Annotated in this window: 110 protein-coding genes and 2 riboswitches (2 of these 112 cut by a window edge); of the genes, 36 read left to right on the top strand and 74 right to left on the bottom strand. The window is 63.5% G+C overall.

Annotated elements, in window-relative coordinates:
- Positions 1-83: the 5' portion of a Yip1 family protein gene (locus tag JL474_RS12540; protein WP_123635136.1), read on the bottom strand. Its footprint begins 526 nt before the window's first position; the window shows 83 of its 609 coding nt (coding positions 1-83); its start codon is at positions 81-83; its stop codon lies beyond the left edge, outside the window.
- 205 nt (positions 84-288) lie between these two features.
- On the opposite strand from JL474_RS12540, the gene JL474_RS12535 reads away from it, so the two are divergent.
- Complete coding sequence (locus tag JL474_RS12535; RefSeq protein ID WP_203142311.1) at positions 289-1,014, top strand: dienelactone hydrolase family protein; 726 nt, start codon at positions 289-291, stop codon at positions 1,012-1,014.
- 44 nt (positions 1,015-1,058) lie between these two features.
- Here JL474_RS12535 and JL474_RS12530 read toward each other — a convergent pair whose 3' ends face one another.
- Positions 1,059-1,628 carry a glutathione S-transferase family protein gene (locus JL474_RS12530; RefSeq protein WP_203142310.1) on the bottom strand — a complete coding sequence of 190 codons (570 nt, stop codon included), beginning with the start codon at positions 1,626-1,628 and terminating at the stop codon, positions 1,059-1,061.
- A gap of 48 nt (positions 1,629-1,676) precedes the next feature.
- Positions 1,677-2,408 carry a lysophospholipid acyltransferase family protein gene (locus tag JL474_RS12525; RefSeq protein ID WP_123635133.1) on the bottom strand — a complete coding sequence of 244 codons (732 nt, stop codon included), beginning with the start codon at positions 2,406-2,408 and terminating at the stop codon, positions 1,677-1,679.
- A 126-nt stretch (positions 2,409-2,534) separates the two neighbouring features.
- Between JL474_RS12525 and JL474_RS12520 the strand changes: the two genes are divergently transcribed.
- A complete protein-coding gene (locus tag JL474_RS12520; protein ID WP_203142309.1) occupies positions 2,535-3,830 on the top strand; it encodes a glycerophosphodiester phosphodiesterase family protein in 1,296 nt (431 codons plus the stop codon).
- 19 nt (positions 3,831-3,849) lie between these two features.
- Here the strand turns inward: JL474_RS12520 and JL474_RS12515 are convergent, their stop codons facing one another.
- Positions 3,850-5,121 carry a D-amino acid dehydrogenase gene (locus JL474_RS12515; protein WP_203142308.1) on the bottom strand — a complete coding sequence of 424 codons (1,272 nt, stop codon included), beginning with the start codon at positions 5,119-5,121 and terminating at the stop codon, positions 3,850-3,852.
- Between the two features lie 193 nt (positions 5,122-5,314).
- Positions 5,315-5,521, bottom strand: a complete 207-nt coding sequence (locus JL474_RS12510) for a cold-shock protein (RefSeq protein ID WP_123634704.1) — start codon at positions 5,519-5,521, stop codon at positions 5,315-5,317.
- Between the two features lie 336 nt (positions 5,522-5,857).
- Positions 5,858-5,977, top strand: a riboswitch (Fluoride riboswitch).
- Between the two features lie 192 nt (positions 5,978-6,169).
- Between JL474_RS12510 and crcB the strand changes: the two genes are divergently transcribed.
- Together crcB and JL474_RS12500 are read left to right on the top strand one after the other, a co-directional pair.
- Positions 6,170-6,562, top strand: coding sequence for a fluoride efflux transporter CrcB (crcB, locus tag JL474_RS12505; RefSeq protein WP_123634703.1), 393 nt, complete (start codon positions 6,170-6,172; stop codon positions 6,560-6,562).
- 5 nt (positions 6,563-6,567) lie between these two features.
- Positions 6,568-6,882 carry a DUF190 domain-containing protein gene (locus JL474_RS12500; RefSeq protein WP_123634702.1) on the top strand — a complete coding sequence of 105 codons (315 nt, stop codon included), beginning with the start codon at positions 6,568-6,570 and terminating at the stop codon, positions 6,880-6,882.
- Positions 6,883-6,950: 68 nt separating this feature from the next.
- Here JL474_RS12500 and JL474_RS12495 read toward each other — a convergent pair whose 3' ends face one another.
- The 3 genes from JL474_RS12495 to cysZ form a co-directional block, all read right to left on the bottom strand.
- A complete protein-coding gene (locus tag JL474_RS12495; protein WP_203142307.1) occupies positions 6,951-9,401 on the bottom strand; it encodes an acyl-CoA dehydrogenase in 2,451 nt (816 codons plus the stop codon).
- Positions 9,402-9,587: 186 nt separating this feature from the next.
- Entirely contained in the window at positions 9,588-12,449 is a 2,862-nt protein-coding gene (gene rapA, locus JL474_RS12490; protein ID WP_203142306.1) for an RNA polymerase-associated protein RapA, read from the bottom strand.
- A gap of 58 nt (positions 12,450-12,507) precedes the next feature.
- Positions 12,508-13,254, bottom strand: a complete 747-nt coding sequence (gene cysZ, locus JL474_RS12485; RefSeq protein WP_203142305.1) for a sulfate transporter CysZ — start codon at positions 13,252-13,254, stop codon at positions 12,508-12,510.
- A gap of 91 nt (positions 13,255-13,345) precedes the next feature.
- Here cysZ and JL474_RS12480 point away from each other — a divergent pair, with 91 nt between their 5' ends.
- On the top strand, positions 13,346-13,774 hold the full coding sequence (locus tag JL474_RS12480) for a VanZ family protein (protein WP_236012211.1): 429 nt from the start codon (positions 13,346-13,348) through the stop codon (positions 13,772-13,774).
- A 463-nt stretch (positions 13,775-14,237) separates the two neighbouring features.
- On the opposite strand, the gene JL474_RS12475 is transcribed toward JL474_RS12480, so the two are convergent.
- Positions 14,238-14,897, bottom strand: a complete 660-nt coding sequence (locus tag JL474_RS12475; RefSeq protein ID WP_203142304.1) for a class I SAM-dependent methyltransferase — start codon at positions 14,895-14,897, stop codon at positions 14,238-14,240.
- A 71-nt stretch (positions 14,898-14,968) separates the two neighbouring features.
- Between JL474_RS12475 and mnmH the strand changes: the two genes are divergently transcribed.
- The 5 genes from mnmH to JL474_RS12450 all read left to right on the top strand — a co-directional run bounded on the left by mnmH (position 14,969) and on the right by JL474_RS12450 (position 19,574).
- Entirely contained in the window at positions 14,969-16,069 is a 1,101-nt protein-coding gene (gene mnmH, locus JL474_RS12470; protein ID WP_203142402.1) for a tRNA 2-selenouridine(34) synthase MnmH, read from the top strand.
- Positions 16,070-16,283: 214 nt separating this feature from the next.
- On the top strand, positions 16,284-17,123 hold the full coding sequence (locus JL474_RS12465; protein ID WP_203142303.1) for a mechanosensitive ion channel family protein: 840 nt from the start codon (positions 16,284-16,286) through the stop codon (positions 17,121-17,123).
- A 188-nt stretch (positions 17,124-17,311) separates the two neighbouring features.
- A complete protein-coding gene (locus JL474_RS12460) occupies positions 17,312-17,818 on the top strand; it encodes an aminoacyl-tRNA deacylase (protein WP_123634694.1) in 507 nt (168 codons plus the stop codon).
- Positions 17,819-17,893: 75 nt separating this feature from the next.
- On the top strand, positions 17,894-19,180 hold the full coding sequence (locus tag JL474_RS12455) for an FAD-dependent monooxygenase (RefSeq protein WP_203142302.1): 1,287 nt from the start codon (positions 17,894-17,896) through the stop codon (positions 19,178-19,180).
- A gap of 28 nt (positions 19,181-19,208) precedes the next feature.
- Positions 19,209-19,574, top strand: a complete 366-nt coding sequence (locus tag JL474_RS12450; RefSeq protein WP_203142301.1) for a histidine triad nucleotide-binding protein — start codon at positions 19,209-19,211, stop codon at positions 19,572-19,574.
- Between the two features lie 43 nt (positions 19,575-19,617).
- Here the strand turns inward: JL474_RS12450 and JL474_RS12445 are convergent, their stop codons facing one another.
- Positions 19,618-20,037, bottom strand: coding sequence for a GFA family protein (locus tag JL474_RS12445; RefSeq protein WP_236012209.1), 420 nt, complete (start codon positions 20,035-20,037; stop codon positions 19,618-19,620).
- Positions 20,038-20,076: 39 nt separating this feature from the next.
- Complete coding sequence (locus JL474_RS12440) at positions 20,077-21,012, bottom strand: 5'-nucleotidase (RefSeq protein ID WP_203142300.1); 936 nt, start codon at positions 21,010-21,012, stop codon at positions 20,077-20,079.
- A gap of 361 nt (positions 21,013-21,373) precedes the next feature.
- Here JL474_RS12440 and JL474_RS12435 point away from each other — a divergent pair, with 361 nt between their 5' ends.
- A complete protein-coding gene (locus tag JL474_RS12435) occupies positions 21,374-22,654 on the top strand; it encodes a maltoporin (protein WP_203142299.1) in 1,281 nt (426 codons plus the stop codon).
- A 137-nt stretch (positions 22,655-22,791) separates the two neighbouring features.
- Here JL474_RS12435 and JL474_RS12430 read toward each other — a convergent pair whose 3' ends face one another.
- From JL474_RS12430 to ada, 11 genes are all read right to left on the bottom strand, one after another.
- The gene (locus JL474_RS12430; protein WP_203142298.1) at positions 22,792-23,043 is read right to left on the bottom strand and encodes a DUF2164 domain-containing protein; all 252 of its coding nucleotides are present in this window, start codon (positions 23,041-23,043) and stop codon (positions 22,792-22,794) included.
- An 18-nt stretch (positions 23,044-23,061) separates the two neighbouring features.
- On the bottom strand, positions 23,062-23,688 hold the full coding sequence (locus JL474_RS12425) for a LysE family translocator (protein WP_203142297.1): 627 nt from the start codon (positions 23,686-23,688) through the stop codon (positions 23,062-23,064).
- 102 nt (positions 23,689-23,790) lie between these two features.
- Positions 23,791-24,015 carry a hypothetical protein gene (locus JL474_RS12420; RefSeq protein ID WP_123634687.1) on the bottom strand — a complete coding sequence of 75 codons (225 nt, stop codon included), beginning with the start codon at positions 24,013-24,015 and terminating at the stop codon, positions 23,791-23,793.
- Between the two features lie 116 nt (positions 24,016-24,131).
- A complete protein-coding gene (locus JL474_RS12415; protein ID WP_123634686.1) occupies positions 24,132-24,809 on the bottom strand; it encodes an SAM-dependent methyltransferase in 678 nt (225 codons plus the stop codon).
- Positions 24,810-24,897: 88 nt separating this feature from the next.
- Positions 24,898-25,572 (bottom strand): hypothetical protein, encoded by a 675-nt coding sequence (locus JL474_RS12410; RefSeq protein WP_203142296.1) that lies wholly within the window; start codon positions 25,570-25,572, stop codon positions 24,898-24,900.
- Between the two features lie 9 nt (positions 25,573-25,581).
- The gene (locus tag JL474_RS12405) at positions 25,582-26,580 is read right to left on the bottom strand and encodes a 5'/3'-nucleotidase SurE (protein ID WP_203142295.1); all 999 of its coding nucleotides are present in this window, start codon (positions 26,578-26,580) and stop codon (positions 25,582-25,584) included.
- Positions 26,581-26,656: 76 nt separating this feature from the next.
- On the bottom strand, positions 26,657-27,871 hold the full coding sequence (locus tag JL474_RS12400; RefSeq protein ID WP_203142294.1) for a hypothetical protein: 1,215 nt from the start codon (positions 27,869-27,871) through the stop codon (positions 26,657-26,659).
- Positions 27,868-28,716 (bottom strand): hypothetical protein, encoded by an 849-nt coding sequence (locus tag JL474_RS12395; protein WP_203142293.1) that lies wholly within the window; start codon positions 28,714-28,716, stop codon positions 27,868-27,870. The genes JL474_RS12400 and JL474_RS12395 overlap by 4 nt, the downstream gene beginning before the upstream one ends.
- Before the next feature lie 84 nt (positions 28,717-28,800).
- Positions 28,801-29,154 (bottom strand): DUF1428 domain-containing protein, encoded by a 354-nt coding sequence (locus tag JL474_RS12390; protein WP_123634681.1) that lies wholly within the window; start codon positions 29,152-29,154, stop codon positions 28,801-28,803.
- A 109-nt stretch (positions 29,155-29,263) separates the two neighbouring features.
- On the bottom strand, positions 29,264-30,172 hold the full coding sequence (locus JL474_RS12385; RefSeq protein ID WP_203142292.1) for a DNA-3-methyladenine glycosylase family protein: 909 nt from the start codon (positions 30,170-30,172) through the stop codon (positions 29,264-29,266).
- The gene (gene ada / locus JL474_RS12380; protein WP_203142291.1) at positions 30,169-31,254 is read right to left on the bottom strand and encodes a bifunctional DNA-binding transcriptional regulator/O6-methylguanine-DNA methyltransferase Ada; all 1,086 of its coding nucleotides are present in this window, start codon (positions 31,252-31,254) and stop codon (positions 30,169-30,171) included. Before ada ends, JL474_RS12385 begins: the two co-directional genes overlap by 4 nt.
- A gap of 330 nt (positions 31,255-31,584) precedes the next feature.
- On the opposite strand from ada, the gene JL474_RS12375 reads away from it, so the two are divergent.
- Both JL474_RS12375 and JL474_RS12370 read left to right on the top strand, forming a co-directional pair.
- Positions 31,585-31,986, top strand: a complete 402-nt coding sequence (locus JL474_RS12375) for a PA2779 family protein (RefSeq protein WP_123634678.1) — start codon at positions 31,585-31,587, stop codon at positions 31,984-31,986.
- A 4-nt stretch (positions 31,987-31,990) separates the two neighbouring features.
- Entirely contained in the window at positions 31,991-32,974 is a 984-nt protein-coding gene (locus JL474_RS12370; protein ID WP_236012208.1) for a PA2778 family cysteine peptidase, read from the top strand.
- 20 nt (positions 32,975-32,994) lie between these two features.
- Here JL474_RS12370 and JL474_RS12365 read toward each other — a convergent pair whose 3' ends face one another.
- From JL474_RS12365 to JL474_RS12340, 6 genes are all read right to left on the bottom strand, one after another.
- The gene (locus JL474_RS12365; protein WP_123634677.1) at positions 32,995-33,846 is read right to left on the bottom strand and encodes a DUF2059 domain-containing protein; all 852 of its coding nucleotides are present in this window, start codon (positions 33,844-33,846) and stop codon (positions 32,995-32,997) included.
- A gap of 150 nt (positions 33,847-33,996) precedes the next feature.
- Positions 33,997-34,716: a phosphate signaling complex protein PhoU gene (phoU, locus tag JL474_RS12360; protein ID WP_123634712.1), complete on the bottom strand. Its 720-nt coding sequence runs from the start codon at positions 34,714-34,716 to the stop codon at positions 33,997-33,999.
- A 26-nt stretch (positions 34,717-34,742) separates the two neighbouring features.
- A complete protein-coding gene (gene pstB / locus JL474_RS12355; RefSeq protein ID WP_123634676.1) occupies positions 34,743-35,624 on the bottom strand; it encodes a phosphate ABC transporter ATP-binding protein PstB in 882 nt (293 codons plus the stop codon).
- 14 nt (positions 35,625-35,638) lie between these two features.
- On the bottom strand, positions 35,639-36,910 hold the full coding sequence (gene pstA, locus JL474_RS12350; RefSeq protein WP_203142290.1) for a phosphate ABC transporter permease PstA: 1,272 nt from the start codon (positions 36,908-36,910) through the stop codon (positions 35,639-35,641).
- Positions 36,903-38,291: a phosphate ABC transporter permease subunit PstC gene (gene pstC, locus JL474_RS12345; protein ID WP_203142289.1), complete on the bottom strand. Its 1,389-nt coding sequence runs from the start codon at positions 38,289-38,291 to the stop codon at positions 36,903-36,905. The genes pstA and pstC overlap by 8 nt, the downstream gene beginning before the upstream one ends.
- A 207-nt stretch (positions 38,292-38,498) precedes the next feature.
- Positions 38,499-39,551 carry a substrate-binding domain-containing protein gene (locus tag JL474_RS12340; protein ID WP_190294867.1) on the bottom strand — a complete coding sequence of 351 codons (1,053 nt, stop codon included), beginning with the start codon at positions 39,549-39,551 and terminating at the stop codon, positions 38,499-38,501.
- 408 nt (positions 39,552-39,959) lie between these two features.
- On the opposite strand from JL474_RS12340, the gene JL474_RS12335 reads away from it, so the two are divergent.
- The 8 genes from JL474_RS12335 to JL474_RS12300 all read left to right on the top strand — a co-directional run bounded on the left by JL474_RS12335 (position 39,960) and on the right by JL474_RS12300 (position 47,644).
- Entirely contained in the window at positions 39,960-40,514 is a 555-nt protein-coding gene (locus JL474_RS12335) for a TRAP transporter small permease subunit (RefSeq protein WP_203142288.1), read from the top strand.
- 29 nt (positions 40,515-40,543) lie between these two features.
- On the top strand, positions 40,544-41,896 hold the full coding sequence (locus tag JL474_RS12330) for a TRAP transporter large permease (protein ID WP_123634710.1): 1,353 nt from the start codon (positions 40,544-40,546) through the stop codon (positions 41,894-41,896).
- Positions 41,897-41,963: 67 nt separating this feature from the next.
- Entirely contained in the window at positions 41,964-42,365 is a 402-nt protein-coding gene (locus JL474_RS12325; RefSeq protein ID WP_123634672.1) for an acyl-CoA thioesterase, read from the top strand.
- A gap of 50 nt (positions 42,366-42,415) precedes the next feature.
- Positions 42,416-43,504: an AraC family transcriptional regulator gene (locus JL474_RS12320; protein WP_203142287.1), complete on the top strand. Its 1,089-nt coding sequence runs from the start codon at positions 42,416-42,418 to the stop codon at positions 43,502-43,504.
- Between the two features lie 202 nt (positions 43,505-43,706).
- Complete coding sequence (locus tag JL474_RS12315) at positions 43,707-43,883, top strand: hypothetical protein (RefSeq protein ID WP_190294865.1); 177 nt, start codon at positions 43,707-43,709, stop codon at positions 43,881-43,883.
- Between the two features lie 27 nt (positions 43,884-43,910).
- On the top strand, positions 43,911-45,308 hold the full coding sequence (locus JL474_RS12310) for an aldehyde dehydrogenase (protein WP_203142286.1): 1,398 nt from the start codon (positions 43,911-43,913) through the stop codon (positions 45,306-45,308).
- 25 nt (positions 45,309-45,333) lie between these two features.
- A complete protein-coding gene (locus JL474_RS12305; protein ID WP_123634669.1) occupies positions 45,334-46,173 on the top strand; it encodes a p-hydroxycinnamoyl CoA hydratase/lyase in 840 nt (279 codons plus the stop codon).
- Positions 46,174-46,186: 13 nt separating this feature from the next.
- Positions 46,187-47,644: an AMP-binding protein gene (locus JL474_RS12300; RefSeq protein WP_203142285.1), complete on the top strand. Its 1,458-nt coding sequence runs from the start codon at positions 46,187-46,189 to the stop codon at positions 47,642-47,644.
- Positions 47,645-47,744: 100 nt separating this feature from the next.
- Here JL474_RS12300 and JL474_RS12295 read toward each other — a convergent pair whose 3' ends face one another.
- The 3 genes from JL474_RS12295 to JL474_RS12285 form a co-directional block, all read right to left on the bottom strand.
- Positions 47,745-48,881 carry a TRAP transporter substrate-binding protein gene (locus JL474_RS12295; protein WP_123634667.1) on the bottom strand — a complete coding sequence of 379 codons (1,137 nt, stop codon included), beginning with the start codon at positions 48,879-48,881 and terminating at the stop codon, positions 47,745-47,747.
- Positions 48,882-49,088: 207 nt separating this feature from the next.
- Positions 49,089-51,254 carry a DNA helicase II gene (gene uvrD / locus JL474_RS12290; RefSeq protein WP_203142284.1) on the bottom strand — a complete coding sequence of 722 codons (2,166 nt, stop codon included), beginning with the start codon at positions 51,252-51,254 and terminating at the stop codon, positions 49,089-49,091.
- A 148-nt stretch (positions 51,255-51,402) separates the two neighbouring features.
- A complete protein-coding gene (locus tag JL474_RS12285) occupies positions 51,403-52,857 on the bottom strand; it encodes an NAD-dependent succinate-semialdehyde dehydrogenase (RefSeq protein ID WP_123634665.1) in 1,455 nt (484 codons plus the stop codon).
- A gap of 359 nt (positions 52,858-53,216) precedes the next feature.
- On the opposite strand from JL474_RS12285, the gene JL474_RS12280 reads away from it, so the two are divergent.
- The gene (locus JL474_RS12280; protein ID WP_123634664.1) at positions 53,217-54,242 is read left to right on the top strand and encodes a histone deacetylase family protein; all 1,026 of its coding nucleotides are present in this window, start codon (positions 53,217-53,219) and stop codon (positions 54,240-54,242) included.
- 321 nt (positions 54,243-54,563) lie between these two features.
- Positions 54,564-54,785 carry a PA3496 family putative envelope integrity protein gene (locus tag JL474_RS12275; protein WP_123634663.1) on the top strand — a complete coding sequence of 74 codons (222 nt, stop codon included), beginning with the start codon at positions 54,564-54,566 and terminating at the stop codon, positions 54,783-54,785.
- Between the two features lie 39 nt (positions 54,786-54,824).
- Here the strand turns inward: JL474_RS12275 and thiI are convergent, their stop codons facing one another.
- Entirely contained in the window at positions 54,825-56,273 is a 1,449-nt protein-coding gene (thiI, locus tag JL474_RS12270; protein ID WP_203142283.1) for a tRNA uracil 4-sulfurtransferase ThiI, read from the bottom strand.
- A 188-nt stretch (positions 56,274-56,461) separates the two neighbouring features.
- Here thiI and ppnN point away from each other — a divergent pair, with 188 nt between their 5' ends.
- On the top strand, positions 56,462-57,832 hold the full coding sequence (gene ppnN / locus JL474_RS12265; RefSeq protein ID WP_203142282.1) for a nucleotide 5'-monophosphate nucleosidase PpnN: 1,371 nt from the start codon (positions 56,462-56,464) through the stop codon (positions 57,830-57,832).
- A gap of 55 nt (positions 57,833-57,887) precedes the next feature.
- Here ppnN and JL474_RS12260 read toward each other — a convergent pair whose 3' ends face one another.
- Positions 57,888-58,172, bottom strand: coding sequence for a c-type cytochrome (locus tag JL474_RS12260; protein ID WP_407944062.1), 285 nt, complete (start codon positions 58,170-58,172; stop codon positions 57,888-57,890).
- Between the two features lie 303 nt (positions 58,173-58,475).
- Here JL474_RS12260 and JL474_RS12255 point away from each other — a divergent pair, with 303 nt between their 5' ends.
- Positions 58,476-59,585, top strand: a complete 1,110-nt coding sequence (locus tag JL474_RS12255) for an enoyl-CoA hydratase/isomerase family protein (protein WP_203142281.1) — start codon at positions 58,476-58,478, stop codon at positions 59,583-59,585.
- A gap of 6 nt (positions 59,586-59,591) precedes the next feature.
- Here JL474_RS12255 and JL474_RS12250 read toward each other — a convergent pair whose 3' ends face one another.
- The 3 genes from JL474_RS12250 to JL474_RS12240 all read right to left on the bottom strand — a co-directional run bounded on the left by JL474_RS12250 (position 59,592) and on the right by JL474_RS12240 (position 62,906).
- Entirely contained in the window at positions 59,592-60,269 is a 678-nt protein-coding gene (locus JL474_RS12250) for an ankyrin repeat domain-containing protein (protein WP_123634658.1), read from the bottom strand.
- A gap of 95 nt (positions 60,270-60,364) precedes the next feature.
- On the bottom strand, positions 60,365-62,506 hold the full coding sequence (locus JL474_RS12245; protein ID WP_203142280.1) for a tRNA(Met) cytidine acetyltransferase TmcA: 2,142 nt from the start codon (positions 62,504-62,506) through the stop codon (positions 60,365-60,367).
- A 16-nt stretch (positions 62,507-62,522) separates the two neighbouring features.
- Positions 62,523-62,906: a DUF2237 family protein gene (locus JL474_RS12240; protein WP_203142279.1), complete on the bottom strand. Its 384-nt coding sequence runs from the start codon at positions 62,904-62,906 to the stop codon at positions 62,523-62,525.
- Positions 62,907-62,970: 64 nt separating this feature from the next.
- Between JL474_RS12240 and JL474_RS12235 the strand changes: the two genes are divergently transcribed.
- From JL474_RS12235 to JL474_RS12225, 3 genes are all read left to right on the top strand, one after another.
- Positions 62,971-65,265: an ATP-dependent helicase gene (locus JL474_RS12235; protein WP_407944057.1), complete on the top strand. Its 2,295-nt coding sequence runs from the start codon at positions 62,971-62,973 to the stop codon at positions 65,263-65,265.
- A gap of 215 nt (positions 65,266-65,480) precedes the next feature.
- Positions 65,481-66,656, top strand: coding sequence for an OmpA family protein (locus JL474_RS12230; protein ID WP_203142277.1), 1,176 nt, complete (start codon positions 65,481-65,483; stop codon positions 66,654-66,656).
- 83 nt (positions 66,657-66,739) lie between these two features.
- Positions 66,740-67,225: a DUF4124 domain-containing protein gene (locus JL474_RS12225; protein WP_203142276.1), complete on the top strand. Its 486-nt coding sequence runs from the start codon at positions 66,740-66,742 to the stop codon at positions 67,223-67,225.
- Here JL474_RS12225 and JL474_RS12220 read toward each other — a convergent pair.
- From JL474_RS12220 to JL474_RS12205, 4 genes are read right to left on the bottom strand one after another with little or no spacing between them, the layout of a single operon-like run.
- Entirely contained in the window at positions 67,210-68,451 is a 1,242-nt protein-coding gene (locus tag JL474_RS12220; RefSeq protein WP_203142275.1) for a methyltransferase, read from the bottom strand. The genes JL474_RS12225 and JL474_RS12220 overlap by 16 nt on opposite strands.
- 6 nt (positions 68,452-68,457) lie before the next feature.
- Positions 68,458-68,745: a SelT/SelW/SelH family protein gene (locus JL474_RS12215; protein WP_123634652.1), complete on the bottom strand. Its 288-nt coding sequence runs from the start codon at positions 68,743-68,745 to the stop codon at positions 68,458-68,460.
- Positions 68,746-68,781: 36 nt separating this feature from the next.
- Complete coding sequence (locus tag JL474_RS12210) at positions 68,782-70,692, bottom strand: putative bifunctional diguanylate cyclase/phosphodiesterase (RefSeq protein WP_203142274.1); 1,911 nt, start codon at positions 70,690-70,692, stop codon at positions 68,782-68,784.
- Positions 70,685-71,248 (bottom strand): heme NO-binding domain-containing protein, encoded by a 564-nt coding sequence (locus JL474_RS12205; protein ID WP_203142273.1) that lies wholly within the window; start codon positions 71,246-71,248, stop codon positions 70,685-70,687. Before JL474_RS12205 ends, JL474_RS12210 begins: the two co-directional genes overlap by 8 nt.
- 165 nt (positions 71,249-71,413) lie before the next feature.
- A riboswitch (cobalamin riboswitch) is annotated at positions 71,414-71,607 on the top strand.
- 163 nt (positions 71,608-71,770) lie between these two features.
- Here JL474_RS12205 and JL474_RS12200 point away from each other — a divergent pair.
- The 3 genes from JL474_RS12200 to JL474_RS12190 are packed head-to-tail and all read left to right on the top strand — an operon-like array spanning position 71,771 to position 74,639.
- Entirely contained in the window at positions 71,771-72,832 is a 1,062-nt protein-coding gene (locus JL474_RS12200) for an ABC transporter substrate-binding protein (RefSeq protein WP_236012207.1), read from the top strand.
- The gene (locus JL474_RS12195; protein ID WP_203142272.1) at positions 72,829-73,878 is read left to right on the top strand and encodes a FecCD family ABC transporter permease; all 1,050 of its coding nucleotides are present in this window, start codon (positions 72,829-72,831) and stop codon (positions 73,876-73,878) included. Before JL474_RS12200 ends, JL474_RS12195 begins: the two co-directional genes overlap by 4 nt.
- Positions 73,875-74,639, top strand: a complete 765-nt coding sequence (locus JL474_RS12190; RefSeq protein ID WP_203142271.1) for an ABC transporter ATP-binding protein — start codon at positions 73,875-73,877, stop codon at positions 74,637-74,639. The genes JL474_RS12195 and JL474_RS12190 overlap by 4 nt, the downstream gene beginning before the upstream one ends.
- Positions 74,640-74,652: 13 nt before the next feature.
- Here JL474_RS12190 and JL474_RS12185 read toward each other — a convergent pair whose 3' ends face one another.
- Complete coding sequence (locus JL474_RS12185) at positions 74,653-75,471, bottom strand: polyphosphate kinase 2 family protein (RefSeq protein WP_203142270.1); 819 nt, start codon at positions 75,469-75,471, stop codon at positions 74,653-74,655.
- A 106-nt stretch (positions 75,472-75,577) separates the two neighbouring features.
- Between JL474_RS12185 and JL474_RS12180 the strand changes: the two genes are divergently transcribed.
- Positions 75,578-76,384, top strand: a complete 807-nt coding sequence (locus tag JL474_RS12180; RefSeq protein ID WP_203142269.1) for a TatD family hydrolase — start codon at positions 75,578-75,580, stop codon at positions 76,382-76,384.
- 20 nt (positions 76,385-76,404) lie between these two features.
- Here the strand turns inward: JL474_RS12180 and JL474_RS12175 are convergent, their stop codons facing one another.
- The 9 genes from JL474_RS12175 to atpD are packed head-to-tail and all read right to left on the bottom strand — an operon-like array spanning position 76,405 to position 83,088.
- Positions 76,405-77,283, bottom strand: coding sequence for a F0F1 ATP synthase subunit gamma (locus JL474_RS12175; RefSeq protein WP_203142268.1), 879 nt, complete (start codon positions 77,281-77,283; stop codon positions 76,405-76,407).
- On the bottom strand, positions 77,267-78,823 hold the full coding sequence (locus JL474_RS12170; protein ID WP_236012206.1) for a F0F1 ATP synthase subunit alpha: 1,557 nt from the start codon (positions 78,821-78,823) through the stop codon (positions 77,267-77,269). Before JL474_RS12170 ends, JL474_RS12175 begins: the two co-directional genes overlap by 17 nt.
- Complete coding sequence (locus tag JL474_RS12165) at positions 78,813-79,586, bottom strand: F0F1 ATP synthase subunit B family protein (RefSeq protein ID WP_203142266.1); 774 nt, start codon at positions 79,584-79,586, stop codon at positions 78,813-78,815. The genes JL474_RS12170 and JL474_RS12165 overlap by 11 nt, the downstream gene beginning before the upstream one ends.
- Positions 79,587-79,604: 18 nt before the next feature.
- Positions 79,605-79,883, bottom strand: coding sequence for a F0F1 ATP synthase subunit C (locus JL474_RS12160; protein WP_203142265.1), 279 nt, complete (start codon positions 79,881-79,883; stop codon positions 79,605-79,607).
- Positions 79,880-80,572, bottom strand: a complete 693-nt coding sequence (locus JL474_RS12155) for a F0F1 ATP synthase subunit A (protein WP_203142264.1) — start codon at positions 80,570-80,572, stop codon at positions 79,880-79,882. Before JL474_RS12155 ends, JL474_RS12160 begins: the two co-directional genes overlap by 4 nt.
- Positions 80,563-80,868 carry an N-ATPase subunit AtpR gene (locus JL474_RS12150; RefSeq protein WP_236012205.1) on the bottom strand — a complete coding sequence of 102 codons (306 nt, stop codon included), beginning with the start codon at positions 80,866-80,868 and terminating at the stop codon, positions 80,563-80,565. The genes JL474_RS12155 and JL474_RS12150 overlap by 10 nt, the downstream gene beginning before the upstream one ends.
- Positions 80,869-80,870: 2 nt before the next feature.
- The gene (locus JL474_RS12145) at positions 80,871-81,173 is read right to left on the bottom strand and encodes an AtpZ/AtpI family protein (RefSeq protein ID WP_203142262.1); all 303 of its coding nucleotides are present in this window, start codon (positions 81,171-81,173) and stop codon (positions 80,871-80,873) included.
- Positions 81,170-81,580 (bottom strand): ATPase, encoded by a 411-nt coding sequence (locus tag JL474_RS12140; RefSeq protein ID WP_203142261.1) that lies wholly within the window; start codon positions 81,578-81,580, stop codon positions 81,170-81,172. Before JL474_RS12140 ends, JL474_RS12145 begins: the two co-directional genes overlap by 4 nt.
- Entirely contained in the window at positions 81,577-83,088 is a 1,512-nt protein-coding gene (atpD, locus tag JL474_RS12135; RefSeq protein ID WP_203142260.1) for a F0F1 ATP synthase subunit beta, read from the bottom strand. Before atpD ends, JL474_RS12140 begins: the two co-directional genes overlap by 4 nt.
- Before the next feature lie 176 nt (positions 83,089-83,264).
- Here atpD and JL474_RS12130 point away from each other — a divergent pair, with 176 nt between their 5' ends.
- Positions 83,265-84,473 (top strand): HD-GYP domain-containing protein, encoded by a 1,209-nt coding sequence (locus JL474_RS12130; protein ID WP_203142259.1) that lies wholly within the window; start codon positions 83,265-83,267, stop codon positions 84,471-84,473.
- On the opposite strand, the gene JL474_RS12125 is transcribed toward JL474_RS12130, so the two are convergent.
- The 17 genes from JL474_RS12125 to JL474_RS12045 form a co-directional block, all read right to left on the bottom strand.
- Positions 84,474-84,830: a DUF7352 domain-containing protein gene (locus JL474_RS12125; protein WP_203142258.1), complete on the bottom strand. Its 357-nt coding sequence runs from the start codon at positions 84,828-84,830 to the stop codon at positions 84,474-84,476. It abuts the gene before it with no gap.
- Positions 84,831-84,894: 64 nt separating this feature from the next.
- Positions 84,895-85,827: a LysR family transcriptional regulator gene (locus tag JL474_RS12120; RefSeq protein WP_203142257.1), complete on the bottom strand. Its 933-nt coding sequence runs from the start codon at positions 85,825-85,827 to the stop codon at positions 84,895-84,897.
- 62 nt (positions 85,828-85,889) lie between these two features.
- Positions 85,890-87,071, bottom strand: coding sequence for a choline ABC transporter ATP-binding protein (gene choV, locus JL474_RS12115; protein ID WP_123634643.1), 1,182 nt, complete (start codon positions 87,069-87,071; stop codon positions 85,890-85,892).
- Complete coding sequence (gene choW, locus JL474_RS12110) at positions 87,068-87,916, bottom strand: choline ABC transporter permease subunit (protein ID WP_123634642.1); 849 nt, start codon at positions 87,914-87,916, stop codon at positions 87,068-87,070. The genes choV and choW overlap by 4 nt, the downstream gene beginning before the upstream one ends.
- A 73-nt stretch (positions 87,917-87,989) precedes the next feature.
- Positions 87,990-88,919 (bottom strand): choline ABC transporter substrate-binding protein, encoded by a 930-nt coding sequence (locus JL474_RS12105; RefSeq protein WP_203142256.1) that lies wholly within the window; start codon positions 88,917-88,919, stop codon positions 87,990-87,992.
- A 123-nt stretch (positions 88,920-89,042) separates the two neighbouring features.
- Positions 89,043-90,710, bottom strand: coding sequence for a choline dehydrogenase (gene betA, locus JL474_RS12100; protein ID WP_203142255.1), 1,668 nt, complete (start codon positions 90,708-90,710; stop codon positions 89,043-89,045).
- Positions 90,711-90,874: 164 nt separating this feature from the next.
- Positions 90,875-92,338 (bottom strand): betaine-aldehyde dehydrogenase, encoded by a 1,464-nt coding sequence (gene betB, locus JL474_RS12095; protein ID WP_203142254.1) that lies wholly within the window; start codon positions 92,336-92,338, stop codon positions 90,875-90,877.
- Positions 92,335-92,934: a transcriptional regulator BetI gene (gene betI, locus JL474_RS12090; RefSeq protein WP_203142253.1), complete on the bottom strand. Its 600-nt coding sequence runs from the start codon at positions 92,932-92,934 to the stop codon at positions 92,335-92,337. The genes betB and betI overlap by 4 nt, the downstream gene beginning before the upstream one ends.
- A gap of 263 nt (positions 92,935-93,197) precedes the next feature.
- Positions 93,198-94,106 carry a lysine exporter LysO family protein gene (locus JL474_RS12085; protein ID WP_123634637.1) on the bottom strand — a complete coding sequence of 303 codons (909 nt, stop codon included), beginning with the start codon at positions 94,104-94,106 and terminating at the stop codon, positions 93,198-93,200.
- 142 nt (positions 94,107-94,248) lie between these two features.
- Positions 94,249-94,563 carry a DUF2288 family protein gene (locus tag JL474_RS12080; protein ID WP_203142252.1) on the bottom strand — a complete coding sequence of 105 codons (315 nt, stop codon included), beginning with the start codon at positions 94,561-94,563 and terminating at the stop codon, positions 94,249-94,251.
- Between the two features lie 24 nt (positions 94,564-94,587).
- Positions 94,588-95,145, bottom strand: a complete 558-nt coding sequence (locus tag JL474_RS12075; RefSeq protein WP_203142251.1) for a hypothetical protein — start codon at positions 95,143-95,145, stop codon at positions 94,588-94,590.
- Between the two features lie 259 nt (positions 95,146-95,404).
- Positions 95,405-95,794: a response regulator gene (locus tag JL474_RS12070; RefSeq protein WP_203142250.1), complete on the bottom strand. Its 390-nt coding sequence runs from the start codon at positions 95,792-95,794 to the stop codon at positions 95,405-95,407.
- 61 nt (positions 95,795-95,855) lie between these two features.
- On the bottom strand, positions 95,856-97,001 hold the full coding sequence (locus JL474_RS12065) for an HDOD domain-containing protein (protein ID WP_203142249.1): 1,146 nt from the start codon (positions 96,999-97,001) through the stop codon (positions 95,856-95,858).
- On the bottom strand, positions 97,001-98,683 hold the full coding sequence (locus JL474_RS12060) for a diguanylate cyclase domain-containing protein (protein WP_203142248.1): 1,683 nt from the start codon (positions 98,681-98,683) through the stop codon (positions 97,001-97,003). Before JL474_RS12060 ends, JL474_RS12065 begins: the two co-directional genes overlap by 1 nt.
- A 264-nt stretch (positions 98,684-98,947) precedes the next feature.
- Positions 98,948-101,716, bottom strand: a complete 2,769-nt coding sequence (acnA, locus tag JL474_RS12055) for an aconitate hydratase AcnA (protein ID WP_203142247.1) — start codon at positions 101,714-101,716, stop codon at positions 98,948-98,950.
- A gap of 260 nt (positions 101,717-101,976) precedes the next feature.
- Complete coding sequence (locus tag JL474_RS12050) at positions 101,977-103,893, bottom strand: methyl-accepting chemotaxis protein (protein WP_203142246.1); 1,917 nt, start codon at positions 103,891-103,893, stop codon at positions 101,977-101,979.
- 86 nt (positions 103,894-103,979) lie between these two features.
- The gene (locus JL474_RS12045) at positions 103,980-105,806 is read right to left on the bottom strand and encodes an ABC transporter ATP-binding protein (RefSeq protein ID WP_203142245.1); all 1,827 of its coding nucleotides are present in this window, start codon (positions 105,804-105,806) and stop codon (positions 103,980-103,982) included.
- A 201-nt stretch (positions 105,807-106,007) separates the two neighbouring features.
- Between JL474_RS12045 and JL474_RS12040 the strand changes: the two genes are divergently transcribed.
- Positions 106,008-107,456, top strand: a complete 1,449-nt coding sequence (locus JL474_RS12040) for a hypothetical protein (protein WP_328797818.1) — start codon at positions 106,008-106,010, stop codon at positions 107,454-107,456.
- Here the strand turns inward: JL474_RS12040 and JL474_RS12035 are convergent.
- Positions 107,447-108,904, bottom strand: a complete 1,458-nt coding sequence (locus JL474_RS12035) for a rhomboid family intramembrane serine protease (protein WP_203142244.1) — start codon at positions 108,902-108,904, stop codon at positions 107,447-107,449. The genes JL474_RS12040 and JL474_RS12035 overlap by 10 nt on opposite strands.
- Positions 108,905-109,351: 447 nt before the next feature.
- On the opposite strand from JL474_RS12035, the gene JL474_RS12030 reads away from it, so the two are divergent.
- Together JL474_RS12030 and JL474_RS12025 are read left to right on the top strand one after the other, a co-directional pair.
- Positions 109,352-109,798, top strand: coding sequence for an OmpA family protein (locus JL474_RS12030; RefSeq protein ID WP_123634628.1), 447 nt, complete (start codon positions 109,352-109,354; stop codon positions 109,796-109,798).
- 122 nt (positions 109,799-109,920) lie between these two features.
- Positions 109,921-110,331: a copper resistance protein NlpE gene (locus JL474_RS12025; RefSeq protein ID WP_203142243.1), complete on the top strand. Its 411-nt coding sequence runs from the start codon at positions 109,921-109,923 to the stop codon at positions 110,329-110,331.
- A gap of 10 nt (positions 110,332-110,341) precedes the next feature.
- On the opposite strand, the gene JL474_RS12020 is transcribed toward JL474_RS12025, so the two are convergent.
- The 6 genes from JL474_RS12020 to JL474_RS11995 all read right to left on the bottom strand — a co-directional run.
- Complete coding sequence (locus tag JL474_RS12020) at positions 110,342-110,743, bottom strand: MAPEG family protein (RefSeq protein ID WP_123634626.1); 402 nt, start codon at positions 110,741-110,743, stop codon at positions 110,342-110,344.
- Between the two features lie 67 nt (positions 110,744-110,810).
- A complete protein-coding gene (locus JL474_RS12015; RefSeq protein WP_123634625.1) occupies positions 110,811-111,053 on the bottom strand; it encodes a GlsB/YeaQ/YmgE family stress response membrane protein in 243 nt (80 codons plus the stop codon).
- A gap of 133 nt (positions 111,054-111,186) precedes the next feature.
- A complete protein-coding gene (locus JL474_RS12010) occupies positions 111,187-111,903 on the bottom strand; it encodes a lysophospholipid acyltransferase family protein (RefSeq protein ID WP_203142242.1) in 717 nt (238 codons plus the stop codon).
- 108 nt (positions 111,904-112,011) lie between these two features.
- A complete protein-coding gene (locus JL474_RS12005; protein ID WP_123634623.1) occupies positions 112,012-112,302 on the bottom strand; it encodes a DUF6316 family protein in 291 nt (96 codons plus the stop codon).
- A 62-nt stretch (positions 112,303-112,364) separates the two neighbouring features.
- Positions 112,365-113,024 (bottom strand): class GN sortase, encoded by a 660-nt coding sequence (locus JL474_RS12000; RefSeq protein ID WP_203142241.1) that lies wholly within the window; start codon positions 113,022-113,024, stop codon positions 112,365-112,367.
- A protein-coding gene (locus tag JL474_RS11995; protein ID WP_328797817.1) for a marine proteobacterial sortase target protein crosses the window boundary here: on the bottom strand, positions 113,021-114,332 show its 3' portion. It continues 800 nt past the right edge of the window; 1,312 of the gene's 2,112 nt are visible here — the last part of the coding sequence; its start codon lies beyond the right edge, outside the window; it ends in the stop codon at positions 113,021-113,023. Before JL474_RS11995 ends, JL474_RS12000 begins: the two co-directional genes overlap by 4 nt.

Raw genomic sequence — 114,332 nt, 5'->3', positions numbered from 1 at the left:
CAGGGTGTTTCGTGTTCCCGGCGGATTTCAGCCCATTCGCTGTCGGGATGGGTGAACAGACCGAAAGCATGTTTGAGAAGCATAGCCCTCTCCTCGTTCTTGTTCGACGGCAGCCGGAACGGTCTTCAGTGTCCCTCAACACAGCATAGATCAAACCCGGAAAACCGGTTAATGATTATACAATCGGGCCTTCGGGCTGACCTTCCTCATCCTGGCCTTTGACGCCGATAGACGACCGGTCTAGTGTCCGTGGACGGGCATTCATCGCCACGCGACCAAGGAGTTCCTATGAAAAGCGAAGCACTGGAATACACGATCGATGGCCAGCGCTACATCGGCCACATCGCCTATGACGAGAGTCAGAGCGGCCCGCGCCCGGGCATCCTCCTGGTTCATGAATGGTGGGGACTGAACGACTTTGTCCGCGAACAGGCGGAAAAACTCGCGCAGGAAGGCTATACCGCCTTCGCCGTTGATATGTATGGAGAAGCCCGGCAGGCCGAAACGCCGGACGAGGCGAAGAGCCTGATGCTGGCGGTCAAGGACACCCCGGGTGAACTCGAGAAACGTTACCGGGCCGCCCTGGCGGTGCTGCAAGCCCACGACAGCGTGGATCCGGAGCGGATCGCCTCCCAGGGCTATTGCTTCGGCGGTGCGGTATCGCTGAACATGGCCCGCCTGGGACTGGACCTGAAAGGCGTCGTCAGCTTCCACGGCAACCTGGGCACCGAAATCGCCATAAAGCCGGGCGACATCAAGGGCCATCTGCAGGTCTATACCGGCGGCGCCGATGCCATGATTCCACCGTCCCAAGTGGCGGCGTTCGTCGAGGAAATGCAGGAAGCGGGCGTGCGCTTCGACCTGATCAATTACCCAGGCGCCCAACACGGCTTCACCAATCCGGGGGCCACCGCCAAGGGGCAGAAGTTCGGCTTCCCGGTGGGCTACGACGCCGATGCGGCGCAGGATGCCTGGGAAGGCTCCCTTGCCTTCTACCGTCGACTGTTCGGTTAAACGGCCAAACGGCGCGGGCTCCGGCTAACCGGAGCCCATTGCTATCAGCTTCGGGGATCGGTATCCGCCACCATGGGCCGCTCCCGGTTGCGGTCACGGAACGACAGCAGACTCTCCACCCCGGTGAAATCCACCACATCCCGGAACTCCAGCCAGTCCACCAGGCTGTACAGACACATGGCCGGATATTGCCAGGCTTCGAACTCGCCAGCGTCAATCATGGCCGCCAGGGTCCGCATGGACATCATGATGCGCTCGCGCTGCAGGTTGTAGAACATCAGATCCTGTTCCACATCGATGCCGGACTTCATGGACAGCACCAGTGTGACCGCCGAATCGTTGATCGCGTCGATCAGGGTCAGCTGGTTTTCCTGCTCCCAACTCAGCGGCGTATCCCCCCGTTTTCCGGCGATGTAGCGGGAAATCACGCGGGAGTCGAACACGTCCTGATCACCGTCGATCAGCACGGGAATTTTCAGCGCCGGGTTGTTGCGTCGCAGTTCGTCCCGACCTTCGCCATAGATGTCCAGGTTAACGAATTCGTAGTCGGTGTCACCGAGCAACAGGCGCGTGCGGCGTACGTAGGGCGAGGTGGTCGAACCGATCAATTTCATAACGTCGTTCCATATGATGGCCAGTGAATGTTGGCAGGGTGCCAGGGTTCAAGTGTAACGCACCTGCTCGGCTTTCTTCTCAGGCAGCGGCAGACGGCTTTCAATCCGGTCCCGGGTCTCGTCCATCAGCTCTTCCAGAGAAAGATCTTCAGTGGGAATGGGCGGATGAATCACCACTTCGATCTCACCCGGCGTGAACGCCCCGGTGCCTTTAGGCAACCGATCGTGACTGCCGCGGATGGTGATCGGCAGGATCGGCAGCTGGCCGTCCTTGGCAATCACGAATCCGCCCTTCTTGAATGGCAGCAGCTGGCCATCCCAGCTGCGGGTCCCTTCCGGAAACAGCAGCACGCCGGTGCCGTCCGGCAGCTGCGCCACCGCCTCGCGAATGCTTTGCATGGCATCGCTGCCTTTGGCCCGGTCGATAAACAGGTTGCGGGAGGCTTCCAGCGCCAGACCGAATAGCGGCACCTTGCGCAGCTCCTTCTTGATGACCCAGCGATACTGGATGCCCAGGGCCAGCACCAGTGCCGGCGGGTCCAGATAGGACGCGTGATTGCTGAGAATCACGTAGCGCCGACCGGCTTCGATGTGCTCGCGACCGGTCACCTTCAGGCGCATGCCCGTCATCTTCAGGAGGATCCAGGCGTAGACCTGGGTACCGTGGAACGCCATATCACCGCGCCGGCCCAACAACGCCGCAACGACGATGGGCAGGAACAGGAGCAGCGTCAGGGCAATACCCCAGAATATGATCCAGACTGATTTCAGGGCTTTCATGGAATCGACTACGGTCCTTGGTCTGCTGAAACGGTGCCATGCTTCATCCTACCTTCACGGCCCTGTCACGGATCACAGGCAGCCTGAAGCAGCAACCCACCCTTCTGATGGTAAAAGGATCTTACTATGAAACCAGTACGACATTGGCAGTGGCTGCTGTCACTGGCCATTCTCTTCAACGTCCTGGGCAGTGCCGACCTGCAGGCGGGCAACTGGCGGGATCATGATCGCGACGACCGTTCCGGCCGGGGCCACCCCGGACATCATCCACACCACGGCAACGACAACATCCAGTTAGGACCTCGCCCCTATTTCCTGGTCAACGACATGGACGACGGGCCTCTCAAACGTCGGCTTCAAGCCTGCTCAAACAAGCCGGTGAAGCGGACGGCGTTTTCCATCGGCCACCGCGGCGCCCCGCTGCAGTTTCCCGAGCATACTCGCGAATCCTACATCGCCGCGGCCCGCATGGGTGCCGGCATTGTTGAGTGCGATGTGGCCTTCACCAAGGATCGCCAACTGGTGTGCCGCCATGCCCAGAACGATCTGGCGACCACCACCAACATCGTCACCCTTCCCGAACTGAATGCGAAATGCACCCAGCCGTTTGTACCGGCCGATCCCGCCAGCGGTACCCCGGCCTCGGCCGAATGCCGCACCAGCGATATTACGCTCGCCGAGTTCAAACAGCTCAAGGGCAAGATGGACGGCTACAACCCGCAAGCCACCACCCCCGAAGCATTCGTCGAGGGCACGCCGGGCTGGCGCACCGATCTCTATGCCACGGAAGGCACGCTGATGACCCATCGCGAGAGTATCGCGCTGTTCAAATCACTGGGGGTCAAGTTTACTCCGGAGCTCAAGGCCCCGGTGGAGGACATGCCGTTCGAGGGCGACTACACCCAGGAGGATTACGCCCGGCAGATGATTCAGGATTACCGCGATGCCGGCATCGATCCACGCGATGTCTGGCCGCAATCGTTCCAGCTTGAGGACATCCTGTTCTGGATTCAGGAAACGCCGGCGTTCGGCCAACAGGCCGTCTTCCTCGACCAGCGTCCCAACGAGCCGGACGTCACGTCCCTCGCCTACCTGCAGTCTCTGAAAAGTCTGGGGGTTAACATTGTGGCGCCGCCGATCTGGAAGCTGATCGATCTGGACCCGTATGGTGAGATTGTGCCCTCGGACTACGCCCGCCACGCAAAAGCCGCCGGTCTGGACATGATCGCCTGGAGCATGGAGCGCAGTGGCCCGCTGGCCGACGGCGGCGGCTGGTATTACCAGTCGGTGAATGACGCCATCAACAACGACGGTGATATGTACACCGTGCTGGACGTGCTGGCGCGGGATGTCGGTGTCATGGCTATCTTTTCGGACTGGCCCGCTACCGTCACCTACTACGCCAACTGCATGAAACTTTAAGCTCTCGCCGGGTCGCTCGCTATTCGGCGAAGCGGCCCGGCCGGAAGGCATCCAGATCCAGCGACGGTGTTTCCCCGTCAATCACCTGCGCGATCAGATCGGCGCTGCCGGCGGACAGGGTCCAGCCGAAGGTGCCGTGACCGGTGTTGAGATAGAGGTTGTCGCGGGTGCCGTGGCCGATGGCCGGCGGGCCGTCCGGCGTCATGGGCCGAAAGCCGGTCCAGGTGCTGGCCCGGTCCATATCGGCCGCCCCCGGAAAGCGGGACGCCACCGACGCCTTGATGGTATCGAGCCGCGATTCGTGAATCCGCCGGTTAAAATCCGCCAGCTCGACAAAGCCGGTCGCGCGCAGCCGGTCTCCCAGGCGCGTGGACACCACCTTGTAGTTGTCGTCATGGACCGTGGAACGCGGCGCCCGCTCGCGGTCGATCAGTGGCGCTGTCAACGAGTAGCCCTTCACCGGGTAGACCGGCAGGTGCAGTCCCAGCGGCCGCAGCAGTTCCGGCGAGGCACAGCCCGCCGACATGACCACCGCGTCCATTTCGATACGCTCCACAACCCCACCGGCATCCGACACTTCGACCGCATGGACACACCGGTCGTCGGCCACCAGGCGCCGCACCGACGTGTTGAACCGGAAAGCCACACCGCGCTTCTCACAGGCCTCGGCCAGTGCCCGTGAAAACAGGTGGCAGTCGCCGGTGCCGTCGGTGGTGTATTGCAGCGCACCGAATAGCGGACCGGGACCGCGCATGCCGGGCTCGACGTCACGGACCTGGTCGGGGGTCAGCAGAGCGTGCTCAATGCCCAGTTCAGCCAGCAGGGCGGCGGTATCCGCGTAGTCGGTCATGGCCGCCGGCGAACTGGCCAGGTGCAACAGGCCGGCATGATCCCCATCGAACGACAGGTCCACCGCCTCTTCCAGCGCCTGGAAGCAGGTTCGGCTGTGAATACCCAGGCGCAGCATGGCCCGCTTGTTCAGGCCGAAGACGCCCGGTGCATAAGCAAATCGCAGGGTATCCAGCAGGAAGCGGAGGGTCTTCAGGGAAGGCGGCATGCTCATTTTCAGCGGACCCTGGCGATCCAGCAGCCACGGCAGCGCCTTGCGCACCATGGCCGCCGACGCCCAGGGATACACCACGCCATAGGAGCGCTGGCCGGCATTGCCCTTACTGGTTTCCTGGCCGGCGCCCTCAAGACGCTCGATCACCGTAACCTGATGTCCCCGCTGCTGCAGGGCCCAGGCCGTCGTGACTCCAACAACCCCTGCCCCGATAACCACAATGTGCATAACTGCCTCCTTGACGTCCTGTCCTATCACAGTGATTGGAGCGGCATCCGTCAACCGGGTCGGGATGGGTATTTTCCGAAGACGAGCTGCGGGAAGCGAACACTCGGGCACAAAAAAAGGCAGCCCGGAGGCTGCCCTTTCTCGATTGTCCGGCGCGTCTGGTGACCCGCCGTAACGCTCGTGCTAATACGGCTTAGAGCGGAGTCACGTTCTCAGCCTGCGGACCTTTCTGGCCCTGAGTTACAGTGAACTCGACCTGCTGGCCTTCAGCCAGGGTCTTGAAGCCTGAACCCTGGATGGCGCTGTAGTGAACGAAAACGTCCGGGCCGCTTTCACGAGTGATGAAGCCGAAGCCCTTGGTTTCATTGAAGAACTTAACGGTACCGGTCTCTGTAGACATAACTCTGTTCCTGTCTGTATTCAATATTCAATAAGTGCCTGGAAAACGGGTGTCTATACACTCACTCTCCAAAGCGGTATTCGGAAACGCAATTCGCATAATCAAAAACAGGACGATGCACTACTTAACTACAGAGGGATACGTCTTATTTATGAAACGCTTTGCTATAACTTTCCTACCGGGTCACTGTACCGCTGATCCTGAAGTTTGCCAACAGATATTTACGTTGTAGGTATAACTACGTTAGTCGCATGCCTGAGCGGTCGCGCCAACGCCGCTGCAGCAGGGACTTCACGCGGGGTCACCGTTGCACGGACGGCGCTTTTTCATTAACTTAAGGTCACAGGAGATGGCATTCCTCCATCGGTCGGCGCGGGATACGCTCTCGTCGCCGCCCAAAACCGCTGCATCCGCCCCCTTTCACTTTGCGATGTCGCTGATGATGCCTGTAAACCGCTGTCCGCTTTAGGAGCCTGTGATCCACTCCTGGGGTACGGTTCGATACAGGTATGTCTATTCATCACGTCCCGTTTACTGTGGACGCCCCGCCGGCCGGGCGCGTTCCCACGACATACCTCGCGCACCACCTCGCTCGCTCCCTTGCGTCAGCAATCCCGGTATAACGCAACCAAAGTGAGGCCTGTCTTCATGTGGATGTCGGTCATTGCCATCAGCGCGGGGGCTGCCTGCGGCGCACTCCTGCGATGGTTTCTCGGTTTACAGCTCAACGCCCTGTTCCCAACCGTGCCGCTGGGCACCCTGGTCGCCAACCTGCTGGGCGGCTACCTGATCGGCCTGTCGATCATGATCTTCTCGCAAGCCGTGACCCTGTCTCCGGAGTGGCGCCTGTTCGTCATCACCGGCTTCATGGGCGCGCTCACAACCTTCTCCACATTTTCCGCGGAAATGGTGACACTGTTGCAGGGCGGACGTTTCATGTGGGCGCTGGGCGGCATTGCCATGCACGTGGGCGGCTCGCTGCTGATGACGCTGGCCGGTATGGGCACGTTCCTCTTCATTCGCTGGATCACTGCGGGGTGAGCAACATGGAAAAAGGCTACGAAATCATCTTCATCACACCGGAGAACCGCCGCCACAACAACAAGCGGGTCTGCGAACTGATCACCGACATGGCCAAACAGCGGGGCATCGCCCGGATGACCAAGCGGGTCGACCGTGAGGGACTCGGCGCTGGCGGCCATCTGCATTCGGCGCACTTCTTCGAGTTGGCCGATCAGCCGGTGGAAATCATGTTCGTGGTGGACACGGCGACCGGCGACCAGTTGATCGAGGACGTCAAACAGGCAGGCATTCACGTTTTCTGCATTCGCAAGGAAGTGGAATACGGGGAGCTGGGCTGAGATTTCCGGCGATTCCGTCGCCGTAACGAAAAAGCCCCGCCGGATTGGGCGGGGCTGAAGGGATCGGATCAGGCCGCGTCGTGGCGGACGATGGAGTCCTTCTGCTGCGCAAAGGCATCGAAGGCGAAATCGTCGACCGTGAGCATTTCCAGCACGCGGGCTTCGTAATCACGCATGAATTCCGCGTCCTCCTGGCTCAGGATGTCCGCCTTCAGGGCTGCCTCGAAACGGTCTTCCGGGTGCAACGCTTCCTTCGGCAGCTCGCCCTTGGCGTAAGCCTTGTTCACGGCGCGATAGAGCTTCTCGGCGCGCTCGTATTCGACCAGCAGATCGTTGTACTGCGCCACCGGGTTGTCCACACCGCCCTCGACGTGGGTGGTCCAGGCCGGACGCAGTAGCTTCTCACGCAGCGGCGTCGCCAGGGTAATGGACTTGGCCAGGGCCCGTGACACGTCGTCATGCGGCATATCCCAGCGCCGACCCAGTGGCAGTGTCAACGCCCGCAGTGCCCAGGCCACCGGCCGATTGGGCAGGTTCTGGAGCAGTTCCTCCAGGGCGGTCTCGGTGCGGTGCAACAACAGACCCAGGCTGTACTGGACCAGCTCCTTCTCGCCCTCCACCGGCTGGGTTTCGTTCCAGTTCTTCAGCACCATGGAAGCCAGGTACAGATTGGCCAGCATGTCCCCCAGGCGGGCGGAAATCAGCTCGCGCATCTTGAGCTGTGAACCCAGCGTGGTCATGGCGGCATCGGCACACAGGCCAAAGGCGGCACTGAAACGCGAGACGGCCTGGGCGTAGCGCCGGGTGACGGCATCGAACGGCACATCCGGATGGCCCAGCCCCAGACCCTGGGTGAAGGCCCGCGCCGCATTGCCGAAGATCAGCCCGGCGTGGCCGAAGAAGGCGCGGTCGAACGCGTCGACATCGTCGTTGTCCTTGGCCGCCAGCTCTTCCAGCACGTACGGATGGCAGCGGATAGCGCCCTGACCAAAGATCATCAGGCTGCGGGTCATGATGTTGGCGCCTTCCACGGTGATGGAGACCGCCGCACCGCTGTAGCCGATACCCAGGTAGTTACGCGGCCCCAAGGTGACCGTCTTGCCGCCATGGACGTCCATGGCATCGGTCAGGCATTGGCGCTGCATTTCGGTCAGGTGGTACTTGAGGATGGCTGACGGAACGGCCGGCTTCTCGCCTTTATCCACCATATTGGCCGTCTGGTAGACCGACGACTGGGCGATGTAGGTCAGGCCGGCGATCCGCGCCAATGGGCCCTGCACGCCTTCCATTTCCGCCACCGGCGTATTGAACTGACGGCGTACGCGGGTGAAGCCACCAGCGGTGCCCACGGCCGCAGCCGCAGCGCCCGCCGCACCGGACGGCAGCGTGATACAGCGGCCCACGGAAAGACACTCGACCAGCATGCGCCAGCCTTCACCGGCCATATCCGGTCCACCGATGATGTAATCCAGCGGGATAAAGACGTCCTTACCCTTGATCGGCCCGTTCATGAACGGGGAGCCAATCGGGCAATGGCGGCGACCAATCTCCATGCCCTTGGTTTCACGGGGCACCAGGGCGCAGGTAATGCCCAGGTCTTCCTGGTCGCCCAGCAGGTTATCCGGGTCGAACATGCGGAACGCCAGACCGACGACCGTGGCGATCGGCGCCAGGGTGATCCAGCGCTTCTCGAAATTCAGGCGCAGGCCGATGACTTCCTTGCCCTCGAATTCGCCCTTGCAGACGATGCCGGTGTCCGGCAGCGAGGTGGCATCGGAACCGGCCCGCGGCCCCGTCAGACCGAAGCAGGGAATGTCACGGCCGTCCGCCAGACGCGGCAGGTAGTGGTTTTTCTGCTCTTCGGTACCGTACTTCAGCAGCAACTCGCCGGGGCCGAGGGAGTTGGGCACGCCGACGGATACCATCAGCGACTCGTTGGACGCCAGACGCTGCAGCACCGCCGACTGCGCCTTGGCGGAGAATTCCAGGCCGCCGTATTCCTTGGGAATGATCATCCCGAAGAACCCTTCCTTCTTCAGGTAATCCCACACTTCCTGCGGCAGGTCGGCCCGCTCGACGGCCACGTCCCAGGCGTTGCAGAGGCTGATGGCGTGTACGCACTGGTTATCGATAAACGCCTGCTCTTCGTCAGTCAGGCCGTTGTTGCGGTCGATCAGCAGCTTCTGCCAGTCCGGCCGACCGGTGAACAGCTCACCGTCCCAGCCGACGCTGCCCGCTTCCAGGGCCACCTTCTCGGTGTCGGACACCTTGGGCGCCACTTTCTTGAACATGGCGAAAATACGCGGGGTCAGCCAGGCACTGCGGAAACCGGGCAGACCACAGGCGGCAGTGATCACGGCACCGGCGAACAGCACCAGCGCCAGCCAGCCGGAGGCGAAAATCAGCGACACCAGGCCGAACCCGGCCATCACGCCAATCGCCGACTTGGCACCGGACTCCTTGCGTAATACCAGAAGCAATCCGGCGAGGGACAACAGGACTAGAATCAAAGTCGTCATAGGCGGTCTCAGTCTTCCATGTTATTGAAATGACTGGGCTGCAATACGGGCAGCCCATGGCAATCCACTCAATGCTACGTTTAACCTACCGCAATGGATGGCTCCCGACCAGTGACTGAGTCGCCATCTGTCAATGCGCCTTTCGGCGAATCCCCGATGGCGTGATCCAGGCACCGTTCCGACCTCTTACGACGACACGATCACCCGCAGACCGCTCAATGACATGCGCGCCTTGTCGATGGCCGCCTCGCCGGCTGCCAGCTGCGCTTCGAAGAACTGGATCTCCTCGTCGCGGATCGCCGGATTGATCGGTTGCAGCGCCCGCAAGCGGTCGACTTCCGGGGTGATCAGGTCACGCAGCCGCTGCAGCGCCGAGGCCTGCGCCTCACCCAGCCGCTCGGCAGCAAAGCCTTCGGCGTGGTCGATCATGGTCTCCACCTCGGCCCGCACCTGCGGCACCACCGCCTGGGCCGTGCGCCGGCGAATGTTGGAACAGAGTTCGTTGAGCCGGTCATGGGGTAGCGCGCTGGACAGGTCCTTGCCATTCACGTCCACCAGCAGGCGCAGCGGCGCCAGCGGCAGGCAACGGGACAGCTGCAGGCTGTCCGGCGCCGGGCAATGCAGGGTGAACAGGGTCTCCAACAGCAGCGTACCCGGCGGCAGTCCTTTCACCGACAGGCTCGCCAACGCCGCGTTCCCCAACTCCGAATCGGTCATCAGCTCCATCACGCCGGCCACCATGGGGTGCTCCCAGCTCAGGAACGCCAGGTCTTCCCGCTCCAGGGCCTGCTGACGGTCGAAGGTCACGGTGATACCGTCTTTCGGCAATCCCGGGAAGTGGCCGGTCAGCATATGGTCGGACGGCTTGAGCACGTCCGATGTCTCGGTGTGGTCCTCGGTCTCGACGCCGAAGATATCGAAGGCCTCGGTCATGTAATCCACCAGGCCGGACGCCTGCTCTTCGGTCTCGATCGCTTCGATCAGCGTCTGGGCCGCTTCCGGGCGGCAGGAATTCATCTCGATCAGGGCGTCCCGACCGGCCTGCAGGCGCTCACGCAAGGCCTCAGCCTGCTCGCGGGTCGCATCGATCAAGGCCTGCCGATCGGCTTCCGGATTGTCCAGCGCAGCGTCCAGTTGCGCCTGTACTTCGGCTTTCACGGCCACGCCCACGGCGGTGTTGCGACTCAGGGCATCGAGGCCGTCGTGATACCAGTGGAACAGCGTTTCCTGAGACGTGCCTTCCAGGTAGGGCACATGAATGTCGATCACATCGCCCTGCCCAATCCGATCCAGGCGACCAATACGCTGCTCCAGCAGATCCGGGTTGGCCGGCAGGTCGAACAACACCAGGTGATGGGCAAACTGGAAGTTGCGGCCTTCGCTGCCGATCTCGGAGCAGATCAGCGCCTGGGCGCCCTGTTCCGTCTCGGTGAAGTAGGCGGCGGCACGGTCCCGCTCCACTAGGCTCAGGCCTTCGTGGAAGGCGGCACTGCGAATGCCGGCGCGCAGTTGCAGGTGATGCTCCAGCGCGGTAGCGGTCTCGGCGTTGGCACAAATCACCACCACCTTGGCCGGACGCAGGCTGGTCAGCGTTTTTTCCAGCCAGTTCACCCGGGGATCATCCGCCAGCCAGGTCTCTTCCACCAGCCCGGCTTCCGGCGCCATCCCGTCTTCACCAGCGCGGCGCTCGGCATACAGCTCCGGGCAGGGTAACGGCGCCGGATGCACGCGACGCTCCGGAAAGCCCTGGATGGCTGAGCGGGTGTTGCGGAACAGTACGCGGCCGGTGCCGTGGCGGTCCAGCAAGGTGTTGATCAGGGCCTCGCCGCTGTCGTCTTTAGCCAACAACCCGTCGAGCTCGTCACCCAGCCAGTTGGCGAGCTGCGCCCGTTGCTGCGCATCCGGCTGGCCGCCACGGGCCTGGAGATCCCGCACCAGGGCATTGATATCCGCGTAGCGCGCTTCCTCTTGCTCGAAGGCCCCCAGGTCGGGATAGCGGGCCGGGTCCAGCAGCCGCAAGCGGGCAAAGTGGCCGGCCAGGCCCATCTGCTCCGGTGTCGCCGTCAGCAACAGGAGACCACGGATCTCGGCTGCCAGTTTTTCCACCGCCTGGTATTCCGGGCTGGCCGCTTCCGGCGACCAGGCCAGGTGATGGGCCTCGTCCACCACCATCAGATCCCATCCGGCTCGCAGGGCGTCCCGCTGAGCTTTCTCGCTGCCGGCCAGGAAGTCCAGACTGCACAGGACCAGCTGAGATTGTTCGAAGGGGTTTTCACCGTCCCCATCGTCGTCCTCGTCCGAGTCCTCTCCCAGCATCGCCAGGATCTTGTCGGCCGCGTCGTCCAGCTCGTAGTGGGAACCATCGACGATGGAAAACGACAGGTTAAAACGGCGCAGCATTTCCACCAGCCACTGATGGATCAGCGAGTCCGGCACCACAATGAGCACGCGGCGGGCCAGGCCGGTCTGGAGCTGGGAATGCAGGATCAGGCCCGCCTCGATGGTCTTGCCCAGACCCACTTCGTCCGCCAGCAGCACCCGCGGCGCGTAACGCCGTGCCACTTCGCCGGCAATATAGATCTGGTGCGGCAGGTGGCTGGTGCGCGCGCCGATCAGGCCCCGGGCCGGTGACTGGCGCAGGCGCTCCTGGTGCTCGACCGTGGCCATACGCAGCCGGAAGGCCCCGTTACGATCGAAGCGACCGGCGAACAGGCGCTGGCGCGGGTCGGTAAAACGCACATGGCTCCCCAGCTTGACCTCGGAGATCTGTTGGAGCTCACCCTCAGCATCATCGGCGTGATACATGAGGACGCCGTCGATGTCCTCCACCGCCCGCACGGTGAGCGATTCGCCGTCGAACGTCTCGATGGTGTCGCCCAGCTGATAGCTGACCCGGGCCAACGGCGCGTTATCGGTGGCGTAGGTCCGCTCCTCGTCCACCGCGGGGAACCCGAGGGTCACCCGACGGCCGGAGATATCCGTGACGATACCCAGACCGAGGGAGGCGTCGCTGTGACTGACCCACCGCTGACCAATGACAAATTCCATGCTTTGATTCACCTTGCAGAACTGATTTGAACGGAAAAAGGGGAGCCCGGGCGCGGGTTCAGGCCTGGCCTGAACGCTCGCGAACCCAGTAGGCCGTCGCGCCGCAGACCGCGGCGGGCACGACAAAGAGGTTGAGCACCGGGACCATGGCGGCCAGCGCCACCGGCAAACCGAAGCCCATGGCCGACAGGCGCTTGGCCGCCAGCATGCGACGCAGGTTGCCAAAGCTGACCCGGTGGTTATCGGCCGGATAATCGACATACTGCAGCGCCATCATCCAGCTGTTGAACAGGAACCAGAGGACCGCCGATACCAGGTTCACGACAGGCACCAGCCCCAGGACCAGCAACAGGATCGCCCTGGGCAGGTAGTAGAGGATCTTCTGGACTTCGCGCCAGAGTGCCCGTGGAATGTCCTTGATGATCTGCGCCCAGCCACCGTCGACGGCCACTTCCTGGCCAGTGAGTTCCTTTTCGGTCAACTCGGCGAGATAGCCGTAGAACGGGGAACCGATCAGGTTGGCAACGATCACAAAGCCGTAGGCCATCATCAGCAGGATGACCACGCCATAGAGCAGCCAGAACAGCCAGTCGAGGGACTGCAGCCAGTTCCAGTCGGGCAGCCAGCCCATCGCCATGGCAATCAGGGCACTGAAGCCGTGGGCCATGAAATAGAACAGGGCAGCGAACAGGATGATGTTGAGGACGATCGGAATGATCACGAACAACCGGAGGCCGGGCCGGCGGATCAGCCGGAATCCCTCTCCCAGGCAGCCCAGGCCTTGAAAGAAATTGCCCTTAAGCATGTCAGTCTCCTCCGGTTTCCTGGCGCAGTTCCGGCCGGAAGCCCCTGACGAATGCAGGGCCCCCTGGCGGAATTCGGGCGCAGAGCATACCATGACCGGCTCATTGACCATACCCGCCACAACCCCGGGAGCATCGATCCACACCATGACCGACCTGCTTCGCTCGCTGATCCATCAAACCCGCCTGTGGCGCGCTGCCCTGTTCGTGTCGATGGCCGTCATCCTTTGGCTGGCGACGGCGAAACTGGACCATCCGATCGAGGTCTCCAGCTGGGACAAGATCAACCACCTGGTGGCCTTCATCGAGGTCACCCTGCTCACCCGCCTGGGCTGGCCGCAGATGAAAGCCCTGCACGTCGCCGTGGCCATGCTGGGTTTTGGGGTGCTCATCGAGATTGTCCAGTTCCCCCTGCCTTACCGGGAAACGTCGCTGCTGGATGTCTTTGCCGACAGCCTGGGTATCGCTGCCGGTCTCATCCTCTGGCGCTTTACCGGCGCCCGCCTTTCGACTACCTCGTAGGAAACCATCCAGGATCTGTGTAGGAAATATCGCACACCCACGTAAGAAATGGCGATTTTGTGCTGTGGGAGTGGTACAACAGCGCCAACCTTAAATTTGCATCTTAATGTTATTTAAGGGTATTCAAATTCCATGACGCAACCGTCACATTTCTAATGGAACACCGTCACACGAAAATCATATTCAGATTGATATAGTTCAATTGTCAGGAAGACAGGGAAAGGACGATACACGGAGAAGTTCCTCACAGGACTGTGAGGGGAAGCAGGGAACAAACGGACTTCACGCTTAAGGGACTCTATTTACTGGATCGCTGGCTCGGACGCCGGCGCCACGGAGTTGGCCAGGGACTTCAAAACGCGACAGGGTGTCTACGCGCGCAGGGATGCGAATACCCGTTCCGACGAAGGGCAACATTTGTTGCCCTTTTTTTATGCCAGTACCGTCGCCCCAAAGCCGACGCCTACCTATCCGCCTGATAGATACGCACGCGGTTGAACTCCTCGAACTCGTGCAGGTCCGGCCAGGTGCGGGCCTCATGCACCACCTGCAGGACGTAGTGATCGTCCCCCAGATCCTTCACCCGGGAATCCGCCAGCAGAACCCGCGGCGCGGCCTCGCGAAACGCCGACAGCAACGGTCGGTTCTCCGGGTCGTACAGCACATCTGCCGCGGTGACCACGTCGAACCCACCCCCGCGCCGATGCCAGTCGTCACACAAGTCCACCTGCACGCCGTTGGCTTCGGCATTGGCCGTCACCGCGGCCAAGGCATCGCCGTCGATGTCGCAGGCCACCACCTGGCGGGCCCCCGCCCTGGCTGCAGCGATGGCCACGATGCCCGATCCCGACCCGAAATCGATCACCCGCCGGCCAGCGACCGATTCCGGATGATCCAGGATGTATTGCGCCAGCACCTGGCCACTGGCCCAGCAGAAGGACCAGTAGGCCGGCTCGGCCACCACGGCCTGGGCTTCATCGTGACTGAGCGGACCTTCCAGCACTGCGGGATCGAACAGGTACAGGTCGATGGCCGGACAACCGGCAGGGGCCGTGAGCGCCACGCGCCCCCGACTCAGGGTGCGGCGCATGCGCGTGTTGAGGTGGTCATGGGTCTGGAGCATGCCGCATTCTAACCGGCTGATACGGGGCCGGCCATCCGTTATACTGCGGCCACCACTTCCAGACTGCTGAAATAATGTCCAGACCCGACACTCAGGATTACCTCGACCTCTTCCTCAACGACACGCCGCTGATGGATGTCCGAGCCCCGGTGGAGTTCAGCAAGGGCTCCTTTCCCAGCGCCATCAATGCGCCCCTGATGAACGACGACGAGCGGCACCGGGTGGGCATCCGCTACAAGGAGGCCGGTCAGCAGTCCGCGATCGAACTGGGCCATCAACTGGTGCAGGGCGACATCAAGCAGCAGCGGATCGAGTCCTGGATCCGGTTCACCCAGCAGCATCCGGACGGCTATCTGTTCTGCTTCCGTGGCGGTCTGCGTTCGCAGCTGACCCAGCGCTGGATCCACGACGCCGGTGTCGACTTCCCGCTGGTCAAGGGCGGTTACAAGGCCCTCCGGCGTTTTTTGATCGACGCCCAGGAGGCCCTGTTGCCGGATCTGCCGATCTTCATCATCAGCGGTCGGACCGGGACCGGCAAGACCCGGGTCCTGCTGGACACCCCCAATCCGGTCGACCTGGAAGGCATGGCCCATCACCGGGGTTCCAGCTTCGGCCGGACATTGACGCCGCAGCCCAGCCAGATCGACTTTGAAAACCGCGTGGCGATCGCCCTGCTCAAGGCAAAACACCGGTTTGGCGGCCCCGTCTTTCTGGAAGACGAAAGTCGGCTGGTAGGCCGGTGCGCCCTGCCCCACAATCTGCGCGACCGCATGGCCGAAGCACCGCTGCTGATTCTGGAGAACACACTCGAAGAGCGGATCGACATCATCCGCCAGGACTACGTCACCGACATGCTCGCCGCCTTTATCGAGCGCGATGGCGAGGAGGCCGGCTGGCTGAATTTCCGCGACTACCTGCTCAGCGCCCTGGACCGGATCCGCAAACGCCTCGGTGGCCAACGCCACCAGGCACTGAGGGACGTGATGGTTCAGGCCCTGGACGAGCAGCAGCGTAGCGGCGACGTCAGCCGTCACGCCGAGTGGATTCAGGTGCTGCTGCAGGACTATTACGATCCCATGTACGACTATCAACTGAGCCAGAAAGCCGGACGCATCGCGGCCCGGGGCAGCCCTGACGAGCTTCGCGAGTGGGCGGCCAACGCTTCAGGCTGACACCCCGCCGGGCACACAACGAATCCAATAACGATCGGCGACGTACAGTCTCCGTTGAGAGACTGGCCGATAACGACCTGATCCCGCGGTGTATTTGACTCGGGATTTTCTGCTATAAAAAACCAGTAAACCTCAAGTACGCGGGGCCGCGGTGCCACCTATCCGGCGTTCCAGCAATCCAAACCGGAATTAAAGACAGCAACAAGGAGTTCTCATGGAAAACCTCTTCTCCGGCGACGGACAGGTCGCTGAACTGGCCAAGATGGCCTACGGCATGGTGATGGCGTACGCGCCGAAGGTCATTCTGGCGATCGTCACGCTGATCATCGGCCTCTGGCTGATCAATCGCTTTATCAGTGTCCTGGACAAGAAGCTGGGGGCCAAGGATCCGACACTCAACAAATTCCTGTGCGGCCTGATCGGCGCCGTCCTGAAGATCCTGCTGTTCATCTCTGTGGCCTCGATGGTCGGCATTGCCACCACCTCGTTCGTGGCCATCATGGGTGCCGCCGGCCTGGCGGTGGGTCTGGCCCTGCAGGGCAGCCTCGCCAACTTTGCCGGCGGCGTGCTGATCCTGATCTTCAAGCCGTTCAAGGTTGGTGATGTCATCGAAGCCCAGGGCTTCTTCGGCAGTGTTGTTGAAATCCAGATTCTCTACACCATCATCAACACCTTCGACAATCGCCGCATCGTCATTCCCAATGGCCAGCTGTCCAACGCCAGCCTGACCAACGTCAACGCCTACGAGAAGCGGCGGGCCGACATGGTCTTTGGCATTGGCTACGGCGACGACATCGACAAGGCCAAGGCCATCCTCAAGCGCCTGGTCGAGGAAGACGAGCGCTCCCACGCCGATCCCGCCCCAAACATCTTTGTGGGCTCTTTGGGTGAAAGCTCTGTCGATATCAATGTTCGCGTCTGGACCGACACTCCGAACGTCTGGCCGTTGATCTGGGACATGCAGGAAAAGGTCAAGAAAGCCTTCGACGCCGAAGGGGTCACCATCCCTTTCCCGCAGCGCGACGTTCATTTGTATGAAACCAAGGGGGAATAACCTCCGCCCCGGAGCCCGGCGCCCGCCGGGCTCCATCCATCCCGCCAGATCAGCCGTCCGTCACATTCCCCACACCCGCGCCTCGCGTTCTCCGACCGCTGAACTATGCTTGCCAGTGAAACAGGTGGCCTTTGTCCGCATGGCGGCGCAGGGGTTCGTGCTGTCATTGCTGGTTGGAGGTTGTCTCGATGCCGGTTCAGCAATTGAAGGAATTTCTCGACGCCAAGGCAGTGCCCTACGACTGCCTCTCCCACCCTCCGGCTTTCACCGCCCAGGAGTTGGCGCATCATGCGCACGTGTGCGGTGATGAGGTCGTCAAGACGGTCATCGTCGAACTCGACGGCAAGATGGCCATGCTCGTCATGCCGGCCACCTGGCGCGTCCGCTGGGATCGGCTCTCCTACGTACTCGATACGGACTTCGTCCAACTCGCCGACGAGGACGAGTTCAAGGACCGGTTCGCCCACTGCGAGGTGGGCGCCATGCCGCCGTTCGGCAATCTCTACGGCATGTCGGTCTACTGCAGCGAGGCGCTGACCAGCCAGGCTCATCTGGTGTTCGCCGCCGGCAGTCATACCGAGTCGATTCGCATGGCGACCAGCGACTTCCTGCGACTGTCCAATCCCATGGTGATCAACCAGGGATTCCGGCGTCCGGATTCGCCACGGCCGGCCTGGCTGCGCAAAGTGTCCTAGCACAGGCGGTCCGTCGGGGTTTGCGGTGGTTTCGAACGGGCTCTAATATGAGGCCATTCGAATCAGGAAGCGGACATGACGCAAACTTTCGACGTGATCATCGTCGGCGCCGGCATGGTCGGCGCCGCACTCGCCAATGGACTGGGCCGGGCCGGGCTCACGGTTGCCCTGCTCGACCGCCAGGAACCCGCCGCCTTTGATCCGGCCCGCGAGCCGGACCTGCGGGTTTCAGCCATCAGTGCCGGCAGCGAAGCCTATCTGGAGCGGCTCGGCGTCTGGTCTCGCATCCGCAGCATGCGGGCGGTGCCCTACCGGCGTCTGTCGGTGTGGGATGCGGCGTCTCATCCCCTGAGTCGCCTGCTGCCCAGTGGTATCGCGCGGACCACGTTTGAAGCGGTTCCCTTGGGCCGTGACCACCTCGGCCACATCGTCGAGAACCGCATCACCCAACGGGCGCTGTGGGATCAGGCCGGCGAGTGCGCGCGCGTCGAGCGGATGACTACGGACAACATCGTCTCAGCCGTATCGGACGACGCACAGGTGACGGTCACCCTGGACGATGGCCGTATCCTGCACGCCGAATTACTGGTGGGCGCCGACGGTGCCCAGTCCCGCGTCCGCCAACTGGCCGGCATTGGCACCACCCGCGACCAGTACGCCCAGCAGGCGCTGGTGGCCAGCGTGCGTTACACCGGCCCCCAACAGGACATCACCTGGCAGGCATTCCACCCCAGTGGCCCACGCGCCTTCCTGCCCCTGCACAGCGATGGAGAGCACAGCTGGGCCTCCCTCGTCTGGTACGACGATCCGGCCCGGCTGGCGGCCCTCAAGCAGCTTCCGGACAGGGATTTCCTGGCCGCCGTTACCGGTGCGTTCCCGGCCGACCTGCCGCCGCTGACAGCCGTCGCCGGACGCGCCAGCTTCCCCCTGGCCCGTCAGCACGCCAAACGCTATTCCGCGGATCGGATCGCGCTGGTGGGGGATGCCGCCCACACCATCAATCCGTTGGCCGGCCAGGGCGTCAATCTCGGCTTCCAGGACGCGGAAGTGCTGCAGCAAGAACTGGTGGAAGCCCGTCGTGCCGGCCTCCCGATCGCCACACCGGCCCTGCTTGCGCGCTATGAACGCCGACGGCGTCCGGCCAACCGGCGCATGATGCTGGCGATGGACCTGTTCTACCATGCCTTCAGCAATCGTCTCCCGCCGGTTCATCTGGCGCGCAACCTGGGGCTGGCGCTGGCCAATCACCTGCCCTTCGCCAAACACCAGGTCGCCCGCTACGCCATGGGAATCGACGACACCCTGCCGCCATTCCTGCAGCAACTGGTTGACCAGGCGCCGCGGCCCGCCTTTCTGAAATAGCACGGACAACACCGACAAAGGAGCCATCATGGCGGAAACCATCTTCGACAAGATCATCAATCGCGAGATTCCGGCCGACATCGTCTATGAAGACGACCAGAGCCTGGCGTTCAAGGACATCAACCCGCAGGCTCCGGTGCACCTGCTGATCATTCCCAAGGTCCGGATCGCCACCATCAACGACCTCAAGGACGATCAGGAAACGCTGATCGGCCATCTGTTCACGGTCGCGCGCGACCTGGCCAGGGAGATGGGGTTTGACGAAAGCGGTTACCGGGTGGTGATGAACTGCGGCGAGCAGGCCGGCCAGACCGTGTTCCATCTCCATCTTCACCTGCTGGCCGGAAAACCGCTGGGCTGGCCGCCCTACACGGAACGTATGAAGCAGGCCTGACGTTTGCGCAGGCGCAGCGGGCCGGCTCCCGACCCGCTGCACACTATTTGATCCCGTAGCGTTCCAGAACCTCGGCCTCGGTCAGCTTCGGCGTCTGGTTGGCAAAGTCGTAGTAGCCCGGCTTGCTGTCGATGAAGATCTGGTTGCCCATCGCGAAGTCCGTTCCCGTCTCGAAAAAGCCGGCCGTCATGGCGTATTGGCCCGAGCCTTTGAACTTGTAGAACAGGTGCGTGCCGCAGCGGTTGCAGAAGCCCCGCTCCGCCCAGTCCGAGGAGGTGTAGACGGTCACGCTGTCGAGTCCGGTGATCTGGACGTCCTGACCGCAGTGCACGGCCAGCAGCGGCCCGCCACCCCAACGGCGGCACATGCCGCAGTGACAGACCTCGACCCGGTCACGTCGCGGCGCTGTTATGCTGACAGCGCCGCACAGACACTGCCCCTTCATGATCTGTGTGTGCTCCATGCTCACTCTCCCGATGATTCGCCTGCTGGTATGGAATCACTATAGCGCGGGCGCCGCGTTGGCGATGCCGAATGGAATGTGCACCATCGGAATCGCGCCGCCGGCGGATGACAGGTGACTTTTCTGGTCGTCGAAGAACATATGCGGGCGCAATACTGCGAGAATGCGCTCCTTGGTCATACCACCCAGGAAGAAGGTTTCGTTAGCGTTCACGCCCCAGTGCTCCAGCGTGGTGACCACCCGTTCGTGCGCCGGGGCATTGCGGGCGGTGACAATCGCCATCCGCAGGATCCGGCGGTAGTCGGCGTTTTGGTCCACCGCCTTGTCCTCCAGCGCCTGCAGCAACGACAGCTTGCGGAACAGGTCCGCCAAGGGCCCCGGGTTCAGCGGCACGTCGGCCTGATCCTGCTCGTGCCGGTGAAAATCCGCCAGTTCGCCCTCTTTGTAAATCCGCTCCGAGGCGTCGTCGGCAATGACGCCGTCGAAGTCGAACGCGATACGCAGCTCCCCGTCGCTGTCATCGTCCACTACCGCCGAAGGCAGCACCAGGCCTGCCGGATAGCCTGCCTCGACCGCATGCCGGATATCCCCCTGGTTGGCGGACAGAAACAGGGAAGCGTTGAATGCCGGAATGTAGGGGTACGGCGACTTGCCCTCCAGAAAGGCGGCCCGGGTAATATCCAGGCCGTGGTGGCGGATCGAACGAAACACCCGTTTACCGGTGATCGCCGAATTACGGGACAGCAGGATGACCTCCACCGGCCGCTCTTCGGCAAAATGCCGGTTGATGCTCAGGAAACGTCGTACAAAGGGAAACGCCACGCCCTTGCCCAGCGGAACGTCCAGCTGACGCTCCTGGTAGTGGCGATAGGCGTTGGGCCCCTCCTCGCGAAAGACGGCGTCGGATTCGCTCAAATCAAAGAGCGCGCTGGACGCCACCGCAATCACCAGTTTCTGTTCGATTGGAAACGGCATGCCTACCTCGGCTCATTCTGTCTCTTCGGCAGGATAGCCGAACGGTGACCTTCAGACCCAACGATGGATCCTGTTGAAGCGCCTCGTAATTTTTGAACATGTATCAAGTCAGTAACAAAAAAGATCGGCGTTTTTTAGAAATAAGACCTCTTTAAGCGACTCCCTGACTTTATTTTTAAGGTCTTTGTATGTAATTTTACTAACACTTTTGCAAATACGCCTCAGGGCTACACCCCTAAAAAATTGCAAAAGGATGAGGAGCCGCAAGCGGGAGTGGCTCGCAGAACCCACGTCCTCCGGGAAGAAGGACAACCCGCGTTGCGCTCCATGTCTGACTAACAACAACACCAGGACAAAGATCATGAGCGATAACAACAAGTTTCCTCTGCTCCGTCGCCATCAACTGGCTGCCGCCGTCGCGGCCGTGATGGTTTCAACCTCTGCCGCAGCTGTCGATTTCCACGGCTACTTCCGTTCCGGTATCGGTGACACCGTTGGCGGTGGTGACCAGGCCTGTTTCAAGGCTGCCGGCGCCGGCGCCAAATACCGTCTCGGTAACGAGTGCGAAACCTACGCTGAAATCCAGATGGGTGATGAAGTCTACAAGGAAGGCGACACCAGCTTTTACGTGGACTCCATGATTGCCTACGTCACCAACCAGGAAAACGACGGTGAATTCAGCTCCGATGGCAACGCCAATGTGGGCGTAAGGCAGTTCAACGTTCAGGGTAAAAACGTCATTAAATCCCTGCCGGGCTCCACACTCTGGATCGGTAAGCGCTATTACCAGCGTCATGACGTGCACATCAACGACTTCTACTACTGGGATGTTTCCGGTCCGGGTGTGGGCCTGGAAGACATCGACGTCGGTACCGGTAAGCTGCATCTGGCCTGGACCCGGTCAACCAACAACACCGTCGACACGGACATTACCGACGATGAGGACGTGACCAACGACATCATCGACATTCGCTGGACCGATCTGCCGGTTAACCCGGGCGGCACGCTGGAAGTCGGTTTCGACTATGGCAACGCTAACCTGACCGACGAACAAAAGGATGCAGACATTACGGCCGACAAGAGCGGCTATCTGGTCACCGCCGAGCACAAGCAATCCGACTTCCTGGGCGGCTACAACAAGTTCACCCTGCAGTACGCCACCGACTCCATGATCAACGGCACCGGTAAGAGCAACAGCCTCAACGACGGCAAGATGTTCCGGGTCATCGATCAGGGTGTGATTCCCGTCGGTACCGAAAACCTGCAGATGTTCTATGTGGGCATCTACCAGGACAACGACTTTGAAGACGACTCAGGCGGCCAGTGGATGTCAGCCGGTTTCCGGCCGACCTATTACTGGAATGACCTGATGAGCACGGCGGTTGAACTGGGTCTCGACAAAGTGAAGCCGGATGCCGACGGCGAAGACGACTACGACCTGCAGAAAGTGACCCTGTCCCAGCAGTGGGAACCAGGCCGCACCTTCTTCGCACGTCCCCAGCTGCGCCTGTTCGCGACTTACGCGCATTGGAGCGACAACTACAATGCCGCTGTCGTGGCCAACGGCCCCGACCAGGATGCCGTCGATATCGACGATACGGATGGCGTGACCTTCGGCGCCCAGGCTGAAGTGTGGTGGTAAACCTCCGCTAACTCTCCTTGTTGCGTCTTTTGGCGTGGGCAGCTTCGGCTGACCCACGCCTTTTTGATTCAATCGGTCTACGCGGCTTCCACGGCGGCGACACCCCTTTCACGCCACACGCGGTACAACCCCTGCGTCTATTTGCGGAAATCCGTGGGCTGCTCCAGCTCAAGCACCGCCTCTCCCAGTTCGTCCACCTTTTTCTGGAACAGGGCCTGGGCGTCATAGAGCCCTCGATTGTAGAAGTAGGCACCCACTTCCTCGGCGAAGAAATCGATCAGGAACTCCGCATCGAACTGGCCAATGTCCTGGTCCAGTTCTTCCCTGAAATAGAGCTTTACCTTCTGCACCTGTTGCTTTTCTTCCGTGGTAAATCGGATCTTTTCCATGATCGACTCCGCGAGACATTACACCGGACGCCGGGCCAGCAGGGCCCAGATTCCGGCTGCTGACAATAACGATCCGCCCGTGCAGTTAAACCAGCGGCGCGAGCGGGACGAGGTCATCAGGCGTCGGGCGGACGAGGCAAACAGAGCGTAGAACGCGGCATTGAGGGCACCCAGACCCACAAACGTCGCTGCCAGCAGCCAAAGCTGGCCGTGACCCTCCGGCCCGGGTGTGACGAACTGCGGCAGAAACGCCAGGAAAAAGACGATGCCCTTCGGGTTCAGTGCCGTGACCACATAGGTGTTTGCAAACAGCCGCCAGCGGGATTGAGCAGCCACGGTGTCCGGCAGGTTCAGCGGCGACACGCCCGCCCGGAACAGCCGAAAGCCGAGATACAACAAATACAGGCCGCCGGCCAACTTGATAACGGTAAACCAGAAGGCCGAGGTGGCCAGCAAGGCGCCGAGTCCGATAATGGACGCCGCAACCGCCGTCGTATCGCCCAGGGCGACGGCAGCCACCAGCGGCATCGTCGCCGAGCGGCCATGGCTCACCGCGTAGCTGATCACCGCGAGGATGGTCGGCCCCGGGATCACCAGCAGAATGGTGGACGCGACCACAAAGGCAAACCAGGTTTCCAGCGACACGGGCACCTCCAGGGGATCCGCTGCACGTCAGGGGAATACCGGAAACTTACCACCCTCAATCGCCCGGGCGTACCCCTTTCAGCGACTTTGAGCCTGAACCGATCAGGAAGCCGTGCCGGGCACGTAGGCCTGGATCAGGATGGAAATCCCCACCAGCAGTGGCAGAACGGTGTAGGCCAGGAAATGCAGGATGTAGCCGTTCCGCTTGCCCAGCTTCTGCTGCAGGATTTGCAATTTGAGGAATTTCTCCGGCGCAAAATGGCGACCCACCAGCGAGACCAGTCCCACCGCAATTGCAAACAGTCCGAATAAGAGGCCTATGTCCACCGCTGATACTCCCGTTAAAACCTGTCTGGATATGGAGCGGAGAGCTTACTAGAAGATGGCCGCGGAAGGCAGACCTGACGATCCCGTATCCGGAGAGCACCACGATTATGGCATTGTCAGGTGCGCTTCAGTACCAGCATGTCCGTGGCACCTTTCTGGAAACGATAGGGCACCGGTTCACGCGTGACCTCCAGCCCCGCCTCCATCAGCGCCTCCGTTGCCGGTTGCAGATGCCGCGAAAGGTTGCCGTCCAGGTCAACCAGCGGGAACACCCGCACCTCGTTAGCGACCCGACACAGCTCCTGTAGCCCGGCAATATGACCGGCGGTGTCCACATGGTCACTGTAGAGAAACAGGTAATGCGAGCAAAGCGCCAATTCAAAGCGGCGATCAGCAAAGGGCAACGCTGGCAATGAGGCCGCGACGTATCGGCTGAGGGCGCCTGGGCCGGCGTAATCGGTCAGAAAATCGGCCATGGCCGCCTGCCGGGTGCGCCCCAGCGCTGCGACATCCGGTATCGTGCTCCAGAGATAGCGATCCGCCTCCTGGGTCATCTTGGCCAGGATGTCGGGGTACACGGCATCGATACGACGTCGGATGTCATCCGCCGTAAACTGGTAAACCGGGTCGCAGGAAACCACCTGACCACCCTGCTTCGACAGGGTCGCATTGAAGCTGGCCGGGCCATCGCCACAACCCAGGATGCGCCGTCCCAGATCCGCCGGTGACAAGGCAAACATAGCCCGGTACTCGTCAAACGAACGCCCCCAGGGCACCACCTGATCCAACTGCATAATGACGTATCCCTGTCTTCTCACTGAGTGATGTCGGGCATTGTACGGGGAACGGCGCCCGCCGGAACAGGCGCCGTCTTGCGAGCGGTCAGCGAATCCAGTACCCGGACAGCTCGCTTCCCGGCAGGTACGTGACCAGAACGTCGCGGCTGGTGTACAGGCTGTCGGTGCTCAGATAGCCATTGACGAGCTTGCCTCCGCATTCGGCGCTGGTCAGCCGCACCGCCACCAGCGTGCCGTCCAGCGCGAGGCTCAGGTTGCCCGCCGTATCGCAGCCGTTGACCGACACCGTGAAATCACCGTCGGACGCTGCCGTCAGGGTGTAGAGTTCGCCATCGAGGCGTACCTGATAGCGGCCCGCCAGGTCAGCCACCGAATAGTCCAGGGACTTGGCCGTACTGGCCGCCAACGTGACCGACTGGCCATCCAGGGTGCATTGAAGTGCCTCGTCGGCGGCCTGGCAGCTGCCGCCGCCAGCGAACTCGAAGGTCCCGGTTTTGGCAGCATAGCGTCCACTGTATTCGCTGCGCCGGTCCTGTTCGTCCAGTACGACCAGCGTCAGGTCATCAGCACCAATGACCGTCGCGGTAGCCAGGCGCGGTGCCCCATTATCCTGGTACACGCCGGCGTACTGGCCGACCAGTTTGTCGACGGTCGCAGCGGCATCGTCACTGTCATCGTTGTCAGAACCGCCGCAGGCAGCGAGCAGCAGGGTGGTCGCCAGCACCAGCAGCGACCGACTCAATTGTGAAATCCCGTGCATGTTGTTCCCTTACCGAGCCAGCGCGTTGAGTTTCTGGGCGGTCAGCGCCACCTTGGCGCGGCTGGCCTGGACATGGGCGTCGATGGTGCTGATGGTGATGTAGCCTTCCTGCACCCACTTGCCCTCGGCGTTGGCACTGTCGTCGTCCACCAGGCCACCGCTGAAGGAAATCCCCGCTGCACCGGCGTAGGCCGCTTCGGCCTGGGCACGCGCTTCGACTTGAGACAACGAACTGTCCGACGCCATGATGCTGGCGGTGACGTAGCTCATCATCAGTTCGTTCTGGGACATGTCCTCGACGAACGTGGCGTCGTAGCCGCCGGCGTTCCAGGCGACGTCGGTAAAGCGGTAACCCAGGTTGTTGTCCACATCGTCCGGCGTGTTGACGTTCAGGCCGGTGAACGGCGGCAGCAGGGCCTCGTCCGCGGAACGGTTTGCCTCCAGTTGATCGACGATATCGACGACGATCTGCGCCACGGTCGTGGCTTTGGTGGCGTCGCCATCCGCAGCGCTCACGGCGATCGCCGGAATGCCGCGGGCAATGCTGATCATGGCCGCGCCCAGCGTGCCGGAGTTGTTGTTCATGTAACCCAGGTTGTTGCCTTCGTTGGGTCCGGAGATCACCAGGTCCGGCGCCGCGCCCCAGACTTTCGGTGCCACCACATCCAGACCGTGCAGGACCGCCATCACTGGCGTGCCCTCGGTAAAGTCCTCAAAGGCCATCGTCTCTTCGGTGTCGCCGACGCAGTATTTCTGCTGGCCAGCCTTGCTGTCGTCAATCGACACCGGTTTGAGGAAGTTCAGGGCGCCACCCTTGCCGCTTTGTCCGGTGCAGGGGGCAGACATAATCACATTATGACCGGCAGCCTGAAGGGCGCTGAATAGGGTCTGGATATTATCCGTATCCCATCCGTCGTCATTGGTCAGCAGGATGTTGAGGGCGGATGCCTGGGCGCTGAACAGCAGAGAGCCGGCCAGGGCCAGCGGCGTGAGTAATGAACCTTGCATCGATTGCTCCTGTCATGGGTTAAGAGACAGGAGCAGACTGGGTTTGGCCGATGTCAGAACCGTGAAAAAGAGATCCCTAAACGGAATGGGATCTCTCTGTCGGAGCCGATGGCGCATGGGCCAGCAGGTCCGGCGGCAGATCAATGTGATCCGCGGGCAGGGCCAGCCGATAGCGCAGGCGGGCGCTGGTTCGTTCCCGCTCGCTGACGACCAGGTAGGGTTCGGCCAGGACATCACCCAGCACGCGAATCAGCTCTTCCTTGATGCGGTTGCGGTTCTGGTCCAGCGTTTTGGAACGCAGGCCGTGCTCGCGCAGATCGTTCACCGCCTTGGCATGGCCACCGTATTCGGCCATAAATTCAGCCAGCGCCTGCCCTTCCCGTTTATCCGGCCGGTTGGAGGGCGGATTGGCAAACCACCCATCGCCCTCCTGGCGCTTGCGGGCATACCAGGCGTAATGCAGCAGCGGCGTCGGCGCCAACGTCAGTGGAATGCCCCGGACGCGAGCGCGGCCCTCCTCCAGATCGAACGCCAGACGCTCGTCGCCGTGCGCGATATCCCGTGCCCGCGCGACATCGAAGTCGAAAAGATGCAGCCCTCGGATGAACCAGGCCCGTTGTCTGGCGTCCAGCGGTGGTTGAACCAGGGCAAGGTCCCGCAGTTCGGCAAAGGGCCGGTCAAAGTGCTGGCAGAGCTCGGCAAGCAGCTGGCCCTGTTCGCGACTGACACCCTCCGCCAGGGGCGCCGTCAGACGCCGGGCCTGGCGATGCGATTCGCCCCCTTCAACAAGCCGGTCGTACCAGTGCCGTTGCCGGTCGCCCAGGGGGCGTGGCAGCAACAGGATCAGCGCCAATGCCAGACCGGCGAGAGCCAGCCCCTGCCCTGCCAAGGACCACATGGCCACCTCACACGTCGGAGTCAGCCCCACATGGAACACCTGACCCTCGTGGGGCCAACGGATATCCACCGGCGACGTCACCGCACCGGCCTCCCCCAGCGGCCCCAGGGCATCAACCGTAGCCGAGCACTCCCGGAGAACCGGCCAGGGCAGCCAGCCCTCAATGCGAAGTCCATCCAGATCCGCCGCCAGTTGATGGCGCATCACCGTCATCAGTCCGGGCCGGTCATCGCCGTTGACCAGGGCCTCGTCCATCGCCGCGGGTAATGAGTTCGACAAGCGCTCAAACAGGCTGTGCTCCAGCCCCTGCCGGGCACTGACGACCAGAAGGCCTGCCAGCACCAGGGCCAGTACCAGCCAACCCAGTACGCTCAGGAAGATACGCCGATTCATGGCGGACACTCCCCGTGAGCTGGCTCAAAGGTCGGATCGATATGGGCATAGAGCCCTTTGAAAACATCCATTTGCACCAGCAGGGCACAGCGGAATTCAACATCGGCGGCCAGCGACCGGCTCAGGAACCAGCGCCCGGTCGGCAGGTTTTCGGCAATGGCCAGACGCCGCTCCGGCGGCACCTCCTGTTCCCCCACCCATTTAATGCCGCTCATCAGATCGATCCGCCCTTCGGCAAAGGCCTGGTAGAGCGCTCGCCGATCGGCAAAGAAATGCAGCTGCCGGTCGCTCAACGTGATGCCGGCGGCCTGGAGCTGACCCATCGGCTGCTGGAAGGAAGACTGGCTCTGACTGTCCTGAATCAGGCCCACCCGTTTGCCGGCGAAATAGCCCGCCGTCAGGCGAGGTGTGTCACCATTGCTCAGCCAGTAGACGGAGTAGTCCGGCGTTTTCTGCACGCTGTCGTAAAACCGGTCGTAGTTCGACAACAGGCCTTTCAGGACCCGCTGCCGGTTCCAGAGCAGGTGAAAGTGCTGCCTGGCCAGCTGCCGGGTGGTCAGCTGCTCCCGGGGCTGCCAGGAAATGTCCACCGCCTCGAAGCGGGCGGCGATGCGATTCGAGGCGCACAAGTGGTCGGCGAACGTCTGTGCCAGGTAGTTGGTGGTGCTCAGCACACGGAACACGCCTTCCCCACCGGATCGATCACCGGTCGAGCAGCGATAGTGATCGAAGGGTCCGACCGCCACCGGCGCGCCATACACGCGCCCCAGCACGATGGCGGTCAGAACAGACAGCAGGAGAACCAGAGCCACCAGGACCCGGTAAGCTGTAACAGACAGAGGCATAACACTCGGTATTCCGGACGGTTACCACGGAGGTTAGGCCGCTAACATGTCAGTTCCATGACAATCCCACCGCCATTGGCCCCCTCACGCATCCACCACCTGCTCAAATCCGCCAAAGATCATCCGTTTGCCGTCGAACGGCATCTTGCTCATGTCCATGTTCATGCGCGGGTCTTCCATGGCTTGCTTCAAGCCGGTATCCCGAACCGCCTTCGACGGCCACAGGATCCAGGAAAACACCACCACCTCGTCCGCCTTGCACTGGACGGCCATGGGGAAGGAGGTCAGCTTCCCTTCCGGCACATCGTCGCCCCAGCATTCCACCAGCTGCAGCGCACCGTGGTCGCGAAAGATCGCCGCGGCCTCCCGGGCCATTTTGAGGTACGCCTCTTTGTTCGTTTTGGGAACCGGCACCACAAATCCGTCAACGTAAGCCATGTCGCCTCTCCTTTGATTGTTGGGTGACAGGTATTGGTCGAACGGGTAGCCGGTATCTCGACTCTCGGTGCAAAAAAATCGACGGCAACAGGGGTGCCGGCTTCGGGAGCTAATACCCGGCGGTGGACTGCAGGCCCCACAGGTGGGCGGCCACCAACGCGCGCCAGGGCGAGAAGGGTTCGAGCCAGGCTTTGGTCTCGGCTTCGGTGGGTTTTTCCGGGGTTTCCAACAGTGCCTGCAGGTTGCGGCGCACCGCAACGTCACCGTGGAGGGAGCCGTCCATCCAGCCGAAGCCTCGCATCAGGGCATAGCTGACCGTCCAGGGGCCGATGCCCTTGACCCGGTTCAGTTGCGCGCCGATGGCTTCGGCCGACGTCTCAGGCAGGGGATCTTCCAGCGGCAGATCGCCGGCCACCACCTGCTCGCCGACGATCTTGAGCGTCGCCGCCTTGGTCCGGGACAACCCGGCCGCCTGCAATTCGGCGGCCTCGGCTTGTGCGACCCGACGAGCATCCGGCACACACCACAGGCCGCTGGAATGCGCCGCTCCGGCGGCCTGGATAAACCGCCGCCGGACGGAGACGGCCGCACTGACGCTGATCTGCTGGCCGGTGACCGCCCAGGTCAGAGCTTCAAACGGCGTGGCGGTTTGCGGCACCCGTAACCCGCGATTGCGGGCCACTATCGGACCCAGCCGCGGATGGTCGAGCATCGCCGCCTCGAAGGCCTCCACCGGCTGGGTCAGGCCCAGCATGCGGCGCGTCATCTGTTCCAGCCGCGCCGGGCTGCTCTCGGGTCGGTGACCGTCCACCGCCAGCTCGACCGCGACCAGATCCGTCTCGAAATCCAGCGTCAGGCACGCCGGCACGCCGTCCCAGAAGAGCCCCTTGCGGACTCGCTGCCCAGTGACCTGCTCGGCCAGCTGCTCGCTGTCACGGCGGTGAAAGGCCAGGACATCGTGGGCGCGAAAGCCGGCTGGCAGCGGGATCGTCGTCCGAAGGGGCGAAGGGTCACTCAACGGCGATCTCCCTCGGCGGCTCTGGCTTCGTGTTCCAGCAGACGGCGTTTGCGCTCCACGCCCCAGCGGTAGCCGGACAGTCCGCCGTCGTTGCGCACGACCCGGTGGCAGGGAATGGCGCAGGCCAGCCGATTGGCGGCACAGGCGCCGGCCACGGCCCGCACCGATGTCGGGGAACCGATGCGCTCGGCCACCTCGGTATAGCTCAGGGTCTGGCCGGGCGGGATCTGGCGCAGGACGTCCCAGACCCGACGCTGGAAAGCGGTGCCGCGAATATCCAGCGGCAGATCCAGGCCCAGCTCCGGCGCCTCGACAAAACCAACCACTTGACTCACTACGGATTCAAAATCCGGATCACCCGGCGCCAGGTCGGCCGCCGGGAAACGATCTTGCAGGTCGCGCACCAACACCTCGGGGTCATCCCCCAACAGGATGGCGCAGATTCCCGCCTGGCTCTGGGCCACGAGCACGGCGCCCAGAGAGCAGGCGCCCACGGCAAAGCGGATACGGCTGTCGGGGCCGCCGGCCCGATAACGGCTGGGCGTCATTCCCAGGACCTCACTGGATTCGTTGTAGAAACGACCGCTGGAACCATAGCCGGCCGCATAGACAGCGTCGGTCACCGACCCGCCCTGCGCCAGCGCCGAGCGCACCCGGTCCGCCCGTCGTTCAGCCGCGTAATCCTTTGGCGAGATACCGGTCACCGACTTGAAGGTGCGCTGGAGGTGAGCGGGGCTCCAGCCGACAGCCTGCCCCAGGCTCTCCAGGTCGGGCGGGGATTCGGCGGCATCGATCAGCCGGCAAATCGCCGCCACCTTTTCCGACCGCTCACTGGCCGGAGACCCCGCCTCCGGCCGGCAGCGTCGGCACGGCCGGAATCCGGCCCGCTCGGCCTCCGCCGGCGTGGCGTGAAAGGCAATGTTCTCGGGTTTGGCCAGCCGCGACGGACAGTTGGGGCGGCAGTAGACGCCGGTGGTTCGCACGGAATAGACGAAGACACCGTCGGCCGCCGGGTCGCGAGCCCGCAATAAAGACCAGCGCGGGTCGTTGGTAATCGCTTCGGTTGTGGCGTTGGTGGGCATCTCACCCCTCCTCTGATTCGGTCATCCTACGCCAACACTATCGCCGCGGCCTACCCCGGACACTCCGTTTCTTGCGCCCGAATCCCTTCGATTCAAGAGCGACCCTGATTACGATCCAGTGAGGTGGGGAACCCACTAGAATCGGGCCCCATCGGGTCGTCCACGGCAACAAACTACGTCGCTTTAAGCGTCACATTAAACCCTGTTAACCCGGATTTCTCGGCACAGACATCATCTGGTCCTAAACTCTATGACGGTTGAATCATAAATTGCAGGCGTCGTTGCCACCCTGGCCGGCGTCCAGACAGCGTATGACAGGAGTTAAAGCTGATGCACACAATAAGGCAGTACAACCGCCCCATCGCCACCCTGATGTCCATCGTGATGCTGCTCTTCACCCTGGCTGCAGCCCCGGCCTCCGCCAGCGTCGTCGGTACCGGCGAGTTGCTGACCCAACAGCGGGCCGACATCGATCGTGAAGACCTCACCCGCATGCTGGCCCGTGACGACGTCAAACAGGCGCTGTCCGACATGGGCGTGAGTGAGCAGGAAGTCCGGGACCGGATCCAGAGCCTGACGCCGTCCGAACTGGCCTCCTTCAAGCAGCAGTTGGCGGATGCCCCCACCGGTGAGGGCGTCGTCGGCATCATTGTGCTGTTCCTGGTGATCTTCATCATCACCGACATGCTCTGCGCCACCGATATCTTCCCGTTCATCAACTGCATCCGCTAACGCCATGCCGTCAGTGAATGCGTTCAGGGTGGCTCCGGCCGGGGCCGCCCTGCTCTTCCTGATGATCGGCCTGCTCAGCGGTTGCGCCACCACCGCGCATTGGCCGGTCACTGCTCAGCTCGACCAGACGCCCTCCCATCAGTTGGACACGGTGCCGTTCTATCCCCAGGAAAAATACCAGTGCGGCCCTGCAGCCCTGGCGATGATGCTCAACACCCAGGGGGCGGACGTCACGCCGGAGGATCTGGTGGGACAGGTTTACCTGCCGGAGCGCCACGGTTCCCTGCAGGTGGAAATGGTCGCTGCCGCCCGCCAGCACGGCATGCTGGTGTATCCGCTGAAACCGACGCTGGACGACGTCCTGGCCGAAATCGACGCCGGTCACCCGGTGCTGGTCCTGCAAAACCTGCGCTTTGGCTGGTGGCCCCAGTGGCACTTTGCGGTGGTGATCGGCTATGACACCCAGGCGGATGAGATGATCCTCCACAGCGGTACGGAAAAGGCCTACCACGAACCGCTGACGGCCTTTATGGCGACGTGGGACCGGGCGGATAACTGGGCCCGGGTGATGTTACCGCCCCGCGAATTGCCCGCCACGGCCGAACCGCTGGACTATCTGGTCAGCGCCAACGACCTGGAGACCACCGGTCAGCTGGACGCCGCCCGCGACGCCTACCAGACCGCCCTGGCAACCTGGTCGGATCAGCCCGCGGCCTTGCTGGGTCTGGGTAACATCGCCTATCGGCAGCAGCACTGGGACGAGGCCACGAAGCAGTATCAGCGCCTGACCGCCGATTTTCCGCGCATCAGTGCCGGCTGGAACAATCTCGGCGAGGCCCTCGCAAAACAGGGCTGTGGTGAAGCCGCCGCCCGCGCCCATGCCTGCGCCCGCAGCCTGAAGCCGGAGCGCTATGACGACACGACGAGCGCGACTGTCGAAGGGAACGGACCGGCCGACTGCCCCGTGGTGGATTGCCCCATCCCGTGAGCGGTCGACCGGCTCCGTCGTTATGAGCCGGCGGCGTTGGGGTTGAGCAGCCGCACTAACTGGTTGCCGACCGACTCCACCGGTTTCAGGATGGCCTGCTGAATGCTGTTGGTGACGACCCGGTTATAGGCGGCCCCGGCATCGGTTTCCAGAAAATCCAGGTACTGATCGATCTCATCGATGCTGAAGTGCTCGTAGGTGTACAGATAGGCGGCGTAGACCTGCTGCTCCACGGCACCGCGCAGCATGAAGCGTTGATCCTCGATCTGCTGCTTCATCTGCTCCAGGGTCGGGCCCTGCTTGCCGCTGAAGGCGGACATGGCCGACGCCAGCCCCAGTTGCACGGCCACGGCCGTATCCACCGTGCTTTCGGTCGCCCGGGAGACGCGGTCGAAGCGGGAGAAGGTGTCGGCCCTTTCGGTGCCCTCATATTTTTTCACCAGGGATGGGCCCTGCGTCTCGATGGTCTTCCAGGCCGCCGGGCGGGACGCGGCAACTTCCGCCTGCGCGATCCGCTGGCCCAGAGGGGTCTGGTACCAGTCCCGAACCGCTTCCAGCTGGCCGTCGTCGAGTTTGCTGGCCAGATCATCCACCACCTGTTGACGGATGGCCGCGCTGCTGAAGGCCCGACTGACGATGCCACCCACCATGTCGGCGACCATCGGATCCACCTGGCCGGTCTGCTTCAGCCCCTCGCGAATACCCTCGCTCATCATCGCCGGGTACTGGTCGATGATCTCGCCCAGCGGTGATTCGCTGACCACGGATTCGGACAGGGGGCTGGCGTCCGCCAGACTGCTGGCCAGCACCAGCGCCATCAGGGTCAAACGCCGCAACGGGGCCAATACATTGGGGGAAGGAATCGCTCGCATTACAGATGTGCTCCTGTTTTCGGTCCGCCCGTTATGCCATGGCGTCCCGGATGCAGCAAGGGATCTGCAGTACGATTGGATGACGGTTTGGTGAGAAAGTGGACAGGCGGCCCGACCGGACAACCGGTCCGACCGCCTCGGGCGTCACACTCAGTTGCTGACAACCTTCTCGGCTTCTTCCATCGGGGTGTGGCGCACGTCCTCACCCTTGGCCATGAAGATCACATGCTCGGCAATGTTGCAGGAATGGTCACCCACCCGCTCGAGCGCGCGCAGCACCCACATGACGGACATGCAGCGGGTGATGTTGCGGGGATCTTCCATCATGAAGGTGACCAGCGTGCGCGTGGCGGCCTGGTACTCTTCGTCCACCCGCTTGTCTTCTTTCATGATGCGCAGGGCCAGCTCGGAATCCAGTCGGGCAAAGGCATCCAGACTGTCGCGCAGCATCTGGCTGACGTGATTGCCGATGTGACGGGTCTCCACGTAGCCGCGCGGCGCCTTGCCTTCCTCGGACAGGCTCAGTGCAAACTTGGCGATCTTCTTGGCTTCGTCGCCGATCCGCTCCAGATCCGCCACCATCTTGATGACCGACAGCACCAGGCGCAGATCCCGCGCCGCTGGCTGGCGCCGGGCGATGATGCGGGTCGCTTCCTCGTCGATTTCCAGCTCCAGCTGGTCGACCTGCTTGTCCCGGGCCCGGATCTCGTCGGCGCGATGGCCGTCACCTTCGATCAGCGCGTCGATGGCATCCACCACCTGCTGCTCGACCATCCCGCCCATGCGCAGGAAATCTTCCTTCAGACCGGCCAGATCTTCATTGAACTGGTGGGATATGTGATCGCCGTATACGTCTTCGTCATTCTTCATCATCAATCTCCGCTCGCAGACTTGGATCAGCCAAACCGGCCGGTTATGTAGGATTCAGTCAGCTCATGCTGGGGTGCCGTAAACACCTTGTTGGTTTCATTCACCTCCACCAGGTGGCCCAGGTGGAAATAAGCCGTCCGATCGGACACGCGGGCCGCCTGCTGCATCGAGTGCGTCACGATGATGATCGTATAGCTCTGGGACAGTTCGGCAATCAGCTCTTCAATACGCGCGGTGGCGATCGGATCCAGTGCTGAACAGGGCTCATCCATCAGCACCACTTCCGGACTCACGGCGATGGCTCGGGCGATACACAGCCGCTGTTGCTGGCCGCCGGAAAGACCGGTTCCGGGAGAATCCAGACGGTCCTTGACCTCATTCCAGAGGCCGGCGCCGCGCAGGCTGCGCTCGACGATGTCATCCAGGTCCGATTTGCGATTGGCCAGCCCGTGGATGCGCGGGCCGTAGGCCACGTTGTCATAGATGGACTTGGGAAACGGGTTGGGCTTCTGGAACACCATACCCACGCGGGCACGCAGCTCCACCACATCCCGTTTGGCGTCGTAGATGTCCTCGCCGTCCAGCTGCAACTGGCCTTTCACACGGCAGATATCGATGCTGTCGTTCATCCGGTTCAGGCAGCGCAGGAAGGTGGATTTGCCGCAACCGGACGGTCCGATAAAGGCAATCACCTCGTTCTTGGCGATATCCAGGCTGATGCCCTTGATGGCGCGAGCATCGCCGTAAAAGACTTCCACGTCACGCAGGGTGAACTTCGGATCGTCGGCAAAAGGCTTGCCAACGGTTCGCCCCTCCAGTTCAGCGTCGTTGAAGGTGGCCCCGCCACGGGTCTCGGGCTCGTCTTTGACCGGGACGTCCTGGTCAATCGCCGAATTCATCGTATTCATACTCAAATCTCCTGTTACCACCGACGCTCAAGGCGACGGCGCAGCCAGATGGCCAGGGCATTCATACCGATCAGGAAGGTCAGCAAGACCATGATCGCGGCGGAAGCCCGTTCAATAAAGGCAAGTTCCGGGCTACCCGCCCAGAGGAAAATCTGCACCGGAAGCACCGTGGCGGCATCCACGAAGCCGGACGGGACATCCACGATAAAGGCCACCATGCCAATCAGCAGCAGGGGCGCGGTTTCACCCAGCGCCTGGGCCATGCCGATGATGGAACCGGTCAGCATGCCCGGCAGCGCCAGCGGCAGCACATGGTGCAGCACCACCTGCATCTTGGACGCGCCGATGCCCTCGGCCGCTTCGCGGATCGATGGCGGCACGCTCTTGATCGCGGCCCGGCTGGAAATGATGATGGTCGGCAACGTCATCAGCGTCAGCACGAGGCCGCCCACCAATGGCACCGAGCGCGGCAGACCGAACAGGTTGATGAACACTGCCAGGCCCAACAAGCCGAAGATGATCGACGGTACCGCGGCCAGGTTGTTGATGTTCACCTCGATGAAATCGGTGAATTTGTTCTGTGGCGCGAATTCCTCGAGGTAGATCGCCGCGGCCACACCGATCGGGAACGACAGCAGCAGCGTCACCACCATGGTCAGCACGGAACCCACGATCGCCCCCAGCACGCCGGCATGGCCCGGATCCCGGCTGTCGCCGTTTTGGAAGAACACGTCGTTGAAGCTGTTCTGGATGATGCCCCGTTCCTGCAGCTGATCCACCCAGCCCTGCTGTTTCTCGGACAGCTGGATGGAATAGTTGGGATCGTCGGCGTGCTTCACGTAGACGCTGACATCGTCGCTGACCAGGAACGTCATGGTCTGGGTTTTACCCAGCAACGACGGGTCCGCTTCCAGGGTATCGCGCACCTTGTTGGCGGCGTAACTGCTCAGCAGGTGCCCCAGATCCCGATCGTCACTGTCGCCGGCTTCCGGCACGACGTCGTGCAGGGCGGCCAGCAGCGGCGCCTTGAAGTCGGCCATGCTGAAGGCGTCCTTGTCGGTGGCGTCCTCCAGGTACATGGTTTTCGGGTCGAACCGGACCTCAAGGGTCATGGTGGTCTTGATGAATCCGGTATACCCCTTGCCGATGATGTCCGCGAACAGCGTCACCAGGGCGGCCAGGGCAATGGCAATCGCCAGGATGCCGTAGAAGCGGAAGCGGCGCTCCTTGCGATAGCGCCGTTTGAGGGACTGGCGGACCAACGCCGCCTGCTCGTGATTACTCATACTGTTCCCGGTACTTGCGTACAACATGAAGAGCGATGACGTTCAGCGCCAGGGTCACGATGAACAGCATCATGCCCAGGGCGAAAGCGGACAGCGTCTTGGCGCTGTCGAATTCCTGGTCACCGGTCAGCAGGGTCACGATCTGCACGGTGACCGTGGTTACGGCTTCCAGCGGGTTGATGGTGAGGTTGGCCGCCAGGCCCGCTGCCATCACCACGATCATGGTTTCACCAATGGCGCGGGACACGGCCAGCAGGATGCCGCCCATGATCCCCGGCAGGGCGGCCGGGAAAATCACCTTGGTCATGGTTTCCGCCTGGGTGGCGCCCAGGGCCAGGGATCCGTCGCGCATGGTCTGCGGCACCGCATTGATGACGTCGTCGGACAGCGATGACACGAACGGAATGATCATGATGCCCATCACCAGACCGGCCGCCAGCGCGCTTTCGGTCGAGGCATCGAGCCCCAGCCAGCCGGCCGCATCGGCGATGAACGGCGCCACCGTCAGCGCTGCAAAGAAGCCGTACACCACCGTCGGCACACCGGCCAGCAGTTCCAGCAGCGGCTTGACGATGCTGCGCATGCGCTTGGAGGCGTACTCCGACAGGTAGATGGCCGACATCAGCCCCACCGGCACCGCCACCACCATGGCGATCCCGGAAATCAGCAGGGTGCCGACAAACAGTGGAATCATGCCGAAGGAACCGGACGAGCCGACCTGATCCGCCCGGATCGCGGTCTGCGGACTCCAGCTGGTGCCGAAGAAGAACTCCAGGAACGAGACTTTGTGGAAAAAATGAATGGTCTCGAAAATCACCGAGAAGATGATGCCTACGGTGGTCAGGATGGCCAGCCCGGCACACATGAAGAAAATCTTGCGCAGGGTCGACTCGACTTTCGCCCGCGCATTGATGTGCGGCGCAATCCGCAACCAGGCGACGAACGCCCCCAGTATCGCCACACAAATGACCAGGATGGTCATCATCAGTTTGCTTTCAGCCCGCAGAGCGGTCAGGCGATCCGCCGCACCGGCAATGGGCTCGGGCACAAATTCCGGCGACAGGGCACCGGACGCCACATTGCTGATCTGGGACAGGATCAGGCTGGCCCGGCCCGGCGAATCCGGTTGGATGTCCGCCGGCAGCGAGCCGATCACCAGCGTCTGGATCACCTTGTCCTCGAAGCCCAGCCACAGGGCGAAGATGATCAGGGCCGGCAGGCCGCACCAGAGCGACGCGCGTGCCGCATAGTAGAACGGCAGCGATTTGAGGTGTCGGATGCCGCCCAGCGGGGTCGCGAGTGCCCGGGACCGGGCGTAGCCCAGCGCAAAGGCGATCCCGATCAACACCACCACCAGCGGAAACAGATTACCCGGTTGCATGTTGTCTCTCTTTCGGTGAATTCAAAGAAGCCTCTGCAATGACCCGTCTGAATCAGACCGTTGCAGGGACTCCCTTGTGTGGGACACCAGTCTAGCCTGCTGCTTCGACTGAGTCACAAAGTCATCTTTTGATGCGGCCTTCAATATGCGAAAAGTGCGGAGCCGATATCGGCCCCGCACTTCCTGTGACTGCATGTCTGAGCTGGCTTATTTCAGCTCGTCTCCGGTCATCGGCGTCATCGCCTTGGCGTTCTTGGCCTGCTGAACGCGGGCATCGCGCGGCAGTGCAATCAGGCCAACGTCTGCCAGGTAGCCGTTCGGGCCCCAGGTGCTTTCGCTGGTGAACTCGCCCACATACTCGGGGATCCCCGGGATCACGCCCACGTGCGCCTTCTTCACGTAGAACCACAGTGAACGGGCCAGCGGGTAGGCGTCGCTGGAGATGGCGTCCTGGGTCGGCTGCTCACCGTTGATGGTGGCGGCCTGCAGGGTACCGGAGTTCTCTTCCAGGAAGCTGTAGCCGAAAATGCCGTAGGCGCTGGTGTCGCTGGCCAGCTTCTGAACGATCAGGTTGTCGTTCTCGCCGGCTTCGATGAAGGCGCCGTCTTCACGGATGCCCTGGCAGACTTCGTCTTTCTTGTCGCCAGCCAGTTCTTCGATGTTGGCCACTTCTTCACAGCCACCTTCCATGGCCAGCTCGACAAACGCGTCGCGGGTACCGGACGTCGGCGGCGGGCCCATCACACGGATCGGCTTGTTAGGCAGGCTGGAATCCACGTCGCTCCAGTTCTTGTACGGGTTGGCGACCAGCTTGTCACCACCGTCGGGATCCGGAACCTGCTTGGCGAGGGCCAGGTACAGTTCTTTCAGGTTCACATCCAGGTTTTCAGCCTTGTTGGAACTGGCGATCACGATGCCGTCACTGCCGATTTTCACTTCGACGATGTCCTTCACGCCATTGCTCTGGCAGCGTTCGAACTCGCTCGGCTTCATGCGACGGGATGCGTTGGTGATGTCAGGGTGCTCGGTGCCGACGCCGGCACAGAACAGCTTCAGACCGCCGCCGGAACCGGTGGATTCCAGCTTCGGAGTGGGGAATTTGGTGTTACGGCCGAAACGCTCAGCCACAACCGTCGCGAACGGGTAAACCGTGGACGAACCGACGATGTTGATAGTGTCACGAGCCAGGGTCGGCGTGGATACGGCAGCCAGGGCGCCGGCTACCGCAACACTGGCGACAGCTGTCTTAATAGTTTTCACGTTGAGCCTCCATACATGCGATTTTTCGCGGGCTCTGCTGGTCGTTGTGAATGTGTGCGTCAACCAGGCCCGCTTTACAAACCGGCAGTCGTGAGCCGATGAGTGAGAAGACTAAGGACTCTTTGTGACACTTATATTACAGCAAGCACCACCGTCTAGATTTTTTTGGTGCGCGCTGTCAACACGGCGCTTTGATGCAGAACACGGCGATTGATATAAGCCATCAGCGAGCCCCACGTGTCATGAAACGGAAACCGTCATCCTTTATGGCCCGCCCATCCGACCCTCTTAGCCATTGGTCGGTCGGGGCGATCATTTTTGTTGCAGATGCGTCCGATGCCACTAACATGAGAGCTGGGGAGCCGGTTATCGCGGCGCCCACTCAAACAACAAATCACTATAAAAACCATGACTCAAAACAGCCTTCTCCTTCGCCTCACCGGCTACCTGGACGAATTCACGGAACGCACTGGACGCACCCTGGCCTGGCTCAACATCGGTATGGTGGTCCTGACCTTTGCCGTCGTTGTGCTGCGCTACCTGTTCAACCACTCGTCGATCTTCATGCAGGAAAGCGTCATGTACCTGCACTCGATCGTGTTCCTGCTGGCCAGCGCCTATACCCTGAAATACAACGAACACGTGCGGGTGGATATTCTCTACACGCGTCTGTCCGGTAAAGGCAAGGCCCTGGTGGATCTGCTCGGCACGCTCTTCCTGCTGATGCCGGTGATGATCTTCATCTTCTTTGTCAGCCTGGGCTACGTGGAGAGTTCCTGGGCGATCCAGGAGCGCTCCCCGGAGACCAGCGGCATTCCCCTGGTTTATCTGCTCAAGACCCTGATCCCGCTCATGTGCGTGTTTATGGTGATCCAGGGCATCGCTGAAGTGATGCGCAATATTGCCGTTCTGGCCGGCGCGATTCCCAAGGAAACCGGTCCGGCCGCGGAGGATACCCTGTGAGTCCCGTTGTCGAGTTCCTCCCGCTGATCATGTTCGGAGTGGTCTGCATCGTTTTGATGGCAGGCTTCCCCGTGGCGTTCTCGCTGGCCGGTACCGCCCTGGCCTTTGCCTTTGGCGGCATGCTGTTCGGCGTGTTCGATACCAGCTTCCTGGGCGCCACGCCCAACCGCCTGTACGGGCTGATGACCAATGAAACCCTGATTGCGGTGCCGTTGTTCATCTTTATGGGCTGCATGCTGCAGCAGTCGAAAATCGCCGAGAACCTGCTGGAAAGCATGGCCGACCTGTTCAAGGGCGTGCGCGGCGGCCTCGGCGTATCCGTGGCCATCGTCGGTATGCTGCTGGCGGCCAGTACCGGCATCGTCGGCGCCACCGTGGTCACCATGGGCCTGATTTCCCTGCCCACGATGATCAAGCGGGGTTACAGCCCGTCCCTGGCCACCGGCACCATCTGCGCCACCGGCACCCTGGGCCAGATCATTCCACCCTCGATTGCGCTGGTGCTGCTGGGAGACGTCATGTCCAGCGCCTACCAGCGGGCCCAGCGGATGCAGGGCATTTTCAGCCCGGACACCGTCTCGGTGGGCGACCTGTTTGTCGGCGCCCTGATCCCCGGGTTACTGCTGGTGGTGCTGTACATCCTCTACATCGTCGCCGTCGCCTTCATCAAACCGTCCGCCGCCCCGTCCGACAACCGGACCGAGGAAGAAAAGAGCGAGCGGGATCTCAACCTGTGGCGTGACCTGACGCCGCCCATGATCCTGATCGTGGCGGTACTGGGCTCGATCCTCGCGGGCATTGCCACGCCCACCGAAGCCGCCGGTGTCGGTGCCCTGGGAGCGACCATACTGGCCGGCGTCCGCCGGCAACTGGGCATGACCGTGCTGCGCGACGTCTGTCAGCAGACCACCCGGGTCACCTGCATGGTGTTCCTGATCCTGGTGGGTGCCGCCATCTTCTCCCTGGTGTTTCGCGGCTATGGGGGCGATGAACTGATCCACGGCATCTTCAACGACATGCCCGGCGGTGTGGTCGGGGCGATGATCGTGGTCATGGTCGTGATCTTCCTGCTGGGCTTTATCCTGGACTTCATCGAGATCACGTTCGTGGTGGTGCCGATCGTGGCGCCGGTGCTGCTGAAGATGGGGCTGGACCCGGTCTGGTTGGGCATCATGATTGCCCTGAACCTGCAAACGTCGTTCCTGACGCCCCCCTTCGGCTTCTCGCTGTTCTACCTGCGTGGCGTGGCGCCGCCGGAAATTAAAACCTCCCAGATCTATCGTGGCGTGATCCCTTTCATTATCATTCAGCTGATCATGCTCATTTTGCTGGCCATCTGGCCGGTACTGGCCACTGGTCTGCCCGATGCGCTGTACGGATAAGCCATCGGGCCACGGCTCCGCACGCACATTTCATAATCAATAAGAGTTTGACTGGCGAAACACATCCATGAATCTGACGGACGACGACAAACCCAATCCCCGGGGCCAGCTTGCCCTGCAGGTCGTGCCCCTGCCCTCGGACACCAATGCCAACGGCGACGTCTTTGCCGGCTGGCTGGTAAAACAGATGGACATGGCCGCCGCCACAACGGCCGGCCGTCTCTCCCGCGGGCGTAATGCCACGGTGGCGATCGAACGCATGGAGTTCCTGTCTCCCCTGCGGGTGGGCTCGCAGGTGGCCTGCTACACCGACCTGGTGGACATCGGCCGCAGCTCCATGAAGATCAACGTGGAAGTCTGGACCCTGGACCGGGACAAGGACCGCATGCGCAAGGTCACTGAATCCCTGTTCGTATTCGTGGCCATCGACGAACACGGCCGCATCCGGGAAGTGCCGCAGCAGAACTGAGGGCTCTCCCCGGGGCCCGAACGCCGGCCAAACCGGATCGACCGGGCCCCATGCCGGGCGCCGGCTGGCCGTGGTTTGCCGATGCCGTATTGGGAGCGCTTAATCCCGCCATGCACGAGAAGGAAGACTTCGGGACCGGAGCCAATCACTACGTCAGCTCCCTGTTCCATGCCACAAGACAGCAGGGGGTGGACCCCATACCCCTGCTGGCCGAGGCGGGCCTTCCGCTGTCCGTGATCGACCAGCCGGAGCAGCGGATTCCCACGGAAAAGCTGGCCAACTTCCAGAAGTACGTCTGGGACCGGATGCAGGACGAGGCCATGGGACTGGCGGGCTGTTCGCTGCCGGCCGGCACCTATTACATGATGGGCCAGCTCACAGTGCACCAGCCAACGCTGGGCCAGGCACTGGCCCTGGGCTGCCGATTCTACAACCTCGTCACCCGGCGGGAACTGATCTCCCTGACGGACGACGGGCGCCATACGCTGCTGTCGATCAACCTGCCCCGCCCAGAGCTCGACTATAAGCACCTGTTCGCCGAAATCGCGTTGCTCTCCTGGCACCGCTATGCCTCCTGGCTGATTGCCGACAGCCTGCCCCTAGTCGAAACCCGCTTTAATTACCCGGCCCCGGCCCATGTCGGCGAATACAGCTACCTGTATCCCGGCGTTCATCAATTCGACTGTGACGACCTGAGCCTGGTGTTCTCCAACAGCTACCTCAACCGGCCGGTCAAACAGAATGAAGGCTCCCTCAAATCCTTCATGAACAACTGCCCGCGGGAACTGTTCCGGCGTTACAAGACGGACTACAGCGTCACCACGGAACTCAAGCGGATCCTGACCAAGGAGCTGGCCGACGGGGGGCTGACGATCGATCAGGCCGCCGCGGCACTGCACATGACCACCCGCACGCTGACGCGCCGTCTTTCCGAAGAGGGGGCGTCCTTTCAGCAGATCAAGAACGTGGTGCGCCGAGACCTCGCGATCCGGTGGCTGGTCGGCCCGGACGACATGGCCATCCACGATGTCGCAGAACGGGTCGGTTTTTCCGACCCCGCCGTTTTCACCCGGGCGTTTCGCAGCTGGACCGGCGATTCGCCACGCCGCTACCGGGACAAGTTCCGGCAGGGACGCTGAGACGCCCGCTTCCTCTCCGGCCCGGATGCCGGTAATACCTGTCCATTATTCTTTGCACCTTTAAACAGATGGCGGGAAATGCAAATTTTTTCGTCTACTTCTGCCATTCTGTCCCACCTCCCGTCGCACTATCTTGAAGACATCGGCCGGCTCGCCACGACCCCGCGGGCCCCCGTCCAACAACGACAAGAAGCACATGACTATGGACAAGCTCCCTTTGCGGACGCTCGAGCAGACGCGCAGCGAATCGGGTCGCGTCACTTTCAGTTCCCTGACGCCGGCCAGCGCCCTCTTCCTGCCGCGGCGCCCCCGTCAGGATGCGGTGGCGCGCCGGATCACCGGGCAGCGGGCCGGCACCGTCGCCCAAGCCGTCCTTTAACCGGAAACCTTGTCAAGCGAGGCACCTATGAACTTTCAACGCATCAACCCGATCACCGGTGACGTCGCCAGTGAAGCACCCGCCATGAAAGCCGCCGACATGGCTCCCTTGGCCGAGCAGGCCCAGGCCGGCTTCGAGGCCTGGTCGAAACAGGGCCCCAACACCCGCCGCGCGGTGCTGTTCCGGGCCGCCAGTGCCCTGGAAGCCCGCCAGGACGCCTTCGTCAAGGCAATGATGGAAGAAACCGGAGCCACCGAAGGTTGGGCCCTGTTCAACCTGACCCTGGCCGCGTCCATGCTGCGCGAGGCGGCCTCGCTGACCACGCGGATCAACGGTGAGGTCATCCCGTCCGACAAGCCCGGCTGCCTGGCCATGACCCATCGGGACCCGGTCGGCGTCATCCTCGGCATCGCGCCCTGGAACGCCCCGATCATTCTGGGCGTTCGCGCCATCGCCACCGCCCTGGCCTGCGGTAACGGCGTCATCCTGAAGGCGTCCGAAATCTGCCCCCGCACCCACAGCCTGATCGCGGAGGCCCTGAATGATGCCGATTTCCCGCCCGGCACGGTCAGCCTGGTGACCAACGCCCCGGAAAACGCCGGTGAGGTGGTGGGCGCCCTGATCGACCACCCGCTGATCAAACGCATCAACTTCACCGGTTCCACCGAGGTCGGGCGCATTATCGCCAAGCGGGCGGCGGAACATCTCAAACCCTGCCTGCTGGAACTGGGTGGCAAGGCGCCGTTCGTCGTGCTGGAAGACGCCGACCTGGATGAAGCCGTCAACGCCGCGGCTTTCGGCGCCTTCATGAATCAGGGGCAGATCTGCATGTCCACCGAACGGCTGGTGGTGGTCGACGCCGTCGCCGATGCCTTCGCCGCCAAATTCACGGAGAAGGTCCGAGGCCTGAAGACCGGCGATCCCCGTGAAGGCAAGGCCCCGCTCGGCGCCGTCATCGGCCAAAGCACCATGGAGCGGGTCAACGCCCTGATCCGGGATGCCGTGGGCAAGGGCGCCACCGTACTGACCGGCGGCACCGAAGACTCCCTGTTGATGCCTGCCACCGTGCTGGACGGCGTCACCGCCGCCATGGACATCTACCGGGATGAAAGCTTCGGCCCCGTGGTTGCCATGATCCGGGCCCGGGATGAAGACCATGCCATCGAGATCGCCAACGACAGCCAGTACGGCCTGAGCGCCTCCCTGTTCACCCGGGATCTGTCCCGCGGGCTGAAACTGGCGAAGCGGATCCGTTCCGGCATCTGCCACGTCAACGGCCCGACCGTCCATGACGAGGCCCAGATGCCTTTCGGCGGCCTGGGTGACTCCGGCTACGGCCGCTTCGGCGGCCAGGCGGGCATTGACCAGTTTACCGAACTGCGCTGGATCACCGTCGACACCGAATCCGGCCATTTCCCTTTCTAACCCTGACGTACATTGAGGACCTGTAATGACCATTGAAAGAAGCGAAGCCGAAACGGTTGCCTACACGGTTGAAAACCGAATCGCCTGGGTCCGGTTCAACCGGCCGGAAAAACGCAACTGCATGAGCCCCAAACTGAATCGCCAGATGATGCGGGTACTCGACGAGCTGGAGTTCCGGGACGATGTGGGGGTGCTGGTCCTGACCGGCGAAGGCTCCGCCTGGTCCGCCGGCATGGATCTGAAGGAATATTTCCGTGAAACCGAAGCCCAGGGGCTGGGTGCAACGCGCCAGGCCCAGCGTGAATCCTACGGCTGGTGGCGCCGACTGCGCTGGTACCAGAAACCGACGGTCGCCATGGTCAACGGCTGGTGTTTCGGCGGCGGCTACGGCCCGCTCTTCTCCTGCGATCTCGCCTTCGCCAGTGACGACGCGATCTTCGGCCTGAGCGAAATCAACTGGGGCATCCTGCCCGGCGGCGGGGCCAGCAAGGTCGTGGCCGATCTGATGCCCCTGCGGCAGGCCCTGTACCACGCCATGATGGGCGAAAACATCGACGGCAAGACCGCCGCCGAATGGGGCCTGGTCAACGAATCGCTGCCGGCCGACCAGTTGAAGGAGCGTGTGGTTGCCGTCTGTCAGGTTCTGCTGGAGAAGAACCCGGTGGCCCTCAAGGCCACCAAGGATGCGATTCGCCGGGTCAAGGAAATGACTTACGACAACGCCGAGGACTATCTGGTCCGCGCCCAGGAAGCGGCCAACAGCTTTGACAACGACGGCCGCAAGGAAGGCATCCGGCAGTTCATCGACGAAAAAAGCTACAAACCGGGCCTGGGCGCCTACGATAAATCCAAGCAAGCGCAGTAAGGGAGCCATCACCATGGACTTTCTCGGGTTTCAGGCCAGCATCCGGCCAGACGTTCTGGCGGTGGAAGACCTGACGTTCGATCGACGCTGGACCTACGCAGCCTTTGATCGATTCGTCAGCCAGGTGGCGAGCGAGTTGCATCATCGCGGCGTGGCTGTCGGCGACCGGGTGGCCACACTGTCGAAGAACCGGGCCGAGCTGATTGCGCTGCACCTGGCTTGCGCCCGCTGCGGTGCCCTCTTTGTGCCCCTCAACTGGCGCCTGTCCCGACCCGAGATTGATGCCCTGCTGGCGGATTGTGAACCGGCCCTGTTGTTCGGCGATCGTCTCGCCGACGACATGGGGCTGGCTCACGAGCCCATCGACAACCTGCTGGAGTCGGCGGAAAACCAACCGCCCATGGCTCCCCGTCCACTGGATCGATCGCTGCCGTCCCTGATTCTCTACACCTCGGGAACCACCGGGACGCCCAAAGGCGTCCTGCATACCGAGGCGAGCATCATGGAAACGGCCATCAACGCGTCGTTGGTGTGCCAGGTGGACTCGGCGTCCGTGTTTCTATGCGACACGCCGATGTTCCACGTCATCGGCCTGATCACCTGCGTTCGGCCGGCACTGTATAACGGCGGCCGTTTGGCCGTTTCCGACGGCTTCGAGCCGGAACGCACGCTGGCCCGCCTGGGTGATCCCACATTGGGCATCACCCACTATTTCTGCGTGCCCCAGATGGCCAATGCCCTGCGCCAGTTGGCGGACTTCGACCCGACCCGTCTGAGCAAGCTGAAAGGCCTGCTGACCGGCGGCTCCCCCCATCCGGCCCCCCAGATCCGGGCCTGGCTGAACGACGGCATCCCGATCGTTGACGGCTATGGCATGAGCGAAGCCGGCACCGTATTCGGCATGCCCTTCAACCTTGACCTGATTTACCGCAAAGCCGGCTACGTCGGCGTGCCCTGCCACCGCATCGAGGCCCGTCTGGCCAATGCCAATGACGAACCTCTGGAGAACAGCGGCCCAGGCGAGGTTCAGCTCCGGGGCGACAATCTGGCGGTGGGTTTCTGGCGACGGGAACAGGCTTTCCGGGACTGCTTCACCGCCGATGGGTGGTTCCGCACCGGCGACATTGCCATTCGTGATCCCGACGGCTTCTATCGCATCGTCGATCGCAAGAAAGACATGTTCATCAGCGGGGGCGAGAACGTGTTCCCGGCGGAAGTCGAAGCGGCAGTGCTTGCTCAACCGGACGTGCTGGAATGCGCGCTCGTCGGCGTCCCGGACGAGCGTTGGGGGGAAGTGGGTTGCCTGTTCGTGGTGCCCCGGAATCCGGACGCACCGCCGACGACGGCGGCCATTCTCGCGGGCCTCGATGGTCAGTTGGCCCGGTACAAACTGCCCAAACAGGTGGTGATTCTGGACGAACTGCCCAAAAGCGCGACCGGCAAGGTTCTCAAGCGAGCACTCAGGCAATAGCCCCTCTGTCCTCATTGGCCCAAACGGGCGGATCGGACACATTAAACCCCGGCATGTCGCCATGCCGGGGCTTTTTGGTCAGACCGATTCGGAAGCCGAATCAACCTTCGTTCTTGTCACCCTCACGAATGTTCAGGTAAGTCCGCTCGGAAATATCGGTATACGGCACGACCTTGTCGCGGAAGGCTTTGTAGGACTCGTAGGCCTTGCGGGCCATGTCGTCCTTCTCGGCCAACTCCTTGACGGTTTCCGCCGACATCTCGCGCAGGCGATTGAGCACATCGTCCGGGAAGCGGCGCAGCTTCACGCCCTTCTCTTCCACCAGCTCCTTGAGGGCCTGGTTATTCTGCGCGGTGTACTCCGCCAGCATGTCCGCGTTCATCTCACGGGCCGCCACATCGATGATGACCTGGAGGTTTTTCGGCAGCTTGTTATAGGCGTCGGCGTTGACGATCAGCTCCAGTGCGGTACCCGGCTCGTGCCAGCCCGGATAATAGTAGTACTCGGCAATCTGGTGCAGACCGAAGGCCAGGTCGTTGTAGGGACCCACCCACTCGGTGGCGTCGATGGTGCCGGTCTGCAGCGCGGTGAAGATCTCGCCGCCCGGCAGGTTGACCGGGGTACCGCCGGCTTTTTCCAGCACGTCGCCGCCGATGCCCGGAATCCGCATTTTCAGACCCTTGAGGTCGTCGACGCTGTTGATTTCCTTGTTGAACCAGCCACCCATCTGGACGCCGGTGTTGCCGCCCGGCCAGGGGATCACGCCAAACGGTTTGTAGGCTTCGCGGTAGAGTTCCAGACCGCCGCCATGGAACATCCAGCCGTTGTATTCCTGGGCGGTCAGACCGAAGGGAACGGTCGAGAAGAACTGGGCGGCGGGAATCTTGCCTTTCCAGTAGTAGCCAGCCCCGTGGCCCATCTCAGCAGTGCCCTGGGAAACGGCGCTGAACACTTCCAGGGCCGGCACCAGGTCGCCGGCGCCATAGACGGTGATGTCGATCTGGCCGTCGGTCATCTCGCGAACGCGGTCGGCAAAGTGTTCAGGCGCGGTGCCCAGACCCGGGAAGTTCTTCGGCCAGGTGGTGACCATCTTCCACTTGTAGGTCTGCTTCTCCGCAGCGGGGGCCGCCGCCTGGTCAGTCGACGCCGAAGAGCCGCTCTCTTCCTGGGAACAACCCGCCAGACCGAACCCCAATGCGCCAGCCACAACGGCCGCTAAAAGGTTGCGACGTTTCATGTTTTCTCCTTTCTTGCTTTTATCATTGTTTTTTAAGGCGCCGGAGTCACGGGGACACTCAAACGTCACGCGCTCCTGCGCTCTTTCCTGCACCGGAAACCCCGGCTAAAACGCGACATCCTCCAAGGGTGTACCATAAATCGGCCGCTGACTCTTATTCAAAAGTATGAGAGTCGCAATCATTTGACAGAACAAGTGCTCACTGCCTCAGAGTCGCTCCAAAGGAGCATAGGCCAGGACGAGCCATTTTGCGCCATCGTCGAAGTTCACCTGCACCCGGGTATGGTGGCCGCTGCCCTCGCAGTTCATCACCACGCCTTCGCCGAACTTGGGATGGCGCACCCGCTGGCCCAGCTGCAGACCGGCGTCGGCCATGGGCGAGCTGTCGAACAGACCCTCGTTGGGCCGTTGGGTCAGCGCCGGGCGGGTGACGGTGTTGCGCAGGCGCACTTCCTGGATGCAGTCGCCGGGAATCTCCCGCACAAAGCGGGACAGGGCGTGGAATTTCTCCTGGCCGTAGAGCCGGCGGGATTCGGCGTAGGTCATCACCAGCCGTTTCATGGCCCGTGTGATGCCCACGTAGGCCAGGCGCCGCTCTTCTTCCATGCGCCCCGGCTCTTCCAGGGACATGCTGTGGGGAAACAGGCCTTCCTCGACGCCGGCCAGGAACACCAACGGGAATTCCAGCCCCTTGGCCGAGTGCAGGGTCATCAACTGGACGCTGTCCTGGTGTTCGTCCGCCTGGGACTCACCGGCGTCCAGCGCCGCCTGGGCGATGAATTCCGAGAGCGGGTCGATGCCGTCCTCCACCTCGAAATCCGCCATGGCGCTGACCAGTTCCTCCAGGTTTTCCACCCGGGCCTGGGCCTTTTCGCCTTTCTCGTTGGCGTGATGGTCCCGCAGGCCGCTGCCCTCGATGGCGCGCTGGGTGAGCTGCTTGAGATCCAGCTCGTCCTGGTCTGCCGCCAGGGACTCGATCAAGGCGATGAACTGCTGCAAGCCGGTCTTGGCCCGGCCTTTCATGGCGCCGGCTTCCAGCAGCCGTTCGGCCGCCTGCCACAGGGAAATGCTCTGGCCGGTGGCCAGTTCCCGCAGCTCGCCCAGGCTCTTGGCGCCGATGCCCCGCGGCGGCGTGTTCACCACCCGCTCAAACGCCGCATCGTCGTGACGGTAATGCACCAGACGCAGGTAGCCCAGGGCGTTGCGGATTTCCTGACGATCGTAGAAACGCAGGCCGCCGTAGACGCGATACGGAATCCCCTGGCGCAGCAGGGCTTCCTCCAGCACACGGGACTGGGCATTGGAGCGGTACAGGATCGCCGCTTCGCTGCGCAGGTTGCCGTCATCCACCCAGGCGCTGATGGTGTCGGCGATGTAGTTGGCCTCATCCTGCTCGTTGAAGGCGGCATAGAGGTTGATGAGTTCACCGTCGGGGCCGTCGGTCCACAGTTCCTTGCCCAGGCGGCCCTGGTTATTGGCGATGACCGCGTTGGCTGCCTTGAGGATGGTCTGGGTGGAGCGGTAATTCTGCTCCAGCCGGACCAGCCGCGCGTCCGGGAAATCCTGCTGGAATTTCTGGATGTTCTCGATCTTGGCGCCCCGCCAGCCGTAGATGGACTGGTCGTCGTCGCCGACGATGGTCATCGGTACCCGCTGGCCGGCCAGCACCTGCAGCCAGGCGTACTGGATGGTGTTGGTGTCCTGGAACTCGTCCACCAGGATGTGCTGGAAACGGCGCTGGTAGTGGCCCAGCAGCTCCGGCTTCTTGAGCCAGAGTTCGTGGGAGCGCAACAGCAGTTCGCCAAAATCCACCAGCCCGCTGAGCTGGCACTGCTTCTCATACTGGCGGTAGATCTTGAGCATCACTGAAACGAAGTGGTCGCCCGGGTTGTCCTGGATGTGATCGGCCCGCAGCCCCTCGTCTTTCTGGCCGTTGATGAACCATTGCACCTGTTTCGGCGGCCAGCGTGTTTCGTCGATCTGCAGATCGCGCATGACCCGCTTGATCAGGCGCAGCTGGTCGTCGCTGTCCAGCACCTGGAAGTTTTCCGGCAACCCGGCGTCCTGCCAGTGGGCCCGCAGCAGGCGATGAGCGATGCTGTGGAAGGTGCCGAACCAGAGGCCGTAGCCGGACAGGTTCATCATCTCCGAGATCCGGTTGCGCATCTCCCGCGCCGCCTTGTTGGTGAAGGTCACCGCCAGCAGCCCGGTGGCCGGCACCTGGTCCACCTGCATCAGCCAGGCCATCCGGTGCACCAGCACGCGGGTCTTGCCGGACCCGGCGCCGGCCAGCACCAGCAGATGGGCGTTCTGGGCGGTCACGGCCTCGCGTTGGGCATCGTTGAGGGGATCTATGATCGGGGAGACGTCCATCGGGAACCATACAGTCGGGAAATGAAGAGCGACGATTATAACAAGCTGACGCTGTGGATCACGCCATGTCGGTCTGGCGGGCGGAATCGTTCAAATCGGGCAGGAACAGCGCCCGCTCCCGGCCGGGAACGGGCGCAATGGGAGGCAATCAGGCGCCGCGGGGTACGGTCTGGGGTTCAACGAATTCGAACAGCCCTTCGATGCCGCCCTCACGGCCGATGCCGGAGGCCTTCATGCCACCGAACGGCGCTTCCGGCGTTGGGCCGGTGCCGGTGTTCCAGCCCACGTGGCCAAAGCGCAGGCCACCGATCACCCGGCTGGCACGGGCGTCGTCGTTGGTGAAGACGTAGGCGGCCAGGCCGAACTCGGTGTCGTTACCCGCCTCGATGACTTCGTCCTCATCCCGGAACAGCGCCATGGGCACGAACGGCCCGAAGGTCTCCTCGCGGGAGCATTCCATATCCCGGGTGATGCCGGTGACCACCGTGGGCGGGTAGAACAGGTCCTTGCCGCTCAGGGTGTCCGGATTGGGGCCGGCCACCAGCTTGCCGCCCTGGGCCAGCGCATCGGACACGTGGCGGCGCACCTTGTCGAACCCGGCCTTGTTGATCAGCGGGCCAATGTCCACGCCGTCTTTCATGCCGTCACCGACCGTCATGCGGTTAACCCGCTCCGCCAGTTTCTCACCGAAACTGTCGGCGACCGTCTCATGCACGAAGATGCGGTTGGCGCAGACGCAGGTCTGGCCGCCGCCACGGAACTTGTTGGCGATGAGGTTATCCGCCGCCGCGTCCAGGTCGGCGTCATCGAACACGATGAACGGCGCGTTACCGCCCAGTTCCAGGGCCAGCTTCTTGACCCAGCCGGTGCTGTCGGCCATCAGGGTACGGCCCACTTCAGTGGACCCGGTGAAGCTGATCATCGGCACGTCCGGCGACTCGCAGAACAGCTTGCCGATCATGCTGGACTTGCCCATCACCAGATTGACCATACCCTTGGGAATGTCCACGTGCTGGTCGATCAGGCTGAACATGGCGATCATGGTCAGCGGCGTTTCGCTGGCCGGTTTGATGATCGACGGGCAGCCGCCGGCCAGGGACGCGGACAGCTTCTTGGCGATCATGCCGATGGGGAAGTTCCACGGGGTGATCAGCGCGGCCACGCCCACCGGCCGGTAATGAACCGTCCAGGTACAGTTCTTGGGCTTTTCATCGATGGTGTGGGAATCGAGCGTGTCGATGTTCTTGGCGCAGTAGTCGAAGAAGCCGGCGGCGTATTCCACCTCGCCTTGGGCTTCCTTCAGCGGTTTGCCGTGCTCCAGGCACAGGATCCGCCCCACTTCCTCTTTATTGCCCAGCAGGGCATCGCGAATCCCCACCAACCATTTACGGCGGGTTTCCAGATCGTAGGGTTCGGTCAGGCGCAGCGCCTGTTTCGCCTCACTGATGGACCGTTTCACGTCGTCTTCGGACATCGACGCGACCTGGGCAATGACCTCGCCCGTTGCCGGGTTGTAGACATCAATCGAGTTGCCCGTCGAAGTATTGACCCACTGCCCTCCGATATAACCATCAAAATGCGTCAATAACGGTGACTGAATCATGTCGGCTCCTTGTGATGAGAGGGTCCTGCCAACGATGGCGCTATAAACGTGTGCAACACCCTCATTGAGGCTCATGCAAGGCTGCCAGGTATCGGCAGCTTGCCTGAAAGTACACCCATCATTGGGGAAAGGTGACGCGAGACACTTGCTCACAAGCTGCGACAACCTAGCCCATGTGTCGTTCCATAGTGGCTGATGCATCTGCATTGGACAAGTCATCCCCGGTTGGTCATTGCCGGGAGCAAGTGCGCGGATGGCACCCGTAGCACACGCGGGTTGAGCCCGGCTCGAATCGACGCTTATACTCGGATGGCGTGTACAGATTTCGTCCGGTCGCAACCGAACCAGGGAGCCGAGCTATGAAAGCGTTCTTTCATCCTGCACAGGATCTGCACAATCCCAAGACGTACTTCACCCGCGGCCAGATGCGCCAGCCCCAGGAGGTTCCCGCCCGCACCGGCCAGATGATCGAAGGCCTGCATTCGCTGGAGTTCGACGTGCTCGAACCCTGCGACCAGGGGGCCGGGCCCATCTCGAAGGTGCACGATCTCAACTACCTACGCTTCCTGGAATCCTGCCACCGCGAATGGATGGCGATTCCGGACGACTGGGGTGACGAGGTCATGTCCAATGTGTTCGTACGCTCCCCCAACGCCCTGCGCGGTGTGCTGGCCAAGGCCGCCCGCTACCTGGCCGACGGCAGCTGTCCGGTGGGCGAGCACACCTGGAAGGCGGCCTATTGGTCCGCCCAGACCGCCCTCGGTGCCGCCGACGCCATCCTCGCCGGCGACCGCAGCGCCTACGCCGTCTGCCGCCCGCCGGGCCATCACGCCCGTAAAGACGCCGCCGGCGGCTTCTGTTACCTGAACAACGCCGCCATCGCCGCGGAAGCGCTGAAGAAGCGCTACGACAAGATCGCCATCCTCGATACCGACATGCACCACGGCCAGGGGATCCAGGAGATCTTCTACGACCGGGATGACGTGCTCTACGTGTCGATCCACGGCGACCCCACCAACTTCTACCCGGTGGTGTCCGGGTTCGAAGACGAGAAAGGGGAAGGCAAAGGCTATGGCTACAACATCAACATGCCCATGCCCCACGGTTCCTCGGAGGACTTCTTCTTCGAGAAACTGGAAGAAGCCATGACGGCGATCCGGCTGTTCCAGCCCGATGCCCTGATTCTCACGCTGGGTTTCGACATCTACATGAACGACCCGCAGGCCAAGGTCTCGGTCACGTCCGAAGGCTTTGCCCGCATCGGCAAGCGCATCGCCGCCGCCAACGTGCCCACGCTGGTGGTGCAGGAAGGCGGCTACGACATCGATTCGCTGGCCGAGAACATTCGCCAGTTCTTCGGGGGGCTGGAAGGACGCTCCCAATAAGGCGGAAGGCGTCCACTCTGGAAACCGAAAACCGACCAGCAAAGGCACGCGACTTGCTGGTCGGTTCACAAGAAAAACAACGTTGTGCAACGGCAGGCTTTCACGCCGTTGTCACACGGAAGCCGTAGGCTTTGTTGCATCCGGCGACGCACGGCAACAGTGCATGCCGGACGCAATCGGGTCAGGAAGTCGCTGAAGCCATTCGAATGGAGGGTGTCGGGCGATGCCCGCACATTCCTTTCGGTTTGGCCGTTGATCGGCACCGTACCGGCGCCGGTGATCGGGCAGCGCTTCCTCATTTTCCAGAGGAGGATGTGACGCGTGCGAACGACAGCCAATACCACCACCCACGAGCCGAACCAGCCGGTCGAATCGGTTCAGGCTGAAATCCTTTCCATTTTCGATCATCTCCAGCGTGATGAAATGCGCGACCGGGAGCAGGCCGCGGCCAAGCGCCGTCTGGCGGCACGCCGGGCCATCGAGCAGCATTACGAGCGCAAGGCGCTGGAAGCCTCGATTCGCGACGGCTGGCTGGACGATTGAAACGGGAAACCGGGCGCCTGATGGGCGCCCGTTAAAGACTCAGGCGGGGACGTACACCATCACGTTGTCGACACCGGATGCTTTCAGGTGCCCGGCGTGCATGCGGCTCATGGTGCCCTTGTCGCAGTAGAGCAGATAACGGCAGTCGGCGGTCAGTTCGTCGACGCGCTGGTTCAGCTCATAGAACGGAATGTGCAGCACCTCGTTGTTGGTCAGGTGCAGCGGCGCCCTTTCCTCTTCATTCGGGTGGCGCACGTCGATGATCACGTCATCCACTCCCGGCGTCTGCACCAGCTCGACCTCTTCCGGCGTGCTGATGGAATCCAGGATACGCTGGATCGGCGTTTCCACCCGCGACTCGATCGCCCGCTCCAGGACCGACGGATCCATTTTCGCCTCTTCCGCCTCGACCCGGTGCAGCTTGGCCCGGGTGACCGGTCGGCTGGAGATCACACCGCAGTATTCCGGCATGTTGCGGGAGAAACTCTCCGTGCCGATCTGTTCGGCGGTGCGGATGATGTCCACCTTGTCCATGGTGATCAGCGGTCGCAGCACCACTTCCTCGCTGGCGCGATCCACCACGTTCAGGTTGGCCAGGGTCTGGCTCGACACCTGGGCCACCGCGTCGCCGGTCACAATCGCCTTGGCCATGCCGGTCTGGGTGATCGCGGCCGCCGCCTTGAGCATCATGCGCTTGAGCACCACGCCCATATGGCGGTGATCCACCGAGCGCATGATCTCGCCCACCACGTCTTCGAACGGCACCGAAATAAACTTCACCGAGTGGGAGGAACCGTAGCGGGACCACAGGTAATGCGCCACCTGCTTCACCCCCACTTCGTGCGCCGCCCCACCCAGGTTGAAAAACAGGAAGTGCGTGCGCAGCCCCCGGCGCATGGTCAGGTACGTGGAGACGGAGGAATCGTAGCCCCCGGAAATCAGCGATACGGCGGTTTCGACACTGCCCAGCGGGTAACCGCCCAGCCCTTCGAAGCGCCGCTCAACGATGTGGTAACGGTCGTGGATGACTTCGATCCGCACCTGCTCGTCGGGATCCTTGAGCCTGACACCGCTGGCTCCGGATTGCGCCAGCAGGACGCTGCCCACCAGGCGCTCCAGATCGGCGGAGGAAAAGTCATGCTCACCGGTGCGCCGACCGCGCACGGCAAAGGTCTTGCCCGCCAGCGCCTCGCCCCAGACGGCCAGGGCGCGCTCGGCCACGTCGTCCAGCGTGGTCAGCGGGTAATCCCGGACTTCCAGGAAATTGCTGATGCCGGGAATGCAGGCGAGCCGGTCCACGAGGGGCTGGCTGTCGAGCTCGTCCGGAACGATGACGTCCACCCGGTCCCAACTGCCTTCGACGCGAATACGGTCGTCGACACGACGCAGGATTTTGCTGACATTCTGGCGCAACTGACGGATCTGCTGGCGACGGACGGGCTTGCTCTTGATGGCTACTTCGGCGCTGGGTCGTATCAGGAAATTCATAATCTGGATGTTGGCTGGCTGATCAAAAAACGCACATTCTACCGACGTGCCGCGACATTTAAAAATACGCAAGGTCCGAACGGCGGGGGCGCAAGTGTGTCACAGTGTTCATTGGCGTGCATCTCGCTTCTCCCGAACCGCTCCAAAACCGTTACACTCATAGGAAACCATCAACAAAGAGCATTTCCATGACGCAGGAAACCATCAATGCCCTGGTCTCTCCCGAGGGCAGCCTGGAGATTCTCTCCAGTCATGAAGTCAACCGGCTCAAGGATAAGAGCGAAGGCGGCCTGTACCGCCTCTTCCGCCAGTGCGCCCTGGCCGTCATGAACATCGGCGTGGACATCGACGACTGCAAGGACCTGATGGAACGCTACGCGGATTTCGACATTCGTCTGGTGCCCCAGCCGCGGGGCCTCAAGCTGGAACTGATCAACGCGCCCATCGACGCCTTCGTCGACGGCGAGATGCTGCGTGGTATCCGCGAGCACCTGTTCTCGGTCCTGCGCGACATCATCTACGCCCATTCGGTGCTGGGCAGCTACCCGGGCCTGTCCAACGACGACCCGGACACCATCACCAACCGGGTGTTCCACATCCTGCGCAACGCCCGGGTCATGCAGGCCGGGCGCCATCCGGACATCGTGGTCTGCTGGGGCGGGCACTCGATCAGCCGTGAAGAGTATGTCTACAGCAAGGAAGTCGGTCACGAGCTGGGCCTGCGCGGCCTGAGCATCTGTACCGGTTGCGGCCCCGGCGCCATGAAGGGACCGATGAAAGGTGCCACCATCGGCCACGCCAAGCAGCGGGTCAAGAACGGCCGCTACATCGGCATCACCGAACCGGGCATCATTGGCGCCGAGCCGCCCAACCCGATCGTCAACGAACTGGTGATCCTGCCGGACATCGAGAAGCGTCTGGAAGCGTTCGTGCGGGCCGGGCACGGCATCATCGTCTTCCCCGGCGGCGTGGGCACGGCGGAGGAAATCCTCTACCTGCTGGGCGTGCTGCTGCATCCGGAAAATCGGGATCTGCCCTTCCCGGTGGTGTTCACCGGACGGCCGGAGAACGCGGAATATTTCGAGATGATCGACCGCTTCATCCGCAACGCCCTGGGCGAAGAAGCCGCGGCGCGCTACCAGATCATCATCGACGATCCGGTGCGGGTGGCCCAGACCATGAAACAGGGGATGGAGGAAGTTCAGGCGTTCCGCCGGTCCGCCCAGGACGCCTACTATTTCAACTGGATGCTGAAGATCGATCCGATATTCCAGGCGCCGTTCGAACCCACCCACGAAAGCATGCGCGAGCTGGAGCTACACCGGAACCAGCCGGCCCATCTGATCGCCGCCAACCTGCGCAAGGCCTTCAGCGGCATTGTCGCCGGCAACGTGAAGGAACAGGGCGTCCGTCAGGTGCAGGAACGCGGCCCCTTCGAGATCTCCGGGGACCAGGAACTGCTCGAGCCCCTGGAAGAGCTGCTCACCGCCTTCGTCCAGCAGAACCGGATGAAGCTGCCGGGGGCCGCCTACAAGCCGAGCTACCGCATCGTGAACTAGGTGATCGCGGGAGGGAGCCCGGTGATTCCGGCCACTCCCTCCACAAGGTGCCGTGTTATTTGCCGCCGGCCGGCAGGCTGGAGAAGTAGGCGGCGAGGTTGGCAATGTCCTCATCGCTCAGGGCCGCGGCCTGCCCCTGCATGATCGCCGCCTGACCGCCCTGGCGATTGCCGCCCTTGTAGGCTTTCAGCGCCATGACCAGGTACTGCTCATTCTGGCCGGCCAGGTTCGGATAGGTCGGAATCTGCGCATGGCCGTTCTGGCCGTGGCAGGCAGCGCAAACGGCAGCCTTGGCCTTGCCGGCTTCAGGGTTGCCTTCCGCCTGGGCGGCCAGGGGCATGGCAACGGCCAGCGCCAGTGCGATGGGAGTCAGTACCTTCATGATATGTCCTCGTTCCTGTTCTCTCTCAATTTTGGAAAAGCCCTTATACGACTCATGCTTATACCATAGGGAAAACCAACGGAAAATTCGCCCGTTGGCCCTGATTCTTTAGAACCGGATGCCCATCCAACTTTGGTCGCAGCGATCGTCGACGGATGCAGGTGACATCGCGAGGGCGATCCGGTCATCATGACTGGAACCTCTGATTCATGTTTTTGCCGCCCCGGGCGGCCCACCATTTTCGGGAGCCAAGAAACACCCATGTCCATCCACACTGAAACCCGGGCCTGTACCGAAGGCCAGATCGGGCTGATCACTCTGGATTCCCCGCACAACCTCAACGCCCTGTCCCTGGAGATGATCAACGTGCTGCAGGACACGCTGGACCGATGGGCGGCCGATCCGGCGATCTGTCTGGTCCTGTTGTGGGGCGCCGGTGAGCGGGCTTTCTGCGCCGGCGCCGATATCCGCCAGTTGCATGGCATGATCGGTGGTGAGGACGGCATCCGCCAGGCCACCCGGTATTTCGAGGCCGAGTATCGCCTGGACCACACCCTGTACGTCTATCCCAAACCCCTCGTCTGCTGGGCCCACGGCTACACCATGGGCGGCGGCCTGGGTTTATTGTCGGGCTGCCGTTATCGCTTGCTGGCACCATCGGCACAACTGGCGATGCCGGAGGTCAGCATCGGACTGTTCCCGGATGTGGGCGCCGGCTATTTCCTCAACCGGCTGCCGGAGGGCATCGGGCTGTTCCTGGGGCTGACCGGCGCGCGACTGAACCAGGCCGACAGCCTGCGCATCGGACTGGCCGACCTGGCAGTGGCCGACGAATCACCGGACGCCCTGTTGCAGCGTCTGCTGGAGACCCGCTGGACCGGCGACGTCGCCGCCGACGACAATCGCCTGTACCGGCTGCTGGCGCAGTTCACCCGGGATCAGACCATCGACCTGCCGGACAGCGAGCTGGCCAAACACGAGCAGCGCATTGCCCGCCTGTGCCGCGGCGAATCGCTGCCGGACATCATCCACCAGCTGACCAGTGAAACCGTCGAGGACGATCCCTGGTGGCAGACAGCCATCAACAACCTCACCGAAGGCTGCCCGACCACCGCCTGGCTCATCTGGGAACAGCTGCGGCGGGCCCGCCAGTTCAGTCTCAAGGACATTTTCCGCATGGAACTGATCATGGCGGTGCGCTGTTGCGAAGGGGATGAACTGCAGGAAGGGATCCGGGCCCGGCTGATCGATCGGGACAACCAGCCGCACTGGCAGTACCCGACCGTAGATGCAGTGCCGTACGCCGATGTCGAGCGTTACTTCACTGCGCCCTGGGCGCCGGCCGACGACCCACTGGCGGACCTGGACTGAACCGGCCTATTGGCGCGCGCCGGCCTGCACCAGCAGCATCTCGATGTCGCCCAGGTTGCGCTGACGGGCGATGGACAGGGCGGAGCTCCCGTCCTCGCCACGATAACTGACATCGGCCCCGGCGGCGATCAGCACTTCAGTCATCAACAGGTCGCCGTTGCGCACCACGTGCATCAAAACGGATTCGCCGTCGTGAGCAATATTGACGTTGCCCCCGGCATCCAGCAGCGTGCGCATCACCGACAGGTTGCCGGCCTCCGCAGCCGCCGCCACCGCTGTGGTGCCGTCGGAACCGCTGGCATTGACGCCGGCGCCGGCGGACAGCATCAGCTTCACCAGGCGCTGGCTGCCCTCTGCCGAGGCCGCAATCAGCGGCGTCTGCCCGCGGGCGTCCGCCAGATTGGGATCCGCCCCCTGCTGCAACAGGTACCAGGCGATGCGGTCGTGACCCGCAGTCGCCGCCGCTGTCAGCGGCGTACCGTCCGCGGTGACCTGGTTCAGGGACGCGCCGGCGGCCACCTGGTCCTGCACCGCCGGCAGGTCGCCCTGCATCACCGCGCTCACCAGGGGCGAAGACTGATTCGCCCGATGCACCGTTTCCAGATTGACGGGTTGCGGCTGACCGGAGCAGGCGGACAGGACAATCAGGGCAAGGGCGAGGCAGGCAAGCACGCGTTTGGGCATGGCGGTATTCCGGTCGTTTTCAGGTTGGCCCATTCTGCCCAAGCGGATCAGGCCAATGACATCGAGTGGGTCACAGAAGCAGGCCGTCGCCCGGCTTAATGTGGCGGGATGTCGACCGGTTCAAGCAATTTCCCGGCAAGTTGCCGCAAGCGCTGCTCGGCATCCCGGCGGCCGCGGCACAATCCGGCCGATTGCAGCTCGGACCAGGACCAGCCCTGCAGAACCGCCCGGCACCAGAGAGTCGCCCCAGTGTCCACCGCCAGCGTTTCACTGACCCCCGGTTGCAGGGACAACCGCACCAGCGGCAGACGGGACAGCTCGAACAGCCGGTAACCGTCGGCAAAGGCGGCCAGCTCGGTCCGGTCCATGGGCGTCAACGGCACCGAGGCGACCCAGTCGCGGCCCAGCGCCAGGGCCAGCTCCGGCTCCAGCGTCCGGAAGCTGTCGCCCAGCAACAGCGGCCAGTGTTCGGCGAACCGGGTCTGCAAGCGCAGCAGCAGGTCCATCCCCGCGGCCGACAGGGCCAGCCCCATCTGCAGGGTGTGTTCGCCACTGCTCGCCGAGCGGTGCAGGCCCAGGCGCAGCGGATAGAGACCGGCGCGGCGCCAGAACGCCAACAGGGGCGCGGTGGCTCCGAAGCTGGTCCCGAACAGGTCAAATCCCGCTTCCCGGCTGTCGTCCCGGGCAGCGGCCAGCAATCGCTGCCCAATCCCCGCTCGCCTTAGTTCGGGCACCACAGCAATTCGCACCACACGCCGGGTGCGAACGGTGGCCGCCTCCGCCAGGCCCCCGTGGCAGGCCAGCGACTGGGCCAGCAGGTGACCACGGATGCGTCGCTCGCCCCGCATCACCTGCTCCGCCAGCGCGGGTTCCAGACCGCCTTCGGCGCTGGCCCACAGAACCCCGACAACCGCATCGTCCGAATCGCTGCGGGCCAGCCAGCTGCGGGCGTGCGGATCGTCCAGCCACTGGCGCAGATCCGCCGGTGTGGTGCGGTAATGGGCGTCGGTCAGCAGGCCGAAGGCCTGGGCCAGGGTGTTGGCATCCGCCTCGGCCGGGTACCAGGACTCGATGCGAATGTCCGCCTGCGGCGACAACCCGGTGGCGCTTTCGGCATCCAGCAGGAACAGGCGATTGACCAGATCCTCGAACGGATCGCCTTCGCGCCAGCGAATCGGCTGCGACAGGCGCTGCGTCCGCCACTGGGGCGTGAGCCGGTCCAGCACCTCCCGGAAGCGCACGTCAAAGCCCCGGCCGGTGCCTTCATAACCGTGGACCGTGGTGGCGAAAACCACTCGCGGCCAGCCGGTCAGGATATCGGCCAGCAGCGGTGCCGGCAGGCCGGCCGCTTCGTCCACCAGGACCACGCCGGCCTCGGGACGCTCCTGCAGCAACACGTCCACCGGCAGGAACTCCAGGCAGTGATCGTCCAGCCACAGCCGGTGGCCTTCCCGCCTGGCGCCGGGCCAGTGCGCTTCCGCCGCCGAAAACAGGGTCTCCACCGCCTCGAACCGGGGCGCGGTCACCAGGATGCGCGTCCACTTGTCCTGAAGCAGCTGCGCTGCGGCCCGTCCCAGGGCGGTGGACTTGCCCCGCCCCCGATCGGCTCGGATCACCAGCGGACGCCGGCGGCGACCTACTCCGGTCTGAAGAATGGCGTCGATCGCGGCCGACTGATCCGGCGTCTCGGTGGGCTGGAACGGCGCGCCGGCGGCGTCCATGCCGAGGTCTCCGATGACCTCACCCGAAGCGCACAGCCGCACCACAGCCGGGTGGGCGTCCAGGACGCCGGCCATACGCGTGAGGAAGGGATGCCGGTCAGTGTCGGCCAACCCGGTGCGGGCATAATCCGGATCATCAAAGCGCCCCCACTCGGCCAGTGGCGGCATCAGCCAGACCAGCAGGGCGCCGGCAGCGAGCGTGCCCATCAGGGCCGCCAGGTCATCCGGCGGATTACCGGCGCGGCCGTCCCAGATCACCAGATCCAGCTCACGACCCAGCCATTCGTGCGCCTTGGTTGGTCGAACCGCCGGAAGCGAGCGATCCGTTGGCGCAGGCGAAGAGCCCACCCAAAGGCACCGCGCCGGATCCGTCGACTGGCAGAGCGCCAAAGCATACTCGGCCGCCCCGGTGGCGTGGGCCTCCACCAACAGCAGGCGGCGTTCACCGGCGCGGCGCAGGGCAGCTTGCCACTTGCCTATCCGGTCGGCAGCCGGCCAGCCAACAGGTACGGTCACAGCAGCAGGCACCGGATCAGCTCAGGTCCACCGCGTGCTGTTTGAGGGCCTCCAGGTCGCAGTGTTCGAGCGCGGCCTGGTGCGTCGCGAGCAACCGGACCCGGGGCGCCTTGCCGGCCTCGTACGCCTCGGTCCAGCGACCGGCGCACAGGCACCAGGCGTCACCGTCGCGAAGGCCGGGAAAGCCGAACTCCGGGCGGGGCGTGGACAGGTCGTTGCCCTGAAGGCGCGAGAATTCCAGGAAATCGTCGGTGACCACCGCGCAGACGGCATGCACGCCCAGATCGTCCGGCCCGACGTTACAGCAACCGTCCCGGTAGAAGCCGGTCTGGGGATCGTAACCGCAATCGGCCAGCGGCTGGCCCAGCACGTTGAGGGCGTCTTTTGGGGTCTGTGCCATGGTGTCTCTCCTGCGGCCCCGGAATCCGGGGCCTCTGTGCGATTCATGAGGCAAACCATTATGGATGAGTGACCGGGACCATGCCAGAATAGCGCCCATGCCAACAGCCCTCCCCCCGCACCTGACCGACGAACAGCACGCCATCATCACCGCCGGCTATGAGCACGCCCTCATTACGGCCGTGGCGGGCAGCGGCAAGACCACCACCCTGGCCTGGCGCATCCGTTACCTGCTGGAACAGGGCCATGATCCCACCCGCATGCTGGTGCTGATGTTCAACCGCAGCGCCCGGGACGATTTCCAGAAGAAGCTGCAATCGGTCGCCGGCGACACCGGGCTTGGGCTGCCGGAAATCCGCACCTACCACGCCATGGGCTATCGCCTGTACAAACGCTTTGTGCGTGAGGGCTACCTGCCGGATTTCGTCGCCGACATCCTCAGCGACCAGGAGATCAACTTCCAGGTCTGGATGCTGACCCGCCAGCTGGCGCCGGAAGCCCTGCAGGACGAAATCAAGCGCGCCAAGAAGGACTACGTGGAAACCGCCGCCCACTTCATCGATCTGGTGAAGACCACCCTGTCGCCGGTGGAGATCGTGTTCGAGCAGATGGGCTACGGCACCAAGCACCGCTACCTGATCGACCTGTTCCACGGCTTCGAGCAGTGGCGCAAGCGCAACGCCCGCATCAGCTACGCCGACATGCTCTACGAGCCGGTCATGGCGATCCACCAGAATCCGCCGCTGCAGCGCCTCGTCGCCAACAAGATGGATCTGGTGATGGTGGACGAATACCAGGACACCAACGAGATCCAGCACCTGCTGCTGCGCTACATCGCCGGCGAGCGGGCGCGGGTGACCGTGGTGGGCGATCCGGACCAGACCATCTACGAATTCCGCGGTGCCCAGCCGGACTTCATCCTGAGCCGTTTCAGCGAGGAATTCGAAAGCCCGCTGGAACAGACCCTCAGCTACACCTTCCGCTACGGGCACCGGGTCGCGCTGTTGGCCAATCACCTGATCAGCCACAACACCGGGCGCAAGGACGTGCTCTGCCACGCCCACCCGTCCACGCCGGCCACCGACATCCAGCTGCACCGGGCCGACGAGGACAGCGACGTCATCCTCAAACTGGTGGAAGCCCATCGGGACGGCGGCCAGCCGCTGGAAGCCGTTGCCGTGCTGGTCCGGGTGTGGAGCCAGAGCGTGCCGATCGAGCTGCGCCTGCTGGCCCGGCAGATTCCCTATCGCATCGACAGCAACAAGGGCGCCCTGTTTACCCGCGAGGTGGAAGCCATCACCCACCTGATGCGGGTCTGCGCCGGCCAGTTGCCGATACTGGCCGAACCGGATCGCCTGGAAGCGGCCCGCAGCCTCTTGCGTTTCCCCCACGTGGGTCTCAAGGAAGCGGAATTGCAGAATCTCGCGCAGCTGCTGGCCCGGTTCGACCGGGACTGGGGCGCCCGCCTGCTGGATCTGGATTTCGACGCGCTGGGGCCGATGCCGGCGCGCAAGCTGAAAAAGCTGGGACGCTGCCTGCTGGACCTGGATGGTTTCAACGGCCCCGCGGGAGACCTGATCGACCGCTACGCCGACGACACCGAGTTGTTCGAAGGCATTCGCAGCCTGGCCATGACCCACGAGTCCGCCGACGAACGGATCGATACCGTACGCGGCTTCCAGGCTTACATCCGGGGACTCGACGTGGGTGCCGGTGAGGCCCTGGCGCACCTGGACACCCTGCGCCAGCATGCCCGCCAGCCCGGCCGTGGCGGTATCCAGCTGTCCACCATGCACCGCACCAAGGGACTGGAGTGGCCGGTCGTGATCATCCCCGGCCTGCAGGAGAAATACCTGCCCTACACCGCCCGCCAGACCGAGGACATCCGCAGCCTGGTGGAAAGCGAGCGGCGCCTGCTCTACGTCGCCCTGACCCGCACCCGCCATGCCCTGCACCTGATCACCCGGCGCGAGAGCGATGCCCCGCACCTGGACGGCGACCAGGGACCGAGCCGCTTCCTCCACGAGCTTTGCTTTCCCGCCTCCGCCGACCTGGGCAGCCAGTTGGACACCCGGCCGGAACCGGGCACCACCCTGCGCCTGGAAAAGCCGCCCACCACCGTCATCCGGCGCTATGCCGACCGTGCCCAGGTCGAACTGGACGCTCCGGACACCGGCCAGGACAGCGAGGGCGCCGGCCCGGTCTGGACCGAATCCCGCCTGATCCACGCGGTGATGGGCCCCGGCCGGGTCACCGACGAGTCGGACAGCGCCTTCGATGTCGCCTTCGACAGCGGCGAAACCCTCACCTTCAGCAAGAAGAGCGCGCACCTCTATTTTCGCCGGCTGACCGCCTCCTGAGGCGGGCCGAACCGCGAATCCAGACGCCTCCAAACGGGCCACAAACATGTCCATTCAGCAATGTTGGCGTCAAAACCCTATCCTTTGTGAATCCCGTCACTAAAATTACGCGTAAAGGCAAGGACATGAAGCCTGCTGCGGCGATCCAAGCCACAACAAAAAAGCAGCAAATAATGACGAAGCAATAAACGATAGGAAACGAACAGGAGGTTCACATGACCCGCAACCGACTTCTGGCTGCTGCGGCTCTGCTTTCAGCCATCACCACGCCCGCTCTGGCGGACGAACAAAAAGTCTACGTTAATCCCTTCATTGGATTTCAATACTTCGACGACGATCGCAACCTGAGCGAAACCGACACCTATGGGGTCGGACTGGAATATCGTTTCCTGCCCCGCTGGTCCGTCGAGGGTGTCTGGAACCGGGGCGATGCCGACCGCAAACACGCGCCGGGCAGCAGTGATTTCCAGGACTACCGCCTGGACGGTCTGTACTACTTCGCCGATCCGGACGAGAAGCTGAATCCGTACGTGGCCACGGGCGCCGGCCATACCGACTTTGACAGTCTGGGCGGCGGCATCGACGGCGAAACCCGGCTCAACGTCGGCGGCGGCCTGCGCTATAACCTCACGGACGTGGTGTCCCTGCGCGGTGATCTGCGCGAGTACTACAGCCTGGACGAGGATGCCTTCGACACCCTGGCCAGTGTCGGCATGAGTTTTGGTTTTGGCTTCGGCAGCAAGGAAGCGCCGGCACCGCAAGACAGCGATAACGACGGCGTGACCGACGACGCCGACCAGTGTCCGGGCACACCGCCAGGCGCCACCGTCGACGCCAACGGCTGTGAGCCGGATGCCGACAACGATGGCGTCGTCGACAGCCAGGACCAGTGCCCCAACACGCCAGCCGGCGCCGACGTCGACACCCGCGGCTGTGAGTTGGACAGCGACAACGACGGCGTGGTCGACAGCATGGACCAGTGCCCGAACACCACCGCGGGCGCCACAGTGGACGAGAAAGGCTGTGAAGGGGTGATGGAAGACGTCCAGACCTTCACGCTGAACATCCAGTTCCCCACCAACAGCTCGGTGATCGGCGATCGTTATGACGACGATCTGCGCCGTGTCGCGGATTTCCTGGAAGCGCATCCGAACACGGTCGTGGAAGTGGGCGGTCATACCGACAACACCGGCAAGGCCAGCTACAATGAGTTCCTGTCCCAGCGCCGGGCGGAATCCGTGGCCAACCGGCTGACCGGCACACTGGGCGTGGATCCGGACCGGGTCAGCGCGCGGGGTTACGGTGAGTCCGACCCGGTGGCAAGCAACGACACCGCGGCCGGTCGTGCCGAAAACCGCCGGGTGGAAGCCAAGATCCAGATTGAGCGGTAATCGCTGAAGTCCCGCCCCGGGGATGGCCGACGCCGTACCCGGGGCGATTGCAGACGGGCGGGCAGCGCCCGGAGGATGTTGTTATGCGCTTAACCGCCCTGTTCCTGCTCTGCTGCCTGCTTGCCCCGTCGGCGTTTGCCGAGGTCTTCAAATGCACCGATGCCAACGGCGTGCGTTATTCAGATACCCCCTGCGGCGACAACCCCGAAACCCTCACCTTACCGGACAACCGGATTGGCGGGCGCTTCAACAGCAACCTGCCTCCACCTCCAGAGCACACTGAATCGACGGAGGGCGCGGCACCGGCCGAGTCCAGCGCCAGCGAGCCGGAAAGCCCCTGCCGCTATATCCCCTCCACCGACCTGCGCCGCTACATCCTGCGGGAACAGGTGGTCCGGGGCATGACCAAGGACAACGTCCGGGACGCCTTCGGCACCACACCGGAAGTCTACCCGGTGCCCCAGGAAACCTGGGTCTACAAGACGGACTATTACGGCATGCTCTACGAGCTGACTTACGTGTATTTCCGGGACGGTTGTGTGGACAGGGTCGTTTATCGCAAACCTTGACCGGACGCCGTCGATCGGTCCAACCGGGCATCCAGCAGCAGGTTACGGGGCGTGAGGTGGCGCTCACAGAAGGTGCCCAGAGTCACCGTGTAGCCCTGTTCTTCCAGATACAGCGCGTAATCCAGTACCAGCCAGAGCTCCAGTGGCCGCCGGAACAGGTGGCGTAGCAGCTCATGGCGCCGCACCTGCCCCTGCCGACGTTGGCCGACCGTAAGCCAGTGATCGAAATCCGTGTCCGCTGGCAGCGCCAGGCCTTTGCGTTCGGCCGCCCATCGGCAGAAGGCCGCAAAGCCGTCGTCATTCAAATGGGTCGGATGGGAGGGCACCGGCAGGTAACTGTCTTCACCGCGCACGTGCCTTTGCAGGGCGTCGAAGCCCAGTCGCCAGACCTGGGTGTGGCGGGTCTGGCGCCGTACGCGGGCCGGCGCCGTCACGGTTTCCCGGACCGCCAGGCGCAGGGTTTCCCGGGACAAACCGGTCAATCGCCGCCCATCCGCCACCCGCCGGGACAGGGGCTGATGCCGGGTCTGCCGGGTCAGGTGAAAGCAGCAGGGCGACAGGCTCAGCCGCGGCCATCGATGGCGCGCGCCCTCGGCGATCAGGCGCCGATGCAGATCGCCGCAGGCGTGCAGGGCGACGCCGTGGTAGACCGGTGACCAGGGCAAATCCGGGTCCAGCACATTCCGGGTCACCAGCGTCACCGGATCCCCGTAGCGCTCGGCCAGAGCATTGCCGTCGGCCACCAGCGCAGCATCCCACTCATAGCCGGCCAGCGGTGACCTGGCGGTCGGCGCCAGGGTCCGGGCCAGGTGGCCCTTGCCACAGCACCAGTCGAGTATCGGGTGTTCCAGCGGTTGCACGGCGGCCGCAAAGGCGCCGGCCTGCAGCCGCTTGCGGCCGGGCATGTCCACCGCTCGGGTTTCCGGTAGGGCCAGCGACTCGCCCGACAAGTCCGGCAGCTCCAGCAAGGCCTGGCGCCGGGTGATCGCCGGCAGCCAGGTCGAGAGCCGCGCGACCAGACATTCGGGATCGGCTTCGTAGGCGTCGACGTCGGGGTCAGGCCGTTCCTCGAGAAACGCCGCCATATCCGGATACCGGCGGCACCAGTCGGGCGCCGGTGAACTGAAGGGGGCCGGTTGCCAGAGATCGGCGTGATCGGTCAGCCAGCGGTCGAGCGCCGACCAGCGCTCGGCCCAGTCGTGGCTTTGGTGGGCGGGAGCCTTCATCGTGGTTCAGCGGTCATCGGTTTTGCGATCGGCATGGCCCAGTGGGCGCTCTGGCGCCACGACGTCGCGGACCGCCTGCTTGAGCTCGGTGATGTCGGGAAAGCGGCCGGCCGCCTTGCGCGACCAGACCGTCTGGTCGTCCGCCCGGACTTCGAACACGCCGCCCGTGCCCGGCTTCAGGACCAGCTCGCCAATCTCATCTTCGAAGGTGGTCAGCAGTTCCTGCGCCATCCAGGCGGCGCGCAGCAGCCAGCGACATTGGGTGCAGTAGTGGATTTCGACGCGACTGGGCATAACGGTGATTCCGGGTCATCAGTACGGGGTGAGCCGCTATTGTCGCCCGTCGGACACCGGCTTGACCACCGGCTGCAACAGACCGTCGGCCGGCAAGCTGGCAATCAGGTCATCCACCGGCAAGGGGCGGCTGAACAGGAAGCCCTGACCGACCATGGCGCCCATCCCCATCAGGCAGCTCAATTCCAGATCGTTCTCGATGCCTTCCACCACCACCGTCAGTCTCAGCCGTTCACACAGGGAAATGATCATTTCCAGGATGGCTCGCTTTTCAGGATCCCGGTCCAGTCCGGAAACCAGTGAGCGATCGATCTTGAGGTAGTCCAGGGGCAGATTGCGGAGATACGCCAGGGAGGAATAGCCCGAGCCGAAATCGTCCAGTGCCACACCGATGCCGCCGTCGCGCAGTTCGTTCATCAGTTTGACCGCCACCCGGGAATCCGCCATCACCGCCGTTTCGGTCATCTCCACCTTGAAGCGAGCCGGCGACACGCCCGCCTCCGACAGCCGCCGCAGCAGGCTTTCGGCGAGATGGGGATCGTGCAGCTGGACCGGCGACAGGTTGACGCCCAGATTGAAGTCATTGCCGTAGACCTCGACCAGCCTCGGGTCGTTGAACAGGGGAATCACCTGGTCCAGCAACCGCTCGCTCAATTCCCGGATCAGTCCGGTTTCTTCCGCCACCGGAATGAACTGATCCGGGGGAATGATGCCGCGCTCCGGATGGCGGATCCGGGCCAGGACTTCAAAGCCACTCAGCCGCCCGGCCTGCAGATTGACCAGGGGCTGCAGGAAAGGCTCCACCCAGCCCAGACGCAAGGCATTACGCAGCAACTGTTCGGTTTCCAGGCGATCGAGATTCTCCCGGCTCATGCTGTCGTGATAGCGCAGGCAGGACCCGCTTCCCTGCTGGCGGGCCTTGCGCATCAGGGTACGGGTCGCCTGCAGCACCGCATCGGCCGATTCCAGGCGGGTTTCGCGCACCGGCATCAGGCCGACCACACCGCTGAGCCAGACGCTGCGTTTCTCCACATGGAATACCCGGTCGAAGGCCCGCTGGACATCGCCGGCACGGTCCAGGCCTGCGTTCGGGTCGGGGCTGTTGATCAGGATGGCGGTGGTACTGTCGGACAGACTGGCGATCAGTTCGCCATTGCGCACACACTCCTCCATACGCCGACGCAACTCCCCCGCCAGGATCCCGCTTTCCCGGCCGTTCAGGGTCTCGCGCACCAGGGCGTAATTGGGCAGGGCCAGCACCACCAGGTCCAGGTGGCCGGACTGCTGAGCGCGCATGCGTTCATCAAGGATGGTTTCCAGGTACTGGCTGTTGGGAAAGCCGGTGACGGGATTAATGAATTTCTGCAGGGTCACGTCCGCCTGGGTGCCGGAGATCATGCGGGCAACGCCGGTTTGCGGATCGTGGTCACAGATCCCGCGGGCCACCATCCAGCGGTAGCCACCGCGGCCATTGGATAACCGGAACTCGGCCCGGAAGCGGGCCGTCAGGCCGTTGATGTGATCGTGCAGGGCCTGCCGGAAATCGGATCGGTCGGCGGGATGGATCATGTCGATCCAGACGTCCGGTTCACACCGCGCACCCAGACTGGGGCGGCCGCACTGCACCAGCCAGCGCTGGGACACCTGGATGCTGTCGGTCTCCAGGTCCCATTCCCAGACGCCGTCGTTGGCGCCTTCAATCACCAGATCCAGTCGCCGGGTTCGTTCGGCTACCCGCTCCTCCAGTTCGTCCCGGGTTCGCTCCAGCGCCTCCAGGTTGCGCCGGACCGATTCGAGTACGAAATTGGACAGCACGGACAGCTTCTGCACATCCAGGTCGTCCGACCCGGAGTTCACATAAAAGTCGAATCGCCCGTCGATCGCCTGGCACAGCTGGTCGGCAATCGCGTTGATTTCCTCGCGCAGGCGCTTTTCCGAGTCAGTCAATGGCGGTCTCCGTGTGCAGGCAGAAGGTGCAGACCGGATCCCCCCGTTTCTGACAGGTCCGGACACTCAACTCGCCGGCCTCGCCGTATTCCTGCAACAATCGATCGAAGAGCGCCTCATACAGGCCGCACAGGCGATTGGGTGAGCCGTAGGTGACCACCAGATCCTCGCCCTCACGGCGAATGGCAAACTTGTCGCGCACCCGCTCACGACTGGCTTCGTTGCGCAGGCTGGATGCCAAGGTGTCGTGAACGCGGGGCTGGCGTTCCAGAAAATCCCGCGCCGTTGGGGACATCCGGTAGAACATGGGAAACAGCCGACGCGATTCAACAATGAACGCATCGGCGTAGAGGCGATACAGGGCCTCCTCGTCCAGGCCGAAAACGGCCTGGGTCGCCTCGATCAGACGCAGGCACTCATCATCCGGATAATCCGTATCGATCCGGAAATCCGGCACCGCTGCCAATCCGGCCCGGCGTGTGACGTCTGCGAGCGCTTTGGCCCCACCCTCGCGCTCAACCAGTTCCAATAAAATCTTCTGGATCAATCCAATCATACGGCTCGCTGCTCAACGACGGCACCCCAAAGGTGCCTGAATAGCCCGGGCGCCGGGTCACCGGTCCGGAAACACAGTTTAGGCCAGCGGCTCCGGCTTTGCCGAATAATTCAGGCCACACAATCGGTTGACTATACGCTGGCGCTTGCCCCTCCCGATCAACCTGTTTATGCTCGACGCGTCGGTTTCCTCTGGGAATTAATAGGGAATTCGCCGCGGCCACGGCCGCGAACCGAAACTGCCCCCGCAACTGTAGGCGGCGAGCGACGTCCAATCACCAAGCCACTGGGAACCCCCCGGGAAGGCAGGACGCGCCACGACCCGTCAGTCAGGAGACCTGCCGACATTCCGATTCACGACGCCGGGCGGGGTGCCCCGGGGAAAGGAAGGACCATTCCCATCATACGGATTCCTTTACAGCTTCCTGAACCCTCTTGCTATCGGCCGTGAAACCTTATTGTTATGTTATAACATAACCATTATAGTCGCTGCGCTTCGATAGCGATCCCAGGAGGTCACGTCATGTTGGTCACATTCCGTCTCACTGCCCCAGGGCGGTTCCCGTTCTGGCGACTCGTCCGCCGGTCCCTGCCGGTCCTGCTTACACTGACCGCGACCAACGCCGCGGCGGCCCCGACCACTTACCCATTGACGCTGGGTAACTGCGGTCGGGAGATTCGCTTCGACGCCGCCCCGGCGCACACCATCACCATCGGCCAGTCCGCCACCGAAACGCTCTACGCCCTGGGACTGGGCAATCGGGTGGCCGGCACGTCGGTCTGGTTCACCCCGGTACTGCCCCAGTTCAGGGCCATCAACGACCGGGTACCGCGCCTCGCCGACAACGACCCGAGCTTCGAGGCGGTGGTCAACAAACACCCGGACCTGGTGACCGTGCAATACGAATGGCACGTAGGCCCGACCGGTTCGGTGGGCACCCGCCAGCAATTCGCCGACCTGGGTATCGCCACTTACATCCTGCCGGCGGACTGCGACACCAAGGACAACGCCACCGGCGGTGATGGCACGCGGGTCGCCGCCTTCTCCACGCAGTCCATCTACAAGGGCATCCGCCAGCTTGCCACGATCTTTGACGTGCAGGACGCCGGGGAGGACCTGATCACCGACCTGAAAGGCCGGGAAACCCGGGCCATCGAACGCGCCCATGGGCTGGACCTGCCAAAAGACCTGTCCGCGGTCTTCTGGTTTTCGTCCACCGACCTGGCCGCGGCTCCCTTCGTCGCCGGTCGTCTGGGCGCGCCGGGCTACATGATGGACAAACTCGGCATCCGCAACGTGGTCGAGTCCGATGAGGAATGGCCGACCGTCGGCTGGGAGACCATTGCCCGGGCCGACCCGGACCTGATCGTGATCGCGCAGATGGACCGTCGCCGCTACCCGGCCGACGACATCCGGAAGAAGCTCGATTTCCTTCACAACGACCCCGTCGCCAGCCAGATGACCGCGGTGCGGGAAGGCCACATCGTACCGATGGACGCCCACGCCATGAGCGCCACCCTGCGCACGATCTTTGGCCTGGACTCCCTGTCGGACGCCCTGGCCGGAATGAGCTTCGACCGATGAGCCGCGTCATATCCCTGCCGGTGCCGGTGGCGCCGCGCCTGCACTGGCTGTGGCTGACCCCGCTGGTGCTGGCGATCGCCCTGGTGGCCGGCACCGCCATCGGCGAGACGCGGATTCCCGTGGACACCATTCTCAAAGTGCTGGCCAACCGCTTGTGGGACGCCGGTTACCCGGTTGACCGCATCGATGCCGGCATCGTCTGGAGCTACCGGCTCAGCCGCGCCATCGTCGCCGCCTGCTGCGGCGCCGGACTGGCACTGACCGGGGTGGTACTGCAGGCGCTGCTGCGCAATGCGTTGGCGGATCCGTTTCTCATGGGGCTTTCGGCCGGGGCGTCGACCGGGGCGGTGGCGGTCACCGTGCTGGGTTTGGGCGCGGGTGCCATCGGCCTGTCAGCGGGCGCCTTTGCCGGCGCGGCCCTGGCCTTCGGCCTGGTGGTGGTGCTGGCCCACGCCGCCAGGCGGGGCATGCAGGCGGCCGGGGCGATCATACTGGCGGGCATTGCCGGCGCCCAGCTGTTCAACGCGTTGACGGCCTTCATGATTGCCAAGTCGGCCAGCGCCGAGCAGGCCCGGGGCATCCTGTTCTGGCTGATGGGCAGCCTGTCCGGGGTGCGTTGGGACGACGTCGCACTGGCGGTACCGACCGCCCTGGTCGGGCTGGGGGTGTGCCTGTGGCACATGCGCGCCCTGGATGCCTTCACCTTTGGCGCAGACAGCGCCGCGTCCATGGGCGTAGCGGTGCGTCCGGTCCGGGGCGTGCTGATTGCCGTGACCGCCCTGGTAACGGCGGTGATGGTGTCGATGGTTGGCGCCATCGGCTTCGTCGGCCTGGTGATTCCCCACGCCATGCGCCTGCTGGTGGGCAGCCGCCACGCCCGGCTGGTACCGGCTTCGGCCCTGGCCGGCGCCGTGTTCCTGGTCGGTTCGGACATCCTGTCCCGCATCCTGGTGCCCGGCCAGGTGCTGCCCATCGGCGTGATCACCTCGCTGATCGGGGCACCGGCGTTCGCCCTGATCCTGGTCCGGGGAGCGGGCAAGGCATGAAACTGACCGCCGAACATCTCGGGGCCCGCATCCATGGCCGCACCCTGCTGGATAACGTGAGCCTGACCATCCGGCCCGGCGAGACCTTTGCCCTGGTCGGGCCCAACGGCTCCGGCAAGTCGACGCTGTTGCGGCTACTGGCCGGCCTGCGTCGACCGGCCCGGGGCTGCGTTCGCGTCGACGGACGCCCACTCGCCCACCTCAAGCGACGCACCATTGCCCGGTCCATTGCCCTGGTCGAACAACAGGCCGAAACCAGTGACAGGCTCTGCGTGCGCGATGCCGTTGCCCTGGGTCGCACGCCGTTCCTGTCGCCGCTGCGCCCCTGGACGGACGAAGACGACACCCACGTTGACCGGGCGCTGGACGACGTCGATATGCGTCCGTTCGCCGACCGGCTCTGGCACACCCTGTCCGGCGGCGAACGCCAGCGGGTCCACATCGCCCGGGCCCTGGCCCAGCAACCCCGCATCCTGCTGTTGGACGAACCCACCAACCACCTGGATATCCAGCACCAGCTCTCGATCCTCAGCCTGGTTCGGCGGTTGCCGGTGACGGTGGTGATCGCGTTGCACGACCTGAACCAGGCGATGGCGTGCGACCGCGTTGGCGTCCTGGACGCCGGTCGGCTGGTGGCATTGGGGCCGCCTGAAGACGTACTCACTCCGGAGCGACTGTGGCAGACCTTCAGGGTGCAGGCCGACAGCATCGGCGACCCACAGGACGGGCGTCGGATCCTGCGTTTCCGGCAGGCTCCCTGATCGCCCTTGGGGATCAGTCGCCGCCCAGCAGTTTCCGGTAGGCCTTGAGGGTCTTCTCGTCTTCCACTGGATAATCCGGCGCCAGGGCCTGAAGCTGTTCGTCGACCAGGGCGGCCACGATGGACCGGGCAACGGACTTGCGATCGCCGGGGATGATGAACCAGGGCGCCTCGGCTGTGTGGGTGGCGGCAATGGCCTCCCCGGCACAGGTCAGCAGCTCGTCCCGGCGCTCGAAGGCTTCCACATCGGACGGATCGAACTTCCAGCGTTTGCGCGGTTCGTCGAGGCGCTTGATCAAACGACGACGGTGTTCATCGCCACTGAGCCGGATCCAGCATTTGATGACCGTTGTGCCTTCCCGGGAGAGATGCGCCTCAAAGCTGCGGATGGCCTCGTATCGGGCCTGCCAGTTGTAGTCCTCCGGGGCATGGACCGGCCATAGGCGCTCGGCGATCACCGCCTCGTGATGACTGCGGTTGAAGGCCGCCAACTCGCCAAAGGCCGGTAGCAACGGGACCACCCGCCAGAGGAAGTCGTGCCGGGTCTCCGCACCCTGCGGCCGGGCGAAGGACCAGGCGTGAAAACCCGCCGGATCCATGTAGGTCGACAGCGTCCGGATCAGGCTGTCCTTACCGCTGGCATCGAGGCCGTGGAGGATCAGCAATACCGCCCGGGAACGATTCGCCCATAGGCGGCGCTGATACTCGCCGATGCTCTCCAGGCTGGTATCCAGGGACGGAATGTCATCGTCCCCGACGTCAGCCGGGTAATCGTGCAGTGACGGCCGGGTTGGATCGTACCGCCAGCGCTCGTTGAACGGTGTGGTCATCATGGCATGGGCCTCGTCTGCGGACTCTGCGGATTGGGAGGGGCGTTGTCCAAAATGGTAGACTGCGTCTGAATTCATTCCCAGTGACGCCACAGGCAACGTTCCGCTCATGAGCAAGAAACGACGCGACATCCCGGTTTTCGAGCAGCCGATCATCGAAACCCACTGCCACCTGGACTACCTCAAGGACCGCCCGCTGGCGGAGACCCTGGCCGAAGCCCAGCGGGTGAACGTGGAGCGGGTGATCACCATTGCCGTAGCCCCGGACAACCTGGCTACCGTCCGTGAGCTGACCGGCGAGGCGGACTGGGTGTACGGTACGCAGGGCATCCACCCTCACGAGGCGGAAACCTACACCGACGCCGTCGAGGCGGAAATCCGCGAGCACGTCGGTGGCGAGAAGATGGTCGCCGTCGGCGAGATCGGCCTGGACTACTTCTACGACAACGCCGACCGCACCGTGCAGCGGGATGTGTTCCGCCGCCAGTTGCAGATCGCCTGCGACACCGATCGCCCGGTGGTGATCCACAGTCGCGAGGCCGACGACGACACCATCGAGATCCTCAAGGAGTTCGAGGGTACGCTCAAGCGCCGCGGCGTGATCCACAGCTTCACCTCCGGTCCCGGCCTGGCCCGCTACGCCCTGGATCAGGGCTGGTGCCTCGGCTTCAACGGCATTTCGACCTTCAACAAGGCGGAAAACGTGCGGGACATTATCCGCATGACGCCCATCGAGCAGCTGCTGCTGGAAACGGACTCGCCGTTCCTGACGCCGGTGCCCTACCGTGGCCGGGAAAATGCACCGTTCTACATTCCGTTCGTGGCGGAGAAAATCGCCGAGGTGAAGGATCTGCCCCTCGAACAGGTGCTCACCACCACCTACGCCAACAGCCTGCGAACCTTCTTTCCGGGCTGAGCGACCGACGCCCGGGGCCATCAGCGCCGGGCCGGTTTCTTCAGCGCCTCGAAGCCGATGATCACATCCAGCAGTTCGCTGGTGATCTCCGACTGACGCACCGAGCGCAAGTCGCCGTTCAACGCTTCCAGACGATCATCCACCGCCTGCTCGGCCTGCTGCATGCGCGCCAGGCGGGCAGCGTTCTCGGTGACCATGGCCTCGGCCGAAGCCCGGAACACGCTGGCGAAGATGTGGTTGCGCACCAGCGCCGCCAGCAAGGCGTCCGGAGCCATCGTGTAATCCGGCAACGCCCGTGATGGCCAGCGCTGTTCCCGCGTCAGCAGCTCCGGGGCCAGTGGCAGCAGCTGCCGGATCACCGGCGTCTGGCCACCGGCTTCACGGCGTTCTGTAAACGCCAAGGAAATCATACGGCCCTGAAAAAGGTCGCGGCCGGGATGTCCGGCCAGTCGCGTCACCACCTCGCCGGCCAGGCGCCCGATGCCTTCCGCCGATGCCGGCGGCAGCAGCACCGCGTCCGGACGCAGCCCCCGGTCCACCAGGGCATCGTTCATCTGCGCGCCGATGCACAGCAGGCGGCAGGCGTTCGTGCCCCGGCAATGGGCCGCCACGCTGTCGGCCAGCCGCTCATTGTAGTTCCCACACAAGCCATGATCGGATCCGAACACCACCACCAGCTGACCGGCCCGCGGCACTGGCGACAGCGTGATGTCACCCGTTCGATGAGCAAAGGCAAGAAAGCCGGCGATGAGGGTCCGGTGATAGGTCTCGATCGATCGCGCCGCCGCCTCGTAAGGGGATGCATTCAGTGCCGACAGGGTCTTCATGGCATGGACGATGCCCCGGATGCTGGTCAAGGTCTCGTGATGGCGGGTCAGGGACTCAAGCGTCCGGGCCATGGTCCGCCCCTCCTGTCGCTGTTTGGTCGATGGCACGGCGGGCCAGGGCCAGCAGTGTGTCGCGGTCGGCCGCCGCCAGCGAATGGTTGGTCGCAACCTGCTCGTTGAGCCCCTTCAGTTCGCTCTCCGCCACCTCACGGACCCGCTCCATGGCGACGTTGATGGCCTGGTCGTTCAGCCCGTCGAACAGCCCTGCCATGGCCGCCATCAAAACGGCCAGCTGGCCAATGGCCGACAGCGGATGGTATTCGGGCTGGCGCAGCGCTGCCCGGACCGCCGCGCCGCGGGTCAAGCGGGCCCGTGTGGCCTCGTCCAGCCGGGTTCCGAAGCGGGCAAAGTCCTCCAGCTCCTCGAACTGGGAGAGGGTCACCCGCAGGTTCCCGGCCACATCACGCAGGGCATGCAGTTGCGCCTTGCCGCCCACGCGGGAGACCGACAGGCCCAGATCCACGGCGGGAAACTGGTTCTTGCGCACCAGTCGGGGCGACAGGTAGATCTGGCCGTCGGTGATGGAAATCAGGTTGGTGGGAATGTAGGCGGACAGGTTTTCCGCCTGGGTTTCCACCACCGGCAACGCGGTGATGGAACCGCCACCGGCCTCGGGCACAAACTGCCCGGCCCGCTCCAGCAGGCGCGCGTGGAGGTAGAAGATATCCCCGGGGAACGCTTCCCGGCCCGGCGGCCGGCGCAGCAGCAATGACAGCTCGCGATAGGCCCGGGCATGGTGGGTCAAATCGTCAAAGACGATCAGGACGTCCCGGCCCTGGTCGGAAAAATACTCGGCCATGGCCATCGCCGCGTAGGGGGCGATGTAAGCCAGACCCGGGGCTTCTTCGTCACCCGCGGACAGCACCACACTGCGGTCCATCATCTGGCCGGCCTTCAGCGCATCGATCACCCGGGCCACCGCATCGCCCCGCTGACCGGTCGCGCAGTAGATGCCGATCACCTGCGATCGGGCCTGATTGAGCAGGGTATCGATGGCGATCGCGGTCTTGCCGGTCTGGCGGTCGCCGATGATCAGCTCACGCTGGCCCAACCCGATAGGCACCGCGGCATCCACCGCCTTGATGCCCGTCGCCAGCGGCCGGAAAACCGGCGCCCGGGACAGGATGCCCGGCGCCTCCGCTTCCACCGGCCGCTGCGCCACGGCGCTGATCGGTCCCAGCCCGTCGCGGGGGCGTCCCATTGCGTCCACCACCCGGCCGAGCAGGGCCGGCCCGACCGGCACACTGACCACCTTGCGGGTGCGCCGCACCGGTTCGCCCGGCACGATCCGCTCCGCCGGCCCCAACAGGACCACGCCCAGGCGCCCGGGTTCCAGATCCAGCACAATGCCCTGCACGCCGGAGTCGAACACCAGCAGTTCATCTGACAGAGCCCGGGCCAGGCCCGTGACGACGGCAATGCCGTCGCCGACTTCCGCCACCCGGCCTACTTCGGTCAACACCGGTTCCGGCGGCGGCGCGTCCAGCAGGGAGTTGATCCATTGGTTGAAGCCCTGCTCACCGGCGTCGGGTCGTTGTCCGCTATCGGTCATGGAGCGCGCCTCCCCGGCTCGACCCCGCGTTGGGCAGACGGTCATCCAGCAAGGCTTGCAACGCTTCGGCGTAGCTGTCCACGGTCCAGCTCAGTTGGGCTCCGCCCACCTGCAGCACCAGCCCCGGCGACTGATCCGGGTCGGTGGCAAAGCGCAGGGTGAAATCCGGCAAGTGCTGGCCCATGGCCGTGCGCAGCTGCGCCTGAAGGGGCTCGGGCAACGGCTCACGGGTGGTCGCGACGGCGGTTCTTTCCGAACCCGCCGCCCGGACCAGATCATCGGCCCGGGTGACCAGCTGTGCCATCACGTGTCGTACGGTGGCCGCTTCCAGGGTGTCGTCCGCCAGTTCGTGCAGGGCCTTTCGAGTCAGTTCCACCAGGGTCTGTGTGCCGGCCTGCTGCATACGGGCCACGAACTTGCGGCGCTCCCGCTCCAGTTGGGTCTGCTGCTCCTTCTGTTCCCGGGCAAGTCGGTCACGCGCCTCGGCCAACAGGCTGTCGCGTTCGCTTTCGGTGGCTTTCAGGGCCTCCGCCACTGCGGCATCCCGTTCTGACTGCAGCCGGGTCGTCTGCGTCTGGAACGTCTGTTCGGCCGCTTCCGCCTTTTCCCGGGCGGCACCGGCTTCGTTCATACGTCGGGCGATTTCCGCTTCCCGGGCATCGATGCCGTTGAGGATCGGCTTATAGAGAAAGCGCTTGAGCAACCACACCAGCACCAGGAAATTGGCGATCTGGGCGATGACGGTGATCCAGTCGATGGACATAATCGGCGATCCGTTGCCCTAGTGGCCGCTGGCGGCCTGCACCGCATCCCAGAACGGGTTGGCGAAGATCAGGATCATCGCCACCACAAAGCAGTAGATGGCGGTGGACTCGATCATCGCGAGGCTGACGAAGAGGGTCCGCGACAGGGTCGGTGCCGCATCGGGCTGCTGGGCCATGGCGGCGATCGCCGCGGCGGCTGCGCGGCCTTCTCCCAGTGCCGGTCCCAGCGCCCCGAAGGAAACGGTCAGGCCGGCAGTAAAGATGGAAATGATGGCGATCAATGCGAAGTCGCTCATGGTGTGTCCTCAGCGTTGGAAGGCGGGTCCGCCGCCGTTGCGGATGAGATGTAGACGGTGGCAAGGATGGCGAAGATGTAGGCCTGGATCAGGCCGGTGAGCAGCCCCAGCATGTCCATCACCACCGGAAAGAAGAACGGCGCCACACCCAGCAGGATGGCGGCAATCACCGCGCCGCTCATGATGTTGCCGTACAGGCGGATCGCCAGGGAGATCCCCCGGGAAAACTCGCTGATGACGTTGAACGGCAGCATCACCACCGAGGGCTCGATAAAGTGGCGCAGATAACGGCCCAGACCGCCGCTGGCGATACCGAACAGGGGCACCGCACACAACACGGAAATCGCCAGCGCCACGGTGGTAGACAGCGAAGAAGTGGGCGGTGAGAAGCCCGGTACGACCAGCAGCAGGTTGGACAGGGCAATGAACAGGAACAGGGTGCCGGCGAAATACATCACGTGGCGCGCTGATGTCTGGGTGATTTCCCCGATCTGGCTCTGGATCATCTGCACGATGGTTTCCAGCAGGGTGCGCCAGCGATTGGGTGGGACGTCCGGACGCAAATTTCGGGTCACCAGCAGGGAGCCACCCACCAGCACAGCCATCACAATCCAGGTGTTAACGACGGTGGCGTTGAGGCTGAAGTCGCCCAGTCTGAGGACGATGTCCTGGTCCGGCGTCAGCTGCATGAGGCATCCTCCCGAACCATCGCCGATGGCGGCCGGGCCCAGCGCACCGCAACCAGCCGCACGACGAGAAACGCCAGACCAAAACCGGCCAGCGACGCGCCATCGTGGAAGCCGTCGGTCACCGCAAAGCATACCGCCAGCAGCAACGCCATCCGCAACGCAGCGCTCAACAGCAGCAGGCTCCCCGGCCGTCGCGACCTGAAGAGGGCCCGAACACTCCACGCCAGGCCGGCAAAGTACAGCCCGCTGGCGGCCACGCCGACCGCCACCCCCACGCTGAGCGATGTCCAATCCATCGTCATTGATCCTCCCCTCCCCGGTCCGGCCCTTCCCGGCTGACCCAGGCCCAGGCGATGACACTGCCCAGGGCCACCCCGCCCAGAATCAGCGCCATGGGCCAGGAAAAATCCTGCGGGGCCACGCGATCCAGCCAGAGCCCCAGAAACGCGCCACCCACCGTGGGCACGGCAATGGACCAACCCACCATACCGAACGTGCCCAGCCCCCGCAGTGGGCTGCTCCCGGGGCGATCCCGCGCCCGCTTTTTCCGGTCGGCATGCCGGCTGATGGCCTCCACGGACCGGTCCGGCTTACGGCTCATGACCCCGGTTTCCGCAGTTCGGCAAACCGCCGTACGATATTGGCCTCCAGCCGCGACAGGGCCGCCCGGGCCACGCGCTCATCCTCATCGACGGCGCCAAAGGTGTCGGCGACGGTGTGGCGCAGGGAGGCCAGATCCCGGCCCTCAACCCCGCGCCGGATGGCGATGTTCACCGCGTGTCCCTGCTTGACCAGCAATCCTTCGTCGATACCGAAAAAACGCTCCTGCCCACCCGGCTCGGTCAGGACCAGGACCGATGGCACCAACGCCGTCACGAAATCCACGTGGTTGGGCAGCAGGCCAAACGCGCCGTTGCCGGCCTCGGCCACCAGCGCCCGCGCCGGCCCCTGAAACAGCGTGCGGGTGGGCAGCCCCAGGGTCACCTGCATCTCGATGGCCATGGTCATGATGCGTTTCCCCGCTCGTTCAGGGCCCCGATCATGTAGTAGTCGCTTTCACTGTCTTCGAATTGCGTCTGCTGCAACAGGGTTTCACACCCGTCCAGCGTGTCGGCGACGGCCACCCGCTTGCCGCCGCTGCCGGTAAAAGCCCGGGTGGTAAAAAATGGCTGGGTCAGGAACCGCTCAAGACGCCGTGCCCGGGCCACCGTGGTCCGGTCCGCCGCGGACAACTCCTCCATACCCAGCATGGCGATGATGTCCCGCAAATCTTCGTACTCGGCCAGCGTGCGGCGCACCGCCCGGGCGATGTCGTAGTGACGCTGCCCGACCACCGCGGGCGTCAGCATGACCGAGGCGGAGGCCAACGGATCCACCGCGGGATAGAGACCTTCGCTGGCCCGCTTGCGCGAGAGCACCACCGACGCGGACAGGTGGGAGAAGATGTGGGCCGCCGCCGGATCGGTAAAATCGTCCGCCGGCACGTACACCGCCTGGATGGAGGTGATCGCGCCCCGGCGTGTCGACGTGATGCGCTCCTGCAGACCGGCCAGTTCCGTCGCCAGGGTAGGTTGATAACCCACGCTGGAGGGCATGCGGCCCAGCAGCCCCGACACTTCCGAACCGGCCTGGACGAACCGGAATATATTGTCGATCAGCAGCAACACATCCTGCTGCCGGTCATCCCGGAAGTATTCGGCCATGGTCAACGCCGTCTTGCCTACCAGGAAACGCACACCGGGCGATTCGTTCATCTGGCCGAACAGCATCACGGTCTTGTCCCGCACGCCGGCTTCGCCCATCTCCCGGTAGAGTTCCTCCGCCTCCCGGGAGCGCTCGCCGATCCCGCAGAACAGGCTGACGCCCTGGTGATAGCGCACGGTGTTGTTGATCAGCTCGGTGATCAGTACCGTTTTCCCCACACCTGCACCGCCAAACAGGCCGGTCTTGCCGCCCCGCTCGATCGGCGACAGCAGGTCGATTGCCTTGATGCCCGTTTCCAGAATGTCGCTGTGGACCACGCGCTCTTCCAGGACGGGCGGCTCCCGGTGGATCGGTCGCCGCGCGTCGGCCCGGGGCGCCGGCTGGCCGTCGATGGGATCACCGAACACGTTGAGCATGCGACCCAGCACCGCCTCACCCACCGGCACGGTGATCGGATCGCCGGTGGCCCTGACCGCCATGCCCAGACCCAGGCCGCGAACCGGCGCCAGCGCCATGCAACGCACCGCGCCGTCGTCCAGCAACGAGGCCACTTCCAGCGCAACAGATCCGGCGTAGACCAGCTCGTGGATCCGCGGTACCGGTGGCGGGAAACGAACATCCACAACCCCGCCGCGAATACCCACGATGCATCCGTTGCCGGTAGCCTGAGGGCGCGCGGGGGCTGAATGGGTATCCGACTGTGGTTCAGGCACTTTTCCGTCCCTCGACCTGTCGCCGCTTGAAAGATGGTCATCGGTACAGGTGGGCACAGGCGGGGTTACCCACCATGGCCCTGGCTGTTTCGGCAGCATAATCTGCGGGCCTCCCGCGATCATTGATGCAAGTCATTCATATCGCGGATCGTTTGCGGGTAGACATCCCGGCATTTTTCGAACGTTCACATCATCGGCGACCGGATTTCATACAATCGGGTATAACAACTAGACTGGTCTGTATCAGCCTTTGAAGGCGAGCGCCCACAACAATCATGATCAAACGTATCCCGATTTCTGCCCTTCAGATCGGCATGTACATCACCGACCTGAACAACGACTGGATCCCCCACAACAACAACCGGCGCCGCGGCGTGATTCGGCGGGACGAGACGATCGAGAAGATCAGCCGGTTGGGTGTTCACCACGTTTACATCGATACGGACAAGGGCCTGGACTCTCCCGATGCCGTGCCGGCCGCCGCCGTTGACCGGCACAACGAGACCCTGCTCCAGCAGGCCGGTGGTCTCAAGCCGCTATTAAGACCCCGCGCGGCCCTGGACGAGGAAATCGTCATCGCCAAACGCATCCACACCGAGACCCAGAGTCTGGTGGGCAACCTCATGCAGGACGTGAAGCTGGGCAGGGCGATTGACCTGGCTCCGGTGCATGAGCTGGCGGACAATTTGCAGGGCTCGGTGTTCCGCAACGCCAACGCCATGGCCTGCCTGGGGCGTATCCGTGAGAAGGACAACTACCTGCTGGAACACTCCGTGAACCTGAGTGTGCTGATGTCGATCTTCGGCAAGGCAATGAAGCACCCGCACGATGTGCTCCACCAGACGGTCGTGGGTGCCCTGCTGCACGATATTGGCAAGATCCTCACCCCGGACGCCATCCTGCACAAACCCGGGCGGCTCAACACCGAGGAGTTCGAGGTGATGAAGCAGCACGCGGTGCATTCCCACGACATCCTGGCCAACACCGAAGGGATTGGCGAGCTCACCCTGCTCACTGCGGCCCAGCATCACGAGCGTATGGACGGCAGCGGCTATCCTGCCGGACTGAAGGGGAACGAGATTTCCCTGTACGGACGCATGGTGGCGATCGCCGACGTGTACGATGCGATCACGTCCAACCGGGTTTACCACAAAGGCATGACGCCCACCCAGGGCCTCAAGAAACTGATGGAATGGAGCGGCGATCACCTGGACCCGGAACTGGTCCGCCAGTTCATCCGCTGTATCGGGATCTACCCGGTGGGCTCCATGGTGCTGCTGGAGAGTGGCCGGCTGGGCGTGGTGATCGAAACCAACGAGGACGACCAGCGCCTGCCGGTGGTGCGCCTCATGTACCACACCCGTTTCCGGATGCCGATCCCGGTGGCCACCCTCGATCTCGCGGCCCCGGGGAACCAGGACCGCATCGTGCGGGCGGTGGATCCGGCCACCTACAAGATCGACATCCGGCCGTTTATGGCCTGATCAGCTGGCCAGAACCCGGTCCACGGCCCGGGGCGTCCAGGCCGAGCGCCAGTCCGTCGGGTTGGCACTGTCGCCTTCATGCATCGGCAACTCGTAGACGTGATAGGCTTCCGGGCCGAAGGGATCCAGCGCGGTATCGACGTAGCGGTAGCTGTCCGGTACCGGCTGACCCGAAGCCACTACGCGCATCCAGCGTTCGCATTGGGCCGCCTCTGCCGACAGGGGCTCTTCCACCCACAGGAACACCTGTTTCTGCGGCACGACGTATTCACAGCGGACCATGCGATAGCCCTTGTTCAGCGTCAGCAGCTTGGACTCGCCCGACATCTCCAGTGCGTACTTGTGGATCACTTTCATGAGAATGCCTCCGGTTCATGTCACGGTTCGATCATGCCCGGCGCTAAGCTCGTCAAAAACAGATTTAATGAGCGGTTTGGTTCGTTTTTTTCGAGGCATCGAACGGCCTGCCCAGCCGCTGGTGGCAAATGGCGGCCACGGCAGCGTGCAGCGGGCGGCCGGATCGTGAGATGGCGAAGAAGCGGTCAGTCACGGTCTCCACCGTACCCAGGCAAACCACTTCATATTGCCGGCAGACCTCGTCGGCCACCAGCATGGGCGCCGCGAAAACGCCCTCGCCCTGGCGGCCGAACACCTTGATCAGCGCGCTGTCATCGACTTCGGCCCGAACCCGGGGGCGAATCCCGCGTTCAGTGAACCAGCGCGTCAATGCTTTCCAGTAGGGGGCCTGCTGATGGATGGCGAGGAAAGGCTGACCGTCGAGGCTGCCAGGGAAACCAGGCGTCAGCCGGTCAGCCAGGGCCGGCGCGGCAAACAAACCAATGCCGGACTCTCCCAACTCATGCAGGAACCAGGGCGACTGCACGTCGATCGACGGCACGCGGTCGGTGATGAGAACGTCCAGATGGTGCCGGGACAGGTCACGCAGGAGATCCTCGGTGTCCCCGGTCCGACAGGACAGTCGAACCTCACGCGCCAGGCCCAGCGCCGGTTCAATCAGGTGGAAGGCAATCAGCTTGTGGATCGAGGCGGACACCCCCACGGAAAGCGGCAGCGGGCGATCGGTCAGTTCCCCCTGCACTTCCTGGCACAGCTGGTCGGCAATGGAGAACATCTCTTCGGCGTGGGCAAACACGGTGCGGCCCAGCTCGGTGAGCTGCAGGCGACGATGCGCCCGCTCGAAGAGAGCGCCGCCCAGTGCGGTCTCGAAGGACGCCAGCTGCCCACTCAGGGTCTGTGGGGCCAGGTCCAGGTGGTCGCTGGCTTGGGCAATCGAGCCTTCACGGGCGATCACCCAGAAATAGTAAAGATGACGGAAATTGAGCGTGTTGAGCATCGACGCCTCCGGTGTGCCGACCCAGTTCAAGCCTAGGCCGAATCCACCGGAGGCTCCAGCCCCTAACTGTCGTCCAGGTGCTTGCCGAGCATGGCGTGGTACAGCTCACGATCGCCGATGGCACCGACGATCGCGCCACCGTCTTCCACCAGCAGGCTGTGGCCGGTGAAATAACGGATCTCCACCGCGTCACGCAGCGGCGTAGACGGGGCGATGCAGGTGGGCTTCTGCTCCAGGCTGTCGATGGCCTGGCCTTCCTGCCAGCTCTGGGTCTGGTAGGTCTGCCCCTGGGTGGTCACCACGGCTTCCATCGATCGTTCCGGCGTATGCAGCCAGGTGTCGTAGCGCTTGTTCAGGCAGCGGTTGCCGTCGGCATCGGCCGGTACGTCGTCGATCGGCAGCATCAGCGAGCGCGCCGCCAGCACGTTGAGCGGGTTGGTGCTGGCCACGAAGCTCTTCACGTAGTCGTTCTGTGGCTGCAGCACGATGGATTCCGGCTTGCCGTGCTGGACGATCTGGCCGTCCTTCATGATGGCGATGTGGGAACCCAGCTTGAGCGCCTCGTCGAGGTCGTGGCTGACGAAGACGATGGTCTTCTGCAGCTCGGCCTGCAGGCTCAACAGCTCGTCCTGCAACTGGTTGCGGATCAGCGGATCCAGCGCCGAGAACGGCTCGTCCATCAAGAGGATTTCGGATTCGGTGGCCAGGGCGCGGGCCAGGCCCACCCGTTGGCGCATACCGCCGGACAACTCGTTCGGGCGGCGCTTGGCCCAGTCCTGCAGGCCCACCAGTTCCAGCTGGCGCTTCACTTTCTCGCGCCGTTCGGACTTGCTCAGACCCTGCAGGTCGAGACCAAAGCCGACGTTCTCCTCGACGGTCAGCCAGGGCATCAGCGCGAAGCTCTGGAACACCATGGAGACCCGGCGGGTGCGGATGTCCCGCTGCACGGATTCACTGGCGTGGGTGAAATCCACCGACTCGCCGTCGTGGTCGATGCGGATGCTGCCGCTGGTGACCGTGTTGAGCCCGTTGATGCAGCGCAGCAGGCTCGACTTGCCGGAGCCGGACAGGCCCATCAGCACGCAGATCTCGCCCTTCTTGATGGACAGGTTGGCGCCCTGGACGCCGACCACCAGGTCGGTCTTTGCACGGATGGCCTCGCGGTCCATCCCCTGTTCGATCATCGGCAGGGCGCGTTGGGGCTGTTTGCCGAAGACCACATTGACGTTTTCGAGTTCAATCATGCGGCACTCTCCCCGGGATTTTTCTGACGGAAGAAACGGTCCATCCAGATCGCCAGCAGGACGATCGCCAGACCGGCTTCAAAGCCCTTGCCGATATCCACGGTATTCAGGGCGCGGACCACCGGCACGCCGAGACCGTCGGCGCCGACCAGGGCGGCGATGACCACCATCGACAGGGACAGCATGATGCACTGGGTGATGCCGGCGCCGATGGAGCTCATGGCGGCGGGCAATTCCACCCGGAACAGCAGCTGGCGGTTGGTGCAGCCAAAGGCCTTACCGGCTTCCACCAGCTCGGTCGGCACCTGGGAAATGCCCAGGTAAGTCAGTCGTACCGGGGCGGCAATCGCGAAGATCACCGTGGAAATCACGCCCGGCACCACCCCCAGACCGAACAGGGTCAGGGTCGGGATCAGGTAGACGAACGGGGGGATCGTCTGCATCAGGTCGAGGATCGGCTGCAGGCCTTTGTACAGCCATTGGTGATGCGCTGCGTAGATGCCCAGCGGTATCCCGATGACCACACACAGGATGGTGGCGTACAGCACCAGCGACAGGGTCGCCATGGTGTCTTCCCAATAGCCCAGGTTCCAGATCAACAGGAAGCTGATCAGGGTAAAGGCGGTCAGGCCCCAGCGGCGGTGGCGCAGGTGGGCGGCCACGGTGAACAGGGCCACCATCACACCCGGCGGCACCCACAGGAGGCCGTCCGTCAGGCCATGGATCAGGCCGCCCAGGTTTTCGGAAACGGCATCGAAGAAGCCGCTGCCGTTGTCGATCAGGAAATTGACAACCTCTTCCATGAAGTCGCCGAATGGCAATTGATGCTCGGTTATCCAGCTCATGGTGTCGTGTCTTTTCAGATTCAAAGGCGTTCCTGCCGCCGGCCTTCATAGCCAGCGGCAGGAGGCGAAAGGCTTACTTGAGGCTGGCCTTGACCGCCGGCAGCGCAGGCTGGCCGTCGATGGTGGTCACGCCGTCCAGCCACTTGTCGAGCGCGGCCGGGTTGTTGGACAGCCACTGGTGCGCGGCATCACGCGGCTCCATGCCGTCGTCCAGGATCAGACCCATCACTTCGTTTTCCATGGTCAGGGAGAATTCCAGGTTGTTCAGCAGTTTGCCGACGTTCGGGCAATCCTGGGTGTAGTTCTTGCGGACGTTGGTGTGCACGGTGGCACCGCCATAGTTCGGACCGAAGTAGTCGTCACCGCCGTCCAGGTATTTCAGGTCGTAATTGGCGTTCATGGGGTGCGGTTCCCACGCCAGGAAGACGATCCAGTTGTCGCGACGCACGGCGCGGCCCACCTGGGACAGCATGCCGGCTTCGCTGGATTCGACCACCCGGAAATCCTTCAGGCCGAAGGCATCCTTGTCGATCATGTCCTGGATCAGGCGGTTGCCGTCGTTGCCCGGCTCAATGCCGTAGATGCGATTGTCGAACTGGTCCGCATGCTTGGCGATGTCGGCGAAGCTGTGAACGCCGGCGTCGTAGACGTACTTGGGTACCGCCAGGGTGTACTTGGCGCCGGTCAGGTTGGTGCGCAGGGATTCCACGTCACCGCTGTCCAGGTACGGGCGGATGTCCGCTTCCATGGTGGGCATCCAGTTGCCCAGGAACACGTCGATGTCCTTGTTTTTCAGGGACCGGTATGTGACCGGCACGGACAGGACGTTAGCCTTGGCCTTGTAGCCCATACCTTCCAGCACTTCGGAGGTGAGTGCGGTGGTGGCGGTGATGTCGGTCCAGCCCACGTCGGCAAACCGCACGGTTTTGCATTCCTGATTGGGCGCGGCGACCGCGGCGCCACTCAGCATGAGACTGCCAAGAGCCAGCAAAAACTTCTTCATCGTTATCTCCTTTCTCCAGCTTGAGGCCGCACCGGAGTCTCCCGGCGTGCCTCTTGGTTTTGAAAGTGCTTCTGTTTCGAATACATCGTCGTTGTCGTTATCGCGCCACTCCGGGCGCTCTGCTTATCGCTGCTTGTTCTGCCAGTCCGGGTGCTCCCAGACGTCAACAGGCATCGGGGTCAGCGGGTCCCGGCCGCGGATGTGATCCGCGCATTTTTCGGCCAGCATGATGGTGGGGGCGTTCAGGTTGCCGCTCACCACGCTGGGCATGATCGAGGCGTCCACCACGCGCAGGTTCTGCACGCCGTAGACCCGGGCCTGCTCATCGACAACCGCCATCGGGTCATCGGCGCTGCCCATCTTGCAGGTGCAGGACGGGTGGTACGCGCTGTCCGAGTATTGACGTACAAAGGCGTCGATGTCGGCATCGGAGGTCATGTCGGCGCCCGGGCGCAGTTCCTGGCCGCGGAAGCGATCGAACGCCTTCTGCTGGAAGATCTCCCGGGTCAGCTTGACGCTTTCGCGCATCTCCCAGCGGTCCCGCTCGGTGCTGAGCAGGTTGGGCTGGATGATCGGGTGATCCCCCGGCTTGTCCGATTTCAGGGTCAGGTAGCCGCGGCTGGTGGGCCGCATGGGGCCGACGTGCACCTGGAAGCCGTGGCATTCGGCGTCCTTGCGGCCGTGATCCAACACCTGCGATGGCAGGAAGTGGAACTGGATGTCCGGATGCCGCACGCCGGCCTCACTACGGATGAACCCGCCCGCTTCCAGGTGCGCCGTGCGGCAGGCACCCCAGTCGTGGTTGAGGAACCACTTCACGCCGGCAATCGTCTTGCCCGGCTGGGTGGTGTACTTGTAGAGCGTGACCGGCTCCTTGCACTCGTGCTGGACGTAGAGTTCCAGGTGGTCCTGCAGGTTCTGGCCGACCCCCGGACGATCCACCTTCACGTCGATGCCGTGCTTTTCCAGGTCGGCCGCCGGGCCAATACCGGACAACATCAGCAGCTGCGGCGAGTTGATGGCCCCGCCGCTGACGATCACTTCCTTGCGCGCGGCGACGCGGACGGTCTTGCCGTCCTGCACGTATTCCACGCCCACGGCGGTGTCGCCGTCGAACAGGATGCGATGGGTCATGGCGCCGGTTTCGGCGGTCAGGTTGGGCCGCTCCAGCACCGGGCGCAGGTAGGCCTGGGCCGCGCTCCAGCGCTTGCCCTGCTTGATGGTCATGTCCATCAGACCGACCCCTTCCTGCTGGTAGCCGTTCATGTCGTCGGTGAACGGGTAGCCGGCCTGCTGGCCCGCTTCGATGAAAGCGTCGAACAGCGGGTTGGGCTCGTCGCCGGTATGCACGTTGAGCGGACCGTTGCCGCCCCGATAGTCGTCGGCGCCCTTCTCGCGGGTTTCCGCCTTACGGAAGTAAGGCAGCACGTCCTGGTAGCGCCAGCCGGTGGCGCCCTCGTCGTGCCAGCGGTCGTAGTCGTAGGCGTGGCCGCGGATATACACCATCGCGTTGAGGGCGGAACCACCGCCCCAGACCTTACCGCGCGGCCAGTACAGGCGGCGGTTGTCCATGTGTTCCTGGGGTTCGGTGTGGTAGTACCAGTTGTACTTGTCGTCCATGAGGTTGTACATGAGGGCCGCCGGCATGTGGATCTTCCAGGTGTTGTCCTTCTTGCCCGCTTCCAGCACGAGCACCTGGTCCTGGCCATCCTCGGTCAGGCGGTTTGCCAGTACGCAACCGGCTGAACCGGTGCCCACCACCACGTAGTCAAACTCACGATCAAAATTCAAAACAGACTCCCCTGCGGTTTGCAGTCGATAACCGGGTCAGTGGCGACGGGAAGGCTTGGCCGGGACCGTCCGGGGCCTGGATGGCCCCGGTCGAGCGTACAGGGACGTATTCACAGCGTGTCCCGGCCAAGCCTTCCCGTCGGCACGTCTTTCAATGGCTGACGTCAGAACGGCGCTTCGAGCGGCGCCATGCCGACATAAATGGATTTGGTCTGGGTGTAATGTTCGATCGCCTCGCGACCGTTTTCCCGGCCCAGGCCGGACAGTTTGTAACCGCCCACCGGCATTTCCGCCGGCGACGCGCCGTAGCTGTTGATCCAGCAGATGCCCGCCTGCAGGCGGTGAATCACCCGATGCGCCTTGAGCAGGTCGCGGGTCATCACGCCGGCTGCAAGACCATAATCGGTGTCGTTGGCGCGGCGAACGGCCTCGTCCTCGTCATCGAACGGCAACACCGACATCACCGGCCCAAAGATTTCCTCGCGCACGATGGCCATGTCGTCGCGGCAGTCGGCAAACACCGTTGGCGCCACGAAATAGCCGTTTTCGACGCCGGCCGGACTCAGTTCGGTACCGCCCACAACGAGGCGAGCGCCCTCCTGTTTGCCACTCTCGATAAAGCCCATCACCTTGTCCCGGTGGTCGGCACTGATCAGCGCGCCCAGGTTGGTGCGCGGGTCCATGGGATCGCCGGCGACGATGTTGTCCTCGGTACGACGGGCCACCGCTTGCAGGAAGTCTTCATAGACGCCGCGCTGCACGAAAACCCGGGTGACGTTGGTGCAGATTTCACCCTGGGTGTAGAAGTTGCCCAGCATGGCGGCGGACACTGCCTGCTCCAGGTCGGCGTCGTCGAACACCACCAGCGGCGATTTACCGCCCAGTTCCATGGTGACGGACTTGAGTGACTTCGAAGCATCCCCCATGACGGTCCGGCCGGTGGCCGCTTCACCGGTAAAGGAGACCTTGGCGATGGCGGGATCGGCGGTCAGCATCTGGCCGACGCGATAATCGCCCTGCACCACGTTGAACACGCCCGCCGGTACGCCCGCCTCGATGTAGATTTCGGCCAGCTTGATCGCACCCAGCGGCGTTTCCTCGGACGGTTTGAAGATCATGCTGTTGCCGCAGGCCAGCGCCGGGGCGGATTTCCAGCAGGCGATCTGCAGCGGGTAGTTCCAGGCGCCGATGCCGGCGCACACGCCCAGCGGCTCGCGCCGGGTGTAGAAGAAATCGGGGCCGATCGGCTGGCTGATGCCTTCGATGCTGGAGGCCTGGCCGGCGAAATACTCCACCGCGTCGGCGCCGGTGACCACGTCCACCACGCTGGCTTCCTGCCAGGGTTTGCCGGTGTCCAGCACCTCGACACGGGCCAGCTCGTCGTTGCGCTCACGCAGCAGCGCCGCGGCGCGGTTGAGAATTCGACCGCGCTCCAGGCCGGTCAGCACCGACCATTCCTGGAAACCGCGCTCGGCGCTTTCCACGGCAGCCTGCATGACCGACTCGTCGGCCTGCTCGACCCGGTAAATCACCTCACCGGTGGCCGGATTCACCACGTCGAAGGTGTCACCGGATTGATTGGCCAGGAAACGGCCATCCACAAAAGACGAATAAACGGGAAGGGTCATGCGGGATCTCCATTGTTCGCGTCGATGGCCTGATCGATGTAGGTCTTGCACAGGGCCACGGCCTGGTCCGGCTCGATGCGGCCCTCACTCATGGCGGCACGCAGCCAGAAACCGTCGATCAGGGCGGCGATGGTCTGGGCCGTGCCCAATACCCGTTCGGCAGGCATCAGGTCACGGAGATAGAATTGCAGGTTGGACAGCAGGCGGCGTTCGTTGACGCGCTGCAGGCGCATCAGCGCGGGGCTGTGCATGGCCTGGGTCCAGAACGCCAGCCAGGTCTTGGCAGACTGGGGATCGGTCTGCACGCTGGAAAAGTTGGCGTCGACGATGGCCATCAGGCGCTCGCGCGGGGTGTCCCGGCGTTCCTGCATCAGCCGCTGCACATCTCCGCCCAACGTCGCCAGCAGATGACGCATGGCCGCTTCGAGCAGCCCCTGCTTGCCGCCGAAGTAATGACTCACAATCCCCACGGACATGCCGGACGCCTTGGCGATCTTGCCGATCGTCGCACCCTGGAAACCGTGCTCCTCGATGACCTTCAGCGTGGCGTCAATCAGCTGCTGACGCCGGATCGATTCCACATCCAGCCTTGCCATACCCACCTCATGAAACGACTTTGAACACTCATTCAATTCATTGAACACTCATTCAATGCGGATAGCTTAGTCATTCGAGCACTAAATATCAAACCGGCTTTCCGGATCCGAATTTGAGTGCGATGCAGAATCAATCAGCCGATATCGGCCGAATTTCAGCGACAACAAGGCCTTGCCGCCGATAACGGCAACCGCCTATTCGATTAGAACTCAATTGATTTGCGCGCGCCCGGAGGGATCGAAGCGCGCCAGCAAGGCCGGCGTCAGCCGGCGAGGAAGAGGCCCATCAGAACGGGCGACAGGAAGGACAGGATGAAACCCGAGGCGATCGCGACGGGCACGGTTTCCAGGCCGCCGCTGCGGCGGATGATCGGCAGGGTGAAGTCCATGGCGGTGGCGCCGCCGTAGCCGATAGCCATGGCTGGCCGCCGGGCGATGATCAATGGAATCAGCACCAGGGCGATGATTTCCCGCAGGACATCGTTGAGAAACGCCACGCCGCCCCAGGCCGGCCCCAACGCATCCCCCACCACGATGCCCGACAGGGAATACCAGCCAAAGCCCGACGTCAGCGCCAACACATGCATCAGGGGCAAATCATAAAACGGCGCGATCGCCAGGCCCGCCAGCAGCGAGGTCAGCGCCAGGGTGACAGCAATCCCCAGACCCTGCCGGTTCATCAGCAGGCGCCGCAGGGACAGACCGGCATTACGCAACTGCAGGCCGATCAGCAGCAGCAGGAGCATCAGCGCCCCGCTGGCCACGTCCTCGATCCAGCTCACTGCGGGCAACAGCCAGTGGCCCAGCGCCATGCCGGCAATCACCGCCAGCAGTGGTTTTGCCGCACCGAGGAACAAACGCCGGTAACCCACATTGCCCTGACTGTCCTCGGCCGCTGCCAGCGTCATCGGCTGCCAGCGATGCCACAGCCAGAGGCCGGCAACGTTGGCGATCAGCAATCCGAAAACCAGGACCAGCACCTGACCGGTCATCCGGTTCAATTGCTCCGCCAATCCCTCAAGCTGGCCCAGGCTGATGCCGAGCAGAGCCAGAATGAGATACACCAACGCTTCCAGCGAATGGTTGATCGTTGACAGCACACGGCGATTCTCGACGTGGAAGGCAAAACCGACAAAGAGAGGCACCAGGATCAGCAGCGCGCTGGCAAGCATAGGGCGTTCCTTGGAAATGGACGATCAGGTGTGGCCGGGAAGGAGGCGGGAGTGTAGCAAAAACCGATCAGAAGGTCAGGTTTCGACCACCGGGTGAAGGGCTGCAGAACGACCGGAATCGCATCGTCCTGCAGCTCGGCCGTCAATTACGGGTAGTGCGATCCTGGATCAGCACCCAGGGGGCAACCACAACAGCCCAGACCGACGCTTCGGCGTCGTACCAGGACTGGGCACGGTCGGCCGGTACGTCGCCGATCGTGCCGTCCGCCATCCACTGCTGGAAGCGGGCCTTATCGTCAGCGGCCAGAGCCTCGGCCACAGCCAGCAGGTCCAGCGACTCGGCCACGAACACCACCTGCCCGCGGGCAAAATAGGTCTGCAGGTCACGCCAGGGAATCAGGGCGGTTTCCAGGTTGAGCTTGTCGCGCAGGTTCTCGGCGGACTGTTCAGTGGCCATCGGGTCTCCGTTCGGTGATGCGTATCAGTTGGTCGGCTGCTGTTGCTGCATATTCTGCTGCTTGCGCGCCTGGGCCTGCATGAAGTCCATGATTTTCTGCTTGTTCCGTTCGAGCACTTCGCGGTCGTTGTCCGACACCTTGTCGGCGATGTTGCCGAACTGCTGCTTCATTTTCTGACGCGCCTGCTCCGGCACATTGGGGTTGTTCATCATGGCCTCCTGGGTCTGGGCGAGGAAGCCCATCATCACCCGGGCCTGCACTTCCAGCAGCTCTTCCACGGAATCAAAGCCGTTCTTTTCCGCCACGCGGCGCACGTCGGAATCCGCGTCGACCTTCTCCAGCGCTTCCGTCATGCTCTCGGCCATGGCTTCCGGATCGAAATCCTCGGCCCGGGGATCCAGCCGCGGCGGACGCTCGTCTTCCGGCAGCGATGCCAGACGTTGACTCACCTGCTCCATCACCGGCTGCAGCTCGTCCATGGCCCCCAACAGGTTGTCGAGCCGCTCGTCGGTCAGCGGGGCATCCGCCTGTACGGACAGTGTGACCAGGGCCAGCATGACACCGGCCAGCCAACGTCCCATGATTTGCCTCATTCTGCTCTCCTTTTCGCTGTGGCCGGCCGGGATCTCGTTTCCGCTCCGGCACGCAATGATTAGTGTTCGGGCACGTTCACGCCTCCGGACGGACGTTCCCTGAATCAGGATGCGGTCCATCCTGTTACGCACGCCGGGCAGTCGGGGATTTGTGGACCTGGACCCGAAATCCGGAATTATCCAGACAATGTCCAAAAATTCCCAGAGTCAGCGTGGCATGATTTCCCGGGGCGAACAAGCGCCCGCGTTACCCGGTCGACTGCTCACGCCAGATCGCCCGGACCGATTCCGCCAGCGTCATGGGGTCGAAGGGCTTGGCGATGGTGCCCGCCGCCCCCAGCGCCCGGTAGGCCGCCTGTTCGTCGGGGTCGGCCCGGGCGGTCATGAACACCACCGGCACCGCCGCGACCGCCGGAATCCGGCGCAGCGCAGACAGGGTTTCCGGGCCATCCATGCCGGGCATCAGCACATCCAGCAGGATCAACTGGGGCGCGTTTTCCGGTGCCACCTGCAGCGCTTCCTCGCCGGACGTGCAAACGATCACCTCAAGGCCACCAATGGCGCCGAGGGCGAGCTCGGCGACCGCCCGGATGTCCGGCTCGTCCTCTACACACAGCACGCGTTCAAGGTCCGTCATTGTCGATCATTCCAGCGGTTGTCGTGAGCGCGGCGCATCCTCCGCCATCGGGCCGTCGGGGTCAATGGTCAGCGCCTTCCGACGCGGGCGGCTCGCTGCCCAACCGGCGCATCAACGTGCGGTATTCCGGAGACTCCCGGGCCCCGTCGGCAAACAGGGCCGCGGCCCGCATGATCAGCCGGCTCTGGTGGGTGGCTCCGTGGGGCAGGCTGTGGATCGCGCCCACCAGATCCCGCAGCTGAAGCGGCAGGCGCCACTGGACTTTCAGTCGATTGCCCAGCGGCTGGGCCCAGTCCCGGACCAGATCGTCGATGTCGGCGTCGGACAGCTCGCCGCCGGCGCCCAGGTATTGCTGCAGGACGCTGAGCACCGCCAGTTCACCGATCCGTCCCATCAGTCCCGCGGTGTAGCACAGCACCGGGCCCTGGCCCAGCTGACGGGCCAGCCGGCTGGCCTCCAGGGCGACCCGGTCACTCAGCTCAGCGTAGGTTTTTGCCTTGTCTTGCAGGCGGGGATCGCTGAGGTCGTGGGCATGATCCAGTGCCATGCCCAGAGCAATGTTCAATGCCATGTCCACACCGAGGGTGTTAATGGCATCCCGCAGGGAGTCGACGGACTCCCCGCTGCGGCGATAGGAGCTGCCGTTGGCGACATCAAGAAGGCGCATCACCAGGGAGGTCTCGTCCCGCCAGCGTTCCGCCAGCTGGCTCGGTGAGATCAGGTCGTCCCGATGCATCAACTCCAGCATGCTGGCCGGGTCCAGACTGGTGGGCAGCAGGATCTGCCCCTCCATGGCGTCGGCGAACAGGGGTTCCGGCCCGCCGATGGCATAGCTCGCAGGTTCACCCTCCACCAGTAGGCTCTTCAGGCGATCGTGCACCACCGTGACGTCGAACGGCTTGGTGATAAAGCCATTGATGTGGTGCTTGGCCGCCATCAGGACGGACTGACGGTCGGAACGACCGCTGATCATGACAATGGGCACCTCGGAATCCTGACGTCGGACATGGCGTACAAAATCCAGGCCGGAACCGTCCGGCAGGTTCCAGTCGCAAAGGATGAGATCAACCTTGCCCGGCTGCCACTCGGCGACGGCATCCTGATAGCTGCCCAGGAGGCGTGCACGGCCGCGGGGATACAGGCTCAGGACGATGGTTTCCAGCAGTTCGGCCACCAAAAGATCGTCTTCCAGGATCAGGATGGCCATCAGTCGTTGGCCTTCCAGACGCGCACGTCCTGCTGGGCATCCGGTTGCCGGTCGGCGAGTACCTGATCGGCGGCGGCCAGCGCGGCGTCGGCACTGGCGAACGTCCCCAGCTCCACCAGACCGACACTGAGTGTGGCGCGGAATGACCGGACACCGGACTGGAATTCCAGCGCCGAGAACTGCTCGCAAATCGCCTCGAAAACCCCGCGGGCCTGCTCGTCGGTACAGTCCGGCAGCAGCACCACGAATTCCTCCCCGCCGTAACGCCCGATCAGGTCGGAACTGCGCAGACGCTGGCGAAGCACATCCGCCAGGCTGCGAATCACGATATCGCCGGAGGTGTGGCCGTAATCCCGGTTCAACTGGCGGAAATCGTCCAGGTCGAGGATGGCCACTACGGAACGACGGCCGTGACGACTAACCTGCGCATGCTCGCGCGCCACCGCCTGGCGGATGCGCGAGGCGACCAGGGTGCCGGACAGGCGGTCCCGGGAAATCTGGCGGGCCATCTGCCGGGCGCGATAACAGCGGGAGCGGACGGCAGTGATCAGCGATCGGTCGGTCAGCGGGCCGGTCAGGACGTCTTCGGTATCCAGGGCGTCCTGGTCGATGTCACCGGGGCCGGCCGTCAGGAACACCACCGGCAGATCCTGCCACTCCGGCTGCAGGCGCACCATCCGGGCCAGCACGGGTCCACTGCAAGGACCAACCCGGGTTTCCAGCAACAGGATGTCTGGTCGGAACGCGGGCAACTGGGCCAGGATGTCGGCGGGCTCGACCACCACCCGGACTTCCATGCCGGCCGACGCCAGCACCGCCTGGGCATGCATCACCCGGGCACGGTCGTCATCCACCAGCATCACGCGGCTGCGCCGGGCCGACTGAAACTCGCCGACGGCCGCCTCGATCCGCTCCACCAGCGCCGGCACGTCCACCGGCCGCAGGAACAGACCGCCCGCGCCGCTTTCCGCCACCCGGTAACGCAGCTCGAACGAATCCTGACCGGCCAGGTAGATCACCGGCAGGATGTGGGGGTGACTGGTCAGCTCCAGATCCTGCAGTTGCGGTTGCAGCGCCGCGTCCGCCACGACGACGACGGGGCCGTCGTCCGGCAGGCTGGCGCGAATCGCCTGGATTTCCACCGGGTCCTGCACCCACTGCACGTGATAGCCATGCTCCTGCAGGCGCGACGCCAGGGGCGAGGCCTGCGCCACGTCCGGATCGGCCAGGATCACTCGGGTTGGACTGACCTGGGGAATGTCCGTGGCAACCGGCTCGTCGTCATCGTCCGGCAGATAGGGCTCGCGCGGGTCACCCGCGGCCAGCGGCGCGGTGTCGTCCAGGAAATCGGACAGACTGTGGATCCGGGCCAGGAAGGCGTCATCCAGTATCTGCTGCAGCTGGTCCGGCAGGCCGGGCGTGGTGATGTCGGCCTCGACCAGTGGCTGCAGCCGGGTTTCCAGGTCCCGCGCCTCTTTTCCCAAGGCATCCAGGCCAAAGGTGCCGGCGCCACCGGCAATGCGATGCAGGATCTGATAAGCCTCGCGCGCGCGCTGGATACCGGCGGCATCGGCCTGGCGGGGGGCCAGCAGGCGCTGCAGTTCTTCCAGTTCACCTTTGACTCGCGCGGCAAATCGGGTCTTCAGAGCCTGAAGCCGGCCTTGTACATCAGGAGCACTCAAAATATCGCCATCCAAGCAGTTGGAGAGCCCTGGACGATCCGGGCTCCAGCCCGCCGCGCAGAGACTCGTCGCAGAACCCCGAAGCCCGCCGTGTCCGCGACGGGCCTCTTTCAAACTCACTATAGACGGCGATCCTACAGAAACAAACTGTCGAAAGGACCGATATTTACGGGACTTTAATCCGAATCCACCGGATTCCGTCCATAAAAAAACCCGCCCTGGCGTTCACCAGGACGGGCCTTACTCAGCGACAGGATGCCGATATCAGGCCGCCTTGATCATCTCCCGCAGCACATAGTGCAGGATACCGCCGTTCACGAAATAACCGGCTTCGTTGACGGTGTCGATCCGGGAGATCAGCTCGACGGACTGCTCCTGGCCATCCGGGTACGTCACGGTCATGGTGACTTTCTGCCCCGGAGTAACCTTATCGCCCGCCATCCCGGTCAGGCTGATCGTCTCCTCACCGGTGAGCTTGAGCGACTTGCGGTCCGTACCTTCCGGGAACTGCAGGGGCATCACGCCCATGCCGATCAGGTTGGACCGGTGGATCCGCTCGAAGGACTCGGCCACCACGGCTTTTACGCCCAGCAGGCGAGTGCCCTTGGCCGCCCAGTCGCGGCTGGAGCCCGTGCCGTATTCCTTGCCGGCAATCACCACCAGCGGCGTGTCGTCCTCGACGTACTTCATGGCGGCATCGTAAATGGCCATTTGTTCACCGGACGGGATGTGGCGGGTGAATCCCCCTTCCACGCCATCGAGCATTTCGTTCCTGATGCGCACGTTGGCGAAGGTGCCGCGCATCATGACCTCGTGGTTGCCCCGGCGTGAGCCGTAGGAGTTGAAGTCTTTCGGCTCCACCCCGTGCTCCTGCAGGTAGCGCCCGGCGGGGCTGTCCGCCTTGATGGAACCGGCCGGTGAGATGTGGTCAGTGGTCACCGAGTCGCCCAGCAGCGCCAGGATGCTGGCGCCCTTGACGTCCTCCACCGGGTCCGGCTCGCGACCCATGCCTTCGAAGAAGGGCGGGTGCTGGATGTAGGTGGACTTGTCGGACCACTCGTACACCTTGCTCTCCGGTACCTTGATGGACTGCCAGGTGGCGTCGCCGTCGAACACCTCGGCGTATTCCTTGCGGAACATGTCGGTCTTGACCTTCTCCACCGCCTGGGCGATTTCGTCCTGGGACGGCCAGATGTCTTTCATGTAGACCGGGTTGCCGTCCTTGTCGGTGCCCAGCGGATCCTTGGTCAGGTCCACGCGGACGTTGCCGGCCAGCGCGTAGGCCACCACCAGCGGGGGCGACGCCAGCCAGTTGGTTTTCACCAGCGGATGCACCCGGCCCTCGAAGTTGCGGTTACCGGACAGCACCGAGGCCACGGTCAGATCGCCTTTCTCGATGGCTTTCTCGATCGGATCCGGCAGCGGGCCGGAGTTACCGATGCAGGTGGTGCAGCCGTAGCCCACCAGGTTGAAGCCGAGTTGGTCCAGGTCTTCCTGGAAGCCGCCGGCCTTGAGGTAGTCGGTGACGACCTTGGAGCCCGGCGCCAGCGAGGTCTTCACCCAGGGCTTGGTGGTCAGCCCCTTCTCCAGTGCCTTCCGCGCCAGCAGGCCGGCGGCCATCATGACGCTCGGGTTGGAGGTGTTGGTGCAGGACGTGATCGCCGCGATCACTACCGCGCCCGGATCGAGCCGGAACTTCTGGCCGTTGTGTTCGGTGTGCTGACTGGCGGCGTGTTCGTAGCTCTCTTCAACACCCACTGCCGACTGGCCGCCTTCGGATTGCAGCTTGCCGTCCTCGGTGCCGCCGTTATTGGTCGTGTCGCTGGTGTTCATCAACAGCTCGAAGGTGGACTTCATGTTGGTCAGCGCGACCCGGTCCTGCGGACGCTTGGGACCGGCCAGACTGGCTTCCACGTCGCCCATGTCCAGTTCCAGGGTATCGCTGTAGACCGGTTCATGGCCCGGCTCGCGCCACAGGCCCTGGGCCTTGGCGTAGGCTTCCACCAGCTCGATCTGCTCTTCTTCACGGCCAGTCAGGCGCATGTAGTTCAGGGTCTGTTCGTCCACCGGGAAGAACCCGCAGGTGGCGCCGTATTCCGGCGACATGTTGGCAATGGTCGCGCGGTCGGCCACCGGCATGTCTTTCAGGCCGTCGCCGTAGAATTCCACGAACTTGCCGACCACACCGCGCTTACGCAGCATCTGGGTGACCGTCAGCACCAGGTCGGTGGCGGTGATGCCTTCGCGCAGCTTGCCGGTGATCTTGAAGCCCACGACTTCCGGAATCAGCATGGAGACGGGCTGGCCCAGCATTGCCGCTTCCGCTTCGATACCGCCGACACCCCAGCCCAGGATGCCCAGGCCGTTGATCATGGTGGTGTGGGAATCGGTGCCCACCAGGGTGTCCGGATAGGCGTAGGTCTTGCCGTCCTGCTCTTTGGTCCAGACGGTCTTGCCCAGGTACTCGAGGTTGACCTGGTGACAGATACCGGTGCCCGGCGGCACCACACGGAAGTTATCGAAGGCCTGTTGGCCCCAGCGCAGGAACTCGTAGCGTTCCTGGTTGCGCTCCATTTCGATGGCCACGTTGTCCTTGAAGGCGGAGGCGTCGCCGAAATGATCCACCATGACCGAGTGGTCGATGACCAGGTCCACGGCGGACAGCGGTTTGATTCGGGCCGGATCTTCGCCGGCAGCCTTCATGGCGTCGCGCATGGCGGCCAGATCCACAACACCCGGTACCCCGGTGAAATCCTGCATCAACACCCGCGCCGGGCGGTACTGGATCTCGGTGTCGGAATGGCGCTTGTCCAGCCACTGGTGCATGGCCTTGAGGTGGTCTTCGGTGACGGTATCGCCATCCTCGTTGCGCAGCAGGTTTTCCAGCAGCACTTTCAGTGAGAACGGCAAGCGGGATACGTCGCCGAGGCTGTCGCCCGCCTTGGGCAGACTGTAGTAGTGGTAGGTCTTGCCGCCGACGTCCAGGCTGGCAAGGGTATTCAGACTGTCGTGACTGATACCTTCTTTCGACATGTAACGCCTCCTTTCCTTATCGCATTCGAAGTGTCAAAGGGCGTGGCAGGGCGCTTCTGACCATTCCCGGCCTCCAGAACCTGTCAGAAGCTCCCGCGATCTCTCTCATCAGATGGCTTATTAGCCTGCGCCAGATAAACCCGCTTGACCAGTTACTCCTTACTATTGCATTGATTTGGGCGACTTCAACCGCGTTTCCATGAATGTTCAGCATAACGACGGTGAATGCACCCGGCGCGCCGACACCCCAACGAAGGCCGTTATTTATCCAGCCGGAACGCCTTCATCTGGCGCGCCAGATCGTCCGCCATGGCGCGCAATGATTCGACCTCCCGATTGGCGGCCGTCATGTCCTCGCTGGAGCGGGCGCTCAGTTCCGAAATGTTCTGAACGTTGCGGCTGATGTCCTCGGTCACCGAGCTCTGTTCCTCGGTGGCGGCGGCCACCTGGTGGCTCATGCCGACAATCCGGTCGACGCTTTCCCCGATCTCGTCCAGGGATTCGCCCATGCTTCGGGTGGCGTTCACCGTCGCCTCCGTCGCCTGTTCTCCGGCCTGCATGGCCTTCACCGACCGGGCCGAGCCCTGCTGCAGGCGTTCGATGATGGTCCGGATTTCCTCCGTGGAGCTGTGGGTCTTCTGCGCCAGACTGCGCACTTCGTCGGCCACCACCGAGAAGCCCCGGCCATGCTCCCCGGCCCGGGCCGCTTCGATGGCCGCGTTCAGGGCCAGCAGGTTGGTCTGGTCGGAGATGGCGTTGATCACATCGATCACCCGGCCGATGTCCTCCACTTCCCGCGCCAGCTGCTGAATGGCCGCCGCCGATTCACGAATATCGTCCGCCATGCCGCCCACCTGGCGGATGGATTCAGACATCGTCTCGCGGATGCGGCCGGCATGATGGCCCACCTGCTCCAGTTGATTGGCGGTTTCCGTCGCGTTCTGTGCAATCTCCTGTACGGTGGTTTCCATCTCATAGACCGCCGTCGCCACGGATTCGGTCAGGTGACTCTGCTCGCCGGCCCGGGTGGTGTTGGACGCCATCACGTCGGAAATCTGCTCCACGAACCGCTGCAGGCGCTGGGCGGTTTCCAGCAATCCCCGGATCATATCCCGCTGGGACCGCACGAACCCGTTGAACCCGGTCGCCAGTTCACCCAGTTCGTCCTTGCTGTCGACCGTCAGTTCCTGGGTCAGATCGCCCCCGCCCTTGCCGATTTCGGTCAGGGCTCCAGTGATCCGCTTCAGTGGCCGGGTCATGCGGGTGGCCACCAGCGCTACAATCCCGAGGAACAGCAACGCCACCAGCAGGCCCACCACCAGTGAAATGGTATTGGCCCGGTTGGCGGCGGCGTAGATCTCACTCGCCGGTACTTCGGCGACGATGCGCCAGTCGGTCATGGACAGCGGCAGACTGGCGGCCAGGTAGTCCGTGCCGTCCCGGGTGAACTCGCTGACGGTGTAGCCTTTCCCGGATTGCAGAGCCTTCGCCGTATCAGGTGTCGTGACGGACGACAAGGTCTGTCCGGTCTTGTCCAGATCCGGGTGAATGTTGATATGCCCATCGGACGACACCAGGTAGACGATCCCGGTGTCGGCAAAGCGGAATTTGCGGATGCGCTCGGCCATCTGGTCCAGCCCCAGCCCAATACCCGTGACCGCCACCGGCTGGCCCTGATTCTCCATGCGCACGTTGATGAACAACATGGGCTTGCCGGTGGTCTTGTCCACGTCCAGCGACAGTGCGCGCTTTTCACCACTGTCGAGGAAGCTGTAGAACCAGTCGTCCTGGCCGCGCTTGATCACGCGTTCAATGCCGTCCTGGGTGTAGTAATTCTGGGTTTCGGCCGAGACGAAGTGAGCCGAGACGGCATTCTGGCGACTGCGGACATTGCCGAGGAAGCGCTTTAACGGGCCCAGGCTGTCTTGCGGCTCACCGGCGGCAATCCAGTCTTTCAGGTAGCTGTTGTCGGCAATCATTTCCGAGGCAGTCAAGGGGGACTGCAGGTCGCGCTCCACCGAGCGGGCGATGGACTCCACGCTGGCCGGCAGCGCCGTGTCCAGCAAGTAGCGGTCCAGCAGACCGCGCATCTGCACGATATTGAGAGCAATCAGGACACAGGTGCTGACGAGTAATGCCGCGCCCATGCCGACAATCAGCTTCAGACGAATGCCCATCGGTGGCGACTCCTGAAAAACCGTTTCGAGCTTTTTTTGAGGTGAATACTGCCCTTACAGTCTAGCAGGCCTGTGAAAACAGAGGGTTAGTGCTGACGGTCCCCGTAGAGCTGGGCGTATAGCCCCTGCCGGGCGATCAGCTCGTCGTGATGGCCCTCCTCGATGATGCGACCGTCCTCGAACACGTAGGCCCGGTCGGCCTGTTTCACGGCACTGAGGCGGTGGGCGATGATCAGGGTGGTGCGCTGTTTGAGGAAATCCTCCAGCGCCTGATGCAGCTGGTATTCGGTTTCCGCATCCAGCGCCGAGGTGGCCTCGTCCAGGATCACCACCGACGGGTCCGACAACACCATGCGGGCAATCGCCAGCCGCTGGCGCTGACCACCGGACAGACGCACGCCCTGGCGACCGATGCGGGTTTCCAGCCCCTTGTCCATGGCCTGGATGGTGAGGTCCAGTTGCGCGATCCGTAGGGCATGCCACAGCGCCTCGTCGCTGTGCTCGCGACCCATGGTCAGGTTCTGGCGCACGGTGTCGTTGAACAGCGCGGGATGCTGAAGCACCGTGGCCACATGCTCGCGCAGGCACTCCAGGCCGATGCGCTGCACTGGCACGCCGTCGATCAGGATCTCGCCCTGGGTGGGCGTGTACATGCCCAGGATCACCTGAACCAGGGTGGATTTTCCGCCACCGCTGGCGCCGACGATGGCCACTTTCTCGCCCGGCGCTACATCCAGGTTGATGTGCCGCAGCACGTCTTCTTCGCCGTAGCGGAATGACACGTCGCGCAGGGTCAGGCTGACGGTGTGGCGGTTCTGGAACGGGTTCTCCAGCGCCGGATAGCGCGGCTCTTCCTTCAGCTGCAACAGTCGGTTGATCCGGGCCAGGGCGGCATTGGCGGCGTAAAATGCGTACTGCATGTTCAGCATTTCCTGCACCGGCGTCAGCATGAACCACAGGTAGCCGAAGATGGCGAACATCATGCCGATGCTCAGGTCGCTCAGCAGCACGGTGATCATGGCGGCGGCACGGAAGCTGTCCACGCCGAACTGGAACAGGGTGAAGCTGGCCCGGGTGGCGGCGTCGCTGCGCCACTCGAACTGCACGGCGTGATCGCGTACGCCGCGGGCCCGGTCGACCAGATGGCGCAGGTAGTGCCCTTCGCGATTGGCCGCGCGCAACTGGTGGATGGCGTCGAGGGTTTCGGTCAGGTCGCCCTGGAATACCTCGTAGGCGCTGTTCTCCCGCCGCTTGAGCTCCTTCACCCGCTTGCCGATCAGCATGGTGCAGAAGATCACCAGCGGATTGAACAGCAGGATCAGCAGGCCCAGCTCCCAGTGGACCCAGAGCAGCACACCCGCCGTCCCCAGCACCGTCAGGCTGGCCACCAGGAAACGACTGATGGTGGTGCCGAGAAACTTGTCGATGGTGTCCAGATCGGTGATGAAGTGGGCGGTGACCGCGCCGGACCCAAGAGTTTCGTATTCCGACATGGCGATGCGCCCGAGCCGGCCCAGCAGACGTTCACGGATCCGGAACACCACGTCCTTGGAAATGATGGAAAATTCCCGCGACTGGGCCACGTTGAAGGCCAGCGCCAGGACGCGCATCAAGAACGCCAGGAGCACCATGGACGCGATGTAGACCGCCGGCATCTGCCAACTTTCCGGCAATACCGTGTTCATCACCGGGAGCACCGGGCCCGGCTTGTCCAGCAGCACCTCGTCCACCAGCACCGGCAGCAACAGGGGCAATGGCACACTCACCAGTGTCGCCAGCACGGCAATGACATTCGCACGCACCAGCCGGCGCCGGTGGGTCAGCGCGAAGCGGGCGATCTGGCGCCAGGTGTAGGCCTCGTGAGGGGCTGTCGCGGTCTCCACGGACCGGAGGTCGGGCTGGTGTCGGGTCAATCATGCCTCCCGGGCCCGGAGCGGCCTGCAGTCACCGGCCGGGCAAGAGTGAATCGTCTGTCTCTGTATTCTAACGGACCCGCGTCGCCCGCCGTGTCCGCAATTTTACGAAAAGCCAACATCCGGAGCGCCACCGGCGCTGGTCCCGTCTCCCGCCTTCTGCCATGATTGTTGGCCAGATCAACACCTTAGCAGCGCGACGTGAAACACTACTGTCATTACCATCCCAATACCGCCGCCAAGTGGCACTGCAATCACTGCCAGCAGGAATTTTGCCTGGCGTGCATGCCCGACGCCGACACCCATCGCCGGCACGGCACCTGCCCGCACTGCAGCCAGACCATGCGCTACCTGGGCGCGGCAACGCAGGTGGAACCGTTCTGGAACCGGATTCCCGCGTTCTTCCGCTATCCGTTCCATTCTGATCCGCTGATGGTCGTGGGCATCTGTACGTTCGTGCCACTGCTGCTGGATCGCAACCTGATCGGCTTTGCGGTCTGGTTGCTGCTGCTTCTGGCCCTGCTCAAATACACCTACACAGTGATCCGGCACACGGCCGACGGCCATATGACACCTCCACCGCTAGCGGCCGCCTTCACGGGCTCCGGTTTGATCGTCGTGCTCCTTCAGGTGCTGGTGCTTATCCTGATCGGCGGGCTGTTGTACAGCGCAGGCATGGTGGGCGGCTGGGTGCTGTGGCTGGTTGCTCTGGCTTTCGTGGTTTTGGTGATGCCCGCCAGCATCATGATTCTGGGTATGGAGCAGTCCCTCGGACCGGCGGTGAATCCGGCCCATCTGATTTCACTGATCTCCCGGATCGGTTGGCCCTACTTCGTCCTCTATGGGCATCTGGTCCTGATGATGCTTGCCGGTGTAGCGGTGCAGGAATTTGCCTTCAAACACTTTTCGCCGGTCGTGGCCCAACCCCTGTCCGGTTTTATCTTCAGTGCCTTCATGCTTATTTTCTTCCACATGATGGGCTACCTGCTGTTCCAGTATCAGGAAGAACTGGGCTTCGCCAGCGACCTTCAGGACGATGAGACCGTGCGCCGGGAGCCGGACCGCTCCCTGAGGCTCGACGCCGACATCGATATGAACCTCAAGGACGGCAACTACGAGCGGGCGCTGAGCCTGATCAAGTCCGGCCTCAAGAGCCATCCGAGCCATCCCCTGCGTCTGGGCCAGCTCTATCGGTTGCTGGTGGCCACGAACGATAACGGCGAACTCTACCGGGCCCATCCGCGACTGCTGCAATGGCTGGCCGATCAGCGCGATGCCGAGGGTCTGGCGGACTTCCTGCAGCGACTGGAAAAGGTGGATCCGGGCTTTCGGCTGGACGATCCGGCCCTGGCCGTCGCCTGTGCCCGGGTCCTGAACCATTACGGACAGCACCGCGAGGTGCTGCGTCTACTGCAGGATTTCCACAAGCGATTCCCGGACAATGACGAGCTGGCACCGGCCTACCTACTGGTGGCGCAGTCCCTGGCCCAACTGGGGCAGTGGGAAAAGGCCTCGGCCTTTCTCAACTTCATCCAGAAGCGCTGTACCGGCCACGCCCTGCATGCGTCGATCGACACCTACCTGGAACAGGCGCGCAACCAGCAACCGCTGCGCGGGCCCGCGGCCCGTTTCGGGACCGATCAGGCCTGACCCAATTGCCCCAGCAGATCGCGGTAGTGACGCGCCTTGGGCGTCATCTGCCGCTTCTCGAACTCGGCCGCCAGCAAACGGCAGGCTTCCTCCACCAGTGACAGGTCTCCGGCGGCCCGCAGGCGTTCGAACACCCGCTCCGCCGTTTTCAGGTCACCGCTGCGCAGGCCCGCAAAGAAGACCCGGTTGTGGTCCTCCGCCGCCAGCGGATGATGCGGCTGCCCCTTGCCCTGGTATTCCTGCCACACCGCCAGCATGCGCTCGGGCTGATGGCGGGCCTGGGTGGCCTGCATCAGTTCCCGGGCCCGGTCGCGGTAGGCTTCACTGTCCGGACGCAGCTTGGCCAGCTGGTACAGGTGCTCGAGCAGGACGATCCGCTCCGGATGCCGCTGCCACAGGGCCTCGAACTGCAGCCGGGCCTGCTCGAAATCCAGCGCGCTGATCCGACCCATGGCCTGGCTGTAGGCGCTGCGGAAGCGTTCTTCCTGTTCGTCCTCTTCCGGTTCGTAGAACGTCTCACGGGGCTGTAACCAGCTGCGACCCAGCAGCCAGACCAGGCCCGCGCCCACCGCCAGGCCGCCGGCGTGGGCAATGTAGGCCACACCCGTGGCGCCGGCGAAGAAGTGGTCGTAGATTTCCTTGCCGATCCAGACGGGCAACAGGGCCAGGGCCGGCGCCCGGAAATAGTCGAAATAAACGCCGAGAAAGTAGAAGAAGCGGATGCGCTGGCGGCCGAACAGCGCCACGTACATCCCCATCAAACCGGCAATACCGCCGGAAGCCCCCACCAGCGGCAGGTACTGCCCCCAGTTGAAGCCGGCCCACACCAGCCCCGACACCGCGCCGCAGAACAGGTAGGCCAGCAGGAATTTCACCGGCCCCAACGCGCGCTCCACGGTGAAGCCCAGCATGAACAGCACCAGCAGGTTGCCGATGATGTGCATCCAGCCACCGTGCAGGAACTGGTAGCTGATCAGGTCCGCCAGCGACAGGTCGGCCGGCACCACGCCGGCGGCCATGGCGGAGACATGGCTGACGTAGTCGTCCTGAATGGGGATCCGATGCTCGGCCCAGTAAGTGCGTTGCTCCGTCGACCAGATCACGGACTGGTTGTCCCGCAGGTAATGGTAGAAACCGGCGTCGCTCAACAGCACCTGGGCCAGGACAATGCGCTGGTCCTGGGCGATCAGGTCCCGCACCGAGCCCAGTCGTGCGGTCAGGCCGGTTTCGCCCTCCAGCCGGATCCGGCGCTCCAGATAGGTCTCGTAGGCCGGGGCTTCCAGCTGGTCCAGATCGGCATCCAGGTATTGTTCGATGGCCGAGCCCATCAGGTGCCTGTCACCGGATTGGTAGAACAGGAACACCAGCAGGCAGGTGAGCATGATGCCCAGCGTCATCCAGGGCGGGCGGCGCCAGTCCACGGCGCGTTCGACGGGAATTATCAGCATAGTACGTCCATGGCAACGGACAGCCGTCGCAGGTCCTGCCCGATTTCATCACATTTCATCCGATCCGGTCTGCTTTTTACCACAGCGGTGCCAGATTATCGCGCTGAAATAGATCCTGAGAGACAGAGACGGGGCCGGCGCCCCCAACCGACGATCAGGAGTTTTTCCATGCCACAGCGTTTGTCACACCCCTTTCACACAGTCCGCATTCAATCTGAGGCGGGCCGATGGCGGTTCGCCGCAGGCGCCCTGCTGCTGGGCGTTATCAGCGGCTGCGCCTCCAGCGGCGGACCGGAAAACGAGGCGACCACGGCGACTTCGGCCCAGCCGGCCGTCGCCGACACCCGGCAACACATCGACCAACGGCCAATTGCGACACAGGCAGCAGCCGACAATAGTGAGCCCAAAACGGATGATCGCATCGCCGATGCACCTGAGGAAAAAGATATGACCGTTCTCGTCCTGGACAACCCGGAACTGATGGCCCATGCGGCCCAGGTACAAGCCAGCAACGCACAGGTGAATGCGATGGATGACAGCCCCCGCAAGCCGCACCAGATGAAGTTCTACTTCGGCTTCGACAAGCATCGTCTGTCGGAGGAAGACCAGGCCATCCTGCGCAAGCACGCCGCCTACATGAAGGCCCACCCGGAAGTGACCGTCAGCATCAACGGCCATACCGACAGCCACGGTCCGGAAGAGTACAACGCCTTCCTGTCCCGCCTGCGGGCCAACAGCGCGGCCAAGATCCTCAAGAGCGAAGGCATCGACGAGAGCCGCATCGAGGTGGTCGGCTGGGGCAGTCACAAGCCGCTGACCAACCCGGAAGACAGCGCCGCCAACCGCCGCCTGGATCTGGACTACCACAGTGAGCAGATGGCGAAGGCCCAGTAATCGATTCTCCCTGCCTCCTCTCAATCCGGCGTGTCGCCTGATACGCCGGATTGAACCCGCCCAGCGAACCTGCGATTCTTTCCCCTTTCCTGACCCGCTACCCCTTGCCAAGGAGGCGACCCATGCGCCCAATGACGCTCAGTGCCCTGATGACCGCGGTTCTGCTGACCGGGTGTGCCAGTCAGACACCGGAAACGGAACGCTCACCGTACGGCGTCTGGGAAGGCACCCTGCCCTGCGCGGATTGCCCGGGGATCGAGACCCGCCTGACCCTCTACCGGGAACCGGACACCTACAAACTGACCGAGACCTATCAGGAGCGCAACGGCGATGTCACGGAACGGGAAGGTCAGTGGCAGGTCCTGACGCCCACCGATCCGATGGATCTGGGGCGCATCAGCCTGCAGGGTGACAATGGCAAGGTCGTCCGGATGTACCGGCGGCTTCCGGAAGGGGATCTGGAAATGCTGAACCGCGACGGCGAGCGCATCCAGTCGAAGCTGAACTACACCCTCCGCCGCAAACGGCTCTGAGGATACCGGGTTAGAGGGAAACCTGGACCACGTTAAGCAGCGTCAGTGCCGCCATGACCAGGATCGACAGCCAGGTGAACAGCGTGCCGAACATGCGGCTCAGCGCATAGCCACCGCGACTGCGGATAAAGCCCCAGGCGTGCAGCAAGCGCCCTACGATAAACAGCATGCCGATGGCGTAAACGTAAATCACGTAGACCCCGTTCAGCTCGCCCAACCCCATCAGGATCAGTGTGATCGGGGCGTATTCCACCAGATTGGCGTGGGCACGGATCGCCACCTGGATATCCTTCTGACCACCATCGCCCATACCCACATTGAGCTTGCGACGGAACAGCGACACCCGCAGGGCGAGGAACAGCATCAGGATGGCCGTGATGGCGGCAAAGACGGCGGTAACCGGTACGATCATTCTCCAGGAATCTCCACAACGGCAGTGAGGGAGCCCCGGGACATTCCCGGAGGCTCCATGGCGGCGTTCACGCCTTCTTGATGGCGCTCACGATCCATAACAATACGATGGCACCCACGGTTGCGGTCACCAGCGAGCCGATGGTGCCGTGGGAAGACAGCCCCAACAGACTGAACAGGAAGCCACCGATCAACGAGCCGACAATACCAATGCCGATATTGGCGAGTACGCCAAAACCACGCCCTTTCATGATCAAACCGGCCAGCCATCCGGCGACGCCGCCAATGATCAGAAACAGAATCAGATTCATCGCATCACTCCCTTTCGCCACTCTGAAGCCGGACACCGTGGCCCGGCTGCACCTTGCCGCCCCATGCGACAATCCCCCACATACCGAAGGAAAAGCGCTGCGAAGTCAAGCAGTCACGACGAAGGTAAAGACCTCACGCCCATTCCCCGGTTCCCATCTCGTGGATGGCCTGGCTCATCTCTCGATGGCAACGGGCCATCAGCTCGGGAACATCGTCGGAGGACAGGTCGCGGGTTTCGACGGGCGGCAGCACCCGTAACCGCACCGGGCGGCGTCGGCCGAGCCGTCCCCGGGCTTCCGAGCGGTAAGCCTCGGCACAGACCATGGTGATGGGCGTATTGGCGGCGATGGCCGCGTAGAAGGCCCCTTTCTTGAACGGCTGCAGGTTTTCACCGTGGCTGCGTGTGCCTTCGGGAAAGATCCACAGGCTCTTGCGTTCCCGGGTCATCGCCTCCGCCGTGGTCTGGATCACGGCGACAGCGCGGCTGGAGCGCTTGCGGTCGATCAGGACATTGCCGCCCAGCCAGAACACCTGCCCGAAGAAGGGAATCCAGCGCAGGGACGCCTTACCGATCGCCACGGTGCGCGGCGGCAGCAGATCGCCCATCAGGAACAGGTCGTCGTTGTGCTGGTGGTTGGCAATGATCACGGTCGGCCGGTTCAGGGGCATGTTGTCGTAACCATCCAGAGGGCGCTCCAGCCCCAGCAGACAGCGGCCGGTGTGGGCGATCGCCCAGCCCAGGATACGGGTGTTATCGGGATTGAAAGGCCGCGCCAGGCAAAGAAACAGGCCCAGCAGGCAGAGGACAGGCACCGACAGCCACGCCAGCAGTGCTCGTAAAAAACGCATCGGGACAGACTCCACAGCTCACCAAACGGCGCACACCTGTGCGCCGGACCGCATAGGATATCGATCCGGGTCGTTTATTGGAACCGTGATAAACAGGCCAGTAGCCCGTCAGGACAGGAGTCGGGCCATTTCCCGGCACTGCTGACAATGGGCGGCGGTGCAGGTTTCATAGTCGTGCAGCACGACGCCGTAGCTGTAATCCACGGAAGCCCCCCGGCGATGGGCGTCCACATCCTCGATGTAGGCCTTCACCGATTGCTCCGCCTGTTCGAAAGACTCGAAAGGCCCCAGCGTGGTTTTTTCCCGCGTCGTGAAATACCAACGCCGCCCTGCCGCGAAATAGCGGCTTGACCGGGGCGGCAATGGCCCGTGCTCTCCTTGCCGTTTCTGCAGGAACATGACACTGTCTCCGATTAGTGTGCATCAAATGTGCGCCGGAATCTGACTTTTGTCAAACAATGTCAAAGTCCTACGTTGGCAGAGGTCAATAGATCACTTCCGGGCGGGTTCGTTGCCTGCTTTTGGGCCGGCCTGACGGCGATCTGGCTGTCTGTTTTCAACCCCTCCAGATCCTCAGCTTCAATGACATAACGCAGCGGTCCGTGGGGATCGAGTGCGTCGAATGGGTAGCAAGTCACCAGGATCAGCCGATTGGTGCCGTCCGGCCGGTAATCCAGGCGTGACTGCCGGGAATCCACCACCCGTTCGTTCACCACCTGATAGCGATGCCAATCGCCGTCGAGGCCCTGCAGCGCCAACCGATCTCCCACCCGGATTTCCTGCAGCACACTGAAATGGGTATCGCGGTGGCCGGCCAGAATCACAGTGCCGGCATGGCCTGGCAGCGCCGAAGCGGTGACGTGGCCCGGCCCGAAGGCCAGGCTTTCGCCGCTGGTGCCCGCCAGCACCACCATGGGGTCGTTCCCATCCGGCAACCGCAGCCGTCCCACGGGCCAGGTATCCGCCCAGGGCCAGGGACGGTTGCGGGCCTGTTCGGCCTGGCTCTGGGCCCAGGCCATGTTGAGCAGCTCCTGGGCCAGCTGCGCTTTCAGGGGAATCCAAAGGCCGGCCACCAGGGTGATGGCGGCGGCGACGGTCAGCGTCATCAGCGCGCGCATCATCCGAAGACCCTCCGCCGGGCCAGGAACACGCCAAACGCCGGCATCAGGCCCGCCAGGCCGATCAGGATCAGCAGCGACGAGGGCGTGGCGGTTTGCGGGTAGCGCAGCATGCCCGGAGTGCTGCCCGCCGGCAGCAGGGTCGGAACCGACTCCGCTTTGAGCTTGTCTTCCCGGGTCCGGACCGGTGTCTGATCCACGGCCACGAAACTGGTATAGGGCGTCACCAGACCGTGGGCGAGCGCCAGCGGCGTGACTTCGGCACGGATATCCGCTTCGGAGGCTCCGTAGATGCGCTGGTCACTGATCTGGTCGATCTGCTGACGCGCCCAGTAGCGATGCAGGCCCTGGCCGGGTGCCGCAGCGTCCAGATTCAGGGCGCGTTGCCAGGGCGTGCCGTCCGGCAACTCGCCGCTCAGCCTGAGTTCACCGGCCGGCGCCTGACCACGGGCCACCAGTACCAAGGGCTCCCCCTGGAACAGATCGCCGGGACGTTCGGGAAACGCCGTCGGCTGGTCCGGCCAGCTCGCCGAGAGATGGCCCAGCACCGGAGCGGCCATGCGATCCAGCAGGCTCCCCAACTGGCTGCCGATTTCAGCGCCACTGCCCACCGCGGTGAACGTCCCCCGGCCGAAGCGGGCCGCCTCGCGCATAAAGTGCATATTGGGGGCCGAACCGATGCCCACGGTGAACAGTCGAGTGCCGCCCAACTGGTCGTGAATCTGCTGGAACAGCGCCTGCTCGTTACCGACGGCACCGTCGGTCATGAACAGCACCTGACGTACCTGGGTGGACGGTTTTTCACTGGCGGGCCCCTGCTGGCGCAAGGCCCGGTCCAGGGCCGGTGACATTTCCGTTCCGCCGTTGGCCGACAGGTTGGCCGCATACTGACGCGCCGCCCGCAGTGAGTCAGCACTCACATCGCGAGCGCTGCCGAACAGGGCCGACGTGGTGCTGTTGAACTGGATGATGTTGAAGCGGTCCCCGGGTTTCAGTGTTTCCAGCCCGGCCAGCAGGGCCTCACGCGCCTGGCGGATGGATTCACCCGCCATGGAGCCGGAAGTGTCCACCACAAAGATCAGCTCCCGCGATAACGACTGTCCGCCGTTCAGGCCGGGGACGACCATCGCCAACAGATAGTCTTCGCCGTCGTACTGTTCGTGGAAGACGGCCGCGGAAGGCGTCTGCTCCCGCTTCGGGCGCCAACGCACCACCACGTCCCGGTCCATGGTGACGCCGTCGCCCTTGGGGCTCACCTCCACCTGCTGGCCGCGCCAGACCGAATCCAGCGCGTGACTGGGGCTGACCACC

It is taken from the genome of Marinobacter mangrovi, from assembly GCF_016798325.1.
Lineage (GTDB): Bacteria > Pseudomonadota > Gammaproteobacteria > Pseudomonadales > Oleiphilaceae > Marinobacter_A > Marinobacter_A mangrovi.
The sequence above is the reverse complement of the archived record's forward strand: the minus strand, read 5'-3'. Positions and strand labels throughout refer to the sequence as shown.

Bases quoted from the DNA above. Each gene is read 5' to 3' on its own strand.
- JL474_RS12535 (WP_203142311.1), top strand. From the start codon at position 289: ATGAAAAGCGAAGCACTGGAATACACGATCGATGGCCAGCGCTACATC.
- JL474_RS12530 (WP_203142310.1), bottom strand. From the start codon at position 1,628: ATGAAATTGATCGGTTCGACCACCTCGCCCTACGTACGCCGCACGCGC.
- JL474_RS12525 (WP_123635133.1), bottom strand. From the start codon at position 2,408: ATGAAAGCCCTGAAATCAGTCTGGATCATATTCTGGGGTATTGCCCTG.
- JL474_RS12520 (WP_203142309.1), top strand. From the start codon at position 2,535: ATGAAACCAGTACGACATTGGCAGTGGCTGCTGTCACTGGCCATTCTC.
- JL474_RS12515 (WP_203142308.1), bottom strand. From the start codon at position 5,121: ATGCACATTGTGGTTATCGGGGCAGGGGTTGTTGGAGTCACGACGGCC.
- JL474_RS12510 (WP_123634704.1), bottom strand. From the start codon at position 5,521: ATGTCTACAGAGACCGGTACCGTTAAGTTCTTCAATGAAACCAAGGGC.
- crcB (WP_123634703.1), top strand. From the start codon at position 6,170: ATGTGGATGTCGGTCATTGCCATCAGCGCGGGGGCTGCCTGCGGCGCA.
- JL474_RS12500 (WP_123634702.1), top strand. From the start codon at position 6,568: ATGGAAAAAGGCTACGAAATCATCTTCATCACACCGGAGAACCGCCGC.
- JL474_RS12495 (WP_203142307.1), bottom strand. From the start codon at position 9,401: ATGACGACTTTGATTCTAGTCCTGTTGTCCCTCGCCGGATTGCTTCTG.
- rapA (WP_203142306.1), bottom strand. From the start codon at position 12,449: ATGGAATTTGTCATTGGTCAGCGGTGGGTCAGTCACAGCGACGCCTCC.
- cysZ (WP_203142305.1), bottom strand. From the start codon at position 13,254: ATGCTTAAGGGCAATTTCTTTCAAGGCCTGGGCTGCCTGGGAGAGGGA.
- JL474_RS12480 (WP_236012211.1), top strand. From the start codon at position 13,346: ATGACCGGCTCATTGACCATACCCGCCACAACCCCGGGAGCATCGATC.
- JL474_RS12475 (WP_203142304.1), bottom strand. From the start codon at position 14,897: ATGCTCCAGACCCATGACCACCTCAACACGCGCATGCGCCGCACCCTG.
- JL474_RS12465 (WP_203142303.1), top strand. From the start codon at position 16,284: ATGGAAAACCTCTTCTCCGGCGACGGACAGGTCGCTGAACTGGCCAAG.
- JL474_RS12460 (WP_123634694.1), top strand. From the start codon at position 17,312: ATGCCGGTTCAGCAATTGAAGGAATTTCTCGACGCCAAGGCAGTGCCC.
- JL474_RS12455 (WP_203142302.1), top strand. From the start codon at position 17,894: ATGACGCAAACTTTCGACGTGATCATCGTCGGCGCCGGCATGGTCGGC.
- JL474_RS12450 (WP_203142301.1), top strand. From the start codon at position 19,209: ATGGCGGAAACCATCTTCGACAAGATCATCAATCGCGAGATTCCGGCC.
- JL474_RS12445 (WP_236012209.1), bottom strand. From the start codon at position 20,037: ATGGAGCACACACAGATCATGAAGGGGCAGTGTCTGTGCGGCGCTGTC.
- JL474_RS12440 (WP_203142300.1), bottom strand. From the start codon at position 21,012: ATGCCGTTTCCAATCGAACAGAAACTGGTGATTGCGGTGGCGTCCAGC.
- JL474_RS12435 (WP_203142299.1), top strand. From the start codon at position 21,374: ATGAGCGATAACAACAAGTTTCCTCTGCTCCGTCGCCATCAACTGGCT.
- JL474_RS12430 (WP_203142298.1), bottom strand. From the start codon at position 23,043: ATGGAAAAGATCCGATTTACCACGGAAGAAAAGCAACAGGTGCAGAAG.
- JL474_RS12415 (WP_123634686.1), bottom strand. From the start codon at position 24,809: ATGCAGTTGGATCAGGTGGTGCCCTGGGGGCGTTCGTTTGACGAGTAC.
- JL474_RS12410 (WP_203142296.1), bottom strand. From the start codon at position 25,572: ATGCACGGGATTTCACAATTGAGTCGGTCGCTGCTGGTGCTGGCGACC.
- JL474_RS12405 (WP_203142295.1), bottom strand. From the start codon at position 26,580: ATGCAAGGTTCATTACTCACGCCGCTGGCCCTGGCCGGCTCTCTGCTG.
- JL474_RS12400 (WP_203142294.1), bottom strand. From the start codon at position 27,871: ATGAATCGGCGTATCTTCCTGAGCGTACTGGGTTGGCTGGTACTGGCC.
- JL474_RS12395 (WP_203142293.1), bottom strand. From the start codon at position 28,716: ATGCCTCTGTCTGTTACAGCTTACCGGGTCCTGGTGGCTCTGGTTCTC.
- JL474_RS12390 (WP_123634681.1), bottom strand. From the start codon at position 29,154: ATGGCTTACGTTGACGGATTTGTGGTGCCGGTTCCCAAAACGAACAAA.
- ada (WP_203142291.1), bottom strand. From the start codon at position 31,254: ATGCCCACCAACGCCACAACCGAAGCGATTACCAACGACCCGCGCTGG.
- JL474_RS12375 (WP_123634678.1), top strand. From the start codon at position 31,585: ATGCACACAATAAGGCAGTACAACCGCCCCATCGCCACCCTGATGTCC.
- JL474_RS12370 (WP_236012208.1), top strand. From the start codon at position 31,991: ATGCCGTCAGTGAATGCGTTCAGGGTGGCTCCGGCCGGGGCCGCCCTG.
- JL474_RS12365 (WP_123634677.1), bottom strand. From the start codon at position 33,846: ATGCGAGCGATTCCTTCCCCCAATGTATTGGCCCCGTTGCGGCGTTTG.
- phoU (WP_123634712.1), bottom strand. From the start codon at position 34,716: ATGAAGAATGACGAAGACGTATACGGCGATCACATATCCCACCAGTTC.
- pstB (WP_123634676.1), bottom strand. From the start codon at position 35,624: ATGAATACGATGAATTCGGCGATTGACCAGGACGTCCCGGTCAAAGAC.
- pstA (WP_203142290.1), bottom strand. From the start codon at position 36,910: ATGAGTAATCACGAGCAGGCGGCGTTGGTCCGCCAGTCCCTCAAACGG.
- pstC (WP_203142289.1), bottom strand. From the start codon at position 38,291: ATGCAACCGGGTAATCTGTTTCCGCTGGTGGTGGTGTTGATCGGGATC.
- JL474_RS12335 (WP_203142288.1), top strand. From the start codon at position 39,960: ATGACTCAAAACAGCCTTCTCCTTCGCCTCACCGGCTACCTGGACGAA.
- JL474_RS12330 (WP_123634710.1), top strand. From the start codon at position 40,544: ATGTTCGGAGTGGTCTGCATCGTTTTGATGGCAGGCTTCCCCGTGGCG.
- JL474_RS12325 (WP_123634672.1), top strand. From the start codon at position 41,964: ATGAATCTGACGGACGACGACAAACCCAATCCCCGGGGCCAGCTTGCC.
- JL474_RS12320 (WP_203142287.1), top strand. From the start codon at position 42,416: ATGCCGGGCGCCGGCTGGCCGTGGTTTGCCGATGCCGTATTGGGAGCG.
- JL474_RS12315 (WP_190294865.1), top strand. From the start codon at position 43,707: ATGGACAAGCTCCCTTTGCGGACGCTCGAGCAGACGCGCAGCGAATCG.
- JL474_RS12310 (WP_203142286.1), top strand. From the start codon at position 43,911: ATGAACTTTCAACGCATCAACCCGATCACCGGTGACGTCGCCAGTGAA.
- JL474_RS12305 (WP_123634669.1), top strand. From the start codon at position 45,334: ATGACCATTGAAAGAAGCGAAGCCGAAACGGTTGCCTACACGGTTGAA.
- JL474_RS12300 (WP_203142285.1), top strand. From the start codon at position 46,187: ATGGACTTTCTCGGGTTTCAGGCCAGCATCCGGCCAGACGTTCTGGCG.
- JL474_RS12295 (WP_123634667.1), bottom strand. From the start codon at position 48,881: ATGAAACGTCGCAACCTTTTAGCGGCCGTTGTGGCTGGCGCATTGGGG.
- uvrD (WP_203142284.1), bottom strand. From the start codon at position 51,254: ATGGACGTCTCCCCGATCATAGATCCCCTCAACGATGCCCAACGCGAG.
- JL474_RS12285 (WP_123634665.1), bottom strand. From the start codon at position 52,857: ATGATTCAGTCACCGTTATTGACGCATTTTGATGGTTATATCGGAGGG.
- JL474_RS12280 (WP_123634664.1), top strand. From the start codon at position 53,217: ATGAAAGCGTTCTTTCATCCTGCACAGGATCTGCACAATCCCAAGACG.
- thiI (WP_203142283.1), bottom strand. From the start codon at position 56,273: ATGAATTTCCTGATACGACCCAGCGCCGAAGTAGCCATCAAGAGCAAG.
- ppnN (WP_203142282.1), top strand. From the start codon at position 56,462: ATGACGCAGGAAACCATCAATGCCCTGGTCTCTCCCGAGGGCAGCCTG.
- JL474_RS12260 (WP_407944062.1), bottom strand. From the start codon at position 58,172: ATGCCCCTGGCCGCCCAGGCGGAAGGCAACCCTGAAGCCGGCAAGGCC.
- JL474_RS12255 (WP_203142281.1), top strand. From the start codon at position 58,476: ATGTCCATCCACACTGAAACCCGGGCCTGTACCGAAGGCCAGATCGGG.
- JL474_RS12250 (WP_123634658.1), bottom strand. From the start codon at position 60,269: ATGCCCAAACGCGTGCTTGCCTGCCTCGCCCTTGCCCTGATTGTCCTG.
- JL474_RS12240 (WP_203142279.1), bottom strand. From the start codon at position 62,906: ATGGCACAGACCCCAAAAGACGCCCTCAACGTGCTGGGCCAGCCGCTG.
- JL474_RS12235 (WP_407944057.1), top strand. From the start codon at position 62,971: ATGAGTGACCGGGACCATGCCAGAATAGCGCCCATGCCAACAGCCCTC.
- JL474_RS12230 (WP_203142277.1), top strand. From the start codon at position 65,481: ATGACCCGCAACCGACTTCTGGCTGCTGCGGCTCTGCTTTCAGCCATC.
- JL474_RS12225 (WP_203142276.1), top strand. From the start codon at position 66,740: ATGCGCTTAACCGCCCTGTTCCTGCTCTGCTGCCTGCTTGCCCCGTCG.
- JL474_RS12220 (WP_203142275.1), bottom strand. From the start codon at position 68,451: ATGAAGGCTCCCGCCCACCAAAGCCACGACTGGGCCGAGCGCTGGTCG.
- JL474_RS12215 (WP_123634652.1), bottom strand. From the start codon at position 68,745: ATGCCCAGTCGCGTCGAAATCCACTACTGCACCCAATGTCGCTGGCTG.
- JL474_RS12205 (WP_203142273.1), bottom strand. From the start codon at position 71,248: ATGATTGGATTGATCCAGAAGATTTTATTGGAACTGGTTGAGCGCGAG.
- JL474_RS12200 (WP_236012207.1), top strand. From the start codon at position 71,771: ATGTTGGTCACATTCCGTCTCACTGCCCCAGGGCGGTTCCCGTTCTGG.
- JL474_RS12195 (WP_203142272.1), top strand. From the start codon at position 72,829: ATGAGCCGCGTCATATCCCTGCCGGTGCCGGTGGCGCCGCGCCTGCAC.
- JL474_RS12190 (WP_203142271.1), top strand. From the start codon at position 73,875: ATGAAACTGACCGCCGAACATCTCGGGGCCCGCATCCATGGCCGCACC.
- JL474_RS12185 (WP_203142270.1), bottom strand. From the start codon at position 75,471: ATGATGACCACACCGTTCAACGAGCGCTGGCGGTACGATCCAACCCGG.
- JL474_RS12180 (WP_203142269.1), top strand. From the start codon at position 75,578: ATGAGCAAGAAACGACGCGACATCCCGGTTTTCGAGCAGCCGATCATC.
- JL474_RS12175 (WP_203142268.1), bottom strand. From the start codon at position 77,283: ATGGCCCGGACGCTTGAGTCCCTGACCCGCCATCACGAGACCTTGACC.
- JL474_RS12170 (WP_236012206.1), bottom strand. From the start codon at position 78,823: ATGACCGATAGCGGACAACGACCCGACGCCGGTGAGCAGGGCTTCAAC.
- JL474_RS12165 (WP_203142266.1), bottom strand. From the start codon at position 79,586: ATGTCCATCGACTGGATCACCGTCATCGCCCAGATCGCCAATTTCCTG.
- JL474_RS12160 (WP_203142265.1), bottom strand. From the start codon at position 79,883: ATGAGCGACTTCGCATTGATCGCCATCATTTCCATCTTTACTGCCGGC.
- JL474_RS12155 (WP_203142264.1), bottom strand. From the start codon at position 80,572: ATGCAGCTGACGCCGGACCAGGACATCGTCCTCAGACTGGGCGACTTC.
- JL474_RS12150 (WP_236012205.1), bottom strand. From the start codon at position 80,868: ATGGATTGGACATCGCTCAGCGTGGGGGTGGCGGTCGGCGTGGCCGCC.
- JL474_RS12145 (WP_203142262.1), bottom strand. From the start codon at position 81,173: ATGAGCCGTAAGCCGGACCGGTCCGTGGAGGCCATCAGCCGGCATGCC.
- JL474_RS12140 (WP_203142261.1), bottom strand. From the start codon at position 81,580: ATGACCATGGCCATCGAGATGCAGGTGACCCTGGGGCTGCCCACCCGC.
- atpD (WP_203142260.1), bottom strand. From the start codon at position 83,088: ATGCTGCCGAAACAGCCAGGGCCATGGTGGGTAACCCCGCCTGTGCCC.
- JL474_RS12130 (WP_203142259.1), top strand. From the start codon at position 83,265: ATGATCAAACGTATCCCGATTTCTGCCCTTCAGATCGGCATGTACATC.
- JL474_RS12125 (WP_203142258.1), bottom strand. From the start codon at position 84,830: ATGAAAGTGATCCACAAGTACGCACTGGAGATGTCGGGCGAGTCCAAG.
- JL474_RS12120 (WP_203142257.1), bottom strand. From the start codon at position 85,827: ATGCTCAACACGCTCAATTTCCGTCATCTTTACTATTTCTGGGTGATC.
- choV (WP_123634643.1), bottom strand. From the start codon at position 87,071: ATGATTGAACTCGAAAACGTCAATGTGGTCTTCGGCAAACAGCCCCAA.
- choW (WP_123634642.1), bottom strand. From the start codon at position 87,916: ATGAGCTGGATAACCGAGCATCAATTGCCATTCGGCGACTTCATGGAA.
- JL474_RS12105 (WP_203142256.1), bottom strand. From the start codon at position 88,919: ATGAAGAAGTTTTTGCTGGCTCTTGGCAGTCTCATGCTGAGTGGCGCC.
- betB (WP_203142254.1), bottom strand. From the start codon at position 92,338: ATGACCCTTCCCGTTTATTCGTCTTTTGTGGATGGCCGTTTCCTGGCC.
- betI (WP_203142253.1), bottom strand. From the start codon at position 92,934: ATGGCAAGGCTGGATGTGGAATCGATCCGGCGTCAGCAGCTGATTGAC.
- JL474_RS12085 (WP_123634637.1), bottom strand. From the start codon at position 94,106: ATGCTTGCCAGCGCGCTGCTGATCCTGGTGCCTCTCTTTGTCGGTTTT.
- JL474_RS12080 (WP_203142252.1), bottom strand. From the start codon at position 94,563: ATGGCCACTGAACAGTCCGCCGAGAACCTGCGCGACAAGCTCAACCTG.
- JL474_RS12075 (WP_203142251.1), bottom strand. From the start codon at position 95,145: ATGGGACGTTGGCTGGCCGGTGTCATGCTGGCCCTGGTCACACTGTCC.
- JL474_RS12070 (WP_203142250.1), bottom strand. From the start codon at position 95,794: ATGACGGACCTTGAACGCGTGCTGTGTGTAGAGGACGAGCCGGACATC.
- JL474_RS12065 (WP_203142249.1), bottom strand. From the start codon at position 97,001: ATGGCCATCCTGATCCTGGAAGACGATCTTTTGGTGGCCGAACTGCTG.
- acnA (WP_203142247.1), bottom strand. From the start codon at position 101,716: ATGTCGAAAGAAGGTATCAGTCACGACAGTCTGAATACCCTTGCCAGC.
- JL474_RS12050 (WP_203142246.1), bottom strand. From the start codon at position 103,893: ATGGGCATTCGTCTGAAGCTGATTGTCGGCATGGGCGCGGCATTACTC.
- JL474_RS12035 (WP_203142244.1), bottom strand. From the start codon at position 108,904: ATGCTGATAATTCCCGTCGAACGCGCCGTGGACTGGCGCCGCCCGCCC.
- JL474_RS12030 (WP_123634628.1), top strand. From the start codon at position 109,352: ATGACCGTTCTCGTCCTGGACAACCCGGAACTGATGGCCCATGCGGCC.
- JL474_RS12025 (WP_203142243.1), top strand. From the start codon at position 109,921: ATGCGCCCAATGACGCTCAGTGCCCTGATGACCGCGGTTCTGCTGACC.
- JL474_RS12020 (WP_123634626.1), bottom strand. From the start codon at position 110,743: ATGATCGTACCGGTTACCGCCGTCTTTGCCGCCATCACGGCCATCCTG.
- JL474_RS12015 (WP_123634625.1), bottom strand. From the start codon at position 111,053: ATGAATCTGATTCTGTTTCTGATCATTGGCGGCGTCGCCGGATGGCTG.
- JL474_RS12010 (WP_203142242.1), bottom strand. From the start codon at position 111,903: ATGCGTTTTTTACGAGCACTGCTGGCGTGGCTGTCGGTGCCTGTCCTC.
- JL474_RS12005 (WP_123634623.1), bottom strand. From the start codon at position 112,302: ATGTTCCTGCAGAAACGGCAAGGAGAGCACGGGCCATTGCCGCCCCGG.
- JL474_RS12000 (WP_203142241.1), bottom strand. From the start codon at position 113,024: ATGATGCGCGCGCTGATGACGCTGACCGTCGCCGCCGCCATCACCCTG.